We start from the raw sequence: 115343 nt of genomic DNA on the forward strand, positions 1-115343 counted from the left end.
CGAACAGCTCTTCATCCGGCAGGTCGGTCGCCTCGGTGATATCCAGAACGCCCGGCGTCAGCAGCGCGTTGTTCGTTTCCGGGCGCGTCATCGGCAGCAGCGCTTTCCCTCCTGCGGCTAGCAAAGTTTGTTGCGCTGTCATCAGGGCATCGGCCGCCGCCGCAGAAATGACGCCGCCCATAAACGGCTGCGGCTCCGCATCCCAGCGTCCGACACGCAACGACCGTGCGACGCTGATCAGCCGTCGCAGGAACGCGTCGCCCTCGGCTCCGCGTTTGACCAGCAGACGACGCGCGCAGGTACAGCGCTGTCCAGCGGAGACAAAGGCGGACTGGATGGCGAGATTGACCGCCGCATCACGATCTGCAAAATCCTCCACAATCAGCGCGTTGTTGCCGCCCATTTCCAACGCAATGATTTTCTCGGGCTGCCCCGCCAACTGACGATGCAGGAGATAGCCGGTGTGGGCGCTGCCCGTGAACAGCAGTCCGTCCGTTTGTGCGTGCCCGGCCAGCGCTTCGCCGGTGGCGCGGCCGCCCTGCACCAGATTCAGAACGCCCGCCGGCAGACCGGCCTCGTGCCACAGTTTCACCGTCTCTTCCGCCGTCTGCGGGGTCAGCTCGCTGGGCTTGAACACCACGCAGTTGCCCGCCAACAGCGCCGGGACGATATGTCCGTTCGGCAAGTGGCCGGGGAAGTTATAAGGACCGAATACCGCCAGCACGCCGNGCGGACGATGGCGTAACGACGCAGCGCCGTCCGCCATCGGGGTCACGCTTTCGCCCGTACGCTGTTCATAGGCGCGCAGCGAGATAGCGACTTTACCGACCATCGACTGAACTTCAGTCAGCGTTTCCCAGCGCGGCTTGCTGGNCTCGCGGCTAATAACCGCCGCCAGCTGCGGTTTATGCGCCTCCAGCAACTGAGCGAAACGCTGGACGACCTCGGTCCGCTGCGCCAGCGACAAACAGGCCCACGCCGGAAAGGCCGCCCGTGCCGCCGCGCAGGCGTCGTCGACATCCGCCGCATCGGCGGCCGCGCCCTGCCATAGCGGCTGACGATCCAGCGGATCGGTTTTCTCGAATAACGCCCCGCGCCCTTCACGCCAGGCGCCGTTGATATACAGAGCAGGATGCNACATCAGTGTTTCTCCTCAACGTTAAGCGGTATGACGCGGGCCACTTCGCCATGTTTAAGACAGAGGGCATCGGCCGTTGCGGCATCCAGCGTCAGCGTGTCCTGAGACAGATCGGCCAGCACCCGCATGGCGCGGTAGTGACGGTAGTTATCGTTAGCCACCAGACACACCGTCGCGTTGCTGTCCGCCGCGCGATCGTCGACCTCCACGGCTTTTAACTGGCTGTCTTTCACCGCCCGCAGATCGTCGATATTCGCTTCGAGCGTCGACCCGCCGTCAAAAATGTCGACATAGCCGCGATAGCTCAGCCCTTCGGCCTCCAAGAGTCGGCGCGCCGGCGCGGTATGCGGATGCACGCGGCCGATGGCGTCGCGGGCGGCTTTATCCAGAAAGTCTACGTACAGCGGATGTTTCGGCATCAGCTCGGCGATGAACTCTTTTTGACCGATGCCGCTGAGATAGTCGGCCTGCGCAAAATCAATCGAGAAAAAGTGGCTGCCGACGCCCTCCCAGAACGGCGAGCGGCCGTTCTCATCGGAGTAACCGCGCATTTCGGCGATCACCCGCTCGGAAAAGTGTTCGCGGAAGGCGGCCATAAACAGGAAGCGCATTTTGGACAGCAGTTTGCCGTTCTGGCTGTGACGGTAGTCCGGGTCAAGAAAGAGCGTGCACAGCTCGCTGCAGCCGGTATGGTCGTGGCTCAGTGACAGCGTTGGCATCGCCTTGTAGACGTTCAACGCTTTGGACGCGTGGACCAGCGTGCCGAGGCGAAAGTTGTACCAGGGCTCGGTCAGCCCGACCGCGACTTCCAGCGCGCTGACGCCGACCACCCGGCCGCAGGAAACGTCTTCCAGCACAAACAGATATCCCTGCTCGCTTTTCGGCAGCTCGCCCTGCCAGGTTTTCTGCGCCCGCGAAATGCGGGCGGATAAGATCGCTTCGTTATGCGGCAGCGTGGTCAGCCCGACGCCGGACTTCTGCGCCAGCGCCATCAGGTCAGGCAGGTCGCGATGCGCGACGGGGCGAATCATCATCATGGTCATATCAGCCTCTCGTTCTCTCTCCTTGCGCCGTATTCATTCCTGAAAACGTGCAATCGCGCGCTCAAAGCGCTGTAACCCTTCCTCAATATCAGGTTCCGGAATGACCAGTGACGGGGCGAAACGCACCACGTCCGGACCGGCGATCAACGCAATCAGCCCCTCTTCCGCCGCCAGTTGGGTCAGCGCTTTGGCTTTGCCCGCGTAGTCGGCGTTGAGCTGGCACCCCAGCAGCAGGCCGCGTCCGCGAATGTCGGCGAAAATGCCGTGCCGGGCGTCAATCTGGCGCAGACGTTCAACGAAAATGGCATGGCGACGCTGGACGCCTTCCAACACATCCGGCGTATTGATGGTGCTGAACACCGCACTCGCTACCGCCGTCGCCAGCGGGTTACCGCCGTAGGTCGTTCCGTGCGTACCCACGGACAGCGTGGCGGCCAGCGCATCGGTAGTCAGCATCGCGGCAATCGGGAAACCGCCGCCCAGCGCTTTGGCGGTGGTCAGCACGTCCGGCACGACTTCATACAGCATGTAGGCGTACAGCGAACCGGTACGGCCGACGCCGGTCTGCACTTCGTCGAAAATCAGCAGCGCGCCGTGGCGATCGCACAGTTCGCGCAGACCGCGTAGAAAGGCCGGATCCGCCGGGATAATGCCGCCTTCGCCTTGGATCGGCTCGACGATGACCGCGCAAGTCTGTGCATCGATACCCGCTTCCGCCGCCGCCAGATCGTTGAAAGGCAGATGTTCTATCGCGCCCGGCAACGGCGCGAAATCTTTCGAATATTTAGGCTGTCCGCCCGCGCTGACGGTAAACAGCGTGCGGCCGTGGAAGGCGTTGTTGAAGGCGATGATGCGGTTTTTATCCGGCGTACCTTGGTCGTGCGCATATTTGCGCGCCAGCTTTAATGCCGCCTCGTTGGCTTCCGCGCCGGAGTTGCAAAAGAACACTTTGTCGGCGAACGTCGCGTCGATGAGCTGACCGGCCAGTTGCAACACCGGCTCATGGGTATAGCCATTGCCGATGTGCCACAGTTTCGACGCCTGCTGCGTCAGCGCTGCTACCGCGACCGGGTGACAGTGCCCCAACGCATTGACGGCAATGCCGCCGGCAAAATCGACATACTCTTTGCCCTGGTTGTCCCACAGGCGCGAGCCTTCCCCTCTATCCAGAATGAACCCGGCGGGGGAATACACCGGCACCATACGTTCATCAAAATGCTGACGCGTTATTTTTGCTGAATGTTTCATAGTGGCCCCATCTCGGTCGGCCGCTCGCCGACATTTGCTCTCATCAACCGTTTCGATCTCAAAGAACGTTAAAGACAAAATAATGACAAAGAGACACGCTTTCTCATTACCAGAATTTGGCAAAAAACAATTGAAAAAATCATTATATTTCAATTAAATGAATAGTTATCTATCCCGCAGCGCGATGATTATCGCCTGAGATCGGCGCGAAAAAGATATTAATGACAGAAGGTAGAGCAGGCATCGTGCCAGAAATGAATAAATGATGCATAAGCGTAATTTTTTTCTTAAAAACAACGCATTACAAATGCATAATTATGCATTCATCTTGAATTCAAACGTAAAGTCAAAAAGAATTCTTCGTAAAATCCCCGATTGGCGGAAAATTTATTCAAAAAAAGAGAAAAGAAATTTTTTTGATTTGACGCCTAATTCCCTTCTCTCGGTTGCACTGATAGCGAGCATGAAAAGCGATCTTGCCATCCGCCATGCACCATGTCAGAACATGAGTTGCACCAAATTGAGGCGAGCCACCTTATTGTGAGATGGGACTGACAACACTTGTCGATGAACGCAATAGTCGAGAGGGATATAGGGCGTGAGAATGCCCCCGCAAAGCATCGGCATCGCCGGATCGCGCCAGCGTCAGGCCGGAAATGAGTGGGATAAACATCGGGAGAACGAACCGTTTGGTCAGACAGGGCCGCGCGTTCTGTCGCGCTACGCGCAGCCTGTGTTGAGAAGCCTTAATGGCTGGGAACAAAGCGCTCCAGCTGTCGGCGCAGCCGCTGATTCTCCTGATTGAGGCGCTCCATTTTATCCAGCAGCGTCAGCGTCATGGCAATGCCCGGCCAGTCAATATCCAGCTCGTAGCGCAAACGTCGCGCTCGCCGCAGTTGGCTCAGCGCATAGGCATCAAAGCGCCACTGCATGCTGCTCTCTTCCTGAGGTGCGATAACCCCCAGCGCAACTACTTCGCTGAGTTCATCTCTGGAGAGGCCAACGATCTGGCATACCTCAATCACGGTGAAGGTGACGTCGATATCATCCATAGCATTACTCCCATACTGTCCGAGGATTAAAGGCCGCCTTTTCAGCCAGCGATCTCCAGATCGCTGCCGTGGATTCATCCGGTTTTGGCGGCATCACAACTTTCAGCACGGCATAGAGGTCGCCCGCGCCTTTTTTACTAACCAGTCCTTTTCCTTTGATGCGCAGGCGCTGGCCGGTCTGACTGCCTGCCGGGACGGTCAGGGTGATGCGCCCCGATAGCGTCGGCATTTCGATGTTCGCGCCCAACGCCGCTTCCCAGGGCGCCAGCGGGACGACGATTTGCAGATTCTGACCGTCGATATCGAACAGCGGATGCGGCGCCAGCCGAATAATCAGGTAGAGATCGCCGTTCGCCCCGCCGTTAACCCCTGCCACACCCTGATGTTTGAGGCGAATACGCTCGCCGTCGCCCACCCCCGCCGGAATTTTCACGTTCAGTTTTTTCGTGACCTCATCCACCACGCGACCGAACGCGTCGTGAACCGGCAACTGATAGGAGATGGTGCGGCTCTGCTCTTTCAGCGTTTCTTCCAGGAACAGCGGCAGCTCCATTTCGACATCCTGCCCCCGCTGCCCATGAGACGCCCGACCGGCGGAGCGCGACTGTGCCTGATGACCGAAAACAGATTCGAAGAAGTCGGAGAAGTCGCCGCTGTTGTGCCATTCCTGGCCGCCTGCGGAGCGAGATTGAGATTGAGAAAAGGGCGAATCGTTGAAGNGAGGATCGTGACGGTGCAGTCTGATTTGATCGTATTCCGCGCGGCGTTCACTGTCTTTAAGGACTTCGTAGGCTTCCGCCACGCTCTTGAACTTTTCCGCCGCATCCGGCTCGGTGCTGACGTCGGGATGATATTTCCGCGCCAGCTTTCGATACGCTGCCTTGATGGCCTTGATATCGTCTGAGGGATCAACCCCCAGCAAGGCATAATAATCTTTGAATTCCATCGGCCCACATCCTCATTTTGCCATGCATAAATAGAGGATAGTCCTATCGGCGGCTGAATAAACGGTTTTCATTGCATTCGTTATATCAGCCGCCTGGGAGGAGATTAGGCGGAGGTGCGATCTTTCTTCGAGGGCATCATGCGCAGCATCGTGTTATCACGCATGAAGTAGTAGTGGAACAGCGCGGCGGCCGCATGCAGCCCGATCAGCCAGTAGCCGAGAGGCGCCAGCGTTTCGNGCAGCTGAATCAACGACACCGCCAGATCGGGATTCGGCGTGGCCGCGACCGGCATACCGATGCCGAACAGCGCCCAGTCCTGTCCACGCAAATAGCGTGAGCTGACGGCCAGCACCGGCAGCGCGACAAACAGCGCGTAAATCAGAATGNGCGTCAGGTTCGCCAGAAAGTGCTGCCACTTGGGCGCTGGCGGGACAATCGGCGGAGAGGCGTATTTGATGCGATAGTAAATGCGCGCCACCATCAGCGCCAGCACGGTGACGCCACAGCTGAAGTGCGTCGCCATCACCAGTTGACGCGTTAACGTCCCTCTCGGCGCCAGTCCCCGCAGCTCGACGGTGGCATAGGTAACGATAAGAAGGAGAAAGACGGCCCAGTGCAATGCAATTTGCACATTCGAAAAACGCCCTTGGTTCTGCATGACGACATCCTTTAAACGGTGATTTACCCACACCATAACCGATGTTTTTCTCAATCGATCGAAACTTTTACATTTATTTTAACTCGTGGAGCGCTGCGCGCCAGTCGGTTCGCTGGAACGAGAAAACCGGCGAGTCTCCCTGATGAGCCTCGCTGTTGCGGGCGGATGGGATGACGCCAGGTCAGCCTTGATCTTCTCATCAGCAACGTTGGCGACGGCAGAAATCAATGTTGGCGAATATTCGTCAACGACTGAAAGTATTAATTAAAGGCGTGTTTGGGGATTGGGTTCTTTTGATTTGGCGATGGGCTGTTGGGGGGATGAGTCCGCTGTGAGCGAAGAGCGGACATTGCTAACAGCATTCTGTGTGAATCAACAGGGAGCAGGTCAGGGATGTCCTCATGTGGCTTATGAAGACATGGCTAACATCGGGGTGTACTAATCAACGGGGATCGGGTCAGTGTTAGCATTTTTTATTTGGGGTTACATACTCTACCTTGGTTCAAAAAAATAATATGAAATCCTCGCTGACCGATGCTCATTAAACCTAAACAATGAATGTACGGTCAACATCATCTGTGATATTGCGCATACTTAACTATGCGCGGTATTGGTCATACTCTGCGATGGATGATAATGGTGCTGATATCAACATCTTAATAGGGACGTTATGCTTCAGCACTATCAGGCAAAATCGTTGAATGGTCTTTATCTTGAGGACATACCCGAAATACTTCATCCTAAGTCCGCAGAGAGCAAACTCGCCGATACCGTTCAGCCAAATAGAATCATCATGGAATGGGATCTGCCATCAGGCTATAGCCTGTTTGTCAGTCAATATTACCTGTTCCATTATCAGCAGCCGGCAATGGCGTACCGCGACGTACTGGCTGATATCAAATTAGGAAAAGTCGTTCTATTACGGAAACGCATGTTTGGTCAGCCACTCCCCAGTGTGTTGACGTCTTCCGGAAAATTACGCGATGACCTGCCCTTATTCTTACACTCCCGGCTCAGTTACCTAATATCACATCAGGTAAAACGCCCAGTTTACTACAACAGGCCGGCAGAACCTGTTCAACATGGTCAGGCAGGGAAAACGATCAACAGTAAAGCGGCCGGTAGGCTACTGGCTGCAGGGGGGATCTTGAATGGCAACATGGAGGGCTTCAAGAAAACCGCAGAACAACTTGGGGGCGATGCGCCTGCTGGGTACGATCAGGTCATGGATAACAAAGGAGTACTCATTGCCGGCACGTCTATTGTTGCAGGCTTAACAATGGGGAAAATGCGATTCCCAGAATTAGAAGAGCTTGAGCATTTTGGCGCCAGAGGTGTTGCATCAGGAAGACCGTTTGATCCTGAGCTAGCTGGAGGACCAATAGAAAACCTGACAACTGATGGCGTCAATATAACTAACGAAGGGATCGCGACCGTGGAGAAACATGTCTCTCGTTTCGATCATGACCCAGCCAATGACGTCATGATAGGTAGACTGAAAAGCATCGCCAAGGGTGAAATTCTTCCTGAACAGGTAGACTTGAATTATTATACTCACGAGTGTAGAGAATATCAGCGTTACTGTAATTTGGGCTGGGAGACTGGTGAACCCGATGGTGTTGCAGGCTATGATTTATGGAACAATGCCCATACGGCAACGTTAGAAGATTTTAAGCTCAAAGATAGTGATTTATTTCACCCGGATGCGACGAAATGACGATAACTAATACTGAATTTAACGTTTTAAAAGTCATGTCAGAAAAAGACATTGATTGGTCTTGGATGATACTGGATCGCTCTCTTGCTATGAAGAATATCCCCGGATTTGGCAATGTTGCGAACATCGTAACCAGCCTTGTGAATCAAGGGATGGTTGATGTTGTCCATAACGATAATCCACAGAGACCCCGGTATCGCGTATCTGCTAAGGGGAAACAGTTGCTAGGCCGGATGGAAAATAACGCTAGTTGTTAGTATTGATGGTTACTGTAGCAAGGCCCTGACCAGATTCAGAATGGCCAGGGCAATGAGATCCACAATGAACGCTCGGTAAGCCTGTCCATCACGGTAAAGTTAAGTACTCTGTTCTGCCTGTATTTTAATCGCCACGGGTTTAACAGACCCCTTAGAGTCCAACTAATAGGGCAGGATTGTCTGCCAGGGTGGAGTCAGTCCACTATCGATATTACATGAGATGACAACATCCGCTCCTGGCACAAAGCAGACATCATTAATGTATCAATCTTGAGCGCCACTGCTCTCTTCGTTCCTCAACCGTAGTGAGCTGAGATTTTCCCTAGCGACAACCATTCGTCGCTGATAGTGAATAAGCTGGCAGCCGTTGACCTCTGAATACGGCTTTATCGGTATAGAAGCACTCGACGCCTGACTCGGCGCTGAACGACGCTTTNCCCCACTTGTGACGTAAAAGCGCGTGATTTAGGGGATTCGGCGTCAGCGATTGTTGCTGACGCTTAGGGCAATCAGTCATGCCGTCGCTATTCACTGAACTCAACACAATGGCTGACTGGGTCTGTCTTTTCCTCAGTACTGGATCACACCCGCACCAGCGGCTTGCCGGAAAATGAGCGGTGGCGCAGTTCGTCCAGCAGCAGCGGCAGTTCGGAGAAATCGCGGACCACCCGAGACTCTGCTTGCAGCCGCTCTTCCGCCAGATCGATCAACAGCAGCTCGCCCGCCGCCGTCAACCGTGCCCACGCGGCTTCATCTCCGAACTGATGCAGCGCGCCCAGCGCCACTTCATGCAGGGAGATCGCCCGCCCAAACGGGGCGCAAGGCCAGTTCGCCACGCGGTCCTGAATACAGACCAGATGACCGTTCGCTCGCAGCAACGGGGACAATCGCTCGGCGTGGTCGGCGCTGACGCTGTCGATGACGGCAAAGAAGCCGGCGTTCTCGCTCATCCAGTCGGGATCGTCGGCCAGCTCGCTCGCGACGCAATCCTTCGCGCCCAGCGTCCGCAGCCGTTCCCAGTGGCGGGAATGGCTCATGGCGGTCACGTTGAATCCATAGGCGGCGGCCAGCTGCACCAGATAGAGCCCGACGGCACCGCCCGCNCCGCTAATCAATACCCGCTGCCCCGCCTGCGGCGGCAGTTTATCCAACGCCAGCCACGCGGTGAGCGCCGGACAAGGAACGCTGGCGGCAATGGCGAAATCCAATGATTGAGGCAGGCGCAGCAGCGCGCGCATATCGACGGGCGCGTACTCGGCAAAGCTGCCGGGAGACTGCAAATTCTGATGATAGGCGACACGTTGCCCCAGCCAGCGGTCGGAGACGTCCTCGCCGACCGCCACCACAACGCCCGCGCCGTCGACGCCCGGCACTTTCCCCGGCTGCCAACCGAGTCTCTCCACGCCCAGCACCTTCCAGTCCACGGGATTCAAGCCAATCACGATGTTGCGCACCAGCACCTGATCGGCCGCCAGCGGCGGCAAGGGAATGTGTTCGAGTCTCAGATCGCGGGGATCGGTGCCGTCATGCCAGGTCCATGCCCGGTAGGTTTCAGGAAGCACTTCGCGCTGTTTATCCGTCATCTTTCTTTTCCATGATAAAGGTCTTGTCGTAGCCGAGGGATAGATGCCCTCTCCAACTCAATAACGATGAGATATCCGATTTATTTATTTTCAGCTCCGCTGACTGCGTCGCCCTCGACGTTTTCTCGCGACGAAGACCACACTCAGGCGCATCAACACGGTGCAGATTACTGCGCAATATCCGTTGTTCAACGGGGGGAGAGCATTGACTCGCCTCTAGGTCCAGCCCATCCGTGATGCTTCAATGCATATCCAACACTGATGGACTCAGGATAACGTGAGCTGGCTATGAGACAGCGCAATTCCACAGATGTTGCGTCAGCCTTCTCGCCTACCCTGCGCGGCACCGCAAACGAAGACTGAAGCCGGGGCGCTCCCCGCGCATCCACGCACCAGCAGCACAAGGCTGTTCACGATAGGGGNCTGGCCGCTGGAGAGCGCGCTCGTCACTAGCGGCCGCGTGAGCTGGCCGGTTGGTTGTCGATAGCGGTTGGATTAAGGATGTGAACTGAAGGAAGCACAATACTCATTGCGGGCAGGATTCGGCGCTTGAAAGCATTTTTTATCCTTTTGATTTATATCGTTATATAGGTTTTTATATTACGGCTGCGTCTACCCTATTTTCATGACTCAGATCACTCTTTTACCGGACAGCGCCTGCTGACATGCCCATCTCGTCCTGAGAGTGTCATTTTTATCTAATCAATTCAGTCAGCTATTATCGTTTCCCGCCATTCCTGTTCGATCCCCACGCCCTTGGGCGTTAGCGAAAAACGCCAAGCCCCCCCTCGGTTTTATGCGAACCGTACGGTATTTTTATGTGCGTACTCACATCCAGTCATTAATTTGATGAAGAAGCGGTGACGAAAGGGGGTTGATGGAGGTCATGCGCCGCGGCGAGTGCCGTGATAATAGATGCGACCCCGCGCTTCTCCACCAGAAGGCGGGGTCGTTGGTATTACAGCGACGCCAGCGTGTCGGCGATCACTTTTTGATAGGATACCGTCGGGCGTCCCAGCAGGCGGCTCAGCGTTTTACTGTCATCAAACAGCGCGCCTGTGGCGGCGCCCGCGTCGGAGTCGGCCAGCACATCGGCCAGACCGTCCGGTAAGCCTGCGCCCTTGAGCGCATTCGCAAACTCGGCGACCGGCAGATTGACATAACCTATCGTTTTTCCAGACTGCCTTGAAATTTCCGCCGCAAACTCCGTCAGCGTATAGCTGTCGTCGCCTGCCAGTTCATAGACTTTTCCCGCCTGATCGTCGTTCAGCAACACGACCGCCGCCGCCTGAGCGTAATCCGCACGCGTCGCCGATGCGATGCGTCCTTCTCCTGCCGAGCCGATGTAGGCGTCATGCGCCAAAGCCGGGACAATGCTGGCGGCGTAGTTTTCGGTATACCAGCCGTTGCGCAGCAGGACGAAAGGCACGCCGGAGGCCTTCAGTGCCGCTTCCGTCTGGCGGTGTTCTTCACCCAGCATCAGCGGCGAAGTATCCGCACGCAGCAGGCTGGTATAGGCGATCAGTCCAACTTCCGCGACTTTGGCGGCGTCAATCACCGCACGATGCTGAGCAGTGCGCTGGCCCACTTCACTGGAGGAGATCAGCAGCAGTTTGTCTACGCCCTGAAATGCCGTGGCGAGCGTGGCGGGCTGATTGTAATCCGCCTGACGCACAAGCACGCCGCGATCGGCCAGGTCCTGCGCTTTCGATGGGTTGCGAACCGCGGCGACAATCTGATCCGCCGGGACTTTTTTCAGCAATGCTTCAATGACAAGACGACCTAACTGACCTGTTGCACCGGTTACTGCAATCATAATGACCTCCGTTTAAGGTGTCGGCACGCGGGACTCCCGCCATGCCTACACACCATAGAATAGACATGCACTTCGTAGACAAGGAGGACTATAATAGACGCACTCTCTTTTAGTAAGTACTTACCTTTTGGTAAGCTTGAAATTTTTAGCAGGAAACGTGATGCGCCCCCAAAGAAACCCTGAATTCGGCCCCGATCATGAAGACATTCGCTACGGAAAATTGCTGGACGCCAACTGCCCTTCGCGGGATGTACTGCAACATATTGCCAGCCGCTGGGGCATTCTGGTGCTGATCGCCCTGGATGAGGACACGCTGCGTTTCAGCGAGCTGCGCAGGAAAATTAGCGGGATTAGCGAAAAGATGCTGGCCCAGACGCTACAGATGTTTGAGCGGGATGGATTCGTGCGCCGTAACATGCTGCCCGTCGTTCCGCCGCATACGGAGTACTCGCTCACGCCGCTCGGCCGCGAGGTCTACGAGCGCGTGATTCAATTAGCGGATTGGATTGAGCTGAACTTGCCGAAAATTATGCAGGCCGGGCAGTAGCGCTCTGCCGCTATGGCTTCTCGTCAGACGGGAACGCCGTCAAGAAGGCAAAGGGAAGGAAAAACAACGATGGCGCTACCTCAGGTCCGCCGGTAGCGCCGTTCAGAGATTACTGTGCCGCGCCCTGCTGCAGATAATCCGTCAGGAAGTACTGCGCGTTGCCGGACTGTGACAGCGCATCGTCATAACCGACCCTGATTTCCTGCGTCTCGTCCGGCAGATACAGCTCCCCATAACCGCGGCGAACAATCAGCACGACGAATTTTTTTCCGTCGACCTGCGTCGAGTAACGCGTATCTTTGCTGGTTTTCTCAACGTCCATTTTCTGGATACGCAATTTCCAGTCGTGATCGATGCCATCGATCTGCACTAGCGCCTGATTGGCGGTACGTTCGCCATAACGTAACGTCCAGACCTTTACGCCCTGCTCACCGCTATAGGCCACCACATTGTCGCCGACCGGCGGACGCGGAGCCTCCGTGGCGGTACACACCGCCGTCGTCATAAACAATCCCAGAATCAACGCCATCCAATGTCTTTTTCGCATACCTTTTCCTCTATTTAGCGGCGTACGCCTGCCTTGGTGCGCGGGATTGTTCCATTTATCAGTAGGAGGTTCAATGACGTAACGCGAGGAAACGAATAATACGTCTGCGATATTTCACTCCCTCATAAAATACTCATGACATCCGTTGCCCCTTAATTTCTTGCGTCTTAAATCAAGCGAACTGATCGGTATCAAGCTTGAAAGGGAGGATGCCGTTTTTTATTTAAGAAGGGAAATAGGAATAAAAAGACCTTTTTAATCACCCATAAATTCACAGATGAAACAATCAACCTGATGCAATAGTTAATAATGCTACATAGTCTTATTCCATAATACATAGGAGGCTCATGTTAAAGCGGCAAATCAATTAACGATCTGGCCTTGATTCCTTTATTGAGGATGCCGGTAAAACCCAAAGAAAAAAATAAAATAATGACGAAAAATGCCGTCAATTAGCGGCAAAAGCCACGATATGTCACCGTAAAACACCCCGTCTGCAACACCCTAAAAAGGCGATATCATCATGACTCTATTACAAATAAAATAAGCACACTGGTCTTTTTCATCGCCAGCGATCGCCGCCGTTTGATTAAAAAGCCATGAACAGACTTATTTATCGCACTCATAGGGTGACAATAAAATAACGCCGCCGCTCCGCTATCCACTTAGCAGGATCATATAACCTATTGGTGAATACACCGACGGTGACTATATCCCTGACTCTTCGTCCGCCATCGAAATAAAAAATCTTTTTAAATCAGCACAGCATCAGCTCGACGTCGATTAAAGAAAAAGGAATATCTACACAAGCCGCGTGAGGTATGATTATACTGTATAAAAAACCAGTTAAAGAGGCTTTCATGCATTCATACCGTTTGCTCCTTCCGCGGTTGGATTCCCCTAAAATCGTTCTTCCTTTATTCAGCGACCATTGCGCAGCAGGCTTTCCTTCTCCGGCACAGGACTACGTCGAAAAGTCGCTGGATTTGAACGAACTCCTGATCAAACACCCCAGCGCAACCTATTTTGTGCGCGCCAGCGGCGAATCTATGGTTGATGTCGGCATCCACGACGGCGATCTGCTGGTCGTCGACCGATCGCTCAAGGCCTCTCATGGCGATGTGATCATCGCGGCGATCGACGGTGAGTTCACGGTAAAGACGCTGGCGCTGAAACCCCGGCTGGCGCTGCTACCCATGAACCCAGCCTATGCTCCGATCTATCCCGACCCCAACGCGCTGGAAATCTTCGGCGTGGTGGCGCACATCATCCATAGTTTGCAGAGGTAATGATGTTTGCGCTGGCCGACGTCAATTCGTTTTACGCCTCCTGTGAAACCGTGTTTCGTCCTGACCTGAAGGGCAAGCCGGTGGTGGTGCTGTCCAATAACGACGGCTGCGTGATCGCGCGTAACGCGGAAGCCAAGCGGCTGGGGATTCCGATGGCGATGCCCTATTTTAAGATGCGGCAGTGGCTGCAAGATCAGCAGGTGTCCGTCTTCACTTCAAACTATGCGCTCTACGCCGATCTCAGCGCCAGAGTCATGACCACGCTGGAAGCGCTGGCGCCGCGCGTCGAGGTCTACAGCATCGATGAAGCGTGGATGGACATCACGGGCATTGATGTCACCCTGTCGTTTGAACAGTTCGGCCGGCAGGTCAGAGAGGCGGTTTATGCCGCTACGGGCCTGACCGTCGGCGTGGGAATGGCGAAAACCAAAACGCTGGCCAAGCTGTGCAACCACGCGGCCAAGCGCTATCCGGCGACCGGCGGCATCGTCGCNCTCACGCACCCGATACGGCTGCAAAAACTCATGTCGCTCACCCCCGTCGAAGATGTCTGGGGCGTCGGCAGACGAACGACGCGCAGACTGCACTCGCTGGGTATTACCACCGCTCTCGATCTGGCGCGCGCGCCGACGTCGTTTATCCGCAAACACTTCAGCGTGGTGCTGGAACGCACCGTCCGCGAATTGCGCGGTGAGCCCTGTATCGAATTCGAGGAGGAAACGCCGACGAAGGAGCAGATCGTCTGCAGCCGCTCTTTCGGCGTTCGAATCACCCGGTTGGAGGATATGCATCAGGCCGTCTGCCGCTACGCGGAACGCGCTGCGGAAAAGCTGCGCGCAGAGAAGCAGCTCTGCCGGCAGGTCGCTATCTTCATCCGTTCGTCGCCCCACGCGCACAATGAAATTTATTACGCCAACAGCGCCAGCGAACAGCTGCTGTCGGGCACGCAAGATACGCGGGATATCATGGCCGCCGCCGTGCGCGGTCTGGAGAGAATCTGGAAGGAAGGGCCGCGCTACATGAAAGCCGGCGTCATGCTCAACGATTTTTCACCACCGCACCGCACCCAGCTGCATCTCTTCGATGACAATCCGCCCCGGCCCAACAGCACGGCGCTGATGAACGTGATCGATAAAATTAATCACGCCGGAACGGGCAAAGTCTGGTTCGCCGGTCAGGGCATCTCCCCGACATGGCAGATGAAAAGAGAGATGCTGTCGCCCGCCTATACGACGCGCTGGAATGAACTGCCCGTCGCCAAAATCGTTTAGGCGCAAGAAGGGCCAAAAGGACACTTCGCGGATAAATAAGCGATCGCAGCCTGTACGCAGGACCCGGAACTCAAGTCGTGGGTCGATAAGTCCCCGTTCAAACTGGCGTTTATCGCGTCGCGGATCACCACGCCGCACAGCCAAAAACACGATGCGTAAAGGCGGTTGCGGCATGACAAAAACAGACGCCTGACTCGCCGGGGCTGATTACCGCAGATCGAACGGCGCGCTGCGGGTTAAGACCCGATCGATGACGTTAAGCGCTCCTTCCTGCTCGTTGCTTTCGGTATGATATTTCGCCATTTCACGGATTTTTGGCTGAGCATTCGCCATCGCCACGCCGAAGCCCGCCTGCCTGAGCATTTCTTCATCGTTGCCGCTGTCGCCTATCGCCACCACCTCGTCATTGCCGATCCGCCACCGTTTCTGTAGCAGCGCGATCCCGTGAGCCTTGTGCACGCCGGGGATGATCAGATCGACAAAGCCGAATCCGCTGGACACCGGTTTGACAATGCCGTCGAGCGCATGGCCGATATGCGCCATCAGGGCCGGTATCTGGTCGTCGGGTACGCTCAGCGAGAATTTGAAGATCGTGTCCGTCAGCCCGTCAAAATCCTCGCGCTGCTCGATGCGGTAATAGTGTTTGGCAATCAGCTGGAGGAAGTCGTCGGTGGACGACGCGTAAACATAGGCGCTGTCTTTACCGCACACCACAAACTGGATGTAGGGGATGGCGGACAGCACCTCAATCACCTTGCGCACATCCGCAGGGGCAAGCTCGCCGCAAAAGATCGGCTCCCCGGCAGTGACGACATAGGCGCCGTTTTCCGCCACAAAAGCGATCTCATGACTGATGTCTGGAAAGAAAGAGAGGAGCTGATAGTACTGATTACCACTGGCGACCACGAACTGAATGCCTTCCTGTTTCAGCTGTGCGTACTGTTTGAAAAATCGGTTTTTATTGAACTGCTTATCGTTGTTGAGAAACGTACCGTCCATATCAACTGCAATCATTTTGATCATACATCACATCCCCGGATAAAAAGGTATAACTGCGGATTTAGTCTATACAAAAGCCCTCTACAAGCAATCGGCCAGGTATCGCGCAGAGCGGCCTGGCGCGCGCAAGACAGGCGCTGCCGTGTGGTGAAAAAGCTTTGCAAATCTTTACACCTTGTTAACCGAGGTCCGCCACGCGCCGCCGCGGCTGACAGCCCCGCAGGTCACGGAATCTCAGGCCGATCTCACCCACCGATTGCCCGCTGTGGGTATGCTCGACATCCGTTAACCTTCTGTTAAATTAAAGGTCAAAATAAGGACAAAAGGAGCGCGCGAATGACCCGTCTTACCGCAAAAGATTTTCCCCCGGAGTTGCTTGAACTCTATGATTATTATGCGCATGGCAAAATCACCAAGCGTCAGTTCCTCGAAAAAGCCGCGAAATATGCCGTCGGCGGCCTGACGGCGGTGGCGTTGCTCGGTTTAATGAGTCCCAACTATGCGCTGGCCCAGCAGGTGGAGTTCACCGACCCGACGATCGTCCCCTCCTACATCACCTACCCATCGCCCAACGGCCACGGCAGCGTACGCGCCTATCTGGTGGTGCCGGCGGGAGCGAAAGGCAAGCTGCCGGCGGTGGTGGTCGCTCATGAAAACCGGGGACTGAACCCGTACATCGAAGATGTCGCGCGCCGCGTCGCCAAGGCGGGCTTTATCGCGCTGGCGCCGGATGGACTTAGCTCCGTCGGCGGCTATCCCGGCAACGACGATAAAGGACGCGAGCTACAGCAACAGGTCGACCCGACCAAGCTGATGAACGACTTCTTCGCCGCCGTCGAATTCCTGCTACAGGACGAGCGCACGACCGGCAAGGTCGGGATCACCGGCTTTTGCTACGGGGGAGGCGTGGCCAATGCCGCCGCCGTAGCTTATCCGGAGCTGGCCGCGGCCGTCCCTTTCTACGGTCGTCAGCCGAAAGTGGAGGACGTCCCTCGTATCAAGGCGCCGCTGCTGATCCACTACGCCGAGCTGGATACGCGCATCAACGAGGGCTGGCCAGCCTATGAAGAGGCGCTCAAGGCAAATAACAAAACCTATGCGGGCTACATCTATCCCGGCGTCAATCATGGTTTCCATAACGACTCCACGCCGCGTTACGACAAGGCGGCGGCTGATCTGGCCTGGGAGAGAACCCTTACCTGGTTCCGCCGTTATCTGGTCTGATTTCCCGCCGACGTCGGTGATACGGCGTCGGCGCTCCCCTCCTAACCGGTTTCCTCGCCCGGCGGCTCGCTGTGCGTGAACGGATAGCCACCCTGAATAATCTCCAGCAGTTCCTGCATATAGGGCGTCGCGGACATCTTGACCATCGCGGGGAAAAAGACCTGCGGCGAAGGGAAGACGTCGATGACGTGACAGTGCTGTAGCCGGTCGCCATCGGCTTCCGACGAGGGCAGCAGCGTCGCGGCCTCCAGACCGGACTCCAACCAGTCCATAATGACGCCGGGCTGAGTCACATGCATGATGACGTCCGGATCGACGCCGCCTTTGCGAAAATGATCGAGCAGGCTCTCATAGGTGCCGGGATCGCGCGCCCGATGTAATAGCAACAGCGGCCAGCGTCCCACATCCAGATAAGGAAAAGGCCCTGCCGGTTTTTCCGGCAGCAACGCCTGGTTGACGACCGCCACTAGCCTCACCGGGTTGAATGCCAGACAGTCGAAGCCTTTGCGATGATAAGGCTTTTGAATCAGCGCAATATCGATCAGCCCATCGTTAAGCGACTGTTCAAGATGACTGGAATCCGAAACGGAAATATTTAATATCACGTCGGGATGACGTCGGTGTAATTCCAGAAACAGCGGTTTGAAATAACATTGAAATAAATGCGAAAGCCCAATCTTTAATACTTTATTTTCTTTATTGGCGATTGAAATCGTCTCATGCGAGGTGTCATTAATCAGACGAAATATCTCGCAGGCTTTTTTATAAAGATAATAGCCCGCTTCCGTGGGTTCGATTCTTTTTGCCGTCCGTACAAAAAGGGAAACATTTAATTCCGCTTCCAGTTCGTGAATGCGTTTGCTCAACGGGGGCTGCGCCATATTCAGCTGCCGGGCGGCCTGGCTGATGGAGCCCTCCTCTACCACCTTGCAAAAATACTTTAGTCTTTTCAGATCCATACCAACCTCTTTATACGGACAGCATGAAAAAATGCCGTCAGCGACTTCAGTCTACCATGCAGGTAAACGTTCGAATGCGTCGCCACATCGCAATTATCACGCTTATTTCAACCGCCTGAGGTCAAGCGTGAACAATTGTTGCATTCATGTTGCAAAATATTGAGTCGTTTTATTTATTCATTTCGGAAGTTTCATAGGTATTTGAATCAGATCACTTATTTTAACGGAATGAGAAAAGACAACGGCGACATAGATCGCTTTGATATGAGGGCTACTACTTAAACGGTATTTGTCGGAGAGTCCACGCGGCCATATATTTCCCCACAACGAATATATGACCTTTTCATAAGGAGTCTCATTATGTCCCACACTAAGAATAAACCGGATATTCAGGTGCACGATCTGCGCTCCGCGCTGGCGTTGCTAGACACGCTGCCGGGCGAATTGGTCTCGACCGATGTCGAAGTCGATCCCCAGGCGGAACTCTCCGGCGTCTACCGTTACGTCGGCGCGGGCGGAACCTGTATGCGCCCGACGCGTAAAAACGGTCCGGTCATGATCTTCAACAGAATTAAGGGATTCGACGATATCAGCGTCGCCATCGGCCTCAATGGCTCTCGCCAACGCGTCGGCCATTTCTTGGGCTGCGAGCCGGGACGCCTGGGACACCTGCTGAAGGATTCCGTCCAGCATCCTATTCCGCCGGTCAAAGCCTCTGCCGACAAGGCCGTTTGTCAGGAGGTGGTGCATCTGGCGAGCGACGCCGACTTTGACCTGCGCACCCTGCTGCCCGCGCCGACCAACACTGCCGAAGATGCCGGTCCTTACATCACGATGGGCCTGTGCTACGCCTCCGACCCCGATACCGGCGAGTCCGACATTACGATCCACCGCCTCTGCGTACAGAGCCGCGACGAGCTGTCCATGTGGCTGACGCCGGGCCGTCATATCGACGCCTTCCGCCAGAAAGCGGAGGCGGCGGGCAAACCGTTGCCCATCTCCATCAGCATCGGCGTGGACCCGGCCATTGAGATCGCGGCCTGTTTCGAACCGCCGACCACCCCGCTCGGCTTCGACGAACTGAGCGNCGCCGGCGCGCTGCGCGGCCACGCCGTCGAGCTGGTGAAATGCAAGACCATCGACGAATATGCCATCGGGCACGCTGAAATCGTCATTGAAGGCGAACTGCTGCCAGATGTCCGCGTCCGTGAAGATCAAAATACCGATACCGGTAAAGCCATGCCGGAATTCCCAGGCTATACCGGGGGAGCCAAACCCGCGCTGCCGGTCATTAAAGTGAAAGCCGTCACCCATCGTCATCACCCGATCTGGCGGACCACCATCGGTCCCGGCGAGGAGCATGTCAACATGGCGGGCATCCCGACCGAAGCCAGCATTCTGGATATGGTCAACCGGGCGATGCCGGGCAAACTGCTCAATGTGTTCGCCCACTCTGCGGGCGGCGGCAAGCTGCTGGCCGTGATGCAGTTCAAAAAATCCGCGCCGGTGGACGAAGGGCGTCAGCGTCAGGCCGCGCTGCTGGCTTTCTCGGCCTTCCCGGAGCTGAAACATGTCATTCTGGTCGACGAAGACGTCGATATCTTCGACAGCGACGATGTCATGTGGGCGATGCAGACCCGCTATCAGGGCGACGTCGACACCGTTTTCATTCCCGGCGTACGCTGCCATCCGCTGGACCCGTCGCAGGTTCCCGCATACAGCCCGTCGATCTTGCAGGAAGGCATGTCCTGTAAAACCATTTTCGACTGTACCGTGCCGTTCACCCTCAAACCGCACTTCGAGCGCTCGAAGTTCAAAGAGGTCGACGTTAAACGCTTCCTGCCAGACTTCGAATAAGGGGAAAACATGTCCACCCGACGTATTATCGTAGGCATTAGCGGCGCCTCGGGCTTTCAGTATGGCGTCAAAGCCCTCGAACTGCTGCAAGAACAGGATCTGGAAGTCCATCTGGTGGTCTCCGCCGGCGCAGAGAAAACCTGCGCCCTGGAAACCGGCTTCAGGATGGAGGAGGTCGTGGCGCTGGCGGATGTGGTGCATGAGTGTAAAAATCTGGGCGCCTCGATTGCCAGCGGATCTTTCAAGACGCAGGGCATGCTGGTCGCGCCCTGCTCCATGCGCTCGCTGGCCGCCATTGCCCACGGTCTGACGGATAACCTGCTGACGCGCGCCGCGGATGTCGTGCTGAAAGAGCGCCGCCGGCTGGTGCTGATGGCGCGGGAAACGCCCCTGAACCTGGGGCATCTTCGCAACATGCAGCAGGTGACGGAAATGGGCGGTATTATCTTCCCGCCCGTGCCCGCGCTGTATCAGCGACCCAAGACGCCGGATGACATCATCACCCACAGCGTGGGACGCGCGCTCGATTTGTTGGGTATTGAAGTCAAAACATTGCCCCGCTGGGGGGAAAGCTCAGCTAACACCAGGCCGTAGGCAAACTACGGAACACGCTGAAAACCATAACAAGGATAACGAAAATGCTAATCGGACCTTATGTGAACGGAGCGGCTATCGTGATAGGCGGCCTGCTCGGCGCGCTGATCAGCACGCGGCTCCCTGAGAGAATAAGAACCGCGTTGCCCCTGACGTTCGGCCTCTGCTCCATGGGCCTCGGGATCATGCTGATCATCAAGGTGAAGTTCATGCCCGCCGTCGTGCTGGCGATGATCCTCGGCGCCATTGTGGGCGAACTGTTGTACATCGAAAAGGGCATCGGTAAGGCGGCCGGCACCACTCGCGGGCTTATTGACCGCGTCTTCCCGGCGGTTGAAGGCGTCACGCATACCGAGTTTACGGATAAATTCGTGGCGATCCTGGTCCTGTTCTGCGCCAGCGGCACCGGGATTTTCGGCGCGATGCACGAAGGCATGACCGGCGACCCGTCGATTCTGTATATCAAAACGGCGCTGGATCTGTTTACCTCGGCGATCTTCGCGACGCTGTTGGGGTATGCTGTCATTACCATCGCCGTTCCGCAGCTGCTCATCCAGCTGGGATTGGCGATGCTGGCGGCCATGATCCTGCCGCTGACGACCCCCGATATGATGGCGGACTTCTCCGCCGCGGGCGGGCTGATCATGCTGGCCACCGGGTTNAGAATTTGCGGTATCAAGCCATTTCCCGTCGCCAACATGCTGCCGGGACTGTTCCTGGTGATGCCGCTCTCCCATTTGTGGTCGACCTACGTCGCCTGACGTCAGGCCCGCAGGCCCGGTGCCGATAACCGGGTCCACACACTAAGAGGCGAAAGATGCAACCATTACCGGCCCCCGCCGCCGACTTTATCGCAAGCCACCACGTGTTATCGCTGACCACGCTGGACGAAGACGGGCTGTGGAGCGCCAGCTGTTTCTATGCCTTCGATGCCGACAATGCCAGTTTGATCGTTCTTTCCAGCAGCAGCACGCGCCACGGCGGCGCCATGGCGACCGGGAGCCGGATCAGCGGCACCATCAGCGGTCAGCCCGAGAAAATCCGCGACATCCGCGGCATTCAATATCTGGCGACCGTCAGTAAGCTGGACGGGGCCGAACGTCGCGACGCGCTCAGCCTCTACGTTGCCCGCCATCCCATCGCGCGCCTGAAACCCCTCACGGAAGTGTGGCGGCTGAAGCTGCATACGATAAAGTTCACCGACAATGCTACCCTGTTCGGCGCCAAGGAGCATTGGACGCGGGAATGACCGCGCCGCCTGACCGCCGACAGCATGAATATTTGAAGAAGTCTCGAGGAAGCCCATGACAAGCCCACCACTGGAACACGTCGTACTGTTAGATGCCGACAGAAACCCCATCGGTACGATGGATAAAAGCGTGGTACATAGCGATAAAACGCCCCTGCATTTGGCTTTTTCCAGCTATTTATTCTCACCCGCAGGCCAGTTTCTGACCACTCGCCGCGCGTTGTGCAAGAAGGCCTGGCCGGGCGTCTGGACGAATTCGGTCTGCGGTCACCCCCAATTGGATGAAAAAATGGAGGCGGCAGTCCGTCGTCGCTGCCGCTACGAGCTGGGCGCAGACGTCGATCGGATCACGCTGGCGGACGACGAGTTCAGCTACTGCGTCACCAGCGCCTCCGGCATTATGGAAAACGAATATTGTCCGGNGTTTACGGCAGTGATCNCCAGCGACTTGTCGCCGCGTGACGATGAGGTGCTCGACTATCGCTGGGTCGATCTTCCTGATCTCATCGATGCCGCCGCCAAAACCCCGTGGGCATTCAGTCCGTGGATGGTGCAACAGCTCGCCATTCCCGCGCTACAACGTCGGCTCAGGTCATTCGCCGCTATGCTGACCGCACGCTAAAAACTCGCCCGGCGGCGGTCAGACGGGGTCTCAAGTGACCGCCGCCAACGTGCTCACCGTGCGTCAGATCCCGTATTGCCGCACTCCGGGCGGTGTATGGAAATAATCTGAAATATATAAAAACGCGCTGCTATCACTTCATTACGCTCTTCTGCCACGGGATGCATTGACGGCCATTTTCGCCAAGATATATCTTAGACGGACATCAGAAACGGAATGATTCTCACACCCAACGGCCATGAAAAAGTCATTGTCTTACGCCGATGCCACGCCCGGAGGGACCGGTACTCGACCTCCACAGCGATCTTCGCGACGGGCGAAGGTCTTCAATCGGCATGAGCTGTTTCTGCTAATTTTATATTTGATCCGCATCAACCCGACACACGGCTACGAAATCATCCGTTCGGTGGAGGACTACTCTCAGGGGGCTTATATCCCCAGTCCGGGTGTCATCTATCCCCTGTTATCGTCACTGGAGTCCGAAGGGCTGGCGGCAGGGCATGAGAAGAACGGTAAGAAGCAGTTCGCCATCACGCTGCGGGGCAGGAAATATCTTGATAAGCAAAATGATGATTTGCTGACAGCGCTCGCCAAGTTAAAAGCGCTGGTTCTAACTCATAATCCCCGGCGGGTTCCGGATATCGATGATGCGATTGAAAACTTGAAGGCTTGTATAAGAAAAAAACTCCATCGTGGGAACCTGAATTCAGAACAAGTTAAACACCTAAGGGATGCCATTGATGCCGCGGCACGGGCGATTGACGCACTTTGACGTCGCCATGCCGCTTTTCACTAAATGACTGATACAGGCTTATACGTATGACACCGGAACCTACCCACCCCATCAATACGATCAACGATGCCCAAATTCTTGCCGTCATTGACAAACTGAACCGCGAGCGCCGATTCCCCGCCAGAGGAACCTCGCCCGAAACCCTGGCCGACCACCCCGACGACTTCATCGACTGCGGGTTTTCCATCCATCCCACGCAAGGCGAGCTGATCTATCTCCTCTGCCGTTCTCTGCGTGCGACGCGGGTGGTCGACTTCGCCACCTCCGTCGGGATGTCCGCACTCTACTTCGCGGCCGCGCTTAAAGATAACGGTGGCGGCAAGGTCATCGGTTCCGAGCTAGTGCCGGAAAAAGCGGCCATCGCCCGACGTAATCTGGCCGAAGCCGGACTGGCTGACTACGCGGATATCCGCGTCGGGGACGCCAGAGAAACGTTGCAAAACCTGGGCGGCGAAGTCGACTTCGCGCTGATCGATGGATGGCCCTCCAGAAACGGGACGTCGTTGGCGCGCGATGTCATCGCCCTCGTCGCGCCGCAGCTGCGCATTGGCGGCATGGTGCTTAACGACAACGCCGAGCCGGACTTTCTCGACTATATCCACGCGCCGGAAAACGGTTTTATCTCCGTCAGCTTGCCGATCAAGGGCACTACGGAGCTGGCGCTGAAGGTACGTTGACGACCGCGGCGCCGACACGGCGCCAACCATGAAAAAATGCTTCTCTTGTTACGACTTAACCAGTCACCGACTTTATCTCGCCGAATACGGGGAAATGTTATGCAGTTACGCATGCTATGTCTTTTAACCTTGATTGGTCTTAGCGGTTGCGACGACCGTAGCGCGAAAACGGACGACGTCGGGCCGACCGAGGTCGGCGTCGTGACGCTAAAACCCACGACCTTTACGTTGGAAAGTGAATTGACCGGCCGCACCGCCGCTACGCTGACATCTGACGTCATTCCCCAGGTCGGCGGTATAATTCAAAAGCGCCTGTTTACCGAAGGCGATGAAGTGAAAGCCGGTCAGCCGCTGTATCAGATAGACCCGTCCAGCTACAAAGCCACCTACGACCAAGCCGCCGCCGCGCTGCAAAGCGCCAAGGCGCTGGTGCTGTCTGACTGCCTGAAAGCGAAGCGCTACGCGGGACTGGTGAAAGAACAGGGCGTGTCGCAGCAGGATGCGGACGATGCGCTTTCCACCTGTGAGCAGGACAAGGCCAGCGTGCTGGAGAAAAACGCCGCGCTGGAAAGCGCCCGTATCAATCTGCAATGGACGACCGTCACCGCGCCTATCGCCGGCCGCATCGGGATTTCCAGCGTCACGCCGGGGGCGCTGGTCACCGCCCAACAGTCCACCGCACTGACGACGATCCGCGCGCTGGACACCATGTATCTCGATCTGTCCCGCTCCAGCGCCGACCTGTTGCGCTTACGCAAGCAGGCGCTGGCCACCAATAGCGATACGCTAAATGTCACCCTGACGCTGGAAGACGGCACGGTTTATCCGCACAAAGGCCGTCTGGAATTGACGGAAGTCGCCGTCGACGAATCCACCGGCTCCGTCACGCTGCGTTCCGTGTTCCCCAACCCCGACCATGTATTGCTCCCCGGTATGTTTGTCCGAGCCAAAGTCGACGAGGGCGTGATACAGAACGCGATACTGGCCCCGCAACAGGGCATTACGCGCGACGTGAAAGGCAACGCCACCGCGCTGGTGGTCACGAGCGGCAACAAGGTGGAACGCCGCAGCGTCGTCACGGCGGAAGCCACCGGCAGCAACTGGTTAATAACAAACGGCTTACAGAGCGGCGATCGGCTTCTGGTCGAAGGCAGCGACAAAGTGGCCGCAGGCAATACCGTTAAACCGGTCGAAGTTCAGCTGACGGGAGGCGCAGACTGATGTTCTCCCGTTTCTTTGTGCGACGCCCGGTTTTCGCCTGGGTGATCGCAATACTCATCATGATGGCGGGGCTAATGTCGATCCGCACGTTGCCGGTCGCACAGTATCCCGACGTCGCGCCGCCTTCCGTGCGCATCAAGGCCACCTACACCGGGGCTTCCGCGCAAACGCTGGAAAACAGCGTCACCCAGATCATCGAACAGCAGCTGACCGGGCTGGATAACCTGCTTTATTTCACCTCCACCAGCAGCTCAGACGGCGAAGTCGACATTCAGGTGACCTTTGCACAGGGCACCAATGCCGATACCGCTCAGGTTCAGGTTCAGAACAAAGTGCAGCAGGCGGAGTCGAGACTGCCCTCCGAGGTCCAGTCGTCCGGGATCACCGTGACCAAGTCCCAGTCCAACTTCCTGCTGATCATGGCGCTGTATGACAAGACCGACAAAGCCACCAGCTCGGATATCGCCGACTGGCTGGTGAGCAACATGCAAGATCCGCTGGCGCGTGTCAGCGGCGTCGGCAGCCTGCGAGTGTTCGGTTCCGAATACGCCATTCGCATCTGGATGGACCCCAACAAGCTGGCGTCCTATAGCCTGATGCCTTCCGACGTCGAGTCGGCGATCGAGGCGCAGAATATCCAGCTGTCGGCCGGGAAAATCGGTGCGGAACCCTCCTCAGCCGACCAGCAGTTGACGGCGACGGTACGCGCGCAGTCGCGCCTGCAAACGCCGGAACAGTTCCGCAATATCATCGTGAAAAGCGGATCCAACGGCGCCGTGGTGCATATCGGCGACGTCGCCCGCGTCGAAATGGGCAGCGAAGATTACACATCCTCCTCCCGACTTAACGGCCATCCCTCCGCCGGGATCGCGGTCATGCTGGCGCCGGGCGCCAACGCGCTCGACACCGCAGAGCTGGTCAAGGCCAAGATCAACGAATACAGCCACAGCATGCCTGAGGGCTACGCGGTCGCTTACCCGAAAGACAGCACCGACTTCATCAAGATCTCCGTCGAGGATGTGGTCAAAACGCTGGTCGAAGCCATCGTGCTGGTCATCATCGTCATGTATCTGTTCTTGCAGAATCTGCGGGCGACGCTAATCCCCGCCCTCGCCGTGCCGGTCGTCCTGCTGGGAACCTTCGGCGTTCTGGCGCTGTTCGGCTACTCGATCAACACCCTCACGCTGTTCGCCATGGTGCTGGCTATCGGGCTGCTGGTGGATGACGCCATCGTGGTGGTGGAAAACGTCGAGCGTATCATGCGCGACGAGGGGCTACCCGCCCGCGCGGCCACCGAAAAATCGATGGGCGAAATCTCCGGCGCGCTGGTCGCCATCGCGCTGGNGCTCTCCGCCGTCTTCCTGCCGATGACCTTCTTCGGTGGTTCGACCGGCGTTATTTACCGTCAGTTCTCCGTCACCATCATCTCCGCCATGATGCTGTCCGTGGTGGTCGCGCTGACGCTGACGCCCGCCCTGTGCGGGCTGTTGCTGAAACACAGCAAACCCCATAAGAAGGGCTTTTTCGGCGGCTTCAACCGGTTTTACGCCCGCACGCAAAAAGGCTACAGCCATCGTGTGGTCTCCGCGCTGCGCCGCCCGCTGGTGATGTTGATCGCATTCGCCGCCATCGTCGCACTGATGATCCTGTTCCTGTGGCGGCTGCCCAGCAGCTTCCTGCCGAACGAGGATCAGGGGCAGATTATGGTGCAGTACACCCTGCCGGCGGGGGCGACGGTTAACCGGACCAACGCCGTCAACAAGCGCATCACGGACTGGTTCCTCACAGAGGAAAAGGACAACATCGGCGTCATCTATACCATCACCGGCTTTAACTTCAGCGGTAGCGGGCAGAACGCGGGTATGGCATTTGTCGCGCTGAAAAACTGGGACCAACGCCCCGGTTCGAACAATACCGCACAGGCGATCGCCAACCGGGCGATGAAAGCGCTGTCCACCGAACGTGACGCCCGCATCTTCGCCTCCACGCCTCCATCGGTGCAGGGGATGGGCCAGACCAACGGCTTTACCTTTGAACTGTTGGCCGACGGCAGCACCGAACGCGCAAAACTGATGGAACTGCGCAGCCAACTGCTGAAACAGGCGGGCGCCAGCCCGGAACTGCAGTCGGTCCGCGCCAACGATCTGCCGCAGATGCCGCAGCTACAGGTCGATATCGACAACAACAAAGCCGTGGCGCTGGGACTGTCGCTGAGCGACGTGACGGACACGCTGAGCAGCGCGTGGGGCGGAACCTACGTCAACGACTTCATCGACCGGGGTCGGGTCAAGAAAGTTTATATCCAGGCCGACAGCCCATTCCGCTCCAAACCGTCGGATTTGAATCAGTGGTATGTCCGCGGCAGCGACGACAGCATGGCGCCGTTCTCCGCCTTCGCCTCGACGAGCTGGACCTACGGCCCGGAGACCCTGACCCGATATAACGGTTCCGCCTCGTTCGAAATCACCGGGGAAAACGCTGACGGCGTCAGCTCCGGCGATGCGATGAATAAAATCGAAGCCATCGCCTCACAGCTGCCCTCCGGCTCGACCTGGGCATGGAGCGGACTTTCACTGCAAGAAAAACTGGCGAGCGGTCAGGCATTGGGTCTGTACGCTATCTCCATCATGGTGGTGTTCCTGTGCCTGGCGGCGCTGTATGAAAGCTGGTCGGTGCCGTTCTCCGTCATCCTGATCATTCCGCTCGGGATCTGCGGCGCGGCGCTGGCCGCCCTGCTGCGTGGCTTGAGCAATGACGTTTACTTCCAGGTGGCGCTGTTGACCACCATCGGGCTGTCGTCAAAGAACGCCATCTTGATTGTGGAGTTTGCGGAGTTGGCGGTGCGGCAAGGCAGCACGCTCAGCGCTGCGGTACTCTCGGCGGCCAAAACGCGTCTGCGGCCGATTATCATGACCTCCATGGCGTTCATCGCCGGGGTTATTCCGCTGGCGATAGCCACCGGGGCCGGCGCGAACAGCCGCATCGCTATTGGTACCGGGATTATTGGCGGAACGCTGACGGCCACGCTGCTGGCGATCTTCTTCGTGCCGTTGTTCTTCGTGCTGGNGAGACATTATTTCACCCGCCGCCATGACGTTCAGGAGTAAGACATGTTTTCTCGAATCACGCTTCTCTCGCTGTCGCTACTGCTGACCGGCTGTATTTCTCTGGACCCGGACTATCAGCGCCCCGCGGCGCCGGTGCCCACCACCTGGCCGGGCGCCGCGGCGCAGAGCGATCAGACCGGCGCGGTATTGACCGACTGGCAGCACGTCATGAACGACACTCGTCTCAAAACGGTGGTGGAACGCGCGCTGGCCAGCAACCGCGACCTGCAGAAAGCCATCGCCGATATTGAAGCCGCCAAAGCGCTTTACGGCGAAGAGCGCGCCAGCCTGTTCCCGACGCTGAACGCAGAGCTGAGTCATACCCGGAGTCGGACGGTCGACTCCGGCGTCAGCGGAAGCAGCGAAGCGCAGGGCGCGGTCAGCAGTTTTGAAATCGACCTGTTCGGTCGTAACCGCAGCCTCTCCCGGGCGGCCAGGGAAACCTGGCTGGCCAGCGAGGCCACGGCGCAGAATACCCGCCTGACGCTGATCGGCGAAACCACTACGGCGTGGATCACGCTGGCGGCGGACAAAAGCAATTTGCAGCTCGCCAAAGAGACCATGGAGAGCGCGGCCAACTCCCTGCGTATCACGGAACGCCGCATGGCGGCGGGCGTCGCGGCGGCAACCGACGTCAGCGATGCAATGACCGTCTATCAGTCCGCGCGCGCCAGCGTCGCCAGCTACCAGACGCTGGTCGCGCAGGATATCAATGCGCTGAACCTGCTGGTGGGGGAAACGGTGCCGGAGAACCTGCAGCCCGCGCCGCTTGACCAGCTCAGCGACAGCGCGATCGCGCTGGTGCCGGCCGGCGTCTCCTCCGAGGTCCTGCTGCGCCGCCCGGACGTGCTGGAAGCGGAATACAGTCTGAAGAGCGCCAACGCGGATATCGGCGCCGCCCGCGCCAACTTCTTCCCGACCGTCTCGCTGACCGCCAGCGCGGGCGTCGGCAGCAACTCGCTGTCCAACCTGTTCAGCCACGGGGCCAATATTTGGTCGTTCGCCCCGAGCGTGACCCTGCCGCTGTTCACCGGAGGCAGCAATCTGGCGCAATTGAGATATGCTGAGGCGGAGAAAAAAGGGTTGATTGCGGACTACGAGAAAGCGATTCAAAGCGCCTTTAAAGACGTGGCGGACGCATTGGCGCGTCGCGAGACGCTGGCAGAGCAGCTCGACGCTCAGCAGCAGTACGTGGCGGCGGCCCAGCGCAGCTTCACGCTGGCTCAACGCAGCTATCAATCCGGCGTCGGCGATTACCTCAATGTTCTGACGGCTCAGCGCNCGCTCTGGTCATCACAGCTTGAGCTGATCGCGCTGCGTCAGACCGACTTTGATAATCGCATCACCCTCTGGCAATCGCTGGGGGGCGGCGTCAGCTCAACGACGGAAAAGTAACACCCACGACGGCGGCGGTTGTCGCCGGATCCGTTCATGGCCGGACATTTTGTCCGGCCTGTGCATAATGACTTGAACACGGGGTACATCATGACGACTGAATCTTCTCAATCCAGGCAGCCCACCCGTATACGTCTGCCGCTGGTATTTCGTACCTTAACGGTGAAAACCACCTCTCGCCTCCCCGGCCCATTCCAGCGCATCGTCTTCACCGGCGACGATCTCGACGGTTTTCGCAGTCCGGGATTCGATGACCATGTGAAGCTGTTTTTCCCCGACCGTGAAACCGGCGAACTTCATCTACCCAAGAATGGTCCGGATGGCCCGATCTGGGGCGACGTGCGTCCGGCTAACCGTGATTACACGCCGTACCATTTCGATGCGCTCGCGCGTGAACTCACCATCGACTTCTATCTGCACGCCAGCGGCGTCGCCTCCGACTGGGCCAACGCGGCCAAAGCAGGTGACGTTATCGGCATGGGCGGACCGCGCGGCTCTATTCAGATCCCGGCGGATTACGCCTGGCAGGTGTTGATCTGCGATGAAACCGGGATCCCTGCGCTCCTGCGTCGACTTCAGGAACTGCCGGACACCACGCGCGGCGCGATAGTCATCGAAAGCGGAAGCGAGGACGAACGTCCGGCCATTCCGGTTAAAAGCGGTATGACGCTGGAATGGATCGCTCGGGACGGCAACGACGATGCCCAGAAATTGATTGCGGCCGTGGATCGCCTGACATTCCCCNCCGACGACTACTTCGTCTGGGCGACCGGCGAGAACCACAAGATATTCACGCTGAAAACCTATCTGACCGGCTCTCTGGGACTGGACGAAGACTACGTTCGCGCAGTGGCCTATTGGAAACGCGGGGCCGAGTAGTCGCGCTCCCCTTTCCGCCGCAGTCGGGGCGCGAGTGCGGAACGATCGGCGATGATGCCGCCACTAACGGCAACACGCCGATATGAATGACAGAATTTGGTTCTAGAAACAGCGTCAGCCACCGCTTGACGATGGCGGCAAAGCTGTCAGGCCGCCCAAGTATGATGGCGCCACACCCGGCTTCGTTCGCGGAGCCGCTGGCGCCCTCATGTACGTTAAACCCGGTTTGGCGAATTTTCGCGCCGGTTTAAGGATAAATCATGACAAACAAGGATAATTTATGCGAATAGCATCCCCTCTACTCTGGCTTCTGNCCTCGGTGTCCCTGTCAGGGATCGCCACGACGGCCCAGGCGGAACAGCACCCACGAGTCAATCAAACCTCTCTCGTCAAACAAGCCGTGTCCTGCGCCTCGCTAGCGAAAGTGGATCTCACCGACATCGGTGGTCAAGGAAGCCGTATCACCGCGACAAGCGAGTCTACCTCCAATGGAGAGACCCACTGCGTCGTCGACGGCGTGCTCGCCCCCGCCATCCAGTTCAAGGTTTTGCTGCCCACCACCACCTGGACTCAACGTTTCCTGCAGCTCGGCTGCGGAGGTTTGTGCGGTCGTATCAGCCTGGATGTCGGCGCGGCGGCAGGCTGTGCGCCGCTGAATGCGAGCGGCTTTACGGTCGCAACCACCAATATGGGTCATGAGTCGACGGAGACGAATTTCGGCGATGATGATCAGAAGCGGCGTGACTTCGCCTACCGAGGTGTGCATCTGACCGCGGTCACGGCGAAAAAGCTGATGAGTGTGTTTTATGGACGTTCGCCATCCTACTCCTACTTCAGCGGCTGTTCCGACGGCGGTCGTGAGGCGCTGATGGAAGCGCAGCGCTACCCTGAGGACTTCAACGGCATTATCGCCGGGGCCGCAGCCATGAACTTCCAGGTGCAGAACAGCATGTATCACGCCTGGCAGGCGCTGAGCAATAGGGATGCGGACAACAAAGCGATCATCGTTGCCGCCGATTTGCCGCTCATCCACAAAGCCGTCATTGCGCAGTGCGATGCGTTGGACGGACAAACAGACGGGCTGATTTCAGACCCAATGAACTGCCATTTCAATCCATCCGTATTGCAGTGCAAAAAGGGGGAAAGCAATAGTTCGGGCACCTGCCTCAGCGTCACGCAGGTGAACACGCTGCGTAAACTCTACGCCGGGCCACGCGCGCGGGTGACCGGAGAAAAAATGACCGTGGGTGGTCCGCAGCCGGGTTCCGAACTCTCCTGGGCCGGCGTCTTCGTTCCGCAGAATGCCAACGACACCCCCAGCAGCGCGACCATCGCGTTGGAAGCGCTGAAAAACATCATCTTTGAAAAAAATCCGGGGTCAGATTACACGCTCAAAGATCTGAGCTTCACCACGGAGACGTTCGCAGAGCTGCACGCATTGCATCCGTTGAATGACGCCACCAACCCAGACCTGTCTGACTTCAAAGCCGCAGGCGGCAAACTGATTATCTGGCATGGCTGGTCCGATCCCCACATCAGCCCGCTCAACAGCATCGCTTACCATGAAGCCCTGGGGAAAACCCTGGGCGCCGTTCAACGCAACGCGTTCGAACGCCTCTATCTGCTGCCGGGTCTCTACCACTGCTCAGGCGGTGACGGCCCGAGTTTAGTGGATTTTCTGACGCCGATGTTGAACTGGGTCGAACAGGGCGTCGCGCCGGGTAGCGTTGTGACCTGGCAGGCGGCACAAGAAGAAACCAGCGGCTTCGGTCAGCCGACACAGGGCGATAACACGCAGAGCGCGCTGAAGCTGGAAACGATCTCGTCCACTGCGGCGTCACGTCCGGTATTTCCTTACCCGTATTACGCGGTCTACAGCGGTCAGGGGGATGAAAACGTCGCTTCCAGCTATGTGAGCAAACCCATCAGCCCGCTGCCGACGTCATTTCGCTGGCTCGGGAAAACATTTTATACGCCTTACCCACCGATGCAGTAATCTGCTTTAGTCCCTACCCCTACGGAGGCTTCCCGACTGGCCGCCTCCGTAGGGCCTCACCGCCCCTCTCGTCTAATATACCTTCATCTCAACGTCGCTAGACCTCGCCTGCCCTCACTAATATTCAATCATCGTGATCATGTCTGCATATTTTTGCTAACAAAACTGAACCGATATGTACATTTTATTGACAACCTATTCGCACCGATCAAAACTGAACCGTACGGTACGCTTTTGGCGCGGCACACCACCGGTCTTTATTGACGACGGCCCGGTCACTCAAGGCGACTGAACTCAAAATGCGTTAACACGGCGTCTCCCGCACGACGCTTTCCGACCGACATTGGTGATCTTTTTAGAAGGTTTTACGAATGAGCATATTGACCCAGGTAGTCCGTTCCTCTGCAATGATCGTCGCCATCGCCTTAGCCGGTTGCGCCGGCACCCAACCCGCCCGCTACGCCGGGATTGAGTCCTCCTCTCAATGGCAGCCCAATACCGGTGCTGAGTCCGACCGTATTCCTTTCCGCTACGCCGCGCCGGTGGACTGGACGAAGTACACCCACGTTATTCTCGACCCCGTCACCGTTTATCCGGGCAACGACAATCAGTTTGGCGATATGGATCCGAACGATCGCCTGGCACTGGCGAAATACATGCAGGATCGCTTTAGTGAAAGCCTGAGATCGCGTTTCACCGAAACCAAAACGCCAACACCTGCGGCCATCAGAATCAAACTGACGCTGACAGGGGCGGAAACCACCACGCAGGTAGTGGGGACGGTGACTAAATTCGATCTCGCAGGCGGCCCCTACAATATTGTGCAAGCCCTTCGCGGTAAGGAAGGCATGCTCAGCGGGTCCGTCAGTTATGCGGTAGAAATTTACGACGCCGCCAGCAATCGCCTGCTTAACGCCTACGTCGCCAAGCAGTACCCGAACGCGATGAACGTGGGCGCCACCATCGGCTCACTCAGCGCGGCGGAAGTCGGCATCAATAAAGGGGCCGATGAACTGGTCGACATGCTGAAGTCCCCCGCGCCGGCGGAGTAAGACGCGGATGGCGGCGTTTCGTCCGGTGGAGAAAACCATGACACGCAATTGCAACAGGCGAAACCGAGCGGTTCATCATGCATGACGCTCAACCCCTGATAACGTCACTGACAGGCGCCCAACGATGAAAATACCACGCTTAATTATGTGCCTCGCAGCGATGCTCCTGCTGAACGGGTGTATCGTTGTCGGCGGTCACCCGCGGGATCATCATTCGCGTCCGCACTATGACGCCCCTCGTTCCTATGACGTTCGCGATCATCATCGCGGGCGTGATGATCGCTAAGACAGGCAAGCGCGGGCGGCGCTGAACTGGCCACCCGCCTGTCCTTTGCTGTTTTTTACTCACCATGTCGAAGCCGCAGAAACCCTTTCATCTAGCCGGACAATCGGCGAGATGCCCGACATTATCGACCATCATCAAACTGGCGGCACGTCCCGGATCTCATACTCGTGTCTGAGCGGGTTACCTTATTGGAGGGGGAATGGAGTTAGATATGAAGAAAAATTCTGGTCATTGTCTCTCTGTGAGCAAGTGACAATGCCAGAAGCGGAAGCGACTCATCTCGACGAAATTAGTCGAGTTTTTTCGTATTGACGAACTTTTCCTGCAGCATGCGATGGACAAGATCTTGCAGCGCGGAAGCCGACCACCGACAGGCCGGACCGCTCATCCCCAGTGCCGCGGCAACGCGTCCTTGTTTATACAGCGGTATGGCCACGCAGCACAGGCCCGGCTCTACCTGTTCCAGATCGAGCGCAAAGCCCTGCGCGGCGATCGTCTTCAGCTCCGCGCCCAACGACGCGGACACTTTCCCCGCTCGCCGCAGACTACGCACCAATCCGACATCGTTGGCCAGAAGGATTTTACCGATGGCGGAGGTGGTCAATCCCTCGCGATTGCCGCAGGGACAACTCGCCCGCAGTACGCTGCCATCACATTCGACGGAATCGATACAGAGATACTCGCTTGTCCCGCACGGGACGGCCAGGTAACAGGTTTCGCCGCTAATCTCGGCGAAGCGCCGCAGTACCGGCCCGAACGTGGCGCGCAATGCGGTATCTTCATCGGTCAGCGGCTGCGCCAGTTCACGCAGACGCAAGCCCAGCGCATAACGCGTGCCGTTACGGGTAACATAGCCCATCGCCGCCAGCGTATTCAGCAAGCCGTGCAGCGTACTTTTGTTCAATCCCAGCTGTGTCGTCAGGTCGACGAGACGGGATTCCCCTCCAGCCTCGGCAATCGCTTCGAGTAACGCCATTGCTCGCTCAACAGACTGGATCTTTCGGTTATCGTCGATCATCCTTTCCCTCTCAAACCGCGACTGCGGCAATCCGTCACTTAAAGATAGAGTCTCGAAAGATAACATCGTAGTTCGTTGATGTCGCACACCCGACGAGCCGTTAAAACTAATAGGAATATTAAAAAATATTTCATTATTTTAAGGTAATAAATTCTCTCTGATAAGGTTTTTGCTTAATTTGCCTTAAGAGACGACGCCACCATGAAACCCTCCCTACGTCATACCGCTCTCGCGCTGCTGTTGGCGGGGCTGTCCGCCTCTGCGGTCGCCGCGTCCCNGCCTGAAGCCATCAACATTGGTTATCAGAAAGCCAACATTTTCGCCCTGCTGAAATACCGAGGAACGCTGGATGAAAAATTTAAACAGCAGGGCATTCAGGTGCGCTGGATCGAGTTTCCCGCCGGGCCGCAGATGCTGGAGGGATTGAACGTCGGCAGTATCGATCTGGCGGCGACTGGCGATGCGCCGCCCGCCTTTGCGCAAGCGGCGCAGGCCGATCTGATTTATCTGGCGCACTCGCCCGCCAATCCAAAAACGGAAGCCATCGTCGTGCCGGGCGACTCCCCCATCAAAACGGTGGCGGATCTCAAAGGGAAGCGCGTGGCGTTGAACAAAGGCTCGGACGTCAATTACCTGCTGGTGAAAGCGCTGGAAGAAGCCGGTCTGAGCTATCGCGATATTACGCCGGTCTACCTGACGCCGAGCGATGCGCGCGCGGCGTTTCAGCGCGGCGCGGTGGACGCCTGGGTGATCTGGGACCCGTTCCTGGCCGAGGTGGAGAGCAATGCGGGCGCCAGACAAATTCGCAATGCGGAGGGGTTGGTGCCGCACTACACGTTCTACCTCGCCAGCCGGAAGTTCGCCGAAACCTGGCCGCAGACGGCGGAACAGGTCATCAACGAACTGGCGTCGCTCAGCCAATGGGCTAACGCTAACCCGACCGATGCCGCCGCCATCCTGTCTCAGTCGACCGGCCTGGATCGCGCCATCTGGAGCAAAGCGCTGGCAAGAATGCCTTACGGCGCCGAGCGGATGACGCCGGACGTTTTCAGCCAGCAACAGGCGCTGGCGGACAAATTCACGCAGATCGGACTGTTGCCGACGAAGGTTAACGTAACCAGCGCCACTTGGTCATTGGATAAACAGTGATGAGTCCCACTGACCATAAAAAGGCGGGCGCTCAGGCCCGCCTTTTTGTACGTCCACACGGTTAAGCGGTTTTCTGTTCCTGCCCGCCATTACCGACCTGCCAGATAAAGGTCGGCGCATTGCCGTTAACCAACCAGTCACCGATATTGCGGGCCTTATAAATTACCGGATTGTGGGATGCCAGCGTGCGCGCGTTGCGCCAGTGGCGATCCAACGCCTTGCTCACGCGCGTATCCGATGCGCCGAGCGCGTTGAACAGCTCGGTCGCCGCGCGCGGCACCAGCTCGCTGGCGATCACCTGCGCCTGCGCCGCCTCCNCTTCCGCGATGCTGTTGATGCGCAGCTTGAGGGCGTCGTCGTCCGAAGCATGAACCTCATACGCCTGTTGCAGCGATTGCGTGGCCGCGATCACCGCCGCTTCCGTGGCGTAGGCCCAGCTGGAAACCTGACCGACTACCTGCAACACCTGCACATCCTCTTTCGGCAGCGCGGCATTGCTGTGGCTGTAGATACGCTTACGCTGGCGTACGCCCTCGGCTGCATCGCGCGCTACCGCCCGCCCGATACCAGCGAGCGTCGCGAGCAGCATGTGCTGGTAAAACGCCGTCTGATACAGGAAGCGGTCCGCAAAATCGTAGACATGGCCGGCGTCGACCAGCGCCTGCGTAAAACGGGTCGTGCCGCTGCCGGTCAGCCGCTGACCGAAACCGTCCCAGTCATCCTCACGCAACACGCCGTCCTGATGCGTACTGACAATCGCAATCACATCCCGACCGTTATCGCTGCGACGGGCGTAAACATCAATCCAGTCGGCGAACAGTGTGCCGGTGCTGTAAAACTTCTCGCCGTTCAGCGTCCAACCGTGCGGCGCAGGCTCGACGCGGGTGATGACATCGCCCAGTGTAATGTTGCCGATCTCGGTCCAGCCGCTGCCGACCAGCTCACCGTCCAGGAAACGCAGGAACCAGCGATCGCGCTCCGGCGTGTCCGGCGCATTGAGGCGGTCTTCCACGAAGGCGAAATGCGCCCGCAGCGCCTGCGGCAGATTAGAGTCCGCCTCCGCCAGCTCCGTCAGCAGACGAAACAGCTGAGGCAGCGACGCGTTCTGTCCCCCCTTCTCTTCAGGAATACGCACGGCGCCGAATCCAGCCTCCTTCAACCAGCGGATAGGCTCATGGGGCAGCTCCCGACGCCGCTCACGGTCGGCGGCGCCAGCGGCGATACGGGCGAAGATGGGGCGGAACTGCGACGCCAACGTATCGTAATCAGTGCCGGTCGAAAGTAAGGTCATGATGTGCTCCTTGATCGTGATGATCGTCAATATCCTGACGGGTCGGTTCGTGACGAACCGCGAGCAGGAAGAAGATGGGGATAATGGCGCTCAGCGAGACAATCCAGAACATGTTGGTGCCGTAGGCCGCCTGTAATAGCGGCAGAATAAACAGCGCCAGTGCGCTGCCGATCCCCGACAGCGAGCGGCTGAAACCGACGCCGGTCGCGCGGATAGAGGTCGGGTAAGACAGTGCCGGATAGATCATCAACTGCGCTCCCGGCCCGAAGCCTTCCGCGAACAGCCACAGGCCCAGCATCAGGATGGCGATGACCACGCCTGTCGTCGCCTGAGGTTGACCGATCAGCGCGAGCGCAATGAGCGCGATGAACTGTAGGGCAAAGCCCGCGATCGCCACATGACGTGAAGGATATTTCCAGGCCAGCCGCATCCCCAGCAGACCGCCGGTGAAGGCAAACAACGCATTTAGCCCCAGCGAAGCCGAGATGGTTTCAAACACGCCGGCCCCCAGAAATTGCGCCAGAATGGACGGCAGGAAGAAGGCGATGGCGGTGTATTCAAAGGAGATGCACACGTTCATCACGCCCGCCACGATGGTGCGTTCCCGGTACGGTTTCTGGAACAGCACCCGGAAGCTGACCTTCGGCTGATGAGACGTCTTGCGCTGTATCTTATCGACAGCTTCGTGGGCGGCAATGCCGTAGGAATCACGCAAAATCCGCGCCGCGCCTTTGAGATCGCCCTGATTCGCCGCCCACAAGGGAGACTCATTCATAAACTTGCGCCGGACCGCGATAATCAGCAAGGCCGGCACCGCGCCGAACAGCAGCGAGGCGCGCCACAGCCAGTCGAGATGCTGTTCGGGCAGCAGGAAATAGAGACCGAAGATGATCAGGAAGCAGGCGGACGACGCCGCGTACCACATCGGACACCACGCCGCCAAGCGGGCGGCCTTGTTGCCCTTGCCGGCAAACCTGGAGAATTCGGCCAAATAGGACATCGCCACCGGCAGGTCGATCCCGACGCCGATCCCCATCAGGAAGCGCGCGCCAATCAACACCCACACGTTCGGCGCCAGCCCGGCGGCAATCGCGGAGACGACGAAAAACAGCATATCCGCCATAAAGACGGAGTAACGGCCGTATTTATCCGTCAGCCAGCCGCCGATCAGGTTGCCGATAATGGTGCCGATCATGATGGAGGACGTGACCAGCCCGGTGAGCACCGGCGTCAATTGAAACTCTCTGACGACATCATCGATACCGTACGACAGCGTGGTCAGATCGTAGGCGTCGAGAAATACCCCGCCCAGCGCCAGAAAGATGATCATTCTGGCGTAGCTGTTTTTCTCGCTGCGGGTGTTGATCAATCTTGCTACGTCGCTCACCGAGCTAATGGGAATGGATCCTGGAGCAGAACCCCTGATGTCGTTGTCAACCGGTAACGTACTCATACTGTTGGCATCCTCGCTATTATTTTATGTGCAGGTGAAGCTACGGTTATAAGTCGAAGTTCTGGCGTTCACAAACAACATTTATGTCTTTAAAATTCATTAAATAACAATAAGATAACCACATAAAAAACACACAGGACGAGCCACTATCCAGCAGCCCGGCGACCACGTTGAAACGCATGAGAACGGCGACTATTCGGCCGATACCGGCACCAGAACGCCCTTGACCAACGGGTCGTCAGTCTCCTTCAGCCACCGTTGCAGGCGCGGGTCGGAAAACGCCTGTTGCAGTTTGACGATAGGCGCGTCGTTAAGATACGGCGTGCCGATCACCAGCCGTGAGGCGAAGGTAGCCGGGGCCGGCGGGAAGAGAATTCCCTTCTCACGCGGGATCTTGCCGGCGTCGAACTGGGAGACGTAGCCGATGGCGGCATCGACCGAATTTAGCGCGCGCGGCATGGTCAGCAGATCCAGCTCCTTAAAGACCAAACGTTTGGGATTGTCCTGAATATCTTTCAGCTTCGCCGTGCGGGGTTCCACTGCCGGATTCAGGCGGATCAGCCCGATACGTTGCAGCAGCCACAACGCCTGTCCCTGATTGGCGCCGTCATTCGGCACGACGATCGTCGCCTGCTCCGGCAGCGCGTCGACCGAGGGGTAGCGGTCCGAGTAGATGCCGAACGCCCACTGGAATACCGGCACCGTCGGCGTCAGCTTGAAGCCGTTGGCATCCACCACCTGCTTTAACCACCACTGATGCTGATACACCGTGGCGGCATAGNCGCCATCCGCCACCGCCCGGTCCGCCTGCACCGGATCCTGCAAGCCTACGGCCCTCAGCTTCAGGCCGTAGTCGGGGGCGATGTGTTCGCCGACGTACTGAATCACCCGCTCTTCCCCCGCCATCGCCGGTTCAAAATGGATATCCAGCGTGGAGCCGAACGTCACCGTCTGCTGACGCTGCGTCAGCCAGTACCACGCGCTGACCGCCGCGGCGATAATCACCACGCCGCCGACCCACCACGGCCAGCGCCGCTTCTTACGAATTTCGAACTGCGGTGTATTCATGCTGACTGCGCTCCCTGTGAATGACGCAATGCCGCGACCAGACGGTCACCGGCGAATTGAATCAGTTGTATCGTGGCGATCAGCACCACGATGGTGGCGATCATGATGTGGNGATCGAAACGCTGGTAGCCGTAGACCACGGCGAGGTAGCCGATGCCGCCCGCGCCGATGGTCCCGGCGATGGCGGAGTATTCGATCATGGAGATCAGATTGAGCGTGACGGCGGAGACAATGGCGGGNAGCGCTTCGCTCAACTGCGCCGAGACGATGATCTGACCGACGGAGCCGCCGGAGACCAGACCGACCGACGTCACGTCTTCCGGCAGTTCCCGCAGCGCGTTTTCCACCAGCCGGGCGAAGAACGGGATGCCCGCGATGACCATCGGGACGACCGCCGCCGGAATGCCGATGGTGGTGCCGGTCAGCCAGAAAGTCACCGGGATAATCGCCGCCATCAGCACCAGAAACGGCAGGGAACGCCCCATGTTCACCAGCCAGTTCAACATTCGGTTTAGGGCCGGGCGAGGAAACAGCCCCCGGCGCGAGGTATTGAACAGCACGACGCCGACCACGCCGCCAAGGCTGACCACGAACAGCATGACGATGGCGACCATGAGCCAGGTTTCACCGTAAGCGGGCAGCAGCAGCGTGTGGATCTCGCGCCAGGGCGTGTCCTGACTCATCACGGCCGTTGACGTTGCAGTCGTCATATCGCCTCCCTTAGCGCCGGAGCCGACGCCATGACCTCCGCGACGACGCCCTGCGCGTCGAGCAGCCCGACGATCTGAGCCGCAGAGAGTCGCTCACCGTGAAAACGCACCGCGATCTCCAGCCGTCCCGCCAGTTGCTGGTTGACCCACTCGACGTGGCCGCCCAGGACGTCGATCTGCAACGCGAACTGTCTGGAGAGCCGACTAATCCAGTCCGTCGCCACCGCCCGGTTCGCGCTGTAGCTGACCCGTAGCAAGAGGTCGCCGCGCCCCGGCTGCGCCGTGACCGGGAACAGTCGCTCGCCAAGCGAGGAGTCCGGCTGTGCCAGCAGATCGCGGACGCTTCCCTGCTGAACGATGCCCCCGTCGCGGATCTCCGCCACCGCGTCGGCGGCCGTGCGCACCACGTCCATTTCATGGGTGATCAACACGATGGCCAGACCGAAGTCATCCCGCAGCTGTTTAAGCAGTTGCAGCACGGCGGCGGTCGCCTCAGGGTCGAGGCCGGACGTGGCCTCATCCGCCAGCAGTACCGTCGGATTCAGGGCCAGCGCCCGGGCGATGCCGATACGCTGGCGCTGGCCGCCGGAGAGCTGCGCCGGGTAGCTGTCCGCCTTGTGGCTCAGCCCCACGCTGTCCAGCAACGAGCCGACGCGCTTCTGGATGTCCCGCTTCACCACGCCCAGAAACTCCAGCGGCAGCGCGATGTTCTCCCAGGCGGTTTTACGCTGGAGCAGCGCTGACGACTGAAATACTGTGCCAATCGCCCGGCGCTCCCGGCGCAGCGCCTCTCCGGTCAGCAGTGAGAGATCGTTGCCGTTGACCCGCAGCGTGCCGCGATCGGGTTTTTCCAGCAGGCTGATGCAGCGCGCCAGCGTGGATTTCCCCGCGCCGCTCGGTCCGACGACCGCCGTGATGGTGCTCGCTGGTACCTGCAGCGAGATGTCTTTCAGGACATCCGTCCGACGGCCCTGCTTGTCGTGATAGGTTTTGTACAGATGTTGGATTTCAATCATGACACCCGCTCCCGTACGCGCGCTGCGGATGAAGCGAGATCCCGATAGCCCGCCGCCGGGTGCGGCACTGCCAGCCGCGGGCCAGCGTGAAACAGTTTTTCCCGCAGCGTGCCCGCCGAATAGTCGCGTTTGAAGACACCGCGTTTTTGCAGTTCGGGGATCAGCCATTCGACCACATCGGTGAACGTTTCGTGGGTCAGGGCATAGGCCAGATTAAAGCCGTCCACATCCGTCTCTTCCACCCAGCTTTGCAACTCGTCGGCGACGGTTTCCGGGCTGCCTACCAGCAGCGGTCCAAAGCCACCGATGCCGACCCAGTCCGCCAGCCCCTGCACCGTCCACTGCCGGTCCGGATCGGCGGTCGAGAAGGTTTCCACCGCCGACTGAATGGCGTTGGTGTGCAGGTGTTTCAGCACCTGATCCGGCGGGTACTGACCGAAGTCGATGCCCGTCCAGCCGGAGATCAGCGCCAGCGCCCCTTCGTAGCTGACCCAGGAGGCATACTCCCGCCACTTCGCCTGCGCCTCGCGATCGGTCTCGCCGACAATCACCGTTTGCAGGTTGAAAATCAAAATGCTGCGCGGATCGCGCCCGGCCTCCGCCGCCCGGCGTCGGATATCCGCCACCGTTTTCTTTAGCAGCACCTTGGAGGGCGACGCCACGAACACGCACTCGGCATGTTCGGCGGCGAACTGTTTGCCGCGGCTCGACGCGCCCGCCTGATAAAGTACCGGCGTCCGCTGCGGTGACGGCTCACACAGGTGAATACCCGGTACGTTGAAGAACTCGCCGTGGTGATTGATGGGATGGATTTTGGTCGGATCGCTGAAAATACGCCGTTCGCGGTCCCGCAGCACCGCGCCCTCTTCCCAGCTCCCCTCCAGCAGCTTGTACACGACCTCCAGATATTCGTCGGCATAGTCGTAGCGCGCGTCATGGTCGGTCAGCGCCTTCTGCCCGATATTGCGTGCCCCGCTCTCCAGATACGAGGTGACGATATTCCAGCCGACGCGCCCTTTGGTCAGGTGATCCAACGTCGACAGTCTGCGCGCGAAGGGGTAAGGATGTTCGAACGATAGCGACGCCGTCAGTCCAAACCCCAGGTGCTCCGTGACCAGCGCCATCGGCGTGACCAGCGCCAGCGGATCGTTGACCGGCACCTGCGTCGCCTGGCGAATGGCGGCGTCGCTGCTGCCGTGCAGTACGTCGTAGACGCCCAGCACATCGGCAATAAACAGACCGTCGAATTTGCCGCGTTCCAGCAGCCGCGCCAAATCAACCCAGTAGTCCAAATCCTTATACTGCCAGGAGCGATCGCGCGGATGCGCCCACAGGCCCGGTGACTGATGGCCGACACAATTCATATCAAACGCATTAAGACGAATTTCACGTTGCGATGGCATAGCGCTCTCCATAAAGCTCTCGCAGCCGAACGGCGTTCGGCCGGAGTCTCAATTTATTATTCAGTGAGTCAGTGAGTCGTGAAGGTTCAGGTAGAGACGGGACATCGCGCCGAGGCGGCGGCAGGGATCACGGAGTTTATCAGGTGTCTCGCTACGCTTTCCGCGTGTTGCGACACCTGCGGCAGTCCCATCAGTTCGCCGAAACGGCCGCGTGCGGCAGGTCCGACGACAAGCAGGCGCGGGTTGGCCTGACCGAGAATATCCAGCGTTTCCGACCGCTCGTTAACCAGAATCCCCAGTCCCAGCGGATCGGGTTGCAGTTCGCCGCGCTGCGACAGGGAATGCAGCAGCGGCTGACTCTGGGTAAGCGACGCATGCGCCGGGCCGGTGGTGACAATCAGCTTGTCGACCGTCGTGGTTTCAATCTTTCCCTGACGCGGCTGGAGTCGCAGCGTCAGCGTCGTTTCGTCGGCCTCGACGCCACACAGGCGCGCCGCCAGCACGCGCAGTTCGCCGGACTCGCGCCGCGCCGCGATGACCTGAGCCACCTGCGGCGCGGTGCGATAACGATGTACGTCCCACCAACTGCGTAGATGGCGTAGGAAACGCTGCTGCTCTTTCAGCGCCAGCGTCTGCCACAAGGCCTGCCCATTGGCGCGGATCTCGTCCATAACCGCCTGCCAGGGAATGCCCTGTTCGGCGGCGGCGACGACCTCCCGTCGTGCCTGCGCCAGCGCGCCGCGCGCCGTCGTCGGCCAGGAAGAAGACAGCGACCAGGGCGGCGGCGGCGCGTCAACGCTCAAATTGCTGCGGGACAACAGCCCGTGCCGAGAGAAGGCGACGATCGGCCCGTGGTGGCCGCGCGTTTGCAGCGAGGCGACGACGTCCGCCATCGTCAGCGCTGTCCCCATGATCCCAACGCGCTGAGACGGCGCCACCGTATCCAATACGCCCGGCAACCACGGGTTAGCGACCAACGCTGGGTGTGTCTGCCAGGGACGCAGCATCTCGGGGAGTGCCGGCGGCGGATGGCTGACGGCCAGCACCACGACATCGGCGCGTAACGCCAGACCGCTCGCCGTCGTCACGATATGATCCTGCAGGCCGATCGCCCGGTCCCAGATGTGGCGTAGCTGAACCGGGCCAGATTTGGCGACCTCGGCGAACAGGCCCTCCATGTAGCGGCCGAAAAGTCCGCGCTGCGGGTAGGCATTGCCATCACGCCATAGCGCCGCACTGTCTTTGCGGAACTCGGGCTGGCGTTTCAGCCAGCGTTCGAAGTGGGCTTTGTCCTCGCTGAATAGAGACATTCGCGCGGCGGGGACGTTGATGCGGTGCGCAGGCTCCGGGGTGGAATAGGCAACGCCAAGTCCCAGGTGCTCCCTAGGTTCCACGACGGTTACGCGCAGCGCGCTTTCCGCCGTCCGCGCCAGATGGATCGCCAGCGCCGCGCCGCTCACGCCGCCGCCAATAATGACAATATGAGGTTCAGTCATAGCTCAGCTCCTTTGCCGTTTGTTGCTCCATTTTTCTCACTCTCGGTATGATTTCCCGCCCGAAATAGTCCACCTCTTCCTGAAAATGCAGAAAGCCGAGCAGCATCAGGTCCACGCCCGCGTTCTTGTAGTCGATAATGCGTTCCGCGATTTGCTGCGGCGTGCCGATCAGGTTGGTTTTGAACCCATCGTTATACTGCACTAAATCGTCCAACGTGGACTGCGCCCAGTTGCCCTCTTTTTCCGGCGAGGCGTTGCCCGCGTTCTGCACTTCCTGATGAAAACCTTTCACCGCCGCCGGATCGGCCTGATCCAGAATATCCTGTAGCTGCTGGCGCGCCGCCGTCTCNGTATCGCGTGCAATCNCGAAGCCGTTGACGCCGATTTTTACGCGGCGTTGATGCGACTGCGCCTTAAGCTGGATGTCCTCCACCTGACGTCGAATGCCTTCTACGCTGTTGCCATTGGTGAAGTACCAGTCCGATACCTGCGACGCCATATCGCGCGCCGCCCGTGAACTGCCGCCCTGGAAAATGTCAGGAAGCGGGTCGCGCGGTTTAGGTTTCATGACGTAGTCGCGAAAGCGGTAAAAGTCGCCGGCGAAGGTAAAACTCGGCTCGGTCCAGATCCCCCGCAGACAGCGGATAAACTCTTCAGAACGCCGGTAACGCTCCTCATGATCCAGCCACGGTTCGCCGATGGCCTTAAACTCGCCGCGAAACCACCCGCTCACGATGTTGACGGCGATACGCGGCCCGTAAATGTGGCTGAGGGTGGCGACCTGTTTCGCCGCCAACGCGGGGTTCCACGGGCCGGGCAACAGCGCGGCAATCACCGTCAGGCGCTCCGTGACGGCCAGCAGGTCCTGCGAGAAGGTGACGGATTCGTGCTGATTGTCGGCGCCATAGCCCGCGGTGAAGCGAATCTGCGTCAGGGCATAATCGAACCCGGCGCGCTCGGCGATCTGCGCCAACTTGCGGTTGTAGTGGTGATCCCACTGCGTGCGCTGCGGTATTTTGCTGACGACCAGTCCGCCGGAGACATTAGGCACCCAGTAGGCGAACTGGATGGGGCGGCGCGTTTCCTGCTGTGACATAGCGATCTCCCGTAATTAGCTGGCGCTGACCTGTTTGACCGGTCGGCGGTCGCCGCCGATGGTTTCACCGAAGGGGCCGGTATTGACGGCGCGCGACGGCGGGCGGGACGACTGCGCCAACGGCAGCAGCGGCATGACCAGCTCGGCGAAGCGATGCGCCTCCTCCAGATGGGGGTAACCGGACAGAATGAAGTTTTCGATGCCCAGCGCCTGATATTCCCGCAGGCGATCCGCCACCTGTCGCGGACTGCCCACCAGCGCCGTCCCCGCGCCGCCGCGCACCAGCCCCACGCCCGCCCACAAATTGGGGCCGATACGCAGATCATCCCGCGAGCCGCGATGCAGCGCGCTCATTCTCGCCTGTCCGGTCGAATCCATTCGGGCGAAAATTTTCTGCGCCTGCGCGATGGTGTCATCATCCAGATGGGCGATCAGACGGTCGGCCGCCGCCCAGGCCTCTTCCTCTGTTTCGCGGACGATGACGTGCAGGCGAATGCCGAAGTTCAACGTGCGTCCGTTCGCCTCGGCGCGTTCCCGCACGACTCGCAATTTTTCCTCGACCTGCGCCAGCGGCTCGCCCCAGGTGAGATAGGTATCGATCTGCTCCGCCGCGACGTCGATGGCCTCCGGCGAAGAGCCGCCGAAATAGAGCGGCGGGCCGTTTTCCTGCACCGGCGGAAACAGCACCTCCGCACCTTCCACCCGAATATGTTTACCGGAGAAATCCACTTTCTCGCCCTTCAACAGCCGCGTGTATACCTGCAGGAACTCTTCGGTGACCTCATACCGTTCGGCATGACTCAGAAAAATGCCGTCGCCTTTGTTTTCCACCGGATCGCCGCCGGTCACTACGTTGATCAGCAGCCGTCCCTCCGACAGCCGGTCGAGCGTGGCCGCCATGCGCGCCGCCAGCGTCGGGGGTTGCAGGCCCGGCCGCACAGCCACCAGATAGCGCAGCTTGCGGGTGATGGGNGCAAGCGCCGAGGCCACCAGCCAGGAGTCTTCACAACTCTTGCCGGTAGGAATGAGGACGCCGTAGTAGCCGAGGTTATCCGCCGCCAGCGCCACCTGCTGCAAATACGCCAGATCCACGGGGCGACCGCCGTGAGACGTCCCCAGATAACGCCCATCGCCATGCGTGGGCAGGAACCAGAATACCTTGATAGTGCCGTTGTCAGATTCAGCCATTATTCGATTCCTATATAACTATATTCATTATTTATACAAAGAATGTTTCAGTTTGGTTATAAAAATCAAAGCAGGAACCGTGCCATGAAGTACGGGATTTTTTATTCATAAAAATCAGGGAATTAACCACCGTCGATCGACGGTGAAAATGGTGCATTTGCAGCACATCGGCATCACCCGCTGCTGCGTTTGCAGCAAAGGGCTCAAATGGCCCTCTCGTATCGCTTAGGGCGCTGAGATAAGCTCAGGCCATCCCGTTTCCTGCCGCGAACGCCATCGATGAAAAACCCTCAGCCCTTTACCGCCGATACACCCGTATTGATCGACCCTGCTTCTCTCGCCTTCCAAAGCATGCTGGATAAGCTGGCGCCGACCGACGCGACCGTGCTGATCGTGGGAGAAACCGGAACAGGAAAAGAAGTGGTGGCGCGCTATCTGCACCATCACAGCACCCGGTGGCAGCAGCCGTTTCTGGCGGTCAACTGCGGCGCGCTGACGGAAAGCCTGGCCGAAGCGGAGCTGTTCGGGTACGAGAAAGGCGCATTCACCGGCGCCACCCAAACCCACCCGGGCTGGTTTGAAGCGGCGGAGGGCGGCACGCTGCTGTTGGATGAAATCGGCGAACTGAGCTTACCGTTGCAGGTAAAATTGCTGCGGGTGTTGCAGGAGCGGGAGATCACTCGCGTGGGATCGCGCAAACCGGTGAAGATGAATGTGCGCGTTATTGCCGCCACCCATGTTGATTTGGCTCAGGCGATCCGCGAGCGGCGCTTTCGGGAAGATCTCTACTATCGCCTTAACGTCGCCGTCGTCGACCTGCCGCCGCTGCGCCACCGCACCGGCGATATCCCGGTGCTGGCGCAGCATTTCCTGTCGCTGTACGCCCGCCGTCTGGGCCGTCCCACCCGACAGCTGTCGCCGGAAGCGCTGGACACGCTGATGGCCTACAGCTGGCCCGGCAACGTGCGCGAACTGGAAAACACCCTGCATAATGCCGTACTGCTGAGTAAGGACGGCGATATCAGCCCGGCGCAGCTGCGGCTCAACCTGACGCTGTCGGACCTGAATGTCCCGACGTGCGACGACGCGATTGACCGCTTTGTTCGCCAGCAGTTGGAAAGCGAGGCGGAGCGGCTGTACGACCGGGTTCAGCATGCCCTCATTCGCAACGCCTTCGAACTGAGCAACGGCAATCAGACGCAGGCCGCCGCCCTGCTGGGCGTCAGCCGGAATACCCTGCGCACGCTGCTGGCCAATCAGGGGCTGATCAAAGGCCGACGTAAAACCGCGCCGGTCGCATCCGTTTCTGCCAGCGTGTCGTCGGCCGGGCATGCGGAGCGGGAACTGCGCATCGGCTACCAGAAGTTCGGCATTCTTGGCGTCCTGAAAGCGCGCCAAAGCCTGGAAAAGCAGTTTGCGCGTCAGGGGGTCAGCGTGTTGTGGAGCGAATTCCCTGCGGGGCCGCAGCTCCTGCACGCGCTGCATAACGATGAAATCGACTTCGGCACCACCGGGGAAGTGCCGCCGATTTTCGCTCAGGCCGCGGGCACGCCGTTGGTGTACGTCGCCTACGAGCCGCCCGCGCCCGAGAGCGTGGCGATGCTGGTCGCCTGGGATAGCGATATCCACACGCTGGCGGATTTGCGCGGCAAACGGGTCGCCGTCAATAAAGGCTCGAATGTCCACTATTTGCTGGTGCAGATGCTGGATGAACAGGGACTGACGTTGAACGACGTCCGCGTGGTGTATTCCCCGCCCAGATACCCGCTGACGCCCAGCGATTNCCACGCCGTGGATGCGTGGATGATGTGGGACCCGCTGCTGAGCGATGCCGAGCGCGACGGCGCTCTGCGGGTCATCGCCGATGGGCGCGGACGCGTGCTCAACCATCAGTTTTATCTGGCGCGTCGCGACTTCGTCGTTCGTCATGATGATGTGCTGGAGCCGCTGTTGGAATTGCTGGCACAGACCGGCCAGTACATCGACAGCCAGCGCAGCGAGGCGGCCCGGAGCCTCTCCGTTGAGCTGGGCATCGCCCCCGCCTCGCTGGAGCGCGCATTGCAAAGGCGCAGTCATCGAACGCGTCCTATGGATATTGCCGTGATCCGCGAGCAGCAGATTATCGCTGACCGCTTCTATGCCCTGGGGCTGCTGTCCCGTCCGATTACCGTACGAGAGGCAGTCTGGCAGCGGAGAANCGCCCGACCACCACAGACGGCGATGGCCAACGCGCGCTAGCGGGCGCGGCTCTCCGCCGGCATCAAGGTCAACAGATGCGCCCGGCTGAGCATCGCCTCTTCTATCAGCCGCGCCGTCAACGCGCTAAGTGCCGGCGTCATCTCTGAAGACGCCGGGTACGCCAGATAATAAGCGGAGCCGCTCGGCACACAGAGCGGGAAAGGCGTAACGATCCTTTGCATTCTCACGTCGTCTTCCAGCAGGCAGAGATCGCCAATAGCAATACCGAATCCCTGCTGCGCGGCGCTCATCGCCAGATCGAGCGTATCGAAATGCTGCGCCTTGCTAGAGGGCAACGCCCCGCGCCCCGCTGCCCGCAACCACGCCAGCCAGTCGCGACGGTCGCGCGTGGGATGCAGCAGCGTGTACTGCGACAGGTCATCCAGCGTCATTGCCCGACCGGGAGGAAGCAGCGAGGGTGCGCACACCGGCGTCAGCACCTCATCAAACAGCGGATGCAACGTCAGCCCGCGCGCCGTGGGGCGGCCGAACACCACCGCCGCATCGAAATGTTCGTGATCGAAATCCAGACCGTGCGAAATCGATGACGTCAGCTCGATATGGACGTCCGGCATATCATTTTGCAGTCTGATGACTCGCGGCAATACCCAACGCATGGCGCAGGTCGGGCATTTTATACGCAGCGTTCCAGGACGGGCGGGCGCCCGCGCCAACGCCTCATCGATGGTCGCCAGCGCCTGCCGTATCGGCGTCAGCAGGCGTTCTCCCTGAGGCGTCAGAATCAATCCCCTTGCTTGACGTTTAAACAATGGGTAGCCCAACTGACGCTCCAGCCCCAGGATCTGACGGCTGACCGCGCCCTGCGTCAGACACAGGGTCTGCGCCGCATGGGTGAAATTGAGATGCCGGGACACCACCGCGAAGGTGCGCAGTACGTCCAGCGAAGGGCGTTTCTGGGCCATAAGACTCCTCGTCGTAGCCGGTTGAGCCATGTTGTTAGTGCATGGCTAGTATGACGAAGTTTCCCTTGTTGCCCAGGGTTTTCTATTACTTAATGACCCTATTCTCGATGACAATCAGGAGCAATCTATGCAGAGCGCATGCGCCACCCGTTCCAAGTTGCCGGATGTCGGCACCACCATTTTCACCGTGATCGGCCAACTGAGCGCCGAGCATAATGCGCTGAATTTGTCTCAGGGCGCCCCCAACTTCGCCTGCGCGCCTCAGTTGGTCGACGCCGTTTCCCAAGCCATGCGTGAAGGACATAATCAATACGCGTCCATGACCGGTCTGGACGCGTTGCGCCACGCGCTGGCGGAGAAAACCGAGCGACTGTACGGCGCCCGTTACGACGCAGATACGGAGATTACGATCATGGCCAGCGCCAGCGAGGGGCTTTACTCCGCCATTAGCGCGTTGGTGCATCCGGGCGATGAGGTGATCTATTTCGAACCGGCGTTTGACAGCTATGCGCCGATTGTCCGGTTGCAGGGCGCCACGGCGATCCCCATCAGACTGTCTCTGAGCAACCTGAGTATTGACTGGGATGAAGTGGCGGCGGCCATCAATCCCAAAACCCGCATGATTATCGTCAACAGTCCGCATAACCCCACCGGGATGGTCTTCGACGAACACGACATTGCACGATTGACAGCGCTGACCCGCGACACCGATATCGCCATTCTGTCCGATGAAGTGTATGAGCATATGGTCTTCGATAAAGGGATCCATCACGGTATGGCGCGTCATCCGGCACTGGCGGAACGCAGCGTGATCGTGTCCTCGTTCGGGAAAACCTATCACGTCACCGGCTGGCGCGTGGGCTATTGTCTGGCGCCAGAATCGCTGATGGATGAAATTCGAAAAGTGCATCAGTTTATGGNGTTTTCGGCGGATACGCCGATGCAGTATGCGTTCGCCGCCATGATGGCGGATCCGCAGAGCTATTTGGGGTTGGCGGAGTTTTATCAGCACAAGCGAGACCTGCTGGTGGAGGCGCTGCACTCGTCCCCGTTCGAACTGCTGCCGAGCGGCGGCAGCTTTTTCCTGCTGGCGCGTTTCCGGGGATTCAGCGATCTGAGCGATGACGATTTCGTCCTCAGGCTGATTCGGGACTATAAGGTCGCCACTATCCCGCTGTCAGCGTTCTACAGCGAACGCGTCGACACCGGACTGATCCGGTTAAGCTTCTCGAAAGAGGATGAAACGCTGCGCGAAGGCGCGCGGCGTTTATGTCAGGTGCGGTAGTCAGCCGGAGACGCTGTCTGGAACGCGACGAATCCGGGCGCTCACGCCCGGATCCTCAGGGGCTTGCTACTTGGCGGTGACGTCCAGTCCGCCAAAGTATTTTTTAGACAAGTCGTTAATGGTGCCTTTGGCTTTCACTTCAGCAATCGCCGTATTTAAACGCTGACGAAGAGCGTCATCGCCTTTGCGCAGGCCGAAGGCGATGCCGCGACCCAGAATGCTTTCGTCTTCCACTGCGCCGCCCACAAAGGCAAAGCCTTTGCCCATTGGCTGCGACAAGAAACCGCTCTGCCCTGCCGCTGCCATCACCAGTGTGGCATCCAGACGACCGGACTCCAGATCTTGATAAACCTGATCCTGGTCCTGATAAGAGACCACGTTCACGCCTTTTGGCGCCCAGTGCGCATTGGCGTAGCTTTCCTGCACAGAGGACTGCAATACCCCGACCTGTTTTCCGCGCAGCGACTGGACCGTCGGCAACAGTCCGCTGTCCGCACGGGCGATCAGCAAGCTGGGAATGTGGTAAATCACATCGGTAAAATCAATCGCCTGACGTCGTTTTTCGGTCACATTCATGGCCGAGTTAATCACGTCGAATTTACGCGCCTGCAGTGCCGGTATCAGGCCGTCGAAGGAGGCTTCGGTCCAGGTGCATTGAACTTTGGCGGCATCGCAAACCGCATTGCCCAGATCCACGTCAAAACCCGCCAGTTCGCCCTCCGGCGTTTTATATTCAAACGGCGGATACAAGGCTTCCAACCCAAAACGCAACGTGGTCTGTTCCGCCCAGGCGGACCCCAGAGTGAACAGGCATCCTGCCAGAAGTAGGGAGGTCATTTTCTTCACTGTTACAGTCTCCGTGTTTATCTTTTATGTGGGGAATAGCGCTGATGATTTTACAGCCCGCGTGTTACACGTGGCGTTGACGAAAAGCTTTCTGTCAGCACGCCGCCGCCGTGTCCAGCATACCGCGAATAATGGAATAGTCGACGATGTTGAGCCATGAAGATGGCATACACTCTTACGTAAAGGGAAATTCACTGTGGTAGCGGATAGCCATAACCGTTTTATGAATAGGGGGTTTCAATCGTTCACTGGCTCACGGCGTTTTGCCGCATTCAACCTTCAATGAAGATGGATCGATTCAGGTACAGCTTCATCAGGTCGCCGAGGTAGATATTGCTATGGTCGCGCCGGCAATAACAGTAGAAGTGGAAAAAAGGAAAGTATCAGAACAAGGCGAGAGGATCATCCTGTCGGGGGAGGATAGAAAAGGCGTCAACGTCCGTCTGCCAAATGAGGAAGTTGGAGACGACCGGGATAGAGCATAGCCCCCTCTATGCTCGGTATTTTTTACCTTAATCACGGGTTATTACATCACTCCGCCAATCACTTACGTAAAGATACAATTAGTAACAATAAGCATGGGGAGTCCGTGCCGTATTCCCTTTGACTAATTATTTTTAACATATTCATCGCATTCGAAAACAGCATGAATTCATAGCGTTGATGTCAAAATATTATCTCAGTGAATAGAATTTTGTTTTCCTTCAGGGTATAGAAAAGAATTTCACCCAGTGTTAACGGGGAAAACCATTTAATATAATGAAAAGTTTTTTAAATTAAAAAATAAAACAGCTATTTTGAAATAATGTTCTGAGTGTGTATACAATATGAAGATGATTTGTTTATATGCGATTTACGGCTTNAATAATATTTTTTGCGTTAAGTTTTCTAAGAATATTTTTCTTATGACTGCTGATAGTTTTCTCACTCAGGCACAGCATAGTAGAAACTTCTTTATTCGACTTACCTGTAGCAAGTTGCTCAAGTACAAACATTTCCCTGGATGACAGTCTCCTTGGTTTAGGCTCAGTGTTAAAATAGAGTGGTGATTGAGTGGCATTCTTTATCGAAGAGACTATCTCAGCAATGGGACTTTTCAGTCCGATAACCGAGTCGCATTTCTGATAATTTAAGTTATAGCACGATGCGTTGTTTTTAAAGAGAATAATTCTATTTTCCTTGTTGATAAACTTTATCACGTCGACAAGAGATGCAGTTATCGGACATTCATTTGACGTTCCGATAAAAAAAACCTTACTGACCTCTTTATTGGGATATCGCATCAAATCACTCACATCCGTAGCGACATAGCTCATGTCGGCTGTGGTCATAATCTTACTACGAATTATTTTTTGAAGCGAATAAGTTATTATTTCATCTTCGAGAAAAAACACATAATCCATTGTTTCTTTATTACCTCCAACTTTAGTCACAACTAGCCGTAAATCGCCATTAGCATAAAACTGGCGATGCCATAAATTTATATCTCTCGTTTAGGATTTTTAAGAAGTATAACACCGAATAAAAAGAATGAACATCGGTCACATTATTTCAGAATTTTTTCAGAAATTACCCCTTACCAAGAATTTTCTTAACAATACAGAATTTCACCTCTCCTGCTTTAAGACCTATTTCAAACGCCGAACCTCTCTCTAAAATTACCCCTCGAGTACCGCCATCACTGAATTCAGCGCTACTCATGCCCCCACCAACATGTCCGTCTGCCGCCCCGTAAAGCATGATGCCCATCAGCGCATCATGTCAGCCCTGCTCATGATGTTCAGGCGATATAGATTTCAAAATAAGAACAAATTCTGATAGGAGCTTATCATTCCCCTATTCCTGTTAAATACTTGTAAACGACCCCCTAATTACTATGGATTTAAAAGTCGGATTCTCTTTTTATTTAAGATGTCTTATCTTTTGTCTTATATTGCATCTATTTATAATAACATTGTGGTAGTTATTTTATGACAGTTCAGACACGCAACCTCCTTTTGTGGAACGCATCCCAATCAACGGAATAAGTGAGTGATGGATAAATCATTCCCAGTATCTTCCTATCTTTACGCTAATGCTTAACTTTTCTTCAGGATAACAATAGCCTTACTCCACAGTTCGACTTAAATCCAATCATTACTAGGAACCCTTCGGGATTTCCTCTTTTTTACTTTCGGGTAAAGACGCCTGCATCGCATTGAAAGCATCAACGCTTTTTATTTTTATAGATGAGGAAATAATGGTAAAAATATTTCATACATTGAGTTCCACTCCGGAGTGGCTCAACGCATGTCACGTCTCATTTCCTAAATCGACCTGTTATTTTTATTTCATAGCGCTGCTCACATTCGATGAACAGAAATAATATGGAGTAGACGCACGTTCCTTCTCCACATTATGTCTTAACGAGAATCAATATAAACAAAGACAATGCCATTGATGACGTGAGCGTGAAAGCAATCGGGTATTGCCCCGGTGTCAGAATGATAACCGTCACTAGTGAAAATCCGGCGACTGATATTACCATAGTCTTTCTACCATTTCTTAACATACCATTGCCAAAGAGAACGTTATTGAGTTCAGGTTCATGGATTAACGTAAATGCCGATTTCGGTCACAGAAATAGAATAACGGCGGAACGGCCTATATCTTTATAGCAAGGTCGGTTTTATCGAAGACTGAATAGCGTCAAGATATTTCATTCGTGATTAATACGGTAGGTAAAGGCGACAATAAAAATGGCCGGGATTCAACAGGGTGATAATGAATCTCGGCAGTAAAGTGGCCCATCAGCAAATGATGCGGCTAGCGGAGACCTGCCCCCATCAGAAACATATCGACCGCCCGTCGCGTCAGCTCACGAATTTCCTCGGTGCTGAATGGTTCAGGGTCACATTGGAAAATGCGAATCTCCGTTTCAGCCGTGACTAACGCCAGGAACTGTAGCGCGCGGAGATGGGGATCATCCTGATGCAACTCGCCTTGTTCCATTGCGGTCGCCATCACAGTGGACAGCACATCCAAACACTCGCTGGGACCAGATTCGTAAAACAACATACCGATGTTCGATCGCCCTGCTTCCGCCACCACCATACGATAGACGGCCAGCGCGCTGCGGTCGTTAGTGAGTACCGCCAGCATGCGTTCACCGAATCGCATCAACGTGTCATGAAAGGTGACGCCCGTTTCGATTCTCTCCGCCAGCTCGGCAACAGCGTCTGACAAATGCATCGTCGCGTGAGCACGCACTACCGCGATGAACAACGCCTCTTTCGAAGGAAAGTAGCTGTAGAGCGTGGCTTTCGAGCCGCCTAGGCGCTTTGCCAGTTCATTCATCGATGCGCGCTCGTACCCCATCTCTTGAAAGAGTTGGGCCGCGGCGCTGACGATAGATTCACGACGGGCCTGAGTCCGTACTTTCATTGTCTTACCTGCAATAACGACATTGGCATATCGCCATGTTCTTGACAGCGAAAAAATCGGCGCAAAACTGAACCGTACAGTTTGTTTTTGCTAATTGTCATTACTGTACCGCTGAGGTCCAACCTTGTAAAGGCTGGCCGCCTCCCGTCATCAAGCCGGTGTGGCGCCTTTTCCTGGATTGTGGGTCTGCATGAACATTCAGGCGCGAATCCGTCGCGGGGCCGTGGCTGAAGTGGGTATGATCGGCGTCACTAACATCACCTTGTGGTGATTTTTGGATATGCTGCCCGGCCCGAACCAGGGAGCGGTGGCAATGCCATGATGCTTCTTATGATGATCAGCCATCGTAATGTGCTTGCACTGTGGCGCGCCCCCTTATATTAACGGTAAGCGCTGGCTCCGCGCGCCAAACGATGAAACAGCGCTTAAACAAATTCAGTGAGGCCTGTCGCACTTTTCTGGTTGCGCTTCCTAGAGCGAACAATGCCCTCAAACATCCTCCATTTCACCCTGGAATAGAATCATACCAGTGCATTATTTCGCCCCCCCCCCACATGACAGCACGAAATCTCAGCAAAAAGAGGACTCCAGGTAAAATCGTTGAAAAACAATAAAATACAAAAACAACGAGAGGTGATGATATGCGTCTAAACTTACAGTAGCCGAATTATTTCATCCGAAGGAGTTGATTATGTCTTTATCAGGAAAAGTCGCGCTGGTCACCGGCGCCGGACAAGGTATTGGTCGTGGGATTGCACTGCGTCTGGCGAAAGACGGCGCGGATATCGCATTGGTCGATGTCAAGGATGACAAAATCAAATCCGTCGCGGAAGAGATCCGCGCATTGGGGCGTCAGGCCACGACCTTCAAGGCCGATATCAGCGTGCGCGAGGAGGTGTTCGCCGCCGTAGATTTCGCAGAGAAAGAGCTGAACGGCTTCGATATCATCGTCAATAACGCCGGCATCAGTCAGACGAAAAATTTGCTCAGCGTCACCAAAGAGGACGTGGAGAGAATTTTCCAGATCAACGTGCAAGGCACGCTGTGGGGAATTCAGGCGGCCGCAACGAAATTTAAGGCGCGTAAGCAGAAAGGTAAAATTATCAATGCCTCTTCCATCGCCGGTCACGAAGGATTCGCCCTGCTCGGCGTCTATTCAGCGACCAAATTCAGCGTACGTGCGCTGACCCAGGCCGCCGCCAAGGAGTTAGCCAGCTTCGGCATCACCGTCAATGCATATTGCCCCGGCGTCGTGGGCACGGATATGTGGATCGAAATCGACAAGCGTATGGCTGAAGAAACCGGAGCGCCGATTGGCGCAACCTACAAGAAATATGTCGACGGCATCGCGTTGGGCCGGGCGGAAACGCCCGAGGATGTGGCGGCGTTTGTTTCCTTCCTCGCAAGCCCTGACTCCGACTACATGACCGGGCAGGCACCGCTGATCGACGGCGGACTCCTGTTCAACTAATTTGTGCTCATCGGAAAGGGCGGCCATACCGCTGCCCTTTCGCGTTGTCACGATTACGACGACGTTGCCGAGGGCAATAATAAGGGGTCCACGGATATCTCTCTTTTCAGCGTGCGCAACGCAAACGTCGAGCGAGTGTGTCGGATCCCTTTGACGCGGTAAAGCTTCTGGCGCAGAAACCGCTCGTAGTGCTCGGCATCGGCCACCACAATTTTTACCAGATAGTCGTAATCCCCCGTCACCAAATGCGCTTCCAGCACTTCGGGCATGTCCATCAACGCCTGGCCGAATTGTTCCAGCATGCGATCATCATGATGCTCCAGCGTGATCTCGATAAAAAAGACCTCCGAGGCCCCCACCGCCCTGGCATTGATGACTGCCACATATCCTTCGATCGCTTTTGTCGACTCCAGGCGTTTAAGACGCGTCCAGCAGGGCGACGAAGAAAGCCCGACTTCTTCGGCCAATTCCGCCACCGTCAGGCGGCCGTTACGTCGCAATGCCGATAAGATTCGCTTATCGGTCATATCCAGCGTTTTGTCTTTGTTCGCCATCGATTCCTCGCCTCAGCATAGGCATGCTGAAATTTTAATTATCCCCATCAATATTTACCGAATTAGTGCACAAAGAAAGAAAAAATCAGGAAAAGTTTAGCGAAAAGCCCCTCTATACTGACATAACCGGTTAGCTCGTCCACTGGCTGACTCTCTTCAGGCCCGCGCGGCAAACCCTGGGCTTGCCTTCAGGCGCGAATTTATCGTTACAACGGAATATCGCGCTCCACTTTTTCAGAACGATGCTCGCAGGCGATAGGAGGGATAGATGATGAATAAAACATCGCTGTTATTTGTTCCAGGACTCTTCCTGCTGGCTCCGCTACTGTTCTCCGGCAATATGGTGGTCGCGCGCTGGATCAGCCCCGAACTCCCTCCGCTGACGCTGGCTTTCGCGAGATGGCTCTTCGCTGCCATCGTGATCTTCCCATTTATTCTCTCACCCTTGCGCCGGGCCGCGCCGACGCTACGTCGTCGCGGGAAAGACGTGGCGCTGCTCGTCTTGCTGGGCGGGGTGCTCAGCGTCACACCGCAATATGCCGCGGCGCATCACACCAGCGCGGGCCATATCGCTCTTTTGTTTTCACTCTCTCCGATCATGGTTTCGGTTATTGAGCGCGTCGTATGGCGCATCCCGCTGCACGCCAATTTCTTCATCGGCGCAAGCATCGCTTTTCTCGGAATTTGCGTGGTGGTTTTCGAAGGGGATATCACTCACCTCCTCCGGTTCGAGTTCAATCAGGGCGACATGACTGCTTTTATCGCGTCGACGGCCTGGGCCGGCTATACGGCGCTACTGCGTCAGCGACCGATTGCCGTGTCGGCCTTTGTGCTGCTGTGGATTATCGCTATCGGTAGTTCGGTCATTCTGCTGCCATTTCTGCCGCTGGAATGGCGAATGACAAGTGCAACGCCGAAACTCTCGGCGCATCTGCTGTATGCCGTTCTGTTTCTGGCGCTGGTCGCCGGCGTCGCCGCCTACAGCGTCTACTCGCGCATTGTTAACTTGCTTGGCGCAGCGCGCGCCAGCACCTCCATGTATATGGTGCCGGTGTACGCATTTATCCTGTCCTCGATATTCCTTCAGGAACAGCTATACCTGTATCATCTGACTGCGACCACGCTCGTCTTGCTGGGCGTAGCGTTGACCACCGTGCGCTCCATACCTCACCTCAAATTCCCCGCCGCCAGGTCTATTGAGCACTGAACGCATTGACATGTAAAACAAGAAAGCCCGCCGACAATGTCGGCGGGCTTGGTGATCACGCTAACGAAAGCGTCCCTCAACGTCATTCAAATCGGGGGGATAAGCTTAACCTAACGATCCAAAGTGTGATGACCCAGCGTGGCCGCAGGACGTTCCAGCTTGAAGAACGCCATGGTTTCATCCAGGTTGACCGCCTGGTCATTCAGGGATGCGCTGGCGGAGGCAGACTCTTCAACCAACGCCGCATTCTGCTGCGCGACTTGCTCCAACTGGGTGATGGCCACATTAACCTGTTCGATACCTTTCGCCTGCTCGGAAGACGCCAAGGAAATTTCCTGCATAAACTCGTTAACCTTCCTGATCTCGCCAACCAGCAGATTCATGTCGGTGGACGAATCGGATGCGACTTTCGAGCCCAGCGAGACTTCGTTCGACGTCTCTTCAATCAGCGTTTTGATTTCTCGCGCTGAACCGGCGCTGCGCTGCGCCAGACTACGCACTTCGGCGGCCACCACGGCAAAACCTTTACCCGCTTCGCCAGCACGCGCGGCCTCCACAGCGGCGTTCAGGGCCAGAATGTTGGTCTGGAACGAGATGCCGTCCATGATGGAGATGATGTCGTTAATCTTATTTGAGCTGGTGGCGATACCGTCGATACGAGCGATGAGCTTGCCGAAGTTGCTGGCATTTTTTTCCGCCAGTTCAGCCACAGTTGCGGTCAACGCCATAGCGCGTTGAGTATTCGCCGAGTTTTCATGAACGGACGATGTCAGCTGTTCCATGCTTGCGGCGGTCTCTTCAACCGATGCCGCCTGCTCTTCCGTACGGGAAGAGAAATCGCGGTTTGCCGCAGAAATCTGCTGCGCCCCGGAGGCCACGGCCGCCGAAGAGTCACGCACATCGGCAACAATTCGACGGAAGGCTTCCTGCATGTCTTTCAGCGACTGGAGCAGTTTACCCATTTCAGTGTCGTGCTGCGGCGGGATATCCAGCGCCAGAGAACCGCTTTCCATCATACCGAAATAGCGGCGGACGCGTTCCACCGGCGACAGCACCACCGTACGAATAAACTGAATCGAACATATGCTCAACAACAGGACGACGACGAACGCAGCGATAAGAATCGTTAAGGTGGTTTTATAGAAGCTTTCTGCGTGCGTGATTTCCCCATTGCCCACGTTCTGGGCGAAGTCGATAAAGTTCATCAGCTTCTGACGAAATACCTCACCTTTCTCCGCTGCCAGCGGTTCAATCTGACCATAAAACTGAGCGACGTTGCCCTGATTCAGCGTGACCACTAACGGATCGATAGCGGTAGAGATGTAGTCATCGAATGCCGCGTCCAGGTCCGCACGGAGTTTGCGCCCTTCTGGTGTCAGCGCCCGCGTTTTACGCAAGTCCGTCATCGTCAGTTTGGCTTTGTCGACGTACGCATTAAGTCTTTTTGTATAGGGAGCAACGATATCCACATTCTCTTTTTTATCGAGGAATAGAGCAATATTCATTGCCAGGAGTCGTGCACTCAGGAGATCCGCGTAGGTCGAAGCCAGTGGGATAACCTGGTCGCCCTGAATGGTATCCATTTTTTGAATTGAACTATTGCTCTGGATAGAAGAATAGAGACTAAATACACACAGGGTGGATAGTAATATAAAGAATATAGCGATAACGCCGTAGAGGCCGTTTCGAATCTTAATTCGTTCGTACATTTAATAATCCTTGGTTATTATCAGTATTCTTAGGCCCTATCGACTAGGTTGTTTAAATCTTTAACAACCCTTTAAAACAAAACTGTTTATCACGCCAATACACTAACTAATGGCATATGCATCTAATATTGGCACCATGAGCAGGATAACCAACCAGTAAATTCCATGATGCGTGGAGATGTCATCGAATCAGGATAGATTAAAGAAATAATAAAAAAGTGCGACAAAATATGTGCCGCACTCGATAACTTTCATGGATTACCACCCAACTAAAATAATGTCTTTTCAGTCAGGGATGTTAAATGGTCGATATTTCACACAAAACAGATCCCACACATCGAATAATACTAAAGCCGAATGCATTGATTGCGCCCTTTTTTCTTCGCCAGATACAGAGCCTGATCCGCGCCTTCCTTCAGTCGCTGGGCATCACAAGGGTGTTTGGACATGTAGGAATAAACGCCGACACTGACCGTAACAATCTTTTGCGGCAGCTGAGAGCCTCGATGCTCGATGGCGCGCAATCTCATCGCCTCAACCATCTCGTTGCCTACCACCTCCGCCTGCCTGCTGGTAAGTCCCGGCAAAATGATTGAAAATTCCTCCCCGCCGTACCGGGCGGGCTGAGCGCCGGGAGGCAGCGAGAGCGAACGAAGGATGAGGCCGATTTCAGCCAGACAGCGGTCGCCTTCTATGTGACCATAGGTATCATTATAGCGTTTGAAAAAGTCGACATCGATCATGGCGAGCGCCACGTCGCCGCTCTCAACTTGCGCTGTAGTCAGACATTGTTCCAGATAGAGATCGAACCGTCGGCGGTTCGCCAACTGGGTCAGCGGATCGACCAACGCCAACTCCTGTAGCACCTGATTCTGGTCTTCCACTTCCCGATGCATCATGGAAAGCATCTCTTTATTACGTACCGTAATGCGGATCTGTTTAAGGACAAAAGTGCCCAGTAACACCAGTGAAACCAAAACCAAAAAGTTGACGGCTATCGCGGCTATATTGTCCGCTACCCAGCGCCGCTGCAGCTCATTTTTATTGACGCTGGCCGCCGCGATAAGCGGATATCTTTTGAGTTTGACGTAACCCACAACGCGCATCTGACCGTCAAACGGTGTATGCCAGGTGCCCACGCCAACGGTTCTGCTTTTCAACGCCTTCTCCGCCAATACGCCCGTCGAGTATTTTTCGATCAGCGTTTTCTGCTCGTCCGGATAAACGTACAGGGGGGAACCGTCGACGTTCAGTAAAGACAGAATCGAGTCATAATTCAGGCTGAAATAGCTGTAGAAACGCCCGAAATAGCCAGGGTCGACCGAGGCCAGAAAGATGCCTTTAAACTCGCCGTTTTTGCCGTTAATTCGCTTCGATACCGGAATCACGTATCTCCCTGAGATCACGCTGATGCGCGGCTGGCCGATGAATAGATCTTCGCTGGTGCTGTTCTTGTTCCAGATGAAGTAGCTACGCTTGGACACGTTATATACAAAGCGGGAGCCTTGCCCGGTTGAGGCAATCAGGTTGCCTTTCTCGTCGAAGAGATAAAGGCCGATGATTTGCGGGAGCAGTACACGGTGAGATTCGAGCACGGCGGTGATCTTTTCAGAACTCAGCGAATTAATATCACCGTGGATCTCACGCATAGTGTCGATAATGGCCAGTTCTATCGGCAGAAAAGTATCCTCAGCCTGACGCGACAATATCACCGATAGATTGATGACATCCTGCTCCACTTCCAATACCTGCCGATGATAGGACTGCCAGAAGTTCCAGCCGTTAGTTGTGGCTAATACGATGAAACTCACGACCAGAAAACCAATCATGGTTTTTCCTGGAGCTGAAGGATTGTTTTTCCCTAAGAGACGACGCAATCCGCGAGGTGTGAACGAAACAAAAGATTTATAAGGCATACGTTTTCCTGAAAACATGAATCGCCTGAGGGCGTTCATGCGGGCACATCCTACTAAATCGCGCCGTTATTGTGTACCAACTCACGACGATGGCACGCTATTCCGCGGCGAAAGCCGTGGATTCAGGCCTCAAGTCGGGTGCGCATACAAGAGACGCCCATCCTCGTGTAAACTCACTACATCAGGATTAGCATAGTTTAAGACATAGCGCTGCGTGACCTGCCGTTACGATGACGGCACCGTATTTCACCGGACACCGCTGCGTCCGGCACCCCAAGGAGAAAAGATGAGTAAAGCATCCGCTGCCGGCCTCACGGCCACTAAAGCGCTCGATAAGCTGGAAACCCTGTATGACGAAGCGGTCGCCTCGCTGCGCGCCGCCATTAGCGCTTTTATCGATGAAGGCACGTTGCCGGACGCCTCGGCGCGCGCCAAAGGTCTGTTTGTATATCCCGAGCTGCGCGTCAGCTGGAACGGACGCGCGCCCTCTGAGAACAAAACCCGTGCCTATGGCCGACTGACCCACGGCGGCTGTTACAGCACGACTATTACCCGCCCAGCGCTGCTACGCGGCTATCTGTCCGAGCAGTTGGAGATTCTGGAAAACGACTATGACGCGGTGATAGAAGTCGTGCCTTCACAGCAGGAAATTCCCTATCCGTACGTTATCGACGGCGCAAATCTGGGGCTAAACCGCTCAATGAGCGCCGGGCTGGCGCAGTATTTCCCCACCACCGAACTGGCGCAGATTGGCGATGAAACGGCTGACGGTCTGTTTCATCAGTCCAAAGAATACTTCCCGCTCTCCCACTTCGATGCGCTGAGAACCGACTTTTCGCTGGCCCGCCTTCGGCACTACACCGGCACGCCGGNCGAGCACTTCCAGCCTTTCGTCTTATTCACTAACTACACCCGCTATGTGGATGAGTTTGTGCGCTGGTCCTGCGAACAAATCGCGGATGAAAACAGCCCTTACTATGCACTGTCCTGCGCGGGCGGCAGCTACACCACGGCGGAGACCCGTAATCCCGAGCAGGCGGGTTCCGATCTGGCCTGGAAAAATCACCAGATGCCCGCTTATCATCTGCTGTCTCGCCAAGGACGCGGGATTACGCTGGTGAATATCGGCGTCGGGCCGTCCAACGCGAAAACCATCTGCGATCATCTGGCCGTCTTACGTCCGCATGCGTGGCTGATGATCGGCCACTGCGGCGGTCTGCGCGAAAGCCAGTCCATCGGTGATTACGTGCTGGCTCACGCCTACTTGCGGGACGACCACGTGCTCGACTCCGTGCTGCCGCCGGACATTCCGATCCCCAGCATCGCCGAAGTGCAGCGAGCGCTGTATGACGCCACCAAGACGGTGAGCGGCATGCCGGGTGAAAAGGTGAAACAACGCCTGCGTACCGGAACCGTCGTCACGACGGACGACCGTAACTGGGAACTGCGCTACTCCGTCTCGGCCCGCCGCTTCAACCTGAGTCGCGCCGTCGCGGTGGATATGGAAAGCGCGACCATCGCCGCACAGGGTTACCGCTTTCGCGTGCCTTACGGCACCCTGCTTTGCGTATCCGACAAGCCGCTGCACGGCGAGATCAAGTTGCCCGGACAAGCCAACCGCTTTTATGAAGGCGCGATTTCCGAGCACCTGCAAATCGGCATCTGCGCGGTCGATCTGCTGCGTTCGGAAGTCGACCAACTGCATTCCCGCAAGCTGCGTACATTCGACGAACCGCCATTCCGCTAATTCACCTCTTTAATCATCAGCGAGGAGCCGCCAGCGGCCCCTCGTTTACCTCCCCCACAGACCATCTTTTTCTCTCCCACCTCCCGTCGGCGGACTTCACTTTCGTCACGGATGGCGGCCTGTTATTCCGTCAAAGAAAAACCCCGGCTTTCGCCGGGGTCGGGACCGAACTTCAGTCTGTGTCCGCTGACCGGGACACCAACGGCTCAATGCGTTTAGAAATCCACGTTGATGCCCAGTTGGAAGGTTCTGCCGGGCATGACCGCAAGCTGCTGGTCATACGCGTCCTGATTGTTGGTGCTGGTCAGCTGACGGCTGCTCAAATAATCCCAATATTTGCGATCGGTCAGGTTATACACGCCGCCACTGAGTTTGACAGTCGGCGTGACGCGCCAGTAGGCGGTCAGATCCACCAAACCATAGCCTGGAACGCGCATGTACTCGGTGGTGGAGTCGGTGATGGTGGTTCCCGTGTTGGTGTATGTCTCACGGTTGGTCGCCGTGGCCTGCTTGCCTTTCTGGAACGTCGCTGTCAGCGCCGCGCCATAGAGGTTATCCGGCGCATCCCAGCCCAATCCCACGACGGCTTTCAAAGGCGCCACGCTATCAAGGTCGACATATTTGTCACCGGAGTAGCTGGACTTGGACTGCCCTTCGCTATAACCGACCCCCAGCGTGGTGCTCAGCCCCTGCAGCGCGTCGAACCACGTTCCCCACTGTACTTTACTACTGAACTCCGCGCCGTAAATGAAGGCTTTGTCGCGGTTTTCCGACTGATAGGCAATATTGATATTCGACGGCACGTTCGAGAACTTATCAGGGTTATTAGCCCGGGTATAACGCGTGTAGGCGATAAAGTTCTTATACGTGTTGTAGAACAGCGCTGAGCGGAAAGTCACCCCTTCGGTCATTTCCCCTTTTAATCCCAGCTCATAGTTGTTGCTGGTCTCCGTTTTCAGCTCGTTGTTGCCGATCAACGCATACTGCGACGCGCCTGCATAGGAAGAACCCAGCCCCCACGATCCGTACAGCTGGCTGGCATCCGGGAACTGTGCGCCGCGCTTGTACTGAATGTAGCTGGTCAGACGGGGCGTCAGCGCATACTCAAGACTCAAAGACGGCAAGACCTGAGTATCACTGAAGGTGCCGTAAAGCTTCTCGACATCTTCCGTCGTAATTGCCGAACTATTAGCGGCCAGACTGCTCAGGTTCTGAGGTTTCGTCCGCTGATAGGCGACACGCACTCCAGGCGTGATCGCCAGCGTTCTGTCAGCGATATCCATCTCCATACGGTCCTGAACGAAGCCGCCCAGCGTATCCGTACGGCTGTCCGCTTCCGGCTGCATGATGGCGTAGTACGTGGTCTGAGCCGGATCCTGAGTGAATGGCCGNTTGGTATTGGATTGCTGGGCATTGAACCCCCAGCTGAACTGATGCATACCCCAGGTTTTCATCATGGTGGTCTCGGCGCCGTAGGTATCAACCTTGTAGTCCGAATTCACCGTGTACATGCTGCGGGCGGTCAACGGCATGTAGGTTTCATCTTGGGTTTGAGTATTCTGGTAATAGATGCGCGAGTCGATAGCGTCTATCCATGAATCCACCGAGGCCGCCGTCCAGTTATGACGCAGGCTGCCGCTCCAGCGACGGGTATCGCTGTCCTGCTGCGCGTTGCCTAAAATTGAATTTCCCGTGGCATCCCATGAGTCGTAGTTGGAGNGGGACGTCTTGGTGTAGTACTCCAGCGTGCCGGTGAAACGGTTCTGTTCGTTCGCCTGCCAGATCCCTGAGGTCATCACAGACGTAGAGTGCCAATTCATCGGATAAGCGGAAATCACGCCGCTGTTGTTCTGAGTTTCCTGACCGTCGCGACGGCTGATCACGACGATGCCCCGCAACGTCTCATCGCCGCCCGCCGCCGTGATGCCATTGTGCCAACTGCGGTTGGACGAGTCATAATCGCTCTGATAGCCGAAATAAGTGTGTTTCGACGGCGACAGATATTGGTCCGGCGATTTAGGACGGAAAGAAACCGCGCCGCCGATGGCGGTATTGGCGCGCTCGACGCTTGTCGCCCCCTGATCGATGGTCACCAAACCGTACATGTACGGGTCGATATAGTCACGGCCGATCCCGAACGTATTCAAACCGGCGCGTCCTGCATAGCTTCGCGCGGTCGCGTTGGGCAACGGAATGCCGTCCACGTCGATGGCGACGCGGTTGCTTTCCAGGCCGCGGATGTTATAGCCGGTGTAGCCGGAGCGGTCGAACCCGCTCTTACCGTTACCGGAACCCGAGCTGGCGCTGGTGGCGCTGACCAGCGGCTGATAGCGCATGATAGTACCGAAATCGTTGCCGCCATTTTTCTGTAGCTCACTGGCATCCAGCGTGACGCGACTTCCTGCCTTGGTATCGATGGGCGCAGAAATCACCGTCATCTGCTCGCCCGGATTGTTATCCTCCAGCTTAGCCGCCGTCGCAGCCTGGGTGGCAGAGGTGGTCTGCTCTTTATTGGCTGCCTGCGTTTTATTGTCGCTATCGGATAGCGCGGCCACCGCACTGAATGCTGTGCTGGTCAATACGCCCGTCAGAATGATCCTGATGAGACCTGAGAGATGTTTTTCTTTTGTATGCAAGAACATACTGAAACCTCAAATGTTGAAATCGTTATATTCTCGCTCAGTCATTGCTTTGCAGTATTTTTGTTGATTATTTTTGTAGTTATTAGGGCGCGATTCAGGCCGGCGTTTCCGCCCAGACCCACATCGCATCCACTCATCCATCGAACGCTATTTCTTCCGCGCTTCAACGCCGCAGCGACACCTGTGGCGTTGCGGTTTCATGGTGGGGGCTGACAACGACGTCGGCTTGATACCAACGTTCAATCGCCGGTTGGGTGATAACGCCCTCCGGCACGCCTTCCGCGACGATCCTGCCGTCGTGCAGCAGCACGATCTTGTCCGACCATAACGAGGCCAGATTCAGATCGTGCAATACGCAGCATACCGCCAGCTTTCCCGTCGAGGTCAGCATTTTCAGCAGCCGAAGCAGCTGCTGTTGGTGATACAAATCCAGCGCCGACGTCGGCTCATCCAGGAACAACCATCCGGCAATACCGTCAGGCCGCCATAGTTGCGCCAGCGACCGAGCCAGCCGCACCCTCTGCTGCTCGCCGCCGGACAGCTGCGGATAAAGCCGACCACGCAACATCTCACAGTCGGTCAACGCCAAAATTTCATCTAATACACGCTCGTTCGCGCCTGACGGCCAGGGCGAGCGCCCCATAGCCACGACCTCTTCCACCCGAAACGGGGCCTGCAATACGCTGTCCTGACGCATCACCGCGCGCTGACGGGCCAGCACATTCGGCGTCCATTCAACCATCGGGCGACCATTGAGCCGGCACTCCCCCTCGGAAGGAGCAAAGAACCCCGTCAACAAGCGTAACAACGTCGACTTACCCGCGCCGTTGGGGCCGATAACCGTCGTCAATTCGCCGGGCGCTAGCGTAAGCGAGACATCGGACAGCAGCTGTCGCCCTCCCGAGCGGTAGCTAATGCGGTGAGCGGTCAAGCACAGTTCACCCAACTCAGCCATGTTTGTGCCTCAAAATCAGCCATAAAAACCACGGGCCGCCGACCAAACTGGTTAATAGCCCCACCGGCATTTCCGCTGGGGCCACCATCGTCCGCGCCAGCGTATCGGCCAGCAGCAGTAGAAGAGCGCCGCCCAGCGCCGAACCGGGCAACAGCCAGCGGTGATCGGCCCCGAGCGTGATCCGAATGAGATGGGGCATCACCAGACCGACAAACCCTATGATGCCGCTGACCGCCACGGCTGCCGCGACCAACACGGCGCTTAGGATGACCACCTGCCGCCGCGTCCGGCGAACGTCCACGCCAAGATAATGCGCTTCCTCGTCGCCCAATTGGAGGAGATTGAGCTGCCGCGCCAGACGTTGCAGCCACCACACGCAGGGCAATACCAACGAGGCGACGCCCGCTACCGACGACCACTGGGCCTGTCCCAGACTCCCCATACCCCACAACGACAGCTGGCGCAGTTGCTGATCGTTGCTGATCCAGGACAGCACGCCGGTCGCCGCGCCGCACAGCGCGTTGATGGCGATCCCCGCCAGCAGCAGGCGGGATAACGGACTGGTGGCGGAGATACTGAGCGAGAACAGGAGCAGCATGATCGCGACGCCGCCTGCGAACGCCGCCAACATTGGCCAGTACAGCGCAATCACCGCCGGTAGCGCGACCGGGACGACCACGGACAAACCGACGCCCAGCGCCGCGCCGCTGCTGACGCCAAGCAGTCCCGGATCCGCCAGAGGATTGCGAAACAGCCCCTGCATCGCCGCGCCGGACAGCGCCAGCGCGACGCCGNCCAGCACGGCCAACAGCACACGCGGCAGGCGGATGTTCAACCAGACCTGCCACGGCAGGCTCTCCGACGATGACGTCATCAGTTCGGACAGCGTGATCGGCATAGCGCCGATGGTCGCCGCAATAAACGTTAGCAACCCCGCAGACGCCGCCATAAGCAGCAGCGTCATCGATGGATTGATCCTCACTGTTGCGCTTCCACCGCTTTACGCAGGCGCAACAGCGCCGCTGGCGTATCCAGATCGAAGCCCAGCATCGCCATGTCGTCAACAACCAGCAGGCGTTTGTGTTGACCCGCCGGCGTCAGCGCCAGACCAGGCAACTGCCATATAGTGGCTTCGCCGCCGAGGGTTTTCACGCCCTGACTACTGATGACCACCCAGTCCGGCTGGCTAGCCACCACGCCTTCCTGAGATAAGGGCTGATAACGGTTGAATCCCTGCATGGCGTTTTGCAAGCCTGCCGCGCGGATCGCGGCGTCCGCCGCCGTGTTCTGTCCGGCACCCATCGCCGACATGCCGCTATGGCTCATAATGAACAGGACTTTGACGGGCAGCGGTTTCGTCGGCAGCTCGGCAAGCTGCTGATGCACCTGCCGCACCAATGCCTGCCCCTCTTTCTCCTTCCCTAACGCTTGAGCGATGACCGAGATCTTGGCGGCGATGCTTTCCACGTTCTGTCCGGCGGGCACGGTCACCACCTTCACACCGCTTTTCGCGATCTGCTCCATTGCGGTGGAAGGTTGGGACAGCGCGCTGGCTAGCACCAGCGTCGGCGCCATCGCCAATACCCCTTCCGCATTCAACTGCCGCATGTACCCGACATCCGGCAGCGCCAGCGCTTCTTTCGGATGCAGGCTGGTGCTATCGCGGGCGATGACATCACTGCCCGCGTGCAGAGCGAAGACAATTTGCGTGACGTCGCCGCCAATGGTCACCAGACGCGTCGCTGCCAGCAGCGAGAACGGCAAGCATAGCGCCAGCGTCAGAAGAATTTTCTTCATGCTGCGGCTCCCGGTTTCACCAACGATGACACCTGCTGACGCCACTGTTCCTGCTCCGGCTGCCCTTCCGTACGCTGACCGAACAGCTGCGCAATCTGCGTGCCGTCGGCGGCGAACAGCTCCAGGCTGGTGACGATACCATCGCGCGTGGGCTTGCGCGTGACCCAACTTTCCGCAATGGTATTGCCCTGCAGATGCAGCGTGAACGTCTGGTTAAACACGTTCAGCCAATGATCCATTGGCACCACTTTCTCAATCACGCCGGTAAATATTTGAACGCAGCCCCGGTTGCCGACAAAGATCATGATTTCGTTGCCGTCCTGATGCGCCGCATTCAGCAGCGTCGCCAGCGCCTGGTTGTCCACCAGACAGGCCAGATCGTCACTTACATGGCGGAACGCCTGCTGACGCGTCAGATTGTGCCGTTTCAACAGTGGGAAAAATTCATGCACGTCTTGCATGTCCCGCCACTCTTGTTCCAGCCGCACGGCATCGACAACAACGTCGGATTCTGGCGCGGCATAAGGCGNGAGCGTCAACGGCGCATTTTCGGCGGCGGCGAAACGCTCTACGGTTTCCTGCCATGCCGTCCAGTCGGTGTGCTCAGTACCGTAAACCTTCAGCNCCGCGTCGCCCTGACGATCATAGAATTGAATACTTTGGCGTTCGCCGCGCGCGGTCTGCTCGATAAAGAAAAATACGCTCGCCCACTGCTCGGGGAAAACGCGCAAGTCCAGGCCTCGTGGATTCAGCACGACTCCCGCATGTCCGCCAATGCGTTGATTGCGGTAGAACCCGATCTGCTCATGCACGGCATATTCGTTCCGCGTGATGGATTTTGTCTCCCCTACGCTTTCTAACGCCGCCAGAATCTGACGCGGATCGCCGGTCAGTCGGCGCGCCTCATGACCTACACGCAGGTAAGATAGCTCCGCTTCACTGATATTCATCAATTGGGCCAGTTCACGCGCGTATTTTTTGGGATGCTGCTCTTTAAGTTGCAGATAATCTTGATAATCGTATTGCATGAATAAAAAACTCCGACATTCGCGCTGTCTTTCGCAGGATTGTTTAGGTGACGACACCGAGTGTAATGATAATTATTAACATTGCCATAAAAATTTAACAAGCCAATATTGAGCGAATGAAGAAACCTTAATTCCACAATTCATCAAGGGGTTAGCCATCGAAAATTCGTGACTAATTAGGCGATCTAATCGATGTTGAAATAGAGAATGGGGCTATGTGGTCAGACGGGTAACGTGCCATAGGCGAATTAACGTGCTAAAGCGAGATGCTTCGCTCATGTCGCCGCGCAAACCAACACGCAATCGGCGCGGAGAAGCCCGGCCGCGCCTCTTCATTGCATTATGCAATAAAAAAATGCCTATATTAGACCCCATTTTAATAAATTGAATCTAAATAAAAACCAAACAAAATAAAAATAGGTCGGTATTTTTCATTATATAAATAAAGTCTCAACTAAAATTAACTATAATTAGGAATAAATTTATTCATGACTCATTACTTCTATACTTCACGCTACCCTGTGCTATTTACCTACCGAAAATAGGCTTATATTTTTTATTTTCTGCCGCCGTACATTTTTATATTTACGGTATTCAAATAAGACCCTCCCCTATTTTTCGAAAAAGTAAGACAAAAAATTGTTAAACATCGTGTGGAGCATATGAAAAAAATATCCCGAGCTTCGTTGTTCTTTCAGCTGTTGAGCGGCCACTTTCGTTCTGAAAAAATAGGGNTTGAGAATAAGATAAAAGCGAAATTTTTGTTGCGATCGCTGATGCTGCCGTTCTCTACCTATTACTTCTTAGGCAGGCTATGCTCGTTGCCTTCCATGCAGAAATTGATGAAAACACACCCCTGCCTGCCTACGAAAATCCATCGCCCTTATCTGCATGTCGGCCTCAATGCGGCCGAGCGCGCTAAAGCGATTTGCCACCACTATACCTTTATGGAAAGTCTGTCTTCGCCAAGACTGCATGATGCCTTTCTGAGCGAAACGCCCTTCCGTCTGGCTGAATTTTACGGCAAGGAGGGCGAGAAATTCTTAATCGTCTGCAGCGTGTGGCGTTACGACAAGGAGGGCGAAACGACCCTGCAAATCGTGATGGATGAGACGTCGTTGATCTCATTATCGTTCAGTATCATTAATGTCTTGGGGAAGCCCGCCATTGTCATCGGCGGCCTACAAGGTCAAGGTAAACAAACGACCCGGGAGCTGATTAAGNAGGCGACAAAAGCCTGCCACGGTTTGTTCCCTAAACGTATGCTGATTGAAAGCCTGCTGGCGTTGGCCGACCTGGCGGGGATTCGCAGCGTGCTGGCCGTCGGCGATAGCAGCCATGTTTATCAGAGCCGACGCTATCATCGCAGCAAAAAAAGCGTGCTGTTTTGCAGCTATGACGACTTCTGGACCTCGCTGGACGCGACCCTAACGCACGACAACCTATACCAGTTGCCTCTGCACATCGCCCGTAAACCGCTAGAGGAAATACCCAGCAACAAGCGAGCGCAATACAAGCGGCGCTATCAATTGATCGATGACCTACATGCACAGCTGGCGGACAACCTAAGCGCGAAACGCGTTACATAACAAATCATGTGGAATCACGCCCATAAAAAAAGCCAGCGCAAACGCACTGGCCTGAATAAATGGGTGTCGAAACAGTTCGACGTTAACGCCAGCTGATGCTGGCGTTATCACATTGTTAACCTCGCGGATCCTGGAAATGATGACCGCCGCCATGACCGCCGCCGCCACCACCACCACCGTGACCGCCGCCCCACGGGGGCGGAAAGATGCATCCGCTCAGGGTTGTCAGCAGCGCCAGGACACTTACCAGTTTTAATACTCGTTTCATTTTAACCTCATCTGACTACTGTTTCGCTGCATCATAGTGAAGCCATCCCCCGGCCAACAAGCGTCTTATTCTTAAAAAGCCGTCTATTAATAACGAATTAGACTATTTACTCCGCATCNCCACAAAACAAACGATTTCCTTACATTACAGCCTTTAAACCAGGCGACCTGCGGGCGATTTTGGCAGCCAACACGCCATAAAACGGCAAAGGCGGCAGGAGAATTCCTCCCTGCCGCCTTTTGTCCGCCGCTCATATTGGCGGGCGAGTTTATGGNTGTTGGACGACGTTGTAGAGCACGTTGCGACGCTCCAGCATCTGGCCGCCGTCACGCGTCAGCGGCACCCAACCTACCGAACCGCGGTTCGTCGTCGGCGAGGCGAAGAGGAGATTGAACGGGATGGAGACATAGAACCCTTTGGTAAAGCTCCCTTCCCCATACTCTTTGGCGCTGACGTTGGTTTTCGTCGCGAAGGCGCCCGCGACGATGCCACTGTCAAACCGGCGAGACAGATCGACGGTAACGCCTTTATCTCCCGCCAGATAGCGACCCACGCTGACCTTCGCCAGTCCGCCTTTGATAAACGGCAGTTCCCAATAGGTGGTCAGATGGCCGGTGGCCACGCTGTAGTCCGCGAGACGCATCGTATCGTTCCAGTCACGTTGCTTGACGTAGTTCACATCCAGCCCAACCGCCCAGCTTTTGCCATAAGGACGATACAGCATTTCCCCCCCGACACCGGCGTACATCATCTCCAGATACCCGCCGTAGACCTGCGTGTACCAGTCCCGTGCCGGATGGTCGGTGCGCGACAACTGCAGATTGGTCAGCAACACATCTGATGAGGTGACGTACTCACGTATCCAGGTGCGGACGCGCGGTAGCTTAGAGTCCTGAGGCGGTGTCTTATAGTTGAACTTGTCGTAGTTGTTGAACAGGTTGACATTGACCGTACCGCCTACGCTCCAGTGATCGGAAAGGTACAGATCGGCGTTGGCGTTTGCCGAAACCTGATACATATAGAACGATTCGGCCCCACCGATAGACTGCGACAGCGCTGGCGCAAGGGAGTAAGTCAATCTCCGGGGCTGGGTATGCAGCACCGCTTTCCCGCGTGGCGGCGCGAGCGGCTCAGTATGATAAGCATCCGGCTCCGGCTGCCCTAACGGGGTCGATGCGGTTTGCAACTGACGGAAAGCGTTCGCGTCAACACGGGTACTGTCAGTCGGCAGGTGACGGCTTTCCCTAACGATGTGGTATTCGCTGACGCTCTCCGGCACGTGATTGGCGAGGACCGTCGCCGCCCGGCTGCTGTACTCCGCGCTATCCGGATATTTGTATTGCGGGCTGACGACGGTGACCTGTTTCGCGTCCGCGTAGATATCCGGTTGACCCAGACCCGCTTTCTCGTCCAGCTCCTTCGCCNCGCGCTTCCAGTCCGTGCCGCCCTGCGGGTTGCTGACCGGCGCATAGACCGGCGGCGCGTCGTCCNCGAAATGCGGCCTCAGTTGATTGAAGTTGGTCCGGAGCGTAAAGCCCCACATCAGCGTATTGCCGCGTTCCCAGGACAGCGACGTATCCAGAATATCGCCGACCCGATAGACCATGCCCACGTTGATCGGCGAATCCTGCTTGATACGCTCTCTGCGCCCGCGATCTGCGGCCTCATCGCTGTAGTTGTTGCCGTCGTATTCCAGTTTAAGACGTAACGGATCCCACGGCGTCTGGTATTCAATCCCGCCGAATATCGCCGCCGGCCCGNGAAAGAAATTGTTCACCTCGAACTGCCCGGTTTCCGTAGAACTGGNGCGCTGACAGAAGCTCTCCGTCAGCTTACAGGCGGGGTTGGTGATATTGCCGCTCTGGGCCATGTTGCCCCAGCCGATGCCCAGCGTCAGGTCAAACGGTCCCCAGCGTTTGCTGGCCGCCAGATATTCGCTGTCGAACAAGCCGGTTCCCGCGATATCGCGCAGTCCAACAGAGACCTGGGGCAACCAGCGGTCTTCCTTCCACAACCGCGCCTTAACGTCGAACCCTTTGTCTTTATACGTTTGCGTGCCGCTGAAGTTGGGGTCGGCGCTGTAAAGCCGGGTACGAATGTCGGTATAACGCACCGTGGTTTCCAGCCAGTCGAGCAACTGCAATGAGACGGAGTAACGTCGATATTGATCGTTATCGCGATAGCTGGCGCTGAACTCGCCGGTGTCGGCCATCCGGGCGGTCGGCATTTGCAGCAACCCTACGCCGCCAAAGTCGGTTTGAGAGACGCCCGCTGGCTGGTAATAGTGATTCTTGTTAGTGGCATCGGCCATCTCATGAGCCGTGCCGCCCGCCCCATCCGCCAACGCCGACGTGCTGAAAACGCTGCCGATCGCCAGAGAGAGGCAATTCAGTCTGAGAGTATTGTTTTTAGCCATTAGTGTGGGATCCGGTTCGCAAGATAATCGGCAATCTGCTCGTTAAGAGAGGACATCTCTTCGGGCAAAATCGCGGGGTCAAAGCCAATAAACAGCGTTTCGCCCGCAGCGGGTTCGATATGTTGACGATTCCATATCGCCAGCGGCACCTTGCGCCACGTCCCCGCTCCAGAAATCAAATATCCCGTATTTTTATCGCCGCCGGGAAGGAAACGTCGGCCCTGTATATAGTTTTCAACCGACCAGCCGGAACGCAGCGGAAGATCTTTGAACACGTGGGTCGTACCGATATCGATATCTGTTCGAATCAGTCCGAACAGGAACAGCTGTTTTGAATAGGGGGCAAGATAGAGCTGATATTCTCCGACCAGCGGGCGGTTGCTCTGTAGGTCCAGGCGCACTCGGTCCGGGTCAAGCGCCGTCGGAATTCGGCCCGCGATAGGTACCTGCTTGAGCGCCTGCGCGACGTACCACGCCGCGATGGCGTAGTCGCCATCACCGCGATCGCGCCACCACAGCTGTAGACGATAGAGGTGATCCTGCAGCGTCTGGCCTTGCGCGGCCACGCGCGATGTCATCGCCGGATTGGTGATCAGCGCATTCTGCCAATTGACGTCGGCGGGGAACGGCGTTTTCTCATAAAACTTATCCAAGCGAACGCCGTCTTCCAGCACCACGAGGTCCAACGTGCGATCGCCATATTTTACCGTTAGCTGCGCCGCGCCCACCGTTCCGGTCATCAACATCAACATGGCAGCCAGCCGATTGTGTAGCAACATAGAAGCGTCCTTACAGTGACTGAGCGTAGGATTTCAAAGCGGTAAACTGAACCAGCGCCATATCCGGCCCCATGTATTGACGACTCTGCATCACCTGACCGGTGTTCGCATTCAGCCAATACTGGTTGGTATAGCGTTTGTTCAACGCGGGAACGGTCACGAGCTCGTCGAAGCGCACGGTTTGATAGGTTCTGCCGAGGATGACCAACGGTTCGCGGCCGCGGTTTTCGAACGAGGACTGGAGTTCATAGCTGCCCCGCATGACCTGCGACCAACTGACCTCGGTGTGCCAGCGCATAGGCGTTCCCGCCTTCAGCAACCCTAAATGCAGCGGATCCTGCTCCTGATTGGCGACATGCTGAATGTCTTCGCCGAATCCCTGTGTTTTCACCACACGCCCATCACGGGTCGCGACCATGTTTTTATCCGCGGCCACCCACTTCAGCACACCGTTTTCCACGAACCCCAGCACCATAAAGGCACGAGGAGCTTCGCCGACCTTGATATAGGCGGAAGCATATGGCACCTTCGCCACCTGCTGCGGCGTCAGATCGGTATCCTCCTGCCCCCAGATGGCCAGCTTCATCGTTTCACCTAACAAAGCGAATTGTTGCGAACACCCCATCAGCATTAAAGAAAGTACTGGAATAGCAATCAGCTCGCGGGTTCTGCTACCTGATAGAATTTTTATCATCGCTCTGGTTCTCGCCTGAATCCCCTGAAGCAAAAGAAAGGCCACCTAAGTGGCCTTATTATTATCTCAATCCCATTAACCCTGGGTTGATGTGACTGTAGAGGTACTTGTACCCGTGCTGTTGGACGTGCTGCTATCATTCGCAGTCGCCACGGTAGCGGCAGCAACGGCAGCCGCCGCTACGCCGACACCGACCGCCGTAGACGAACCGACGGCAGCTGAAGCGGCGCCAGCGCCACCCGCGCCGCCGAGCAATTCGCCCACAGCAGCATATGCACTGGAGGACATGGCCAAGGCCAGTACCGCAGTCATTAACGTTTTTTTCATCACAATTTCCTTCTTTCCTAGGAAGTACTACAGGACAGGAAAAGACCAAACTGACGGCCTTTCCTGCCCTACTTTTCAGCTGATTTCTCAGCCAAATCGGGCATTCACTGTCCTCAAACTCGGGGATATCATCATAATGAAAACGACGTTACATCATGATGCATGTAACAACTGCGTAGCCTTGCATTAAATAAATACAAAAATAGAGATGCGTGTTAACAACATACAGGAAGGAAATGACATTTCTCTGATTAGTTTTACTGCGTATTATTTTTTCGGAGCTGTCCGATAAGAAACGAGGGTGACGACCAAGGGCGAAACAACCGGGCGATAGACGCCCGGCTGGAGAGTATTAACGCAGCGTTTAGTCCAACCATTCGGTGTGGAATACGCCTTCTTTATCAGTGCGTTTGTAGGTGTGCGCGCCGAAATAGTCGCGCTGAGCTTGAATCAGGTTCGCTGGCAATACTTCAGAACGGTAGCTGTCGTAATACGCAATGGCCGCTGAGAAGGTCGGCACCGGGATACCGTGCTGGACGGCGTAGGCGACCACGTCGCGCAGCGCCTGCTGGTATTCGTCCGCGATCTGCTTGAAGTACGGCGCCAGCAACAGGTTAGCGATGGCCGCATTCTGCGTGTAAGCGTCGGTGATTTTCTGCAAAAACTGGGCGCGGATGATACAACCTGCGCGGAAAATCTTGGCGATTTCGCCGTAATTGAGATCCCAGCTGTTCTCTTCCGATGCCGCTTTAAGCTGAGAGAAGCCCTGTGCATAAGAGACGATTTTGCCCAGATACAGCGCGCGACGTACTTTCTCGACGAACTCCGCCTTGTCTCCCGCAAAAGTCTGAGCGGCAGGGCCGGACAGCACTTTAGATGCAGCAACACGCTGCGATTTCAGAGAGGACAGGTAGCGAGCGAAGACGGACTCGGTGATGAGCGACAGCGGCTCGCCCAGGNCCAGCGAGCTTTNGCTGGTCCATTTGCCGGTGCCTTTGTTGGCGGCTTCATCCAGAATGACGTCGACCAAATATTTTCCGTCTTCATCTTTTTTGGTGAAGATGTCGGCGGTGATCTCGATCAGGTAGCTGCTCAGCTCGCCTTTGTTCCNCTCAGAGAAGGTTTTTGCCAGCTCCTCGTTGCTCAGGTTGAGCGCCTGCTTCAACAGGGAATAGGCTTCCGCAATCAGCTGCATATCGCCGTATTCGATGCCGTTGTGCACCATTTTGACGTAGTGACCCGCGCCGTCGGCGCCGATATAAGTCACACACGCTTCGCCTTCCGCGCGCGCGGCGATTTTTTCCAAGATAGGCGCAACCAGTTCATAGGCTTCTTTCTGNCCGCCAGGCATGATGGACGGGCCTTTTAATGCCCCTTCTTCACCACCGGAAACGCCGGTGCCGATAAAGTTGAAGCCTTCAGCAGACAATTCACGGTTACGACGGATGGTGTCTTTGTAGAAGGTGTTGCCACCGTCTATCAGAATGTCGCCTTTTTCCAGATAGGGTTTGAGAGAAGCGATGGTTTTATCCGTGGCTTCACCCGCTTTCACCATTAACAGGATACGACGCGGCTTCTCCAGGGATTCCACGAATTCCTGCACGGTGTAGCAAGGCACCAGTTTTTTACCGGGATTCTCTGCAATCACCTCATCGGTTTTCTCAGCAGAACGGTTAAAGACTGAGACGGTATAGCCACGGCTTTCGATGTTCAGCGCCAGATTGCGCCCCATCACCGCCATACCGACAACGCCTATTTGCTGTTTGGACATTAAAGCAACTCCTGTTTGAAGGGTAACCTACCCGAGTCGCGGCTGGCGCGCCACAGGCAATCAAAAGCAGGCTGATATGGTAACTCAGCTCTTATCGAGTGGGTAGTAATTGGTTCGATAGGATAGGTCCCGCCCGGCACAAAACGGGCTCGGGCGGGAAGCTGTCGTCAGGCTGAGTGTTTTGCCAGCAGCTTTTCGATATTTTTCTTGAATGCCTTGCCCAGACTCGGATTACGCAATCCGTAGGAGACGAAAGCCTGAGCATAGCCCAGTTTACGACCACAGTTGAAGCTGCGGCCGGCCATCTCTACCGCGTCTACCTGCTGAGTTTTGATCAGTTCGGCAATCGCGTCCGTCAACTGAATCCGTCCCCAAGCGCCCGGCAGGATGTTGTTGATGATAGGCCAGGCGTCCGCCGTTAATACATAGCGGCCAACCGCAGACAGGTCGGAACCTTCCACCCGTGCCAGTTTGGGCTTTTCAATCATCGATGTGATAGCCGACGTCGCGCCCGGCTGGGTCAAGGGCTGTTCACATTCAACCACCGAGTATTCCGGCAGCGCCTCATACGGACGATGTTTCACCAGAACCTGGCTGTGGCCGGTTTCTTCGAAACGCGCAACCAGACGGGCCAGGTTTTCCGTGGACTGATCCGCGGAGCTTTCGTCCAGCACGACATCCGGCAGGACGACGACGAACGGCGCGTCGCCTACGATCGGGTATGCGCAAGATACCGCATGCCCCAATCCCAGGGTCTGCCCCTGACGCACGTTCATGATGGTCACGCCCGGCGGGCAGATGGCCTGCACTTCCTCCAGCAGCTGACGCTTGGCGCGCTCTTCCAGCAAGGACTCCAGCTCGAACGACGTATCGAAATGGTTTTCGATGGCGTTTTTCGACGCGTGGGTCACCAGCACAATTTCTTTAATGCCCGCGTTGGCGCACTCTTTTACGATTTTCTCAATTACCGGGCGATCCACCAGCGGCAGCATCTCTTTAGGAATTGCTTTGGTTACCGGCAACAGGTTCATACCCAGCCCGGCAACGGGAATCACTGCTTTTAATGTCGTCATCTATCGCTCTCTTAAACAGTCAGTCATTTCCGTGGCACTTCCCTAGCCGTGCCACACACTCTCTTAACCTTATACCTAATCTGAGCCAAAGAGATCGCGGGTAAAGACTTTTTCCGCAACATCAGACAATTCCGGGGCCATGCGGTTAGACAGAATCACATCGGAAATCTGTTTGAACTCTTCGAGATCCTTAATGACCTGGGAGTGGAAGAAGTTGTCTTCTTTCAGCGCCGGCTCGAAGACCACGACCTCGATTCCTTTCGCCTTGATGCGCTTCATTACGCCCTGAATAGCCGAGGCGCGGAAGTTGTCGGAGCCGCTTTTCATCACCAGGCGGTAGACGCCCACGACGGTAGGATTACGCTTGATTACCGCGTCGGCGATGAAATCTTTACGTGTGGTATTCGCATCCACAATCGCCCGGATCAGGTTGTTGGGCACCGCTTCGTAGTTAGCCAACAGCTGCTTGGTATCCTTCGGCAGGCAGTAGCCGCCGTAGCCAAAAGAAGGGTTGTTGTAATGCTGTCCTATGCGCGGATCCAGCCCAACGCCTTCGATGATCTGCTTGCTGTCCAGCCCCAGCGTCTGGGCGTAGGTGTCCAGCTCGTTGAAATAAGCCACGCGCATTGCCAGATAGGTATTGGCGAACAGCTTGATGGCCTCCGCTTCGGTGGAGTCGGTAAACAGCACCGGGATATCGGTTTTAATCGCGCCTTCCACCAGCAGATGCGCAAAGGTTTCAGCACGCTCGGAACGTTCGCCGATAACGATGCGCGAAGGATATAAGTTATCGTACAGCGCCTTGCCTTCCCGCAGGAATTCCGGCGAGAAGATGATGTTGTCGGTCTCGAACTCTTCTCTCAGCTGACGGGTGTAGCCGACGGGAACGGTCGATTTGATAATCATCACCGTATCAGGATTGTGCGCCAGCACATCACGAATAACCGCTTCGACCGAACTGGTGTTGAAGTAGTTGGTCTTAGGATCGTAGTCCGTCGGGGTGGCGATGATGACGAAATCGGCGTCTTCATAAGCCGCGACGGGATCCTGCGTGGCCCGGAAATTGAGCGCCGGATTACGCAGGAAATCCTCGATTTCCTTGTCGACGATAGGTGAAACACCTTTGTTAAGCATGTCGACCTTTTCGGCAACGATATCCAGCGCAACCACTTCATTGTGCTGCGCNAGCAGCATCGCATTCGACAAGCCGACATAGCCGGTACCTGCAATCGCAATTTTCATTTTAAATCACACTAATCCAACGTGGCATATAACTAAAATCACAGAAGAAATGGCCGTGCGGCAGAACACCGGCCGTCCGCGCTTCATCACCTCGCTCAGAGGCGGTAGAAACCGCGATACCAGTCAACAAACGCCTGCACGCCTTCGGCGACTTCCACCTGTGGGCGATAACCTGTCGTCGCAAACAGGTCGTCGGTATCGGCATAGGTCTGATACACGTCGCCTGCTTGCATCGGCATGAAGTTTTTCTTCGCTTCGATTCCCAGCGCGTTTTCCAGCGCCGTCACAAAGTCCATCAGCTTCACCGGACTGCCGTGGCCGATGTTGTAAACGCGATAAGGGGCGGAGCTATCGGCAGAAGAGCCGCTTTCCACTCGCCACGACGGGTCAGGCTGTGGAATAACATCCGCTATGCGCAGCACACCTTCCACAATATCGGTGACGTAGGTGAAATCCCGGCGCATGTCGCCGTGGTTGTAAATATCGATCGGCTCGCCGTTCAGCATGTTCTTGGTGAACTTGAACAAGGCCATATCCGGCCGCCCCCACGGACCGTACACGGTGAAAAAGCGCAGGCCGGTGGTCGGCAGGCCGTACAGATGCGAATAGGCATGCGACATCAGCTCATTGGATTTTTTGGTGGCCGCGTACAGCGACACCGGGTGATCCACGCTGTCCGCCGTCGAGAACGGCGTTTTATTGTTCAGCCCGTACACGGAGCTGGATGACGCATAGACCAGATGACCCACGCCATGGTGGCGGCACCCTTCCAGCACGTTGACGTGACCGGTCAGGTTGCTCTGGGCATACGCCAGCGGATTTTCCAGCGAGTAACGTACGCCCGCCTGCGCCGCCAGATGAATCACCCGATCAAATTTTTCCGCCGCAAACAACGCATGCACAGCCTTATCATCCGCAATATCCAGCTTCTCGAAACGGAAGTTGTCCAGCGGCCGCAGTTCGGCCAGGCGCGCCTCTTTGAGGGAGACGGCGTAGTAGTCGTTGAGATTATCTATCCCGACAACCTCGTGCCCAGCGGCACACAGCGACTGGCAAACATAAAAACCGATAAATCCGGCGGCTCCGGTGACAAGGAATTTCATCAGATGACTCATTGTTGTAGGTGAGATGAATCTTCGAATGATACCACCGAACGGTTTGATGCCGAATCGGAACATTGGAAGGTCTTGCGTCGATAACCCCTTCACCTGGTTAATAAAAATGCGGTCTTTAGCGACGCCTTGGTGAAGGCGTCTTTCGCGTCCGGTTCTGAGGTTCCTCCGCCGCCACCGCACACCCTGCGTCGTTGTTACCCGACATGTTATTCACTCAAATAGCGCGGGATTGGTCCCAGCATCCAGGTGTTTCCGTCAATATCCGTCTGATTGCCCTGCCAGTCCGTCTGCACTTTTTTCCCACCGTTCAGCGGCACGGCTTTCTTGTCTACGCCTACCGTCCACCCCACAAGCAGGTCTTTGCTGCCGTTGGAGAAGCGATAGACTTTGACGTCCGGTGCATCCACCACGGCATTTTTGAAGCGCATGCCGGTCAGCATGTGATTCATCACCGCCATCGCGCTGTACGCGGGTTTAGGCGTGTAGTCCTGATAGAGCAGACCAAAATTATGCTCTTTGTTGGTCCCGTCCGCGCCATCGTTGACAAAGTCATACCAAAACGTACTTCGAATGATGTTGAGGCGCTGGGCCTGGATTAAAGTCCTGAGCAAAAAAGCCGCCTGTATGGCTTCGCCATTGGCGTAAGGGATCGTCGTAGAAGGCCATCCAATCTCGGTGACATAGACCGGNGGGAAGCGACTTGCCGGGCGTTTTTCCAGCTTGATGTGGTTTTCCATCAACCGAGAGACGCTGCCGACGTTGACGCGTCCCCCCATTGGGGTGAACGGCGAGTTTTTCGCGGGATAGCCCACGTCCGGATTGAACGGCGACATGTAAGGGTGAATGCTAAAAGCATCCATGTACGCTTTGCCGCCATATTTAAAGATGCCGCCCGCACAGTCGCCGCCTGCCCCGCCGCCGAACCCGCCGCCGCCGCAGGCGATCACCGTCGAGTCTTTATCGACGCCTTTCACGGCGGTGTAGACCTGTTTCAAAAACGCCGTATATCCTTCCCAGTCCTTGGTGCCGAAAGTCTGTGGACGTGGTTCGTTCCATACTTCCCAGTGTTTCACCGTCTCGCGATAGCGTGACACGGTATTTTTAGCATAGTTGGCGAAGTGCTCGGCGTTACCGGCGATAGGACCGGGATAGACGCGCTCATTGGCGTAATCCAGCACCACCAGCGGTTTTAACTCCAGTTGACTCGCCAGCCGAATATAGTTGTCCATGTAGCCGGGATAAGCGAAACGGGCTTGGCTTTTTTCCACCGTGCTCCACGGGATCTCATCGCGGATCCAGCCGATACCCGCCGCCTTAATGAGCGGCATCGCTTTGTTGGCCTCCCAACGCCCCTGACCGAAATGGGTGTTCACGCCCACGGCATCGTTGAGCGGTCCAACGGGAGGAATGAGTGCGACGTTACGTTCGTCGAGCTTTTTGTCGTTGCCGTCGATGACGTTGATTTTATACAGGCCCAGCNCCGGAAACGTGATGTCGACGGTAGGCGAAATTTCGCCGCCGTTATCACTGTTTTTCAGAACTTTTTTGAAAAAAGGAATCGCCAGCAGATTACCGAGGTCGTCATATTGATAAGCCTCGACGACCGCTCCATCGTCCGGCAACCCCTGCAACGTGAAATGCTTGGGCGTGAGATCGCTGTAGATATATTGATTGTTATCGCTGAAGTAGTCCTGTTCGTTTTTCCCTGCTGACTGCGCGGCGAAAGACGTGGAAGCCAAGGAGGACAATAAATATAAACTCACGGACGTTTTTTTTAAGTTCTGCATACTGGCCTCTCACCTACCCAATAGTGGTCCGCGTAGGGCAAATGCGGATCAATGAAACGACTTCGGCAATGACGCGCAACAACGGAGCCACGCCGCATGACCACACCTCCACGATTGCATCCTCAGGCTGGCGCTTGGTGACGCGCCAGCCTGCGCTGCCAATCCACGTCTTCCCGTGAGATTCCGCCAACCGCCCGCCCCCGCCCGACTCGACAGTCCTGTGGAAAACAACGCCTCACGCGGGATGGTTTACTCGGAAAGCATCGCCAAAATTTCATCCGTTTTCTGTTTCATCAGCGCGATGTCATTTTTCGACTCCACGTTCAGGCGTACGACCGGCTCCGTGTTGGAAGAGCGCAGGTTGAAGCGCCAGGCGCCGAAAGACAGGCTGATGCCGTCCGTCTCGTCAATCGACTCCGCCGTCGCGGCATAGTGCGTTTTGACTTTGTCGATCGAGGCGGCCGGCCGCTGCAAGGTGACGTTGATCTCACCGGACGAGGGATAGGCCTCGATGCGGGACCGCACCATCTCCGCCAGCGTTTGCTGTTTGACACAGATCAATTCGGCTACCAGCAGCCACGGGATCATCCCGCTGTCGCAGTAGAAGAAATCGCGGAAGTAATGATGCGCGCTCATTTCGCCGCCGTAGATCGCATCTTCAGACCGCATCCGCTCTTTGATAAAGGCGTGACCGGTTTTCGACATGACCGGCTGGCCGCCGGACGTGGTGACGATATCCTCGGTATTCCAGCTAAGGCGAGGATCGTGGATAATTTTACTACCGGGATTTTTCTGCAAGAACGCTTCGGCCAGCAGCCCAACGATGTAATAGCCCTCAATGAAGTTGCCCTGATTATCGAACAGGAAGCAACGGTCGAAGTCGCCGTCAAACGCGATCCCCATGTCGGCGCCCGTTTCACGCACGGCATTCGTCGTATCAGCACGGCACTCCGGCAGCAGCGGGTTGGGGATACCATTCGGGAAGTGGCCGTCGGGCTGGTGATGCACCTTGATGAATTCGACCGGGACGTTCTTCTGCTTGAAAATCGCCTCTATGGCGTCAATGACATGCCCTGCCGCGCCGTTGCCGGAGTTCACCACTAATTTCAGCGGCGTCAGGTTGTCGAGGTTGATGTAAGACAGAATATGCTCGACGTAGGCAGGAAGCGTATTCTCTTTACGGTAGCCGCCGCGCGCACGTCCGTCATTGGAAAATGTATTGCTTTCCGCAATACGCTGGACTTCGCGTAAACCGGTATCGCCGCTGATCGGACGCGAATTTTCGCGCACCAGTTTCATCCCGTTGTAATTGATCGGGTTATGGCTGGCGGTCACTTCGATACCGCCGTCCGTGTTCAGATGCGAGGTGGCGAAATAAATCTCTTCCGTGCCCGAAAGGCCGATATCAATCACCTCGGTGCCCGCATCCTGTAGCCCTTTGGCCAGCGCCAATTTCAGGCTTTCGCTGGTCAAACGGACGTCGCTGCCCAGCACGATGGTTTTGGGCTTCAAATACTCCCCATAAGCGCGGCCGATCCGGTAGGCGATATCCTCATTCAGCTCTTCGCCCAGCTGTCCGCGGATGTCATATGCTTTGAAGCAGGTCAACTGATCCATTACCGATACCCTCTCTTAAACACGACCATAGCGATCTTTCAATCTGACGATGTCGTCTTCCGTTATGTGATGCCCCGAACGCACTTCGATCATGATCAGGTCGATCTGCCCGGGATTTTCCAGCGTATGTACGCTATTCGTCGGGATCACCGTGGACTGGTTCTCCGACAGATAAAATTCTTTGTTATCCACGTTCACTTTCGCCGTGCCGCTGACCACCNCCCAGTGCTCCGCGCGGTGGTAGTGCCGCTGAAGCGACAGCCCTTGTCCCGGATGCACCACGATGCGTTTCACCTGGTAATGGTCGCCGGCGTCGATGTTGGAGATGTTGCCCCACGGTCGGAAAGAGTATTGGTGTTCGCGGAAATGGTGCTGGCCACGCGTTTTCAGCTCCTCGACCACCTTCTTGACATCCTGAACGCGATCTTTGCGGGAGATCAGCAGCGCATCGTTGGTATTGATCACCACGACATCGTCCAGACCGATGGTGGCGACAAGCGCCGATTCCGAAGAGATGTAATTGTTACGTGAGTCGAAGGCGATCACCTCGCCCACGTTGACGTTGCCGTTTTCATCTTTCGCGGAGACATCCCACAACGAAGACCAGGAGCCGACGTCGCTCCAGCCCGCATCGATGGGGATCACCACCGCGTCGCTGGTTTTTTCCATCACGGCGTAGTCGATGGAGTCACTCGGGCACTGCGCGAAGCTCTCAGCGTCCACTCGAATGAAGTCCAAATCTTTCTGGCTACGCTCGATGCTTTCACGGGTGATCCGATAAATGTCCGGGCTGTGTTTCTCCAGCTCTTCCAGATATTTTCCCGCTTTGAACAGAAACATGCCGCTGTTCCAGCTGTAGCCGCCATCAGCGACATACGCTTCGGCCTTTGCCAGATCCGGCTTTTCGACAAAGGCGTCGACGCGGAAACAGGAGTCCGACAAGCCTTCGCCCTTTTTGATATAGCCATATCCGGTTTCCGGGTACTCCGGAATAATGCCGAACGTCACCAGCTGATTGTTCGCCGCGTAGTGCACCGCATCGATGATAGCGGCATGGAAATGATCTTCTTTCTTTATCAGATGGTCCGCTGCCAATACCAACAGCAAACTTTCCGGATCGCTCTGATTCGCCAGATGGGCAGCTAACGCAACCGCAGGCGCGGTATTTTTCCCCACCGGTTCAAGAATAATATTATTGTCAATCTTGTCGATTTCTCTTAATTGCTCGGCGACCAGAAAACGATGATTTTCATTACAAATGACCAGGGGCGGCTTGACCGAAATATTTTCGATCCCTTCAATTCTTGTCACCGTATTTTGCAGCAGACTTCCTACAGATTCGCCAATCGTCAAAAACTGTTTAGGGAATAATTCGCGGGATAAAGGCCATAGACGACTGCCTGTTCCGCCTGCCATTACGACGGGAATAATAGTTAACATAGCGTATCCTGGAAAATATCTGAGTGGAAAAGAAGGCTACTGATTTTTCAGCGTCCGACATTTTGGGTGTCTACCCGCAATAAAAGCCGAGATCAGCAGAAAAGTATCTCTGAATTTGAATGCGCACAGATCGGATAACACTCTTTTTAAAAAGACGTAATACCCTCTCACGCTGGGATATTGACGCGTCGAAATCGCCAGATCCCAGATTCTTTCTTTTCTTCTGAAGTCATTCATCGCCCCTTCCGTTCGGGACAAGGAGNGCGTCAAATAGCAGGTGGTGCTCAGCGTGATCGCCACGCCTTTACGCGCCAGCAGATGTATGCGGCGAAAGAAGCTGGTGTCGACGCCATAAAGCGCATAGTGCTCGTCGAACAACGAGAACCCATGCTGGCGAAACTTGTCGACCAGCGAACGACGGATGATCAGTCCCGATCCGATGGACACCGCAGAGAGAGGATCCAACACCTCGGCATCGGCGACCACGGCATTGTGCGACATGGGGTAATAGGTCTCTTTATCGAACACCGAAATAATTTTCGGGCATTCGACATCCGCCTCCCCTTTCAATAGCGCCTGCTGAAATGTTTCGTTAATCGTCGTGTCGTCATCCAACAAAACAAATTTTTCCGCTTCCGGATGAGAGTGAATATAACGATTGTAAATCACGCTCAACGAAGGATTATCCAGACAATTATTCAATTCGATTTTTCCGAAACGCTGTTGGAAAGCTTTCTCGGAAGTCGCATCAAGTTTAATCGACTGCGGACCATTATTATGAATAATCAGCTTTGCGGTTTTAAAGTCATAATCCGCCAGCGTAGATAATGTCGTGGACGCGGCGACCTGTTTATTATAAAGCACTACGACAACGACATAATTGCAATGCATTATAGGTTCCTTTATCACGATGCGTTTTCAACCGACGGCTGAATCAGGGCCGCATAAAAATCATTAATGAAGTCATCCTGATGACGCTGGATTAATGCCTTGAGCGACGTCCGGTAATTATCTTCCCCGTTCGATGTCATATGCTGCAACGTTACCCGGCTCATTTCGTCAATATTATGACTATCGAAAAGGTAGGTGGCGTTGAGATAATCCTTAATTCCATCAATTCGGGACGCAATTATTTTTTTATTCAGCAGCGCCGCTTCGATCAGCACCAGCGGTACGCCTTCAAACTTGGAAGGGATCACAATCAAATCCGCCTGCGACATAATCGCCAGCATATCGTCGCGATTCCCCAGCAGCTCGACGTGGTTATGCAGCTGATTCGCCGTAATAAACGCGCGAATGCGCGCTTTGTCTTCCCCTTCTCCCACCAGAAAACATTTCACGTTAGGCTGCTGGGCGATCACAGTCTTCAACGCGGTGAGATAGTCGATTTGCCCTTTCTGCTTGTCCAGCAGTCGCCCTGGGATCACCAGGGTAAACGTGCCCGGCGGCACATCGGACAGCGGCGTGGCGGCATCGGCGACATCCGCCTGCGGCTTACGATCGATGTAATTCGCCNCCACATCGACGGGCGTGTCGCGGCCGCTTTTTTGCTGCAAAGAAGCTTTGACGGAGTCGCTGATGGTGATGTAGCGCGCAGGCAGCCGATAAAGAATGGCGCAGAGCGCATCCTTAAACAGGTGGGTCGCGCTTTTACCGTACAGCTCGACGTAGCCGTGCGCCATCGGGATATAGGAGGTGACAGGGACCGAGATCAGACGAGCCGCCATGCTGCCCAGATTGCCGATTTCGATGCGTCCCTGAGAAACGACGACCGAGGTGGCATGATATTTCTGCAAAATTTTCTTTATTTTTAATATGTCGCCCCACATAAACCAGGTCACCAACGAGGCGAATTTGACCGTCTTGATCGGCACAGTGATGATCTGGTCAAAATGGCCGTGCTCCCGGCAGTACGCCAGGGCCTTGGGGTTATGCTCATTCAAAATCAGCACGCAGGGGAATTTGTCTGACACGCCGCAGGCGGCGGCGAGAAACATTTTCTCGTGGCCGCTGAAGATGTCAGTATCGCAATAAAAAACTCTCATAAAATTCACCGTAAATAACCTGACGAATAAGCCTGAGAGACTTTCATCCCAGGCTGTTGCCTACTCACCGCGAACGGTTATTTGTGCAGCAGACCTTTCAGGTAATACTTGGTGGCGCCTAAAAAGACGCGCGTATCTGTCAGCGTCAGCAGTTCGGAGAAGCTCAACTTCTCTTCAGCCGCCAGTTTGTATTGGAAGTACAGCGTCTTGATCGCCTTCTCATTCAACAGCGCCGCATGCTTGTTGATGAAGAATTCATAGCCGTTTTTGAGCTTTTTAGATTTGGTGATGCGATTGAAGCCGTGGTCAAGATACTGAATATAGGTGGCCCCGCCGATGCGATACCCGTTGCCGAACTTCGCCGCCAGACGCAGCCAGGTGTCGTAGTCCTGCCACGCCGGCGAGGCGTTGTCGAACCCGCCGATCTCACGCATATTCTCGGTGGTGGTAAACACCTGGTTGCCGATTACATTAGACTGGCAGAGGTCATCTAGCGTAATCACGCCCGCTTTGTCGAACTCGATGAAGTCGCCTTTGTCCCCCCGGAATACAATGCCGGACGAGATGTAGGGATAGCGGTTTTTTTCGAAGAACGTCACGAAGGTTTCGACTCTGTCCGGCGTAAATTCGTCGTCGTCATCCAGCCCGGTAATGTACTCGCCCTGCGCATATTTGATGGCCGTATTTCGGCAACCGCAGGCGCCTTTGGTATTTTCATTTTTGTAGAACCTGACAACGGTATCGCCGCCGACCAGGGACTTGACGACCTCTTCGGTATCATCGCTGGAACCGTCATCGACGACGATCACTTCGATATTTTTATAGGTTTGATTTTTGACGGACTCAACCGCGCGCTTAACTAAAGAAGAGCGATTATAGGTTGGTATGTAAACAGAAACCAAAGGACTCATATTCGATCCACCTCGATGAATTCATTAAATATAAAGAACCGGATGCGTTCTTTCATGCCAAGACATCAGCGTTATGATTTCCCTGTAAAACAGCGTTATATCAGCGCCTTTTTCTTTCTCTGCACGATCCCGGCTATCGTTGTGCGCAACGATTTATCCACCAGCAGCATGGCGACGGAGTAACTCGCTATCCCGCAGAGGATAGAAATCGCCAGCACCCATTCCGTGGTCAAAGATTGACCCAGCGCGGTTTTGACCCAATACACCAGCCCCACCATCAAAGCGCCTGATGCCAGAACCGGCAGGATGCGTTTGAAAAAGGCCACGACGGAGAAGCCAATCAGCGGTCTCACGCAAACGATGACCGGGATGAAGTTGAGAATGTTGGCGATGAAGTAAAGCTGGGAGAAGGTGACGATGTCATACCGAGACCCGATCATGAACGCGGACACTTGCAGAATGGCGCCAAGCACCCCCAGTATCATCAGGGTGTCTGTCCGCCCTTTCGACATAAACAAGGTGCCGGACGTGCTGAGAATGGACTGAATAATCGCCGTCGGCGCCAGCCAGACCAAAATCGTGGCGGTCAACGCCCATTTGTCGCCGAAGACGATGAGCACGAACTCCTTACTCAATATCGCAATCCCCATCATCAGAGGAACCACGAGCAGCAGGATGTAGTAGAGAACGTTGTAGTAGACTTCGCGTATTTTCTCCGGCTCGTCCTGATAGCGGCTCAGCNCGGGGAACAGCGCGCGCGACGCGACGAACGTCAGGCTTTGCAGGGGAAACAGCATGATGCGATAGGCCAACGAATAAGCGCCCAATATCAGCGAGGAAAAGTAGTGACCGATGATCATGCTGTCCGCGTTGCGGGAAAAGTAGTTGATGAAGTTGAACGCCGTGAGGTTGGCGCTGAACCCGAAGATACTTTTCAACTCGGCCTGATCCCAGAGATGAGCGAATGAGGGACGCCAGGAAGACGCCAGCCAGAGCTGAATCGTCGACATTACATTCAGCACGATGACCTGAGCGACCAGACTCATGACGCCATACCCCATCACCGCCAGCGTGACGGCGACGGCGAATGAAAACAGCGACGAAGTGATCTCAATGAAGGCCACTTTCTTGAACTGCGACTGGCGCTCCAACAGGGCCAAATGCGCGGCGGAGCTGCTTCCCAGCGGGAAACTCAGCGACAGTAGGCACAGGATCAGCACCAGCTTGTCCTGATTGAAGAAGATCGACACCACCGGAGACATCAGCACCACCACCAGGCAGACGCCCAGTCCCATAAAGATGTTCAGCCAGAACACGGCATTGATGGTCTTGTCCTGCAACTCTTTACGTTGAATGATGGCGGCAGATGTCCCCAAATCACGGACCAGCGTCGCCAGGTTGACGACGACTAACGCCATCGCCATCAGGCCGTACTCCTGCGGTGGGATCATCCGGGCTAATACCACGATATTCAATAGCTGGACGACGATCTTGAACCCTTGCGAAAACCCAACCCACTTTGTGTTAGAAATTAGTCCCATAGCGTTTTTTCTTTATTGATTATGAATAACAGCACAGAGCCTGACTTCTGACTCTATCTCCCTTCAACCGGACAAGGTTGAGTCATGTTGCGTGCTTGAATAACGCCAAACGTCTTGCAACCACGACGCTGTTGGACAAAGCGATTCCGTCTCCGTCAGGCAGAACCGGACAACAACAGCCGTGTCTCGCTGTCCGGCGCTTGCTTCTATTATTCGTTAACAGAGACAGGCGACGGTGCGGTCAATGCCGCATCCGTTCGGTCTGATTAATAGGCTGATTTATTGACGAAGCCTTTAAAGATGGTCAGGAAGATGATTTTGATGTCCAGCCACAGCGTCCAGTTCTGGATGTAGCTGAGGTCGAACTCCACCCGTTTCTCCATCTTGTCGAGAGTTTCAGTTTCTCCGCGCCAACCGTTAATCTGGGCCCAGCCGGTAATGCCGGGTTTCATCTTATGGCGCAGCATGTAGCCCTTGATCAATTTCCGGTATTGCTCGTTGTGCGCAACGGCATGGGGACGAGGACCAACGATGGACATATCGCCCAGGATGACGTTGAAGAACTGCGGCAGTTCATCCAACGAGGTACGGCGTAAGAACGCACCGACCGGCGTGATACGCGCATCCCCTTTCGTGGCTTGAATCACCTTGTNGCCATTTTCCATCACGCTCATGCTGCGGAATTTCCAGATCTCAATCGGCTTGCCGTCAATGCCGTAGCGTTTCTGGCGGAAGATCACCGGTCCTGGCGACGTGACCTTCACGGCAATTGAAATCAGGATCATCAGCGGTGAAATCAGCAATAGGATTATCGAGGCGATGACAATATCTTCGATTCGCTTGATAAGGACGTTAAGACCACTCATCGGCGTATCGTAAAGAGAGATAACGGGGATTCCATTTATCATTTCACTGCGTGACTGCAACATGCTGAACATGAGAATGTCCGGGATCAGCAAGACGGTGCAGGTGGTATCCGAAAGCTCCTGCAAAATGGTGTCGATAAGCTCGGAGTCTTTCATCGGCAAAGCGATATAGACCTTATCGATCTCGCCCCGCTTGGCGCTCTTGATCAGTTCATCAACGCCGCCGAGCTTTCGGACGTTGGCGGCTTCATAGGACTCCGCCACCGCGTCTTTTTCCGGCAGGNAGTAGCCGATCATGTTCAATCCCAGCCACGGCGCCCGGAGAATGCTTTCAATCATGTGCAGACCCGCCATCGAGTCGCCGATAATCACCACCCGGCGCGTATTGTAACCAAGCTGACGCAGGTATCTGACCGCGACTCGAATTAACAAACGCGACGAGATAAAGGAAATCAGCGAAATACTGAGCCACAGCGCATGATAGTAAAAGCCTATGAACTTGGTGGGGAAAATAGACAGTATTCCGGCGCTGAAAATAACGCTCAGCACCCAGTTGCGCATCAGTAGTTTGATTTCGCGTCGGAAACTGACGCCCCGCCATGAACGATAGAAATCAGTAATCCCCCCAAATAATTGAAAAATAGAAAGACTAATAAAGGCAAGCAACCAATGCTGAAGATCAATCTCACCGTTGACAAAAAAAGAGACAAGAAATGTACTCAGCAATATGGTTACTATATCGGTAAAACGCTGCAACATGGATATCATGGAGGCGTTTGTATAGACGATGTTACCTGGTTCTTTTAACATCATTTTTCTCATATAGATTTAGTTTGATGAGTCAGTCTCAATAAATAATCTTTTTGCTCTCGTCAAAAAGCTCCCATTTATTTTTTACATAGTTATCAAATTCAAGCTGAAACCGATTCACGGAAAACCGCAAGGCATTTTCCCGGCAATCCTCCGCAAGTAATTCCCCATCCAATTGTTCAAAATCGTTCACAGCCTGGCACAGCGAGGCCACCGTTTGCTGTTCGAAGAACAGGCCTGTCGGTTTATCTACCCCTAACGGACGCACGGTTTCTAACGCACCGCCTTTTCCGAAAGCAATCACCGGCGTGCCACAAGCCTGAGCTTCGACGGGTGAAATACCAAAATCTTCTTCCGCCGCGAAAACAAACGCCTTCGCGCGCTGCATGTAGTCAATGAGGGCGGCATCGCTCTGATAACCGAGCAGTTCAATATTCGGTTTCGCCAGGGATTTGATTTTCTCCATATCGGAACCGTCGCCAATTACCAGTAATTTTTTGTCTGGCATATTTGCAAACGCTTCCACGATCAGGTCCACTTTTTTATAAGGAACCAGTCGAGACGCCGTTAAATAGAATTCTTCTTTCTTTTCGGAGAACTCAAAGCTTGAAATATCGACCGGCGGATAAATCACATCAGCTTCACGGCGATAGATTTTATTTATTCTTCGGGCGATAAATTGAGAGTTCGCCACAAAGTGGTCTACGCCGTTGGCAGTACGGTAATCCCAAAGCCGCAGCTTGTGCAATAGGACTTTGGCGATAAAACCTTTCATCCCTTTATTCAGTCCGGTCTCTTTAAGATATTGATGCTGTAAATCCCAAGCGTAGCGCATAGGTGAATGCACATAACTAATATGTAATTGATCCGGCCCGGTAATAACTCCTTTCGCCACCGCATGGCTGCTGGATAAAACGACGTCATAACCCGAAACGTCTAATTGCTCAATCGCCAACGGCATAAAAGGCAGATATTTCTGATAGCTTTTTTTGGCCTTGGGAAACTTTTGAATAAAGGTGGTCGTCGCCTGTTTATTGGCAATTAACTCACGGCTTTTTTCATCAAAAAAATCGATGACTGAGTAAAGTTCTGCTTTGGGATAAACTGCCAGCATTTCTTTGAGCACTTTCTCTGCGCCTGCATAGGTCACCAGCCAGTCCGTCACGATCCCTACTTTGTAGTTATCTGACATATTCATCTCCCTAAAAATAAAAAATAATCAGCGTTTAACTAAAACGCCATCAATAATATGACTGAGTTGTTCTGCGGATTTATTCCAGGAGAATCTTTCTATATTTTCATATCCCTTTTGAATAAGAGAACTCCTCAAATCAGGATCAGAAATCACCGAAGTGATCTTTTCACCCATATCCTCAATATTTAGCGGTGAAAAAAACGTCGCGCTGTCGCCTAACACTTCCGGCATCGACGCTGCGTTAGAGGAAATCACCGGACAGCCGCACGCCTGAGCTTCCAGCGGGGGAATGCCGAAGCCTTCATACAGCGATGGGAAAATAAAGGCCGTGGCGTTGCGATAGAGCGCCAGCAAATCGTCATCGCTGACGCGGCCGACGAATTGAATACGGCGTTCGTCGAGATCTTGCAGATAACTCTGTTTTTTAAAACTCCCTGAGCCGCCGCCAACCACTTTCAACGTAATGTCTTTATTGTCCAGCTGGCTGAATGCTTCGATCAGACTATGGAAGTTCTTGTGATAATTCGGCGACGATACGGCCAGCAAATAGGCGTCGCGACTATCTTCGGCGCTGACTTTGCCGTTTCCGTTGAATTTACCGCTGACCGCATTGTAAACCACGGCGATTTTATGAGGATCGATGTGATAGTGTTTTCCCAGTTCCAGCTTCGAGAATTCGCTCACGGTGATCAACTTATGAGAATTTTTAATCATCAGCGGAACTAAGGTGTTATACAGCAGCCTGAATTTTTTGGAGTAGCTCTGCGGATAGCGTTTATACGTGACATCATGGTGTGTCACAATTTTGTTTTTATAAAAAACGGGTGCTGTACTACACAAATTAATTAATAAAGGCGAACCGTTCCGCTTGAGATAGTTGGGGAGATCGTATTGCTCCCAGATATGGCCGCTGTTTTTACCGATGATTTTGACGTTGAGCTGTTTAGCGACATCCTGTCTCGCTATATTGCGCGGTGACAGGAACACCACGTCATCTCTCATCGTATTCAGAGACAGGCTCAGTTCTTCTGCAAAGCGCTGCACCCCGGTAATATCTTGAGTCAGAAACCTGGCATTGACGAAAATCACATAATCACCTTGATTGTCTGGTTGAAGTTATCGATATCATCCCTAACGATATTGTTTGTTCGTGATGATGTAGTAGTACGTGAGGATAATGAAGCTATCGACGGTGAAGAGCGTGACGGTCTGTGTAAAACAGATCAGGATCCCCATGTCATAGCTATCCAACTTCAATAAGACCGAAGCCAGAAATAAAGTCGCCAGTCCAAATAGGCCCATTTCCACCAAAATGCCCGACAGCCCAATATTGGGTTTCAATCCTTTAGGCTCAAAGAAACCAATGATCGGCTGGCTGGTGTTGAAACACTGATACTCTCTGTCACAACCAAACAGCAGGTTCGGTAGCTTCATATCCGTTAATAAATAAGACGGCGAAAAACGATGAGCGAAGGATTCATGATCGTAAAAGTAATCCGGCGACCCCACATTCAGGTAGTTAGCCAGGCACACGGATAGAAATATGAACGCAATAATCGTGATGTTGACGGGTATTTTACGAATGTAGTGCCGCAGCAAATACAGGAACAAGAAGATAAACAACACCAGAGAGACTTTGGACAGGCTGAACATAAAGGCCAGAATGAAAATCAGTATCTCTTTTTTCGTCAGCTTTTTATCTCTTGCCCTGATAATGAAGGTAATCAGNAAAAGCGACACGAAAAAGCCAGCCTCTCGGGATAACCCCGACATACGCGGCAGAAAGAACACGACATATTGGTTAGTGTATGTCTCCGTCGCGTAGGCTCCCCACAGGAGGGTCGATATTGCGCTGGGGCCAAGCATGGCGGAATACTCTTGCCCAAACTGAAAAGCGATAAATTGCAGCACGCACCACAGCGCCGAAAAAATCAGGCAGACAAAAATCTTATCGACGATCGGCCTACCCACTTTGATCAGGTAAATCACGCCAAGGCTAATGGCGGCGCCTTTAACCGCGATATCAATTCGTCCAATCAGCAGACAGAAGCTCAGAAAGAGCAGAATGAACAGCGTGGGTTTTAAATTGACCTTTTTAAGTAACGCGAGAAAGTGAAAATCTAAAAACACCAGTGGCAGCCACAAATACACGGTCATGTCACTGATATAAGGATTCAGCGGCGTAGCGACAAACAAGGCAGCGATCAGCCAACGCAATGTCGATGTCAGAGCACCTTCCCTAGATTTCACTACCGGGGCGTTACTTTCGATTGCAATAGACATTAGCGAGTACGCTCTAAATAAAATGAACTACAGATAGGTGGATGGCAGACGTCGGACGACGATATCGCGGGAGTGAGGCCTGGAAGTCCTTGGATACGAGACTTCCAGGCCATTCGACGTCGAAGATACGCCCAGCGATGAATCAGCGGTCGTTACTTATCCGACTTATATTCATACGCGTAGTAGTGGTAACTGCCATCTCCGTAGTAGCTGGCCGCGCGTTTTACGACGGCATTCAAGATCACGCCTTTGATCTCTGCGCCATTCTGTTCGAAGCGACGGATGCTGACTTCGATCTCTTTCGGCGTGTTCACCAGGAAGCGTGCCACCAGCAGCGACGTGCCCACCTGACGGCTGATGATCGCCGCGTCGGTCACGGCCAGGATCGGCGGCGTATCCAGCAGCACAATGTCGAAGTTTTCGCTCGCCCACCCCAGAAAACGAGAGAAGTTGTTGTGCATTAGCAGTTCCGACGGGTTTGGCGGGATCTGCCCGCGCGGAATAAAGCTCAGATTTTCCTGCGCCGTCTGACGCACCGTGGTTTCAGCGGCAAGCTGTCCAGACAGAATGTCCGACAACCCTTTATCGCCGCTCGTCCCCATCAATTGGTGGGCATAACCTTTACGCATATCGCAGTCCACCACCAGAACGCGCTGACCGGACTGGGCGATGACGGCGCCGAGGTTGGCGCTGATGAAGGACTTGCCGATCCCGGGGCTGGCGCCGGAAATCATCAGTACATTATTCTTCGCTTCCATCATGGCGAAGTGCAAGCTGGTGCGCAGGCTCCGGATCGCCTCGATAGCCAGATCGGTCGGATTGCCCATCGCCAACAGAGCAGGCACCGTTGGGCTGCCCCGTTTATGTCTGACGGCCATTTCGCGATCTTTCTTCTGCTGCCATTCAGACAGTGGCACGCTGGCGTATACGTTGACGCCCAGCGCCTCCAACTGTTCAGGGTTTTCGATCCCTTTATGCAGTACGGTTTTAAGCACGACGAAAGCGACGGACACCATGCTGCCGAGGATGACAGACAGCAATACCATCAGCGCTTTCTTCGGTTTCACCGGACTCATTTCCACCATCGCAGAGTCGATGATTCGCACGTTGCCGACGGTGCTGGCCTTGTTGATGCTCAGCTCCTGCTGCTTGTTCATCAGTTGGACATAAACTTCCTGTCCGACGTTGACGTCACGCGTCAACCGCAGAATTTCCTGTTGCGTCTTCGGCATGCTGTTGACGCGTTTGTTCAGCTTGTCCCGCTCGTCTTCCAGCGNTTTGCGTTTTTCCATCAGGGCGCGGTACGCCGGATGCTCCTTGGTGTAGAGCTTGGAAATTTCCGCCTCTTTGAAGGTAAGCTCGTTCAACTGAGATTCCACGCCCACAATCGTATCCAGCACGGACTTCGCTTCCAGCGAGAGATCCACCGAGTCATTCTGTTGGCGGAACAGATTCAGCTTGTTCTCCGCCTCATCCAACGAGGTCCGCACGATGGGTAACTGCCCTTTCAGAAATTCCAGACTTTTCGCCGCTTCCGCCGATTTACGTTCAACATTCTGCTGTAGATAATTATTGGCGATGCTGTCCAGAATCTTTTGAGTCTTCTCCGGATTAACGCCTTCCAGCGTCAACGATAATACGCCGGTATCTTTGCCTTTATCCGCCACCGACATCGCGTTCAGCGTTTTATTAATTGCCGTCAGCTCGTCCAGTTTGCGCACGTTGAATTCCGTTCCTTCCGGCGCTTCAATATCGCTCACCAGAATAGAAATCCTATCGCGACTTTCCAGCTGTCCGACTTTTCCCGTCATATCCACACGGCCGTCGCTGTCGGTCAGGCGATAACGTCCGCCGGCTAAAACTTCCAACGTCAGCATTTTGTTCATTAATATGCCGGGAACTTGCAAGCGGGAAATGGCGATATTGCCGGGTTTTTGATTAATGATCCGCGCAACGCCTTTACCGATGCCCGGGAAATACTTTTGCTCCACCTCCGTGTCCAAAGATAAATCTTGAACGGTTTTTCCAATCACCATACGGGATTTGATTAATTCAATCTCGGCGGCAGATTGCGGCTTGGCGTCAGGCAACATGCTGGAGACATCTTTTAAGAGGCTGTCCCCCGCATCCTGTTCCACCTGAATCAACGCATCGGCGCGATAAATAGGCGTCGCCATTAATACATAGAGAATGCCGAGAACAGTAAAAATGGTGGTGACGCTGATAATAAGCCAGCGGTTATCCAGCATTGTTCCCAGTAAACGGCCCAAATCGACATCGTCTGATTTATCAATTTCAGATGTTTTCACGGCAATTTTCTCTGACATCTTAATCCCTGCAGGTTAACGGCTCAGTGCCTGCGCCCATTGATGGGCAGACTGTTCTAATTGGGTGTATACCATTTCAAACGTTTCACGACTTCTACGGTAGGGGTCGTCTATTTCCTGCTGGTTCAACCAATGGCCGAACAGCATGGTTTTCCCTCTCACTTCCGGCGCAAGGCGGCCGACAGCATCGATATGACCCTTCTCCATCACCAGAATCAGGTCAAACTGACGGCATAGTGCGCCCGTGAGCTGGCGAGCGCGATGCCCCTCCAGCGACAAACCATGCTGGGCCGCGACTTCATTTGCCATTTTGTCGGCGGGGTTGCCGACCAGCGCCCCCAACCCCGCCGAGGCCACAGTCTTCCCCGGCAGCGCATGCTTCAACAGTCGCTCTCCGGTCGGAGAGCGACATATGTTGCCGACACAAACCACGAGAATGGAATTAAACATCGCTCCCCCACTCCTACGGCCAGTTACGGATACGCAATGAACCTTCGCTGAGGTCGTTGAACCCGCCAATCGTCGGCACCAGCTGTGTGATCAGACGATTCCAGCGAGCCACCGGCGCGGTCGTCACATATACCACATCGTAAGGTTGCAATTTGAATTCTGATCCCATCACCAGCGAAGTCGCATCCGAGGTATTCAACTGATAAATGTTCGCCAGCTTCGGCCCCTGGGTACCATGTAACGGACGGATGACGAACACCCCGGTCGCGTCGGCAAAGGATTGATTCATCCCTTCCGCATTGCCCAACGCTTCGGTCAGCGTCATGCCGCTGCGGTCCATTTTCAGCGTGGTCTGTTTGTTGACTTCTCCCATCACGAAGATTTTCAAATCGTCGTCGCGCGGGATAAACAGTATGTCGCCTGGATACAACAAGCGGTTCTGAGACAGGTCGCCGTTCTGCATCAACGCCTGCAACGAAATCCGTTCGTCTTTCCCGTTATGGGTCAGAATCAGGTTCCGCCAGTCGGCGTTGGTGGTTAGCCCGCCCGCGCTGTTGATAGCGTCGAGTATGGTCAGCGGCACATTGGTGATCGCCTGCTGACCGGACTTGGCCACCTCACCCGTCACGTAGGCTTTCTGCGAACGGAACGCCGCAATGCTGACTTCAACCTGCGGCGATTCAATGTACTGCGCCAGTCGGCGCATGATCTCGCCGCGAACCTCGCTCACCGTCTTACCCGCGACTTTAACCTTGCCGATATACGGGTAGAAGATGGTGCCGTCAGAGTGAACCCAGTTGCCGGTATCGCTGGCGCTGCGATACGTCCCCGCCGGGGTCGTCAGTTCAGGATGATCCCAGACCGTCACCATCAGGACATCGCCCACGCCGATGCGATATTCGTAACTTTGCAGCTCTTGTTCCAGACGCGGGTTCGACTGTGCAATCACAGGCTTGGTCCGAAGACGGTCAATTAATGAAGGGGTAATGGGGTATACGTTCACCAGTTTGCTGATATTAAAATCGTCATCCGGCTGTTCCACCACTTCTTTATCGGAGATCGAGAGGTGCGAACCCGGAATAACCGTACACCCTCCCAGTAATATCGTCGAAACAAGTAGCGGAACCAATCTCATTTTTAGGTTTATCATCCTGTTATGCCATCGCTTTTCAATAATGGAAGTAAAGGGCGCACCAGTTATAAGGAAAAACTTTCATGTTTGTGAAATAAGAAAGTTTTATTAGCGTTAAGGTTGGAAAATATCAGATTACGGCATATTCCTGCCCAAAACATGACTTTCCTTCTTTTTATCATCAAATGTGTTCCCACTCTGTTATTAACCCTAATAAGGTTGTGCTTGATGGCTCTCTGTGAAGAGATACCTACTCACAACCCGAACAAAACATGAGAACACCTCAATGACAGTCTTTAAAAAGTCATTAAAGTTACCGGCGAAGGTTAATTAACTTGTCACGTTTAAGTACGCTACCGCCCTTGGCTTGCAGCAACCAATCCGCTAAAAACCGTTCATTTTTTAAGGCAAACATGAATTCTGTGTGCTATCTGGAAAATCAATAGGAAAAACACCCAAAAGTAGACTTCGAATTACGAATAAATAACGCTTATTCACGCTCCGAAAGCATAGGGAAAAATAATTCCTAATGACAAGGTGAATATTGACGACAAAGCCACTTTCGGATAATGGCTATAACGTCCCTCGCTATTTTTGACAGCCCCTCCGGATTCGATTCAAAAACACAATATTAAGTCCGTATTCAAGCTTGATAGAGGCGGGTTTATTAGCCATAACTAAATAAATCCTTAAATAATATTTATTACCGGAAGATAGCACCTTCGGTTTTTCTTTCCCCTAGGTATATTCCTATAACCACGCCTTGCATGCGTGATGAATTAGCCTGCAAAGGCACAATGTCTGGTGGCATGGGGTGTGTCCTGATAACCTATCCGGTTATTAAATGCATGATGTTAAAAGAGGTAATCTCCGAATATGGAATGGATGGTCGATCCAACAATCTGGGCCGGTCTGGCCACATTAGTGGTGCTGGAGCTGGTGTTGGGCATTGATAATCTGGTGTTCATCGCAATTCTTGCTGAAAAACTGCCTGAAAAATTAAGGGATCGCGCACGGGTCGTCGGCTTGTCATTAGCGCTACTGATGCGGTTCGTCTTGCTTTCTTCCCTCTCCTGGCTGGTCACCTTGACCTCGCCGTTGTTCTCCATGCTGGGACAGGAGTTCAGCGCGCGGGATCTCATCGTGCTGATCGGCGGCCTATTCCTACTCTTTAAAGGAACAATGGAGCTGAACGAACGACTTGAGGGCAAGGACGAGAATCAGCAGAATCAGCGCAAAGGGGCGCGCTTCTGGCCTGTGGTCGCGCAAATTGTTGTTCTGGACGCGATCTTCTCGTTGGACTCGGTGATCACCGCCGTCGGTATGACTGACCATTTATTGGTCATGATGGCCGCAGTGACCATCGCCATCGGCCTAATGCTGCTGGCCAGTAAGCCGCTAACACGGTTCGTCAGCGCCCACCCCACCATCGTTATCCTCTGCCTGAGCTTCCTTTTGATGATTGGTTTCAGCCTGGTGGCGGAAGCGTTCGGCTACTACATCCCCAAAGGTTACCTCTACGCGGCTATCGGCTTCTCCGTCACGATAGAGATGCTAAATCAGGTGGCGATGTTTAATCGACGCCGTTTCCTCTCCTCCGCCATGCCGCTTCGCCAGCGTACGGCCGAAGCCGTACTCAAACTCCTGCGCGGCGAGCAGGAAGACGGCGATAGAGAAACCTCGACAAATACCGATAGCGCCGATGCCGACGGTCAGCAGGTCTTCAACCAGCAAGAACAGCGGATGATCGAGCGCGTACTCGGGATGTCACAACGCTCTGTCGGTAGCATCATGACTTCCCGTCATGATATCGAAAACATCGATATCAACACCGCGCCCGAAAACCTCCCTGCCCTGATGGAAAAAAATTCGCATACCCGTCTGGTCGTGACCGACAGTAATGTGTCGGATGAACCGCTCGGCGTCGTTCATGTGATCGAGCTGCTGCGCCAGCAGCTCAATAGTCAGCCGCTGGATCTGCGGGCGCTCATTCGCCAGCCGCTGGTCTTCCCGGAGCAGCTCTCGCTACTGTCTGCGCTGGAACAATTCCGCGAAGCGCATACGCATTTCGCGTTTATCGTGGATGAATTCGGCTCGGTCGAGGGTATCGTGACCCTGAGCGACGTGATGGAGACCATTGCAGGCAACCTGCCGCTCGAAGGGGAAGAGCTGGACGCTCGCCACGATATTCAGATGAACGAGGACGGGACGCTCATCGCCAACGGCTATCTGCCGGTCGAAGATTTACTGATGTATGTCCCGCTGAAACTGGAAGAAAAGCGCGAGTTCCACACGCTGGCGGGCCTGCTGATGGAACATACGCAAAAAATACCGGCAGAAGGCGACGAGGTACGTATCGACAACGTGTTGTTCCGGGTGTTGTCCGTCGAGAGCCATCGCATTATCAAGGTGCTGGTGATCCCTCAGAACGAAGACGAAATGGAATACGAGGTCTAATCGAAGTCTCAGCCCGCGTCGCTCATTGAGCGGCGCGCCATCCGTATGGCACATGATTGGGGCGACTAAGGAAAGGGGAAAACGTGGAGGCCACGCCGTCACCGGCTGGCCTCACGCGCATCAGTTAGCCTGATTCTTTTTCGTCCAGTCGTTGATCTGCTGCTTAAGTTCATCCTGCAGCCGCTTACGCAACATCTGATCGATCGGTAACTGGTAGTTCAGGTTGTTGAAGGGACCATACAGTCGGAAAGGAATCCGAGCATTTTTCAGCAGCTGGACCACGCGATCATTGCCCTGCCAACCATCGATGACCTGCACACTGAGGTTAATGTCGCAGCTCTGCGCAGGCAGATCCAGCACCCCTTCGCCGCCAACCGCCAGAATTTGCGAACGCCCGTTCAGATTGTACATCCGCAGTTTCCCGGCATTGAGGCGGGCCTGCCCGGTGNCCTGTTGCATCTCGGTGAAGTGCTCGTCGCCGCTTTGTCCCCGAACCCCGTTGCTGTTGCGTTCCACCGCCTGCTGGATCATGCGTGGAATGTTGAGTCCATACAGTCGCAGTCTGCTTGCCTGCAACGCCGCGTTGCCCTGCCATTGTGACAGCATTGCCGACACGGTCAGGTTGTCTCCGCTAAATTTACCCTGCATGGTAAAGGAGCCGGTCAGCGTTTCCGGCAGCGTCAGCACCCGCATCAAATCGGTTAACTCGATATTCTCCAGGTCAGGTTGCGTGTTGATGGCCGGCGAGGCATCGATGTCCAACGTTCCCGGCAGTGAGAAGCGGCCTTCGCCTACTCGGCCGCTCAGTTCGTCAATCGTCACTTTGCCCCGCTGGTTGACGCCGCGCAGGCTGAATTGGTTCATCTTGACGCCGCGGAAGATGAGGGCATCGGCTTGCAAGGCGATATGCGAGGTGAAATTGCGCAGCCCGTTATTCGACTGCTGTAGCGGGATATCGTTGGAGATGACCGGCTTCACGGCAGGCGCTTTTTTCACGCTGACGGCCTCGTCCTCGCCCTTCGCCAGTCCCAGCAACGTGTCCAGATCCAGCAGTCCCGAACGCAGGTCGAGCGTGTAATCAGGCACGCTACCCGAGGTGAAGGCGGCCGTTCCGCTCAATTGGCTTTGGTTGGCGCTCAGAGCAAACTGACTGACGGTGATCTTTTCCGGCTGACGTTGATAAGCCACCTGCATAGAACCGCTGCCGGTGATACCGCTTGCGGGCAGTCCAGCGCCTTGTAGCTGATAATCTAAACGATCGATGCGGGCGCGGACGCGTTGAGGAAACTCGCGCATGTCCAGCACGGACGAGCCAGAAAGGGAGAGATCGCGCTGGNCGCGGTTGATGCGGGTCGAAAGCGTTACCTGCGCCTCATTCGGCCCGCTGCGCGTCATACTCAGGTTGATGTCACGCAAATTGAGCTGTTCACCGTCCTGCTGCTGTAGGATCAACAGGCTGTCTGCCACCTCAATACGCCCGATATCAAAACGCCAGCCGCTGCCGATGTCCGGTTCAGCCCCCCCCGGCGGTGCAATCGGCTGGTTGGTTTTTTTCGGCTGACTTTCCGGGGTGAGCCGAAGCACCGCCCCTTTCAGCATCACCTGCTTCACTTCCAGACGATGGGACAGCAAAGGCCAAAGCCTGACGTCCAGACGCATGTTTTCGGCACTGACGATAGGCGCCTGCGCGCCCGGCGCGCTTAGCGACATGCCGCCGGACAAGATGCTCAGTTGCGGCCAGACGTGCCAGCGCAGATCGCCGTCCAACGTCAGTTGATAGCCGCTTCTGGCCGCCACCTGACGAGTCATGTAGCCGCGGAAATCATTCGGGTTGATGAGCACGACCAACGCACTCATACCAGCGGCCAGAACCACTAGCAGAATAACCAGCGCGGTAAAGAGNCTTTTCATGCCATCCTCATTGATATTCGGGCTGCATCGGGCGGCGGCGTCTGTGGCTTAGTCTTCGTCGATTCGGCTAGCCACCGCGCCCTGCTGATCTTTGTATTTAGCGTCCTGACGTCGGTTATAAGGCCGAGCCGCCGGGCCTGACAGCGGTTCGAAGCTGAGCGCGCCGATCATCATGCCTGGTCGCAGCGCCAACGGCAGCTTCCCTGAATTATAAAACTCCAGCACAATCCGTCCTTGCCAGCCTGGGTCGATGCGGTGTGCGGTCACATGCACCATCAGTCCCAGCCGCGCCAGCGAAGAACGGCCATCCAGCCAGCCTACCAGATTGTCCGGCAGCGTCACCGACTCCAGCGTCACCGCCAGCGCCAGTTCTCCCGGATGCAGGAAAAAGGCTTCGCCTTCCGGCAGATTGATTTCGTCGCTCATCACGCGATCGAGCGCCGCGCTGACTTCGTCTTTCGGCCCGCTCAGGTCGATATAAGCGGCGGTATGACCGCGGAATACGCGGAATTGATTTCCCAAACGCACATCGACCGTCGCGCCGCTGATACGTTCGACGGGGGGGCGTGGCGTAATCACCAGACGGCCGTCATCCAGCCAATTTTCAATGTCGCGGTCGCACAGTCTCATCATTTTCTCCGCTCAGGATTTAGACAGGCAAATCCGCTGCCGTCGACTCTGTGTCACCAGGGGCGGCAGCGCCTGCACGTAACTGTTTATTCAAAGAACTGACTGATTTTCGCCTTCAGAATATCGATGGCGATGCGGTTTTTACCACCGCGCGGCACGATGATGTCCGCATATTGTTTAGACGGTTCAATGAATTGTAAAAACATCGGACGGACGGTTTTCTGATACTGCGCCATCACGGAATCCATCGAACGACCGCGATCGTTGACGTCGCGACGCATACGGCGCAGCAAACAAATATCCAGCGGCGTATCGACAAAGATGGAAAAGTTAAGCTCGCCCCTCAGGCGGGCATCGGTCAGCAACAGAATGCCCTCCAGAATAATGACTTTCTTCGGTTCGAGACGCTTCGTTTCTTCCAGGCGGGTGTGCTCCACGTAGCTGTACTGCGGCAGCGCGATTTCCTCACCGCACTTCAACATTCTCAGATGCTGTAACAGCAAATTGTGGTCCATGGCGCTGGGATGGTCATAGTTGGTTTTCACCCGCTCTTCCATCGTCAGATGGGTTTGATCCTTGTAATAGCAGTCTTCCGGAATGACACCAATATGTTCATCGCCCACCTGTTCACGCAACTCACGGTAAAGGGTACTGGCTATGAGACTTTTACCGGATGCTGAGGCTCCGGCAATCCCGATAATGACACACTGGTGAGACTTGTCAGTCATGGCAATAAAGACCTGGTTTACGAAAAAAAAAGAAGGGACACACCGCTAAGGGTGTCTGAACGCCGCAATTATAGGGAGTTAGCCGCTCTCACGCCAGCACTAAGCGGGAGGGGAGTTCGCGTCCGAGCAGGACGCGAACAGGAATGGAGCGTTATAGCGCGCGAAACGCGATTTCCGTGGGGATCACTTGGCCTTGCCAATACAGCTGCGCGGCGACTCGCCCGGCCAGCTCGCGATAGAGCGAGGTAAACTCGCTGTCGGGCTGGCTGACCACGGTCGGTTCGCCACGGTCCAGATCTTCCCGCAAAGACATGTGCAGAGGGAGTTGCCCCAGCAGCGCACAGTGATATTTTTCCGCCAGCTTCTGCGCGCCGCCCGTACCGAAAATAGGCTCCAGATGGCCGCAGTGGCTACAGATGTGCACGCTCATGTTTTCCACGATGCCCAGAACCGGCACTTTCACCTTCTCGAACATGGCGATGCCTTTCATCGCGTCTACCAGCGCGATGTCCTGCGGCGTGGTGACGACCACCGCGCCGGTTACCGGCACGTTCTGCGCCAGCGTCAGCTGAATATCGCCCGTGCCCGGCGGCATATCCAGCACCAGATAGTCGAGGTCAGGCCATAGCGTATCTTGCAGCAGTTGCAGCAGCGCCTTGCTGGCCATCGGCCCCCGCCACACCATCGCATTGTCGTCCGTCACCAGATAACCGATGGAATTGGAGGCGATGCCGTGCGCCGCGATCGGCGCCATATGCTCGCCGTCCGGCGAAGTCGGTCGTTCATGAGTCGTCCCCAACATGGTGGGAATCGAAGGACCATAGATATCCGCATCGAGGATCCCGACGTTCGCCCCCTCCGCCGCCAGCGCCAGCGCCAGATTCACGGCGGTGCTGGACTTGCCGACGCCGCCTTTGCCGGAGCTGACCGCAACGATGTTTTTCACCCCTTTGATTCCGGGCTGATTGTTCGCTCGGCTCATCGTGGCGACCGTGTGCGTCAACCGCCATTCAACGCTTTTCGCGCCGGTAAGACGCAGTAGCTCATCGCTGACCGACTCCTTCAGGACCTCAAGGCCGCTCAGCCAGACAAACGGCATAATGAGTTCGATGTGCAGCACGTCATCCAGCAGCGCGCAGTGATGCAGCGCGTTGAGCGCTATCAGATCTTTGTTCAACGTCGGGTGTTTAAAGGCGGCAAGAACGCGGCTCACGGTCTCGTGCAGCGCGTCAGGGCTGTGCCCGGGGAGGCTATCGTTCATCCCGGCTCCTTGAAATTTTTGTCATTAATCAGAACACGGCTTTAAGCATAACAGAACGCCGCGAACCGGCGTACCGCCACGCAACAAAGTCTTTTCAGACAGCATCCGGACGCCTTTTTTCATTCTCCCGCGACCGCGAGGCCGCCTCCAGAACAGGTTTACGCGCCGCGCCGCTATCGGTTAACATCGTGGCTCCTTCTCATTCATTCAATAACAAGCAAGTTCCCCACTATGACTCAAGTCGCAAAGAAAATTCTGGTCACATGCGCGCTGCCTTATGCTAACGGTCCTATCCACCTTGGCCACATGCTTGAACACGTTCAGGCGGATATCTGGGTTCGTTATCAGCGAATGCGCGGCAACCAGGTTAATTTCATCTGTGCGGATGACGCCCACGGCACGCCTATCATGCTGAAGGCTCAGCAGCTAGGGATTGCGCCGGAGGAGATGATTGCGGCCGTCAGTCAGGAGCATCAGCAGGATTTCGCGGGCTTCAACATCAGCTACGACAACTATCACTCCACGCACAGCGAAGAAAACCGCGAGCTGTCCACGCTGATTTATGGCCGTCTGAAAGAAAACGGCTACATCAAGAGCCGCACGATCTCCCAGCTGTTCGACCCGGAAAAAAGCATGTTCCTGCCGGACCGCTTTGTGAAGGGAACCTGCCCGAAATGTCAATCGCCGGATCAGTACGGCGACAACTGTGAAGTCTGCGGCGCCACCTATACCCCGACCGAACTGATCGATCCGAAATCGGCGATTTCCGGCGCGACGCCGGTGATGCGCGACAGCGAACACTTCTTCTTTGATCTGCCCGCTTTCAGCGACATGCTGCAAGCCTGGACCCGTTCCGGCGCTCTGCAGGATCAGGTCGCGAACAAAATGCAGGAGTGGTTCGAGTCTGGTCTCCAGCAGTGGGACATCAGCCGCGACGCGCCATATTTCGGCTTCGAAGTGCCGGATGCGCCGGGTAAATATTTTTACGTCTGGCTGGATGCGCCGATCGGCTACATGGGTTCATTCAAGAACCTGTGCGACAAGCGCGACGATCTGAATTTCGACGACTACTGGCGCAAAGACTCCGACGCCGACCTGTACCATTTCATCGGCAAGGATATCGTCTATTTCCACAGCCTGTTCTGGCCCGCGATGCTGGAAGGCAGCAACTTCCGCAAACCGACCAACCTGTTCGTCCACGGCTATGTGACGGTTAACGGCGCGAAGATGTCTAAATCTCGCGGCACCTTTATCAAAGCAGATACCTATCTGAAGCACTTGGACGCCGACTGCCTGCGTTACTACTACGCGGCCAAGCTCTCTTCCCGCATCGACGATATCGACCTTAACCTGGAAGACTTCGTGCAGCGCGTGAACGCCGACATCGTCAATAAAGTCGTCAACCTGGCCTCACGCAATGCGGGCTTCATCAACAAGCGTTTCGATGGCAAGTTGGCCGATACGCTGGCCGACCCGGCGCTGTACAAGACCTTCACCGACGCGGCTGACAGCATTGCCGACGCGTTCAGCAGCCGTGAATCCGGCAAAGCTATTCGTGAAATTATGGCGCTGGCCGATCTCGCCAACCGCTATGTGGACGAACAGGCCCCGTGGATCGTGGCGAAGGAAGAAGGTCGCGACGCCGATCTGCACGCAATTTGCTCTATGGGCATCAACCTGTTCCGCGTGTTAATGACCTACCTTAAACCGGTGCTGCCGTCGCTGTCTGAGCGTGCCGAAGCGTTCCTGAATACGGATCTACAGTGGGATGCGATGACTCAGCCGCTGCTGGGCCACCAAATCAATCCGTTCAAGGCGCTGTTCAACCGTATCGATCCGAAGAATATCGAAGCCATGATTGAAGCCTCTAAGCAGGACATCGCCGCCGCGGCGCCGGTCAGCGGNCCGCTGGCGGACAATCCGATTCAGGACACCATCACGTTCAACGATTTCGATAAGGTCGATATGCGTATCGCGCTGATTCAGAAAGCGGAACTGGTGGAAGGTTCGGACAAGCTGCTGCGTCTGTCTTTGGATCTGGGCGGCGAAACGCGTCAGGTCTTCTCGGGGATCCGCGCAGCCTATCCGGACCCAAGCCAGCTGGAAGGCCGCCTGACCATCATGGTCGCCAACCTCGCGCCGCGTAAAATGCGTTTCGGTATGTCCGAAGGCATGGTGATGGCGGCGGGTCCCGGCGGAAAAGACATCTTCCTGCTGAGCCCGGACAGCGGCGCGCAGCCGGGTATGTTGGTGAAATAACGCCTGTCAGGCTGGGCTTCGGCTCAGCCTGCTTTTATCCTCCTCTCGCTCGATTTTCCCCTTCGCTTGAACATCCCCGCGGCCTGCGTTTCCCTGCTTACCGCTGCACATTGCTCCCTTAACCCTCACCGCGGTTTTAGCCGGTCTACCAACGCTGATGGCATCTTCGAGACATGTCCGGCGGATAAACGAGGTTCGGAGAATTCCTGATCTAGTTTTTTGATGAGTCATAAGACGCTGTATTTAAATGATTTTTGTTAGCATCTTCAACACGAACGCGTTAAAGATCTAGGACGGTGCCGCCAGATGCGGCTATGCTTTTTGAGCCAACCAGATTGGCAGGGATTTTACTCACATCACGGAGGACGTTTATGTCTCGCATGACCCCGCTGTTTTTAACCGTATCCTTACTCACCGTCGCCGCTAGCGCCTGCGCAGCCAGACCGCTGACCAGCCAATCCACTATCATCAACGCGCTGAATCAGGGAAGCGAAGTGGCCGTCAATATCGACCTTTCGCAGTGTACGCCGCAGAATGGCGCCGTCGCCAGCCAGACCCGAGGCGGCCTGCGCATTCAGGCCTATCGCTTGACCGGCGACGGGGCTCTGTCGTTCAGCGATGAACACTTTACGGTGGCGAACGACGGCAAACCCATTCAGCAATTTATGCGCTATCAGGTGCTGCCGGACAACATCGTCAACTTCACGACCTATATGTACGATCTGCCCAGTCTGCAACAGCGCGGCACTACGCTGAGCTACCGTTGCAACGTCGGTCAGGGCGTTTCTTTCTTCGCTGAATAAACGTCCGTCGCGCTCCCGCTGCGCCGAGCGGGAGCCGCACGTTCCCCCTTTCCCGTATTATCCGTTCCCGCCAATCCCGGCTCTACAAGGTGGCGAACAACACGTTATAAGATAAAACCAAAAAACATAACCGGGCGCTTTGCTCCTTTCGTCGTTGTCGCTATGATGCCCCATCACGCAAATAGACATCCAGACATAAAGATATCCATAAACTGGCAACACGATTTCCCCACCAAGGAGCCTCAGATGAAGACGTTTCACGCCGCACTCGTGGCATTAAGCATGACGATCGCGCTGCCTGCGTTGGCAGAAAATACCCCCACTCTCGCTCCGCTGCCTGCCTCGCTGGCTAACCATAGCGGTCCGGTGCGTATCGCCGTCATCCGTAATCTGGGCTCCGATGACAACACCACCCAGTTCGTATCCGGCGTGCTGGAAGAAGGGAAAAAACTCGGCTTCAAAGTCAGCACATTTCTAAGCAACGGCGACGACGCTCGCTTCCAGGACTTCGTCAACCAGGCCATCAGCCAGAAATACGACGGCATTATTCTGTCTCAGGGACGCGACCCATACTCTACCGAGCTGCTGCAGCGCATCGTTGATAGCGGCATCAAAGTCTCGGTATTCGACACCGCGGTGAACCGGGATATTCCCGGTGTGACCGTCACCCAACAGGACGACGCCTCGCTGACCAAAGCCTCTTTCGGCCAGTTGGTGAAAGATTTCAACGGCAAAGCCAATATCATCAAGCTGTGGGTCGCCGGGTTCCCGCCGATGGAACGCCGTCAGGCGGCCTACCAGCAACTGCTGAAAGCCAATCCAGGCATTAAAGAGCTGGAATCCATCGGCGCCGTCTCCTCCGACGTGCAGGGCGATACCGCCAACAAAGTCGGCGCGGTATTGGCGAAATACCCGCGCGGGAAGATTGATGCTATTTGGGGCACCTGGGATGCTTTCAGTCAGGGCGCTTATAAAGCACTGAAAGAGAACGGCCGCACGGAGATCAAACTCTACAGCATCGACATCTCCAATCAGGATCTGCAGTTGATGCGCGAAGCCTCAAGCCCGTGGAAAGTCAGCGTCGCGGTGGACCCGAAACTGATCGGTAAAGTGAACCTGCGACTGGTCGCTAACAAAATCGCCGGCGAGCCGACGCCTGCCACCTACGAATTTAGCGCCGCCACTATTCCACAGGCGTTGCTGGCAAGCCAGCCAGGTCCGGTCAATGTCGCCAGCCTCGGTAAGATCATTCCGGGCTGGGGCCAGACGGATGATTTCATCGCTCCGTGGTTTGCTACACTGGCCGCAAAATCGAAATAATGGAGGCAAGTTATGGCATCAGCACCTTTGCCCACCCCTGATTACAGCCGCAATATGCGGCTCATCGGCCACAGCGATCAGGGCGGACGCTCTGATGGCGTACAGGTGATGGTTCATCGGGGCTACGCGTATATCGGCCATATGGTGTCGCAGGGCGTTTCCATCGTTGATGTTCGCGACCCCATCAACCCCAAAACGGTGCGCTTTCTCCCCGCCCCTCCCGGCACCTGGAATATCCATCTGCAAACACACGACGACCTGTTATTGGTCGTCAACGCCCGCGATCTGTTCGCCGATGCGAACTTCGCCGAGGAAAAGGTGTATTACACCCGCTCCGTCGCCGAAACCGTGGATACACGGCAACAAGGCAATACCTGGAGCGCCGGTCTGCGGATCTTTGATATCTCCTGTCCGGACAAACCGCAAGAGATCGGCTTCCTACCGCTGAACGGCATCGGCATCCACCGCATCTGGTACGTTGGCGGACGTTGGGCCTACGTGTCCGCTCTGCTGGAAGGCTACAGCGACTACATTTTTCTGACCATCGATCTGGCCAATCCGCGTAAGCCGGAAGTCGCAGGACGTTACTGGCTGCCGGGGATGCACACCGCCGGCGGCGAAACGCCTGACTGGCCGGAAGGGAAACGCTACGCGCTGCACCACGCTATCGTCAGCGGCGATACGGCCTACGCCAGCTGGCGCGACGGCGGACTGACGTTGCTGGATGTCAGCGACCGCACGCAGCCGCAGCTGATCAGCCACCGGAACTGGAGCCCGCCATTCGGCGGCGGCACGCACACTGCGTTGCCGTTACCAGATCGCGATTTGTTGGTCGTGCTGGACGAGGCGGTGCTGGACAATCAGGAAGACGGGGAAAAACTGATCTGGGTGTTTGATATTCGCGAACCGACCAACCCGGTCAGCATCGCGACCTTCCCCCAGCCGAACGAAGTGGATTATGTGAAGAAAGGCGCGCATTTTGGGCCACATAATTTGCACGAGAACCGGCCGGGCAGCTTCATCAGCTCAACGCTGATCTTCGCGACCTATCAGAACGCGGGCGTGCGCGTTTACGACATCAGCAACCCCTATCGCCCCAAAGAGACTGGCGCGCTGGTGCCCGCCGCGCCAGAACGAATGATGGACCGGCGTCCCGGACGCCCGCGCGTCATCCAGTCTTGCGACGTATTTGTGGATGCTGAGGGGATGGTGTACAGCACTGACTATAACGCTGGGCTGTCTATCATCGAATATCGCGGATAGTGCATCAACCCGGNGCGGAAGGCACCCGAACCGGGTTTTCTTTCATGTCTTCAGGTTTGAAAAATTCAGACTTAATCCAGCGCCAGAATCGTCACCCACATCGGTCCTTGTCCTACCGCGTAGCGCGATAGCGGTTGCAGATGTCCGCCGTCAGGATTGATCTGATAGACCTCGATATAGTGCGACTTCTGCCCCGCCACAATCAGGAACTGACCGCTGTTATCGATATTGAATCCACGCGGTTGGATCTCCGTCTGCTGATGACCGAGGAGCCTCAGATGACCGCCATCGTCCGATACCCCGAGGATGCTGACTACGCTGGCGGTGCGATCGGTGGTGTACAGGAAGCGGCCGTTCGGGGTGATATGGATATCCGCCGCCCAACGCGTTCCGGTGAAATCCTCCGGCATCACATCCAGCGTCTGCACGCGGGCGATGTTGCCATGAGCATCCTTGAGTGCGAAAACATCGACCGAGCTGTCCAGTTCGTTGACGCAGTAGGTGAAACGCTGGTTGGGGTGGAACACCATGTGGCGCGGGCCAGCACCCGCCGCAGCGGGCAGATCCGCGGGCTGATGCTCGGTGAGTTTTCCTTCTGACGACAGGTCGTACAGCCGAATGCGATCTTCTTTCAGACACGGCGCCCACAGCACCTGGTTATCCGGGTCGATATTGGTGGAGTGGCAGCCTTCCAGGCCATCCAACTGCTGGATAAACTCCCCCGCCACGCCGTCGTCGCCGATCGGGCTGACGCTGACGCAAGCATTGCTGTATGAGGCACAGAACAGAAAGCGGCCTTTGTGGTCGGTAGACAGGTGTGTCGGGCTGCCGGGCAGCGCAGCCGCCCCCGCCTCCGTTAACGTTCCATCCGGTGCAATACGGTAGCTAATTACACGGAACGACGGACGCACGCCGACGTAAAGGTGCCGTTTATCGGGCGCCACCACCATCGGCTGTACCTGTCCAGGCGCTTCAACGACTTGTAACAACGTCAACGCGCCTTCGCTATTCAGCCGCCACACGTGAATGTGCTGGCTTTCGGGACTGGCGGTATAAACCACTTGCTGCATTAGACTCTCCTTTAAACGCGGATTGCGCTTCTCAACACTCAGACATCAATAGTAGACCGGAACGGCCTATCGCTCCTCACCTTGAATCGGGCGCGGTTGTGACATCGCTCACGCTCTGTACGAAGTGGCTGACAGACCGAATGGAAAGAAATTGGTCCTACAGCGCCCCCGGCTTACGGTGTACCATCTGAAAAAAGTTTACCTACAACCGAGAGAAATCACGATGTCCTATCGCGCAATCGCCCTCGATCTGGATGGCACCTTACTCACTGCAAAGAAAACCATTCTGCCCGCTTCGATGGAAGCGCTGGCCCTGGCCCGGCAGGCCGGGATCAAGGTACTGATCGTTTCCGGTCGACATCACTCGGCCATCCGCCCTTTTTATCAGGCGCTGGAGCTAGATACACCTGCTATCTGCTGTAATGGCTCTTATCTGTATCATTATCAGACAAAGAGTGCCTCGGAAGGACATCCGCTGACGCCGGAACAGGCCAAAGGCGTGCTGAAAAAACTGCAACAGTTCGACATCCACGGTTTGATGTACGCCGACGACCAGATGCTTTATGAAAAACCGACCGGTCACGTCGTCCGTGCGCTGGCCTGGTCGGACACGCTACCGGCAGACCTGCGTCCGAACTTCCGTCACGTGGATAATCTGGAGGAGGAAACCGCACGCGCGCAGCAGATCTGGAAATTCGCCACTCACCACCCGGACAACGCCCATCTGAATGGTTTCGCGCAACAGGTGGAGGAAGAGCTTGGCGTCACCTGTGAATGGTCGTGGAAAGATCAGGTCGACGTGGCTCAGTCCGGCAACAGCAAAGGCAAGCTACTGCGTCGCTGGGTGGAGGATCAAGGGTTGCAGATGCAGGATATCGTCGCTTTCGGCGACAACTTCAATGACATCAGCATGCTCTCTACGGTCGGTCTGGGCGTCGCGATGGGCAACAGCGCCGATGCGGTTAAAGCCAGCGCGGATGTCGTGATCGGTCACAACGAAGAGCCGGGCATTGCGGAACTGATTAGGAAACGTATTCTCTGATCCCGCGGCGCGCAGGCTGCCATACCGGCAGCCTGTCGCAGAACACGGATCACGGCGTGATTGAAACGCTTTTTATCTGAGCAAACAGCCGTTGATCCGGGCGTAACCCCAACTCATCTCTGGCCCAAGGGGTAATTTTCGCCCAAAGGACCTGACCACCGACCAGCAGTTTGACCTCGACCTGATCGCCAACCTCCAGACACTCCGCCACCCGTGCCGACAGCACGTTGCGAATACTGGTTGCCGTGGGCCGTTCCATCGCCAGCGAG

The 115343-nt window shown here is 55.8% G+C and carries 93 protein-coding genes (2 of these 93 cut by a window edge); 32 read left to right on the plus strand and 61 right to left on the minus strand.

All coding sequences use genetic code 11. The annotated features are described in order from the left end of the window. From astD to cybB, 6 genes are all read right to left on the minus strand, one after another. Nucleotides 1-1141, minus strand: the 5' portion of a protein-coding gene (gene astD, locus RZ35_RS09440; RefSeq protein WP_026743077.1) for a succinylglutamate-semialdehyde dehydrogenase. It extends 344 nt beyond the left edge of the window; 1141 of the gene's 1485 nt are visible here — the first part of the coding sequence; its start codon is at nucleotides 1139-1141; the stop codon falls past the left edge of the window. After that, complete coding sequence (astA, locus tag RZ35_RS09445) at nucleotides 1141-2175, minus strand: arginine N-succinyltransferase (protein ID WP_026743078.1); 1035 nt, start codon at nucleotides 2173-2175, stop codon at nucleotides 1141-1143. Before astA ends, astD begins: the two co-directional genes overlap by 1 nt. A gap of 39 nt (nucleotides 2176-2214) precedes the next feature. Next, complete coding sequence (locus RZ35_RS09450) at nucleotides 2215-3429, minus strand: bifunctional succinylornithine transaminase/acetylornithine transaminase (RefSeq protein ID WP_026743079.1); 1215 nt, start codon at nucleotides 3427-3429, stop codon at nucleotides 2215-2217. Nucleotides 3430-4175: 746 nt separating this feature from the next. Then, a complete protein-coding gene (locus RZ35_RS09460) occupies nucleotides 4176-4481 on the minus strand; it encodes a chaperone modulator CbpM (RefSeq protein ID WP_026743081.1) in 306 nt (101 codons plus the stop codon). Between the two features lie 4 nt (nucleotides 4482-4485). Continuing rightward, entirely contained in the window at nucleotides 4486-5427 is a 942-nt protein-coding gene (gene cbpA / locus RZ35_RS09465; protein WP_026743082.1) for a curved DNA-binding protein, read from the minus strand. 104 nt (nucleotides 5428-5531) lie between these two features. Beyond that, nucleotides 5532-6086 carry a cytochrome b561 gene (cybB, locus tag RZ35_RS09470; RefSeq protein ID WP_026743083.1) on the minus strand — a complete coding sequence of 185 codons (555 nt, stop codon included), beginning with the start codon at nucleotides 6084-6086 and terminating at the stop codon, nucleotides 5532-5534. Between the two features lie 670 nt (nucleotides 6087-6756). Between cybB and RZ35_RS09475 the strand changes: the two genes are divergently transcribed. After that, entirely contained in the window at nucleotides 6757-7803 is a 1047-nt protein-coding gene (locus tag RZ35_RS09475) for a hypothetical protein (RefSeq protein WP_026743084.1), read from the plus strand. After that, nucleotides 7800-8060 carry a hypothetical protein gene (locus tag RZ35_RS18310; protein WP_026743085.1) on the plus strand — a complete coding sequence of 87 codons (261 nt, stop codon included), beginning with the start codon at nucleotides 7800-7802 and terminating at the stop codon, nucleotides 8058-8060. Before RZ35_RS09475 ends, RZ35_RS18310 begins: the two co-directional genes overlap by 4 nt. 581 nt (nucleotides 8061-8641) lie before the next feature. Here RZ35_RS18310 and RZ35_RS09485 read toward each other — a convergent pair. Together RZ35_RS09485 and RZ35_RS09490 are read right to left on the minus strand one after the other, a co-directional pair. After that, a complete protein-coding gene (locus tag RZ35_RS09485; RefSeq protein ID WP_036153074.1) occupies nucleotides 8642-9643 on the minus strand; it encodes a zinc-binding dehydrogenase in 1002 nt (333 codons plus the stop codon). A gap of 958 nt (nucleotides 9644-10601) precedes the next feature. Beyond that, complete coding sequence (locus RZ35_RS09490; protein ID WP_026743087.1) at nucleotides 10602-11459, minus strand: SDR family oxidoreductase; 858 nt, start codon at nucleotides 11457-11459, stop codon at nucleotides 10602-10604. 160 nt (nucleotides 11460-11619) lie between these two features. On the opposite strand from RZ35_RS09490, the gene RZ35_RS09495 reads away from it, so the two are divergent. Beyond that, nucleotides 11620-12006: a winged helix-turn-helix transcriptional regulator gene (locus tag RZ35_RS09495; protein ID WP_051625536.1), complete on the plus strand. Its 387-nt coding sequence runs from the start codon at nucleotides 11620-11622 to the stop codon at nucleotides 12004-12006. A 109-nt stretch (nucleotides 12007-12115) separates the two neighbouring features. Here the strand turns inward: RZ35_RS09495 and RZ35_RS09500 are convergent, their stop codons facing one another. After that, nucleotides 12116-12553 carry a hypothetical protein gene (locus RZ35_RS09500; RefSeq protein ID WP_036153077.1) on the minus strand — a complete coding sequence of 146 codons (438 nt, stop codon included), beginning with the start codon at nucleotides 12551-12553 and terminating at the stop codon, nucleotides 12116-12118. 860 nt (nucleotides 12554-13413) lie between these two features. Between RZ35_RS09500 and umuD the strand changes: the two genes are divergently transcribed. After that, the gene (gene umuD / locus RZ35_RS09505; protein WP_051625545.1) at nucleotides 13414-13842 is read left to right on the plus strand and encodes a translesion error-prone DNA polymerase V autoproteolytic subunit; all 429 of its coding nucleotides are present in this window, start codon (nucleotides 13414-13416) and stop codon (nucleotides 13840-13842) included. 2 nt (nucleotides 13843-13844) lie between these two features. Next, on the plus strand, nucleotides 13845-15113 hold the full coding sequence (gene umuC / locus RZ35_RS09510; protein WP_026743091.1) for a translesion error-prone DNA polymerase V subunit UmuC: 1269 nt from the start codon (nucleotides 13845-13847) through the stop codon (nucleotides 15111-15113). A gap of 207 nt (nucleotides 15114-15320) precedes the next feature. Here umuC and RZ35_RS09515 read toward each other — a convergent pair whose 3' ends face one another. After that, the gene (locus RZ35_RS09515) at nucleotides 15321-16136 is read right to left on the minus strand and encodes a Cof-type HAD-IIB family hydrolase (protein WP_026743092.1); all 816 of its coding nucleotides are present in this window, start codon (nucleotides 16134-16136) and stop codon (nucleotides 15321-15323) included. Between the two features lie 312 nt (nucleotides 16137-16448). Here RZ35_RS09515 and yghX point away from each other — a divergent pair, with 312 nt between their 5' ends. Further along, nucleotides 16449-17336, plus strand: a complete 888-nt coding sequence (gene yghX / locus RZ35_RS09520; protein ID WP_026743093.1) for a YghX family hydrolase — start codon at nucleotides 16449-16451, stop codon at nucleotides 17334-17336. A gap of 41 nt (nucleotides 17337-17377) precedes the next feature. Here the strand turns inward: yghX and RZ35_RS09525 are convergent, their stop codons facing one another. Further along, nucleotides 17378-18295, minus strand: a complete 918-nt coding sequence (locus RZ35_RS09525) for a LysR family transcriptional regulator (protein WP_026743094.1) — start codon at nucleotides 18293-18295, stop codon at nucleotides 17378-17380. Nucleotides 18296-18655: 360 nt separating this feature from the next. On the opposite strand from RZ35_RS09525, the gene RZ35_RS09530 reads away from it, so the two are divergent. The 13 genes from RZ35_RS09530 (at nucleotide 18656) to RZ35_RS09590 (ending at nucleotide 33737) form a co-directional block, all read left to right on the plus strand. Next, on the plus strand, nucleotides 18656-20152 hold the full coding sequence (locus RZ35_RS09530; RefSeq protein ID WP_026743095.1) for a UbiD family decarboxylase: 1497 nt from the start codon (nucleotides 18656-18658) through the stop codon (nucleotides 20150-20152). A 9-nt stretch (nucleotides 20153-20161) separates the two neighbouring features. Next, nucleotides 20162-20746: a UbiX family flavin prenyltransferase gene (locus RZ35_RS09535; RefSeq protein ID WP_026743096.1), complete on the plus strand. Its 585-nt coding sequence runs from the start codon at nucleotides 20162-20164 to the stop codon at nucleotides 20744-20746. Between the two features lie 44 nt (nucleotides 20747-20790). Continuing rightward, nucleotides 20791-21507, plus strand: coding sequence for a DUF554 domain-containing protein (locus tag RZ35_RS09540; RefSeq protein ID WP_026743097.1), 717 nt, complete (start codon nucleotides 20791-20793; stop codon nucleotides 21505-21507). Nucleotides 21508-21563: 56 nt separating this feature from the next. Beyond that, a complete protein-coding gene (locus tag RZ35_RS09545; protein ID WP_026743098.1) occupies nucleotides 21564-21995 on the plus strand; it encodes a PNPOx family protein in 432 nt (143 codons plus the stop codon). A gap of 55 nt (nucleotides 21996-22050) precedes the next feature. Then, on the plus strand, nucleotides 22051-22617 hold the full coding sequence (gene idi / locus RZ35_RS09550) for an isopentenyl-diphosphate Delta-isomerase (RefSeq protein WP_026743099.1): 567 nt from the start codon (nucleotides 22051-22053) through the stop codon (nucleotides 22615-22617). Between the two features lie 238 nt (nucleotides 22618-22855). Continuing rightward, the gene (locus RZ35_RS09555) at nucleotides 22856-23389 is read left to right on the plus strand and encodes a PadR family transcriptional regulator (protein WP_051625537.1); all 534 of its coding nucleotides are present in this window, start codon (nucleotides 22856-22858) and stop codon (nucleotides 23387-23389) included. A 47-nt stretch (nucleotides 23390-23436) separates the two neighbouring features. Next, complete coding sequence (locus RZ35_RS09560) at nucleotides 23437-24087, plus strand: O-methyltransferase (protein ID WP_026743100.1); 651 nt, start codon at nucleotides 23437-23439, stop codon at nucleotides 24085-24087. A 99-nt stretch (nucleotides 24088-24186) separates the two neighbouring features. Continuing rightward, entirely contained in the window at nucleotides 24187-25308 is a 1122-nt protein-coding gene (locus RZ35_RS09565; RefSeq protein ID WP_026743101.1) for an efflux RND transporter periplasmic adaptor subunit, read from the plus strand. Beyond that, nucleotides 25308-28415, plus strand: a complete 3108-nt coding sequence (locus tag RZ35_RS09570) for an efflux RND transporter permease subunit (RefSeq protein WP_026743102.1) — start codon at nucleotides 25308-25310, stop codon at nucleotides 28413-28415. Before RZ35_RS09565 ends, RZ35_RS09570 begins: the two co-directional genes overlap by 1 nt. Nucleotides 28416-28418: 3 nt before the next feature. Further along, nucleotides 28419-29810, plus strand: coding sequence for an efflux transporter outer membrane subunit (locus RZ35_RS09575; protein WP_026743103.1), 1392 nt, complete (start codon nucleotides 28419-28421; stop codon nucleotides 29808-29810). 90 nt (nucleotides 29811-29900) lie between these two features. After that, on the plus strand, nucleotides 29901-30689 hold the full coding sequence (locus RZ35_RS09580; RefSeq protein WP_026743104.1) for a siderophore-interacting protein: 789 nt from the start codon (nucleotides 29901-29903) through the stop codon (nucleotides 30687-30689). A 280-nt stretch (nucleotides 30690-30969) separates the two neighbouring features. After that, on the plus strand, nucleotides 30970-32685 hold the full coding sequence (locus tag RZ35_RS09585) for a tannase/feruloyl esterase family alpha/beta hydrolase (RefSeq protein WP_026743105.1): 1716 nt from the start codon (nucleotides 30970-30972) through the stop codon (nucleotides 32683-32685). 371 nt (nucleotides 32686-33056) lie between these two features. Further along, nucleotides 33057-33737 (plus strand): DUF3313 domain-containing protein, encoded by a 681-nt coding sequence (locus RZ35_RS09590; RefSeq protein ID WP_026743106.1) that lies wholly within the window; start codon nucleotides 33057-33059, stop codon nucleotides 33735-33737. A gap of 575 nt (nucleotides 33738-34312) precedes the next feature. Here RZ35_RS09590 and RZ35_RS09595 read toward each other — a convergent pair. Further along, entirely contained in the window at nucleotides 34313-35041 is a 729-nt protein-coding gene (locus RZ35_RS09595) for an IclR family transcriptional regulator (protein ID WP_026743107.1), read from the minus strand. A gap of 201 nt (nucleotides 35042-35242) precedes the next feature. Between RZ35_RS09595 and RZ35_RS09600 the strand changes: the two genes are divergently transcribed. Then, the gene (locus RZ35_RS09600) at nucleotides 35243-36190 is read left to right on the plus strand and encodes an aliphatic sulfonate ABC transporter substrate-binding protein (RefSeq protein WP_026743108.1); all 948 of its coding nucleotides are present in this window, start codon (nucleotides 35243-35245) and stop codon (nucleotides 36188-36190) included. A gap of 61 nt (nucleotides 36191-36251) precedes the next feature. On the opposite strand, the gene RZ35_RS09605 is transcribed toward RZ35_RS09600, so the two are convergent. The 9 genes from RZ35_RS09605 to ssuD all read right to left on the minus strand — a co-directional run bounded on the left by RZ35_RS09605 (nucleotide 36252) and on the right by ssuD (nucleotide 46911). Continuing rightward, a complete protein-coding gene (locus RZ35_RS09605; protein ID WP_026743109.1) occupies nucleotides 36252-37481 on the minus strand; it encodes an acyl-CoA dehydrogenase family protein in 1230 nt (409 codons plus the stop codon). After that, complete coding sequence (locus RZ35_RS09610) at nucleotides 37456-38934, minus strand: MFS transporter (protein ID WP_026743110.1); 1479 nt, start codon at nucleotides 38932-38934, stop codon at nucleotides 37456-37458. Before RZ35_RS09610 ends, RZ35_RS09605 begins: the two co-directional genes overlap by 26 nt. 192 nt (nucleotides 38935-39126) lie before the next feature. After that, nucleotides 39127-40002, minus strand: coding sequence for a MetQ/NlpA family ABC transporter substrate-binding protein (locus tag RZ35_RS09615; RefSeq protein ID WP_026743111.1), 876 nt, complete (start codon nucleotides 40000-40002; stop codon nucleotides 39127-39129). Beyond that, entirely contained in the window at nucleotides 39999-40712 is a 714-nt protein-coding gene (locus tag RZ35_RS09620) for a methionine ABC transporter permease (protein ID WP_026743112.1), read from the minus strand. Before RZ35_RS09620 ends, RZ35_RS09615 begins: the two co-directional genes overlap by 4 nt. Continuing rightward, a complete protein-coding gene (locus RZ35_RS09625) occupies nucleotides 40709-41728 on the minus strand; it encodes a methionine ABC transporter ATP-binding protein (RefSeq protein ID WP_026743113.1) in 1020 nt (339 codons plus the stop codon). The genes RZ35_RS09620 and RZ35_RS09625 overlap by 4 nt, the downstream gene beginning before the upstream one ends. Further along, nucleotides 41725-43131, minus strand: coding sequence for an LLM class flavin-dependent oxidoreductase (locus RZ35_RS09630; RefSeq protein ID WP_026743114.1), 1407 nt, complete (start codon nucleotides 43129-43131; stop codon nucleotides 41725-41727). Before RZ35_RS09630 ends, RZ35_RS09625 begins: the two co-directional genes overlap by 4 nt. An 86-nt stretch (nucleotides 43132-43217) precedes the next feature. Beyond that, the gene (locus RZ35_RS09635; protein ID WP_026743115.1) at nucleotides 43218-44627 is read right to left on the minus strand and encodes an FAD/NAD(P)-binding protein; all 1410 of its coding nucleotides are present in this window, start codon (nucleotides 44625-44627) and stop codon (nucleotides 43218-43220) included. Further along, on the minus strand, nucleotides 44620-45723 hold the full coding sequence (sfnG, locus tag RZ35_RS09640; RefSeq protein ID WP_026743116.1) for a dimethylsulfone monooxygenase SfnG: 1104 nt from the start codon (nucleotides 45721-45723) through the stop codon (nucleotides 44620-44622). The genes RZ35_RS09635 and sfnG overlap by 8 nt, the downstream gene beginning before the upstream one ends. A gap of 15 nt (nucleotides 45724-45738) precedes the next feature. Next, nucleotides 45739-46911, minus strand: a complete 1173-nt coding sequence (ssuD, locus tag RZ35_RS09645) for an FMNH2-dependent alkanesulfonate monooxygenase (RefSeq protein WP_026743117.1) — start codon at nucleotides 46909-46911, stop codon at nucleotides 45739-45741. Nucleotides 46912-47190: 279 nt separating this feature from the next. Here ssuD and RZ35_RS09650 point away from each other — a divergent pair, with 279 nt between their 5' ends. Beyond that, nucleotides 47191-49149, plus strand: coding sequence for a sigma-54-dependent Fis family transcriptional regulator (locus RZ35_RS09650; protein WP_051625539.1), 1959 nt, complete (start codon nucleotides 47191-47193; stop codon nucleotides 49147-49149). Here the strand turns inward: RZ35_RS09650 and RZ35_RS09655 are convergent. Beyond that, complete coding sequence (locus RZ35_RS09655; RefSeq protein ID WP_026743118.1) at nucleotides 49146-50072, minus strand: LysR substrate-binding domain-containing protein; 927 nt, start codon at nucleotides 50070-50072, stop codon at nucleotides 49146-49148. The two genes, RZ35_RS09650 and RZ35_RS09655, sit on opposite strands and share 4 nt — an antisense overlap. Nucleotides 50073-50199: 127 nt before the next feature. Between RZ35_RS09655 and RZ35_RS09660 the strand changes: the two genes are divergently transcribed. After that, the gene (locus RZ35_RS09660) at nucleotides 50200-51357 is read left to right on the plus strand and encodes a methionine aminotransferase (protein ID WP_026743119.1); all 1158 of its coding nucleotides are present in this window, start codon (nucleotides 50200-50202) and stop codon (nucleotides 51355-51357) included. Between the two features lie 66 nt (nucleotides 51358-51423). Here the strand turns inward: RZ35_RS09660 and RZ35_RS09665 are convergent, their stop codons facing one another. The 4 genes from RZ35_RS09665 to RZ35_RS09685 all read right to left on the minus strand — a co-directional run bounded on the left by RZ35_RS09665 (nucleotide 51424) and on the right by RZ35_RS09685 (nucleotide 55626). Beyond that, nucleotides 51424-52203, minus strand: coding sequence for an ABC transporter substrate-binding protein (locus RZ35_RS09665; RefSeq protein ID WP_026743120.1), 780 nt, complete (start codon nucleotides 52201-52203; stop codon nucleotides 51424-51426). An 842-nt stretch (nucleotides 52204-53045) separates the two neighbouring features. After that, on the minus strand, nucleotides 53046-53606 hold the full coding sequence (locus RZ35_RS18465; RefSeq protein ID WP_026743121.1) for a helix-turn-helix domain-containing protein: 561 nt from the start codon (nucleotides 53604-53606) through the stop codon (nucleotides 53046-53048). Between the two features lie 166 nt (nucleotides 53607-53772). Next, a complete protein-coding gene (locus RZ35_RS09680) occupies nucleotides 53773-53952 on the minus strand; it encodes a hypothetical protein (RefSeq protein WP_026743122.1) in 180 nt (59 codons plus the stop codon). A 1056-nt stretch (nucleotides 53953-55008) separates the two neighbouring features. Further along, a complete protein-coding gene (locus RZ35_RS09685; protein WP_026743123.1) occupies nucleotides 55009-55626 on the minus strand; it encodes a TetR/AcrR family transcriptional regulator in 618 nt (205 codons plus the stop codon). A gap of 691 nt (nucleotides 55627-56317) precedes the next feature. Between RZ35_RS09685 and RZ35_RS09690 the strand changes: the two genes are divergently transcribed. Continuing rightward, nucleotides 56318-57097: an acetoin reductase gene (locus tag RZ35_RS09690; protein ID WP_026743124.1), complete on the plus strand. Its 780-nt coding sequence runs from the start codon at nucleotides 56318-56320 to the stop codon at nucleotides 57095-57097. Nucleotides 57098-57150: 53 nt separating this feature from the next. Here RZ35_RS09690 and RZ35_RS09695 read toward each other — a convergent pair whose 3' ends face one another. After that, nucleotides 57151-57651 carry an Lrp/AsnC family transcriptional regulator gene (locus RZ35_RS09695; protein ID WP_026743125.1) on the minus strand — a complete coding sequence of 167 codons (501 nt, stop codon included), beginning with the start codon at nucleotides 57649-57651 and terminating at the stop codon, nucleotides 57151-57153. 268 nt (nucleotides 57652-57919) lie between these two features. Here RZ35_RS09695 and RZ35_RS09700 point away from each other — a divergent pair, with 268 nt between their 5' ends. Then, entirely contained in the window at nucleotides 57920-58858 is a 939-nt protein-coding gene (locus RZ35_RS09700; protein WP_051625540.1) for a DMT family transporter, read from the plus strand. Between the two features lie 110 nt (nucleotides 58859-58968). Here RZ35_RS09700 and RZ35_RS09705 read toward each other — a convergent pair whose 3' ends face one another. Then, nucleotides 58969-60567: a methyl-accepting chemotaxis protein gene (locus tag RZ35_RS09705; protein WP_026743127.1), complete on the minus strand. Its 1599-nt coding sequence runs from the start codon at nucleotides 60565-60567 to the stop codon at nucleotides 58969-58971. A 347-nt stretch (nucleotides 60568-60914) separates the two neighbouring features. After that, complete coding sequence (locus RZ35_RS09710; protein ID WP_162174223.1) at nucleotides 60915-62396, minus strand: sensor domain-containing diguanylate cyclase; 1482 nt, start codon at nucleotides 62394-62396, stop codon at nucleotides 60915-60917. A 373-nt stretch (nucleotides 62397-62769) separates the two neighbouring features. Between RZ35_RS09710 and RZ35_RS09715 the strand changes: the two genes are divergently transcribed. Next, nucleotides 62770-64230: an AMP nucleosidase gene (locus RZ35_RS09715; protein ID WP_026743129.1), complete on the plus strand. Its 1461-nt coding sequence runs from the start codon at nucleotides 62770-62772 to the stop codon at nucleotides 64228-64230. Nucleotides 64231-64445: 215 nt separating this feature from the next. On the opposite strand, the gene RZ35_RS09720 is transcribed toward RZ35_RS09715, so the two are convergent. The 5 genes from RZ35_RS09720 to RZ35_RS09740 form a co-directional block, all read right to left on the minus strand. Next, nucleotides 64446-66872, minus strand: a complete 2427-nt coding sequence (locus tag RZ35_RS09720) for a TonB-dependent receptor domain-containing protein (RefSeq protein WP_026743130.1) — start codon at nucleotides 66870-66872, stop codon at nucleotides 64446-64448. A 163-nt stretch (nucleotides 66873-67035) separates the two neighbouring features. Beyond that, nucleotides 67036-67827 (minus strand): heme ABC transporter ATP-binding protein, encoded by a 792-nt coding sequence (locus RZ35_RS09725; protein WP_026743131.1) that lies wholly within the window; start codon nucleotides 67825-67827, stop codon nucleotides 67036-67038. Beyond that, a complete protein-coding gene (locus RZ35_RS09730; RefSeq protein WP_036153090.1) occupies nucleotides 67820-68791 on the minus strand; it encodes a FecCD family ABC transporter permease in 972 nt (323 codons plus the stop codon). Before RZ35_RS09730 ends, RZ35_RS09725 begins: the two co-directional genes overlap by 8 nt. A 14-nt stretch (nucleotides 68792-68805) precedes the next feature. Then, nucleotides 68806-69624, minus strand: coding sequence for a heme/hemin ABC transporter substrate-binding protein (locus tag RZ35_RS09735; protein WP_026743133.1), 819 nt, complete (start codon nucleotides 69622-69624; stop codon nucleotides 68806-68808). Beyond that, entirely contained in the window at nucleotides 69621-70652 is a 1032-nt protein-coding gene (locus tag RZ35_RS09740; protein ID WP_026743134.1) for a hemin-degrading factor, read from the minus strand. The genes RZ35_RS09735 and RZ35_RS09740 overlap by 4 nt, the downstream gene beginning before the upstream one ends. A gap of 662 nt (nucleotides 70653-71314) precedes the next feature. Between RZ35_RS09740 and RZ35_RS09745 the strand changes: the two genes are divergently transcribed. Then, the gene (locus tag RZ35_RS09745) at nucleotides 71315-72241 is read left to right on the plus strand and encodes a VirK/YbjX family protein (RefSeq protein ID WP_026743135.1); all 927 of its coding nucleotides are present in this window, start codon (nucleotides 71315-71317) and stop codon (nucleotides 72239-72241) included. Nucleotides 72242-72356: 115 nt separating this feature from the next. Here the strand turns inward: RZ35_RS09745 and RZ35_RS18080 are convergent, their stop codons facing one another. The 21 genes from RZ35_RS18080 to RZ35_RS09860 form a co-directional block, all read right to left on the minus strand. Further along, nucleotides 72357-72509, minus strand: coding sequence for a hypothetical protein (locus RZ35_RS18080; RefSeq protein ID WP_164477204.1), 153 nt, complete (start codon nucleotides 72507-72509; stop codon nucleotides 72357-72359). A 268-nt stretch (nucleotides 72510-72777) separates the two neighbouring features. Beyond that, nucleotides 72778-74925, minus strand: coding sequence for a YjbH domain-containing protein (locus RZ35_RS09755; RefSeq protein ID WP_026743137.1), 2148 nt, complete (start codon nucleotides 74923-74925; stop codon nucleotides 72778-72780). Further along, nucleotides 74925-75704, minus strand: a complete 780-nt coding sequence (locus tag RZ35_RS09760; protein WP_026743138.1) for a capsule biosynthesis GfcC family protein — start codon at nucleotides 75702-75704, stop codon at nucleotides 74925-74927. Before RZ35_RS09760 ends, RZ35_RS09755 begins: the two co-directional genes overlap by 1 nt. Nucleotides 75705-75714: 10 nt before the next feature. Beyond that, nucleotides 75715-76398, minus strand: coding sequence for a YjbF family lipoprotein (locus tag RZ35_RS09765; RefSeq protein ID WP_026743139.1), 684 nt, complete (start codon nucleotides 76396-76398; stop codon nucleotides 75715-75717). A gap of 75 nt (nucleotides 76399-76473) precedes the next feature. After that, complete coding sequence (locus RZ35_RS09770; protein ID WP_026743140.1) at nucleotides 76474-76725, minus strand: hypothetical protein; 252 nt, start codon at nucleotides 76723-76725, stop codon at nucleotides 76474-76476. 364 nt (nucleotides 76726-77089) lie between these two features. Beyond that, complete coding sequence (gene gndA, locus RZ35_RS09775) at nucleotides 77090-78496, minus strand: NADP-dependent phosphogluconate dehydrogenase (RefSeq protein ID WP_026743141.1); 1407 nt, start codon at nucleotides 78494-78496, stop codon at nucleotides 77090-77092. 167 nt (nucleotides 78497-78663) lie between these two features. Further along, nucleotides 78664-79569 (minus strand): sugar phosphate nucleotidyltransferase, encoded by a 906-nt coding sequence (locus RZ35_RS09780; protein WP_026743142.1) that lies wholly within the window; start codon nucleotides 79567-79569, stop codon nucleotides 78664-78666. Between the two features lie 75 nt (nucleotides 79570-79644). Continuing rightward, nucleotides 79645-80811, minus strand: coding sequence for a nucleotide sugar dehydrogenase (locus tag RZ35_RS09785; protein ID WP_026743143.1), 1167 nt, complete (start codon nucleotides 80809-80811; stop codon nucleotides 79645-79647). A 95-nt stretch (nucleotides 80812-80906) separates the two neighbouring features. Continuing rightward, a complete protein-coding gene (locus RZ35_RS09790; RefSeq protein ID WP_026743144.1) occupies nucleotides 80907-81914 on the minus strand; it encodes an NAD-dependent epimerase in 1008 nt (335 codons plus the stop codon). Nucleotides 81915-82132: 218 nt separating this feature from the next. Then, nucleotides 82133-83713, minus strand: a complete 1581-nt coding sequence (locus RZ35_RS09795; protein WP_051625541.1) for a GH39 family glycosyl hydrolase — start codon at nucleotides 83711-83713, stop codon at nucleotides 82133-82135. Between the two features lie 249 nt (nucleotides 83714-83962). Then, a complete protein-coding gene (gene cpsG, locus RZ35_RS09800; RefSeq protein WP_026743145.1) occupies nucleotides 83963-85330 on the minus strand; it encodes a phosphomannomutase CpsG in 1368 nt (455 codons plus the stop codon). Nucleotides 85331-85345: 15 nt separating this feature from the next. Continuing rightward, entirely contained in the window at nucleotides 85346-86770 is a 1425-nt protein-coding gene (locus RZ35_RS09805) for a mannose-1-phosphate guanylyltransferase/mannose-6-phosphate isomerase (RefSeq protein WP_026743146.1), read from the minus strand. 905 nt (nucleotides 86771-87675) lie between these two features. Then, the gene (locus RZ35_RS09815; RefSeq protein WP_026743148.1) at nucleotides 87676-88815 is read right to left on the minus strand and encodes a glycosyltransferase; all 1140 of its coding nucleotides are present in this window, start codon (nucleotides 88813-88815) and stop codon (nucleotides 87676-87678) included. Nucleotides 88816-88892: 77 nt separating this feature from the next. After that, nucleotides 88893-89726, minus strand: a complete 834-nt coding sequence (locus tag RZ35_RS09820; RefSeq protein ID WP_051625542.1) for a glycosyltransferase — start codon at nucleotides 89724-89726, stop codon at nucleotides 88893-88895. Nucleotides 89727-89821: 95 nt separating this feature from the next. Beyond that, nucleotides 89822-91267: an MOP flippase family protein gene (locus RZ35_RS09825; RefSeq protein ID WP_036153096.1), complete on the minus strand. Its 1446-nt coding sequence runs from the start codon at nucleotides 91265-91267 to the stop codon at nucleotides 89822-89824. Between the two features lie 266 nt (nucleotides 91268-91533). After that, nucleotides 91534-92943 carry an undecaprenyl-phosphate glucose phosphotransferase gene (gene wcaJ / locus RZ35_RS09830; RefSeq protein ID WP_026743149.1) on the minus strand — a complete coding sequence of 470 codons (1410 nt, stop codon included), beginning with the start codon at nucleotides 92941-92943 and terminating at the stop codon, nucleotides 91534-91536. A gap of 37 nt (nucleotides 92944-92980) precedes the next feature. Next, nucleotides 92981-94135, minus strand: a complete 1155-nt coding sequence (locus RZ35_RS09835; protein ID WP_026743150.1) for a glycosyltransferase family 4 protein — start codon at nucleotides 94133-94135, stop codon at nucleotides 92981-92983. Between the two features lie 27 nt (nucleotides 94136-94162). Next, entirely contained in the window at nucleotides 94163-95227 is a 1065-nt protein-coding gene (locus RZ35_RS09840) for a glycosyltransferase family 4 protein (RefSeq protein ID WP_026743151.1), read from the minus strand. A gap of 1346 nt (nucleotides 95228-96573) precedes the next feature. After that, entirely contained in the window at nucleotides 96574-98748 is a 2175-nt protein-coding gene (gene wzc, locus RZ35_RS09850) for a tyrosine-protein kinase Wzc (RefSeq protein WP_026743153.1), read from the minus strand. Nucleotides 98749-98763: 15 nt separating this feature from the next. Continuing rightward, on the minus strand, nucleotides 98764-99198 hold the full coding sequence (locus RZ35_RS09855; RefSeq protein WP_026743154.1) for an arsenate reductase/protein-tyrosine-phosphatase family protein: 435 nt from the start codon (nucleotides 99196-99198) through the stop codon (nucleotides 98764-98766). Nucleotides 99199-99211: 13 nt separating this feature from the next. After that, complete coding sequence (locus RZ35_RS09860) at nucleotides 99212-100348, minus strand: polysaccharide export protein (protein ID WP_026743155.1); 1137 nt, start codon at nucleotides 100346-100348, stop codon at nucleotides 99212-99214. Nucleotides 100349-101206: 858 nt separating this feature from the next. Here RZ35_RS09860 and RZ35_RS09865 point away from each other — a divergent pair. Next, a complete protein-coding gene (locus tag RZ35_RS09865; RefSeq protein WP_026743156.1) occupies nucleotides 101207-102787 on the plus strand; it encodes a TerC family protein in 1581 nt (526 codons plus the stop codon). A 120-nt stretch (nucleotides 102788-102907) separates the two neighbouring features. Here the strand turns inward: RZ35_RS09865 and asmA are convergent, their stop codons facing one another. The 4 genes from asmA to apbC all read right to left on the minus strand — a co-directional run bounded on the left by asmA (nucleotide 102908) and on the right by apbC (nucleotide 107317). After that, nucleotides 102908-104698 carry an outer membrane assembly protein AsmA gene (asmA, locus tag RZ35_RS09870; RefSeq protein ID WP_026743157.1) on the minus strand — a complete coding sequence of 597 codons (1791 nt, stop codon included), beginning with the start codon at nucleotides 104696-104698 and terminating at the stop codon, nucleotides 102908-102910. Between the two features lie 48 nt (nucleotides 104699-104746). Then, a complete protein-coding gene (gene dcd, locus RZ35_RS09875) occupies nucleotides 104747-105328 on the minus strand; it encodes a dCTP deaminase (protein ID WP_026740948.1) in 582 nt (193 codons plus the stop codon). Nucleotides 105329-105414: 86 nt separating this feature from the next. Beyond that, nucleotides 105415-106056, minus strand: coding sequence for a uridine kinase (udk, locus tag RZ35_RS09880; protein ID WP_026740947.1), 642 nt, complete (start codon nucleotides 106054-106056; stop codon nucleotides 105415-105417). Nucleotides 106057-106207: 151 nt separating this feature from the next. Next, nucleotides 106208-107317, minus strand: a complete 1110-nt coding sequence (apbC, locus tag RZ35_RS09885; protein WP_026743158.1) for an iron-sulfur cluster carrier protein ApbC — start codon at nucleotides 107315-107317, stop codon at nucleotides 106208-106210. 231 nt (nucleotides 107318-107548) lie between these two features. Between apbC and metG the strand changes: the two genes are divergently transcribed. The 4 genes from metG (at nucleotide 107549) to RZ35_RS09905 (ending at nucleotide 112962) form a co-directional block, all read left to right on the plus strand. Next, nucleotides 107549-109576 (plus strand): methionine--tRNA ligase, encoded by a 2028-nt coding sequence (gene metG, locus RZ35_RS09890; protein WP_026743159.1) that lies wholly within the window; start codon nucleotides 107549-107551, stop codon nucleotides 109574-109576. A gap of 371 nt (nucleotides 109577-109947) precedes the next feature. Beyond that, complete coding sequence (locus RZ35_RS09895; RefSeq protein WP_026743160.1) at nucleotides 109948-110379, plus strand: VirK family protein; 432 nt, start codon at nucleotides 109948-109950, stop codon at nucleotides 110377-110379. A 246-nt stretch (nucleotides 110380-110625) separates the two neighbouring features. Further along, nucleotides 110626-111699, plus strand: coding sequence for a sugar ABC transporter substrate-binding protein (locus tag RZ35_RS09900; RefSeq protein WP_026743161.1), 1074 nt, complete (start codon nucleotides 110626-110628; stop codon nucleotides 111697-111699). A gap of 12 nt (nucleotides 111700-111711) precedes the next feature. Continuing rightward, entirely contained in the window at nucleotides 111712-112962 is a 1251-nt protein-coding gene (locus RZ35_RS09905; RefSeq protein WP_026743162.1) for an LVIVD repeat-containing protein, read from the plus strand. Between the two features lie 71 nt (nucleotides 112963-113033). Here RZ35_RS09905 and pgl read toward each other — a convergent pair whose 3' ends face one another. Next, the gene (gene pgl, locus RZ35_RS09910; RefSeq protein ID WP_026743163.1) at nucleotides 113034-114032 is read right to left on the minus strand and encodes a 6-phosphogluconolactonase; all 999 of its coding nucleotides are present in this window, start codon (nucleotides 114030-114032) and stop codon (nucleotides 113034-113036) included. Between the two features lie 223 nt (nucleotides 114033-114255). On the opposite strand from pgl, the gene RZ35_RS09915 reads away from it, so the two are divergent. After that, nucleotides 114256-115074 carry a pyridoxal phosphatase gene (locus tag RZ35_RS09915; protein WP_026743164.1) on the plus strand — a complete coding sequence of 273 codons (819 nt, stop codon included), beginning with the start codon at nucleotides 114256-114258 and terminating at the stop codon, nucleotides 115072-115074. 49 nt (nucleotides 115075-115123) lie between these two features. Here the strand turns inward: RZ35_RS09915 and modC are convergent, their stop codons facing one another. Next, nucleotides 115124-115343, minus strand: the end of a protein-coding gene (gene modC, locus RZ35_RS09920) for a molybdenum ABC transporter ATP-binding protein ModC (RefSeq protein WP_026743165.1). The gene runs 839 nt beyond the window's last position; only the last 220 of its 1059 coding nucleotides appear in the window; its start codon lies off the right edge, out of view — the gene reads right to left on this strand; the stop codon is at nucleotides 115124-115126.

Source organism: Lonsdalea quercina subsp. quercina (assembly GCF_000688655.1).
Lineage (GTDB): Bacteria > Pseudomonadota > Gammaproteobacteria > Enterobacterales > Enterobacteriaceae > Lonsdalea > Lonsdalea quercina.

Excerpts from the sequence above, each read along its gene's own strand:
- astA (WP_026743078.1), bottom strand. The coding sequence starts at position 2,175 with ATGATGATGATTCGCCCCGTCGCGCATCGCGACCTGCCTGACCTGATG.
- RZ35_RS09450 (WP_026743079.1), bottom strand. The coding sequence starts at position 3,429 with ATGAAACATTCAGCAAAAATAACGCGTCAGCATTTTGATGAACGTATG.
- RZ35_RS09460 (WP_026743081.1), bottom strand. The coding sequence starts at position 4,481 with ATGGATGATATCGACGTCACCTTCACCGTGATTGAGGTATGCCAGATC.
- RZ35_RS09475 (WP_026743084.1), top strand. The coding sequence starts at position 6,757 with ATGCTTCAGCACTATCAGGCAAAATCGTTGAATGGTCTTTATCTTGAG.
- RZ35_RS18310 (WP_026743085.1), top strand. The coding sequence starts at position 7,800 with ATGACGATAACTAATACTGAATTTAACGTTTTAAAAGTCATGTCAGAA.
- RZ35_RS09490 (WP_026743087.1), bottom strand. The coding sequence starts at position 11,459 with ATGATTGCAGTAACCGGTGCAACAGGTCAGTTAGGTCGTCTTGTCATT.
- RZ35_RS09495 (WP_051625536.1), top strand. The coding sequence starts at position 11,620 with ATGCGCCCCCAAAGAAACCCTGAATTCGGCCCCGATCATGAAGACATT.
- RZ35_RS09500 (WP_036153077.1), bottom strand. The coding sequence starts at position 12,553 with ATGCGAAAAAGACATTGGATGGCGTTGATTCTGGGATTGTTTATGACG.
- umuD (WP_051625545.1), top strand. The coding sequence starts at position 13,414 with ATGCATTCATACCGTTTGCTCCTTCCGCGGTTGGATTCCCCTAAAATC.
- RZ35_RS09515 (WP_026743092.1), bottom strand. The coding sequence starts at position 16,136 with ATGATCAAAATGATTGCAGTTGATATGGACGGTACGTTTCTCAACAAC.
- yghX (WP_026743093.1), top strand. The coding sequence starts at position 16,449 with ATGACCCGTCTTACCGCAAAAGATTTTCCCCCGGAGTTGCTTGAACTC.
- RZ35_RS09525 (WP_026743094.1), bottom strand. The coding sequence starts at position 18,295 with ATGGATCTGAAAAGACTAAAGTATTTTTGCAAGGTGGTAGAGGAGGGC.
- RZ35_RS09535 (WP_026743096.1), top strand. The coding sequence starts at position 20,162 with ATGTCCACCCGACGTATTATCGTAGGCATTAGCGGCGCCTCGGGCTTT.
- RZ35_RS09545 (WP_026743098.1), top strand. The coding sequence starts at position 21,564 with ATGCAACCATTACCGGCCCCCGCCGCCGACTTTATCGCAAGCCACCAC.
- RZ35_RS09555 (WP_051625537.1), top strand. The coding sequence starts at position 22,856 with ATGAAAAAGTCATTGTCTTACGCCGATGCCACGCCCGGAGGGACCGGT.
- RZ35_RS09560 (WP_026743100.1), top strand. The coding sequence starts at position 23,437 with ATGACACCGGAACCTACCCACCCCATCAATACGATCAACGATGCCCAA.
- RZ35_RS09565 (WP_026743101.1), top strand. The coding sequence starts at position 24,187 with ATGCAGTTACGCATGCTATGTCTTTTAACCTTGATTGGTCTTAGCGGT.
- RZ35_RS09590 (WP_026743106.1), top strand. The coding sequence starts at position 33,057 with ATGAGCATATTGACCCAGGTAGTCCGTTCCTCTGCAATGATCGTCGCC.
- RZ35_RS09595 (WP_026743107.1), bottom strand. The coding sequence starts at position 35,041 with ATGATCGACGATAACCGAAAGATCCAGTCTGTTGAGCGAGCAATGGCG.
- RZ35_RS09610 (WP_026743110.1), bottom strand. The coding sequence starts at position 38,934 with ATGAGTACGTTACCGGTTGACAACGACATCAGGGGTTCTGCTCCAGGA.
- RZ35_RS09625 (WP_026743113.1), bottom strand. The coding sequence starts at position 41,728 with ATGATTGAAATCCAACATCTGTACAAAACCTATCACGACAAGCAGGGC.
- RZ35_RS09630 (WP_026743114.1), bottom strand. The coding sequence starts at position 43,131 with ATGCCATCGCAACGTGAAATTCGTCTTAATGCGTTTGATATGAATTGT.
- RZ35_RS09635 (WP_026743115.1), bottom strand. The coding sequence starts at position 44,627 with ATGACTGAACCTCATATTGTCATTATTGGCGGCGGCGTGAGCGGCGCG.
- RZ35_RS09655 (WP_026743118.1), bottom strand. The coding sequence starts at position 50,072 with ATGGCCCAGAAACGCCCTTCGCTGGACGTACTGCGCACCTTCGCGGTG.
- RZ35_RS09680 (WP_026743122.1), bottom strand. The coding sequence starts at position 53,952 with ATGGGCATCATGCTTTACGGGGCGGCAGACGGACATGTTGGTGGGGGC.
- RZ35_RS09685 (WP_026743123.1), bottom strand. The coding sequence starts at position 55,626 with ATGAAAGTACGGACTCAGGCCCGTCGTGAATCTATCGTCAGCGCCGCG.
- RZ35_RS09690 (WP_026743124.1), top strand. The coding sequence starts at position 56,318 with ATGTCTTTATCAGGAAAAGTCGCGCTGGTCACCGGCGCCGGACAAGGT.
- RZ35_RS09695 (WP_026743125.1), bottom strand. The coding sequence starts at position 57,651 with ATGGCGAACAAAGACAAAACGCTGGATATGACCGATAAGCGAATCTTA.
- RZ35_RS09700 (WP_051625540.1), top strand. The coding sequence starts at position 57,920 with ATGATGAATAAAACATCGCTGTTATTTGTTCCAGGACTCTTCCTGCTG.
- RZ35_RS09705 (WP_026743127.1), bottom strand. The coding sequence starts at position 60,567 with ATGTACGAACGAATTAAGATTCGAAACGGCCTCTACGGCGTTATCGCT.
- RZ35_RS09710 (WP_162174223.1), bottom strand. The coding sequence starts at position 62,396 with ATGATTGGTTTTCTGGTCGTGAGTTTCATCGTATTAGCCACAACTAAC.
- RZ35_RS09725 (WP_026743131.1), bottom strand. The coding sequence starts at position 67,827 with ATGGCTGAGTTGGGTGAACTGTGCTTGACCGCTCACCGCATTAGCTAC.
- RZ35_RS09735 (WP_026743133.1), bottom strand. The coding sequence starts at position 69,624 with ATGAAGAAAATTCTTCTGACGCTGGCGCTATGCTTGCCGTTCTCGCTG.
- RZ35_RS18080 (WP_164477204.1), bottom strand. The coding sequence starts at position 72,509 with ATGAAACGAGTATTAAAACTGGTAAGTGTCCTGGCGCTGCTGACAACC.
- RZ35_RS09760 (WP_026743138.1), bottom strand. The coding sequence starts at position 75,704 with ATGTTGCTACACAATCGGCTGGCTGCCATGTTGATGTTGATGACCGGA.
- RZ35_RS09765 (WP_026743139.1), bottom strand. The coding sequence starts at position 76,398 with ATGATAAAAATTCTATCAGGTAGCAGAACCCGCGAGCTGATTGCTATT.
- RZ35_RS09770 (WP_026743140.1), bottom strand. The coding sequence starts at position 76,725 with ATGAAAAAAACGTTAATGACTGCGGTACTGGCCTTGGCCATGTCCTCC.
- RZ35_RS09780 (WP_026743142.1), bottom strand. The coding sequence starts at position 79,569 with ATGACGACATTAAAAGCAGTGATTCCCGTTGCCGGGCTGGGTATGAAC.
- RZ35_RS09790 (WP_026743144.1), bottom strand. The coding sequence starts at position 81,914 with ATGAAATTCCTTGTCACCGGAGCCGCCGGATTTATCGGTTTTTATGTT.
- cpsG (WP_026743145.1), bottom strand. The coding sequence starts at position 85,330 with ATGGATCAGTTGACCTGCTTCAAAGCATATGACATCCGCGGACAGCTG.
- RZ35_RS09820 (WP_051625542.1), bottom strand. The coding sequence starts at position 89,726 with ATGAGTCCTTTGGTTTCTGTTTACATACCAACCTATAATCGCTCTTCT.
- RZ35_RS09835 (WP_026743150.1), bottom strand. The coding sequence starts at position 94,135 with ATGTCAGATAACTACAAAGTAGGGATCGTGACGGACTGGCTGGTGACC.
- RZ35_RS09855 (WP_026743154.1), bottom strand. The coding sequence starts at position 99,198 with ATGTTTAATTCCATTCTCGTGGTTTGTGTCGGCAACATATGTCGCTCT.
- RZ35_RS09860 (WP_026743155.1), bottom strand. The coding sequence starts at position 100,348 with ATGATAAACCTAAAAATGAGATTGGTTCCGCTACTTGTTTCGACGATA.
- RZ35_RS09865 (WP_026743156.1), top strand. The coding sequence starts at position 101,207 with ATGGAATGGATGGTCGATCCAACAATCTGGGCCGGTCTGGCCACATTA.
- dcd (WP_026740948.1), bottom strand. The coding sequence starts at position 105,328 with ATGAGACTGTGCGACCGCGACATTGAAAATTGGCTGGATGACGGCCGT.
- udk (WP_026740947.1), bottom strand. The coding sequence starts at position 106,056 with ATGACTGACAAGTCTCACCAGTGTGTCATTATCGGGATTGCCGGAGCC.
- apbC (WP_026743158.1), bottom strand. The coding sequence starts at position 107,317 with ATGAACGATAGCCTCCCCGGGCACAGCCCTGACGCGCTGCACGAGACC.
- RZ35_RS09895 (WP_026743160.1), top strand. The coding sequence starts at position 109,948 with ATGTCTCGCATGACCCCGCTGTTTTTAACCGTATCCTTACTCACCGTC.
- RZ35_RS09900 (WP_026743161.1), top strand. The coding sequence starts at position 110,626 with ATGAAGACGTTTCACGCCGCACTCGTGGCATTAAGCATGACGATCGCG.
- RZ35_RS09905 (WP_026743162.1), top strand. The coding sequence starts at position 111,712 with ATGGCATCAGCACCTTTGCCCACCCCTGATTACAGCCGCAATATGCGG.
- pgl (WP_026743163.1), bottom strand. The coding sequence starts at position 114,032 with ATGCAGCAAGTGGTTTATACCGCCAGTCCCGAAAGCCAGCACATTCAC.
- RZ35_RS09915 (WP_026743164.1), top strand. The coding sequence starts at position 114,256 with ATGTCCTATCGCGCAATCGCCCTCGATCTGGATGGCACCTTACTCACT.